This is a genomic window from Echinicola salinicaeni (genome assembly GCF_014280965.1).
Classification (GTDB): Bacteria; Bacteroidota; Bacteroidia; order Cytophagales; family Cyclobacteriaceae; genus Echinicola; species Echinicola salinicaeni.
Genome location: NZ_JACODZ010000006.1, coordinates 1 through 115,343, shown reverse-complemented (window position 1 = coordinate 115,343; position 115,343 = coordinate 1). Strand labels below are relative to the sequence as shown.

The window sequence follows — 115,343 nt, the reverse complement described above, 5'->3', positions numbered from 1 at the left end:
GAAAACAAGGTGGAAAATGCGGCTAATATTGTGGCTTTTGTTCCTGGACAGGAATCAGAAAAAATAATAGTTATTACTGCGCATTATGATCATTTGGGGGTAAAGGATGGAAAAATTTATAATGGTACTGATGATAATGCTTCCGGGACTGCGGCTTTATTGGCTTTTGCCGAATTTTTCTCTAAAAACCCGCCTAAGCATTCCATGCTTTTTGCAGCCTTGGATGCAGAAGAAAGGGGACTTCAGGGAGCCAAAGCATTGGTCAAGGATTTTCCCTTTTCCATGGATCAGGTGTTGCTCAATATTAATATGGATATGATCAGCAGGAATGACCAAAACGAAATTTATGCATCAGGAACCAAACATTACCCTTCATTAAAGTCCATTCTGGAAAGTGCATCCAGAGGAGAAAAGGTGAGTTTAAAGTTTGGGCATGATCTGCCCAACACCGGACATGATGACTGGACCAATGCCTCTGACCATGCTGCTTTTCATGCCAAGGGAATTCCTTTTGTTTATTTTGGAGTGGAGGACCATGCAGATTATCATAGGCATACTGATACTTTCGAAAAGGTCAATCAGGACTTTTACTTCAACACGGTTAAGCTGATCAAGCGTTGTGCGGTAGAGCTGGATGCCAATTTGCCTTTATAAGGTTTAGTTTATTTGGAAGATTATAAGAGCCGGGACAATTGATATGCATGTCATCCTGATGTTAGAGCTTGTCCCGATCCCTATCAGGAAAGGATCTCTTTGAGAAATGGGTTCAGATAGAGATTCTTTGCCTTTGGCAGACAGGTTCGCCTTGCTCAGCGTGACAATAAGTTTGTTGTTGAAATCGATATTTTATTAGTATTACAAAACGTTGTCATGCTGATCCACCTAGGCGGACAGGCGTAAGGAAATATCTCTTCAAGTAATCCGATGCTGCAAAGAGATTCTTCGCTAAGCTCAGAATGACAAAAAATATTATTGTTGAAATCCAATTTGTTTGAACTGTAAATTCTAGTCCTTGATAAAAATTGCAAAACACAGCTCCCTGTTTTCAGTGATTTTGCTCTCTTTTTTCGTCAATCCCATAAGAATTTTTTTGCGAAAATGAATTGGGACTGAAAATTCAATATCTTTCAAGCCAAATTTTAATCCTAGTTCAAGACAAGATATGGGGACCAATAGAGTATTAGCATTAGATGTGTTTAGGGGAATTACCATTTTTGCCATGATCCTGGTTAATAATCCGGGGTCTTGGTCGGCAGTTTATCCACCCTTATTGCATGCCAAATGGCATGGTTGTACCCCTACGGATCTGATATTTCCCTTCTTCCTTTTTATTGTAGGTGTGGCGATAGAATTGTCCCTTGGTGCTCAGCTGAAAAAGGGAATTGAGAAAAAAGCCATTATTAAAAAGGCCATTTTTCGGTCTTTGAAGTTAATAGGCCTGGGATTATTGCTAACGGCTATTCCTTATTTTAATTTGAGTACGCTTAGATTTCCTGGGGTATTACAACGAATCGGCTTGGTTTACTTCTTTGCCAGCTTGATGTACCTCTATCTATCCAGAAAGCAATTGCTCATCAGTGGTACAGCTATATTGGTGTTTTATTGGGTCTGCATGAGTTTTATTCCCGTACCTGGAATTGGTGCTGCCAACTTAGCGCCAGGAACGAACCTGGCTGCTTGGATTGATCAGCAAATCCTTACGGGACATATGTGGTCCCAAACGAAGACTTGGGACCCTGAAGGACTGTTTTCTACCTTGCCCGCTATAGTAACCTGTCTTTTGGGCATCATGGCAGGAAAAGCCCTGACCCGGTCTAGTGAACACCAGAATAGGATGAAAAACTGGCTGCTCTGGGGCTTGGCTTGTCTGGCAATAGGCTATTTATGGTCCTTTATCTTTCCCATTAACAAGTCCCTTTGGACCAGTACATTTGTGCTTTATACTGCTGGCTGGGCCTTTTTGGCATTGGCATTTTGTTATTGGCTATTGGATATAAAAGGCTGGCAAAGCTGGTCCAAACCATTTGTGATATATGGAATGAATGCCATCACGGTATTTTTTCTTTCAGGTATCATTGCCAAGTTTTTTGCTTATACCAAGGTTTCCTATCAAGGAGAAATTGTGAGCCTAAAATTCTTTTTACAGGAATTGCTCTTCAATGACTGGCTATCGCCTAAAATTGCTTCTTTGGGCGGAGCACTGCTGATGATGGTAATTTTGTTTATTCCGGCTTATTGGATGTGGAAAAAGCATATCATTATAAAAGTTTAGCTGGATAAGGCTTTTAGTTTAATGATAACTCCATTCAGTGAGTTGATTGTTAGATGTTTGCATGATATTTAGCTGGATGCCTTATATTTCCGACTTAAAACAGGAGATTTGAGAAAGGTATTTTTTCAAAAAAATGATTTTATTTCAAAAATTACCTACATTTGCTTTCTATGGAGAACAAAAGAAACCAAAGTACATTACTGCAAAAAAGGATGAGCGTCCTTTTGGTGGCACTGTGCTGCTTTGTGATTTCTAATTCCCATTTGTTTATTCCAGCGCAAGATCAACAGTCTTGTGATGTAAAAATCAAGCTTCAGTCTGATTCAGATCAGGATAATCAGGAAGAAAAGACTTTCTTAGAAGTAGCCTCTGATGCGGTGGTAGTTCCTTTTGCCTCAATGGTGGCACAAAGTACCATGCATTTGATTTATGAGATTGTAGGATTCGAAGAGCAAGAATTCGAACCTCAGGCTTATTCGGCCAGATATCCAAGTCATTTTTTAGAAGTTCTCCTAGAACGGATAATTTCTCCCAACGCACCTTAAGTCATTGCCATTTTTTCCTTCCTAGCAGCAGGTATTATACTTGCGCGCATCAATTAGAATTCAAAAAACAAATTATATTTATTTAAGTAAATCATGCAAAACAAAGGGATCATTGTGTTCTTGACAGTGATTGTTACAGCATTATGTTTGTACTATCTGTCATTTACCTACGTATCAAGTAACGTCCAAGAGGACGCCATTGCCTATGCCACAGATGCAGATGGCAATTTGGATTTCGCAAAGAAACAATCTTACCTAGACTCTGTTTGGAGAGAGCCAGTATATAGCTTCCTAGGTGCCAATTATACTTTTAAAGAAGTAAAGGAAACTGAGCTAGGCCTTGGTCTTGACCTTCAGGGTGGTATGCACGTTACACTTGCTGTATCTCCGGTAGAGATTGTAAAAGGATTAGCTGGAAACAGCAAAAATGAAGCATTTAATGCGGCTATTGATGAAGCCAATGAGGCTGCTAAAACCTCAGATGAGAAGTTTGTAGACCTATTCTACAGCGCTTGGCAGGAAAAGTCAGATGGCCAATCTTTGAACAGCATTTATGCTACTGCAGCCAATAGAGGAAGAATCTCTTTGGAAACTTCTGACAGTGAAATCTTGGAGATCATCGACGCGGAAATTGAAAATGCGATCGAACGTTCTTTTAATATATTGAGAACACGTATTGACCGTTTCGGTACTTCTCAGCCTAATATCCAGAGAATCCAAGGAACTGGCCGTATTCAGATTGAATTGCCAGGTGTGGATAACCAGGAAAGGGTAAGAAGCTTATTACAGGGTGTAGCCAAGCTGCAGTTCTGGAAAGTGGCCGAGATCAATGAATACGGTGATGTATTACAAAGAATCAACGGCGTATTGGTAGCAGAAGCTCAGGCAAACAAGAAGCCTGCAAGCACTGCCACTGAGGAAACTGTAGAAGGTGATTCTACCCTAACTGACCTAGAGCGTCAATTGGCTGAAGGTGGTGATGAGACAGATTCACTTTCTTCTGAGGTTTCTCCATTGTTCTCTTTATTGAAAGCCAATTATGGTTTGGTCTATGAGGTTAAAGATACCATGGCCATCAACAAGATTTTCAAGAGAGAAGATATCCAGTCTATCATTCCTAGAACATTGACCTTCATGTGGTCTGTGAAGCCTAGAGAAGCTGATGGCCTTGACTTATTGGAATTACATGCTATCGAAACGCCTAGAGGAACTGATCAGGCTCCTTTGGAAGGTGATGTGATCACTGATGCCAGCCAGACTTTGGATGAGTCTTCTAATCCTGCTGTCAGCATGAGTATGAACGCTGAAGGTGCTAGAAAATGGAGAAAAATGACTGCCGAAAATATCGGTAGAAGAATTGCCGTTGTTCTTGACAACTATGTATATACTGCGCCAAATATCATTGGTGAGATTCCTAATGGACAGTCTAGCATCACTGGTAACTTTACCATTGAAGAAGCCAAGGATTTGGCGAATATCTTGAAGTCAGGTACTTTGCCTGCACCTACCAAAATCGTAGAAGAGGCCATCATCGGTCCAACATTGGGTAAAGAAGCCCAAGCACAAGGTATCAATTCCATCATTGCCGGTTTGGCCATTGTGGTATTGTTCATGATTGCCTACTATGCCAAAGGCGGTTTCATCGCTACTGCAGCATTGGTATTCAACATCTTCTTTATCTTAGGTATCCTTGCTCAGCTTGGCGCGGCATTGACCCTTCCTGGTATCGCAGGTATCGTATTGACGATCGGTATGTCCATTGATGCCAACGTATTGATCTTTGAAAGGATCAAGGAAGAATTGGCTGCTGGATCTGGATTATTACAGGCGATCACCAGTGGTTATAATAAGGCCTTCAGTGCGATTCTCGATTCAAACGTAACTACTTTCTTGACGGGTGCTATCCTTTATGCATTGGGCCAAGGTCCTGTGAAAGGCTTTGCGATCGTATTGATGATCGGTATTGCTTCTTCATTCTTCTCTGCTGTATTTATCACCAGGGTGATTGTTTACTGGTTGAGCAAGAAAGGTGACCAAAGCAAGATTTCTTTTGCTACACCATTCTCTAAAAACTTGTTCAGCAAGCTTAGTATTGATTTCATGAGCAAGAGAAAGGTGGCTTACCTTATTTCCTCTGCGGTCATCGTGGTTGGTCTTGCCTTTGCAGCTGTCAATGGTCTTAAATTCGGTGTGGATTTCACCGGTGGACGTTCTTATATTGTTGAGTTCAATCAACCAATTGTTCCTTCTGAATTGAAGGTAGGTTTGGATAAGCAGTTTGATGGATCGGTAGAAGCTAAGACATACGGAGCGAATAATGTCATTAAAGTAACTACTTCTTACCTGATCAATGATGATTCTGATGAGGCTAACAGTGAAGTGGAAAATAAGGTGATCGATGGAATTTCCAGCATTACTGGTCTTCAATATATAGATGATGCTACTCAATTGGATGATAGTTCATTTGCCATAGCTGGTTCCTCTAAAGTAGGTGCTACGGTGGCCGATGATATCAAGAACTCTTCTATGGAAGCGATGTTCTTCGCCTTGGTGGCTATCTTCCTTTATATTTTATTGAGATTCCGTAAGTGGCAATATTCATTGGCTTCTATCATTGCCTTGGTACACGATACCTTGTTTGTGGTAGCCGCTTTTGCGATTGCCAGTGCCTTTGGAGCTTCATTTGAAATTGACCAGGTATTCATCGCAGCGGTATTGACCGTAATCGGTTATTCCATCAATGATACCGTGATTGTATTTGACCGTATCAGGGAGAATATTGCCAATAGAGGTACTTCCAAGTTGGTGAAAATGTTCAATGAGGCCATCAACCAAACCATGGCCAGAACCTTGATTACTTCTGCTACTACCTTGATCGTGGTGATCGTACTATTGATCTTTGGTGGTGAAGTATTGAGAGGATTCTCCTTTGCCTTGTTTATCGGGGTATTGATCGGTACTTATTCCTCTATTTATATCGCCTCTCCAATTGTGGTGGATTTGATGAAAAAGGAACTTGAGCAGGAAAAAGAAGAAGCTAAGAAATTGGCTTAATCTTTTTCTATAATCAATATTTGAAAGCGTTCTGTTTCGGCAGAACGCTTTTTTTTTTGAAACTATTTTTAAGAGACTTTGCAGCTTTGTTATCCCATCAGCTGTGTGGCGGGACTAAGTAAGGCAGCGCTTTCAGCTCTAATGATAAAAAAATGTGGCTGGCTCATTTGTTTTTTTTGTGTCATTCTTACGTTAGGAAGAATCTCAAGCGACTTATTTTCAGTAGTAAATAATTCTAGAGATTTCTCCTAAGGTTGAAATGACAAGATTTAAGACAGCCTCGCTTTAGCCGTGCCGAGGGCTCAGCCCTGGCACAACGGAAAGGTGTGTCCCTTAGCTCTTCTAGGACTTAAGGTATAGATTACCCTAGATCTCTGATAAGAGAAACACGGGTTAAACACGGGATAAGTAGGGGACAAGTAGGGGTTAAATACAGGTTACAAAAGGCCGTTAAAAATGTTACATTTTGATATGATTAAGTGTTTTCACATCAATGACCTTATTTCTTTATTGTCCCGTCGGCTGTGCAGCGGGACTAAGTAAGCCAGAGCTTTCAGCTCTACTTTAGTTGTGCCGAGGGCTGAGGCCTGGCACAATGGAGCCTTGCGAACCTGTCTGCCGAAGGTAGAGAATCTTTTTCCATCATCCGATTACTGAAGGAGATCCTTCCATTCGTCAGGATGACAGGGATTAGTAAATCGTATAAAATTCTATTTCGACAGCAAGCTCTTTCGTCACGATTATATGCATTTTTATAGATTGATAATTACCAATAAACCTTTATAAAAGCCTGTTTCTGGCTCATAATCAATTGACAGTCTGAAAAATACCGTGATCACGGTATTTTGCGATAAAGCGAAAGGGCCTAAATTGCCGCTATCGGAAAATTGCAATAATTATGAGTCAAATCGCTTATTTGGGGGTAATTCTAAGTAGTTTAATAGGTAGTCTTATATTCTATTTCTATCAAAAGCCTGCATACCGTACCACGCATAAAATTTTATTGTTTACGCTGGCCTTTGTTTTCTTTTTAGAAGCAGCGGGATATTTTACCAGCAGTAGGGGGATCAATAATGTATTGCTTTATAATGTATGTGGTACATATCTACAGTCCTTTTTATTAGTCTACTATCTGAAATTATTAGAAGTAAATAAAAAATTCAAACGTAAGACAAACTATGTTTTTGGCGGGCTTTATATATGGGGTATTATTAATTCACTTTTTATTCAGCCCATTGATCAAGTTTTTCAATATTACAGTTTGGCTCCACTTGGCTTATTTATTTTGTTTTTATCAGGCCGATTTTTGTACCAAATAATTAAATTGAGGGTATATTCTGATGCCAATATTATGGCAGTTCCCCACTTTTGGATAGTAACTGTTTTAATCTTCTTTTATATAGAAGTATTGATATTATTAGGTGTAAACCACTTTATTCCTGCGATCGACTTTGAGGTTTGGAAACCTTGGCTAGGATTGAATAGGGTTTTTGCCGGATTGATGTATTTAACTTTTAGCCTTTCTTTTTATACTCCATTGATGTTTGTTGACCGTAAATTCAACTAATTTTGTAATTTTAAAATAATACTTAACCACCACAGGACAATTAATAAAACTACACTTAAACAATTTTAAACCATGAATGGTAAAAAGAAAGAAAAGATCACTAAAAAGCAGTTTGACGACATCACCAAGAAGTACAAAAACGAAGTTAAAAAGGGGCTTACTGGCATAGGAAAAGACGGTAAAGAAATCAAAGATCAAACTGATTGGATTTGGTTCAGTAAAGAAGAGATTCAAAATGTTTTGGACGAAGGAAAAGCCGGCATCAGATTTTATTTTAGCCAATATGATGAATCATTCGGCGAAGAGTTGGGAGAGGAATATGTTGGTAGACTTACCTTGGCTATGCTCCCTGGAGATGAAAAAATAGTTGCTGAAGCTACTTCTGAGGAGGGAGAAAGTGCAGATGCCGAGAGAGATTATGCTTATAATTATGGGGGTATATGCCCTCCAGGTTGTTAATACCATTATTTTTGTGAGAAATCTTAAATGAAATGACTTTCGATCTATATTTCTACACAATAATATTGGGATTACTAGCTAGCCTGTCAGTCTTTTTTTTCAAGACTGACAGGCAATACCGTAAAGCACATGTCCTCATTTTTTCAATATTTGTAATTGTTGTACTTCAAGAATATGTTGCGATAACAATTAGAAACCTCAATGAAACGAATGATAACAATAATTCCATAGTATATAATATTGTTGGCATTTATCTATTAATTCCTCTCTACCTGTTGTTTTACAAAATGGTGTTTTTGTCTGAAAAGATGAAAAGAAGAATTAATATCTCCATTTTACTTTTATTTGTTTTAGGGATAGTAGACTCTTTATTTTTCCAGCCAGTCACCGAGGTTTTTCAGTATTATATGCTTTTATATGGTAGTTTGATAATCATATTATTTAGTATTTCATTTTATTATAAAGTCTTTACTAGGAATGACTATATAAATTCAAACCTTTTGTCCATACCTTATTTTTGGATTATTACCATGTTGTTTTTTTACTATTCTAGTACATTCTTGATTTGGGCTAGTTTCTCACATTTATTAAAAGCTGATTATCGAACTTTTGTTAATTCTTTATTTGACTTGAATAGGTTACTAGCAGGAGTTAGTTATTTGGTAATGGGCTTAGCATTTTATGCCCCAAAAGTGTTCCGGGGTAAGTATTTTATCACTTAATAAATTCCTTTATGGCAACTGATCCAGCGCAATTTATTTTCTTGATTACAGCCGGTGTATTGATCACTCTAGTGATGTGCAGTTTTATTGTAGTGTTGGTCCTATTTCATAGGCAGCAGCAGTTCCGCAATAAGCAAAAGATGGATCAGCTAAAGGCGGAATATGAGAAAACTATTTTGGGGGTGGAAAAGGAGATTCAGGAACAGACCCTTTCTTTTATTGGGCAGGAACTACATGATAACCTTGGGCAGTTGCTTTCCCTCACCAAGCTGACACTTAACCAGCCAGATCCCGAGAACTTCTCTGAAGGAAAGCGACTGATCAATCAGGCGATCAAAGAGGTGCGCACTCTATCCAAAAGGTTGAACCTTGACTGGGTGAAGGAAGTACAAATCCAGGATTTTATTGCCGGGGAGCTGGAGAAGATAGAAAAGTCAGGATTTTGTAAAACCCAATTGGTAAGTCAAGTCAATGGACTAAGCCTAGAACAGGATACCAAGCTGGTCCTGATCCGTGTGGTGCAGGAATGTTTGAATAATATTATCAAGCATGCAGAGCCCCAAACCATTTCCATCAACCTATTAAAGTTGGGCAATGACTTTTCCCTACAGATAGTGGATGATGGAAAGGGATTTAATACCGAGGATAAGTCCAAGGGCATGGGCATGCACAATCTGAAATCCAGGATAGCAACCATTGGCGGAGAACTGGATATCCATTCAGAGATAGGAGAAGGAACTGCAATAAAGTTAAGGGTTCCTGCATAATCACTCATGTAAATTATTTGGATTTGGTAAACTAATCCATTAAAACTGCTTATTTTAGCATTGCTGATAGGCTTTTTTACCAAAATCCATAAATAATGATCCGTCTAGTACTTGCCGATGACCATAAAATGTTTGCTAAGGGCATTGCCAATCTATTGGAAAAAGAAGAAGATATGGAAATCTTGTCCATTTTTTCCAATGGCAAAGAGCTAGTAGAATACGTTAAGAATAATGAGGTTGATGTGGTGTTGACGGATATGAATATGCCTGGCTTGGATGGATTGGGGGCGATAGAGCAGATCAATAAGCAAAAAATCAAGACTAAAATGATCGTACTTTCCATGTACGATGATGAGGACATTTTTAAGAAGTGCCAAAAGCAGGGAGTGGATGCCTATGTGCTGAAGGATGCCGATCCCGATGAGTTGATTTATACGATTAGAGAGGTTTTTGAAGGCCATCATGTGATGCATTTCGAGCGGGTGCTTAAGCAGGTGGATGAAGATCAATACTTTGATGCCTATAAGCAGAAGTTTAAATTGTCCCGTAGGGAATTACAGATCCTCAAGCTGATCAAGGATGGCCACAGCAACCAAAATATTGCTGAGGAATTGTTTTTAAGTGTATATACAGTGGAAACCCACAGGAAAAATATTCATAATAAATTGGGCGTAAACAATAGCGTAGAGCTGATGCGTAAGGCCATTGAAATGAATTTGTAAATGAGTAGAACCATTAAAACTGGACTGGTAGGTTTTGGGAAGGTAGCAGAAACCATGCATGCCCCATTGATCCAACAAGAACCTCTGCTGGACCTGATAGCAGTAGTAGAAAGACACCATGAAAAGTCCAAAGAAGATTATCCCCAAGTAACGGTTTATAAGAGTTTGGAAGCCATGCTTGAACAATCGGATGTAGAATTGGTGGTCATTTGTACGCCGAATGAATGGCATTTTCTACAGGCCAAGGCAGCCTTAGAAGCTGGCAAGCATGTGGTTGTGGACAAACCCATCACGGTGAATTCTTCAGAGGCTGAAGCACTGGTTAAACTGGCCAATGAAAAGGGACTCGTTCTTACTGCCTACCAGAACAGACGCTTGGATGGGGATTTTCAAACCATCCAAAAAATGCTGAGTGAGAAGGTCCTGGGAAATATTGTCCATTTCGAATCCCATTTTGATAGGTTTAGGCCTGAGCCAAATCATAATTGGAGAGAGAAAGAGGTGCCAGGAAGTGGTATATTATATGATTTGGGTGCTCACCTTATTGATCAGGCATTGATACTTTTCGGTCAACCTAAATGGGTCTATGCTGAGATTCTCAAACAGCGTGAGGGAGTGGATGCTGATGACTTTTTCGATATCACCATGATGTATGCGCATACCAAGGTCCGGTTGACTGCCAGTATCTTGATGAATGCCAAATTGCCCAAGTTCCTCGTGCTAGGAGATAAGGGGTCTTATAGTAAGTTTGGTTTGGATGTTCAGGAAGCGGCTTTGAAAGCTGGGATTGTGCCAGGCGGTGAAGGTTGGGGAGAAGAACCAGAATCAGGTTGGGGAGAGGTGTTTTTGGCTCATGAAACCTATCCCTATCCTACCTTGAAGGGAGATTATCCAGCTTACTATAAAAATATTGCCATGGTATTGAATGGCAAGGAGGCCTTATTGGTTCAGGCGGAAGAGGCCATCCAAACCTTGAAAATCATAGAAGCTGCTCAGCAAAGCCATGTGGAAGGCAGAAGGATTTATATGTAGTTTGTTTGACCCTATTTGTTCAATTTTAGTCTGCCCTGAATTTCTGGGGCAGCGTATATTGTTTTTAATGAGGAATTATTGATATACTTTTAATATGCATTAGGGAAGCGGTGTGATGATTTTAGAGCGTATCACATTACTGGAAGAGATGCTTCCTGTCGTCAGCATGACAATATTGATTGGATTCAATGGTAGACTTTTATACGCCATCATTCATAATGGACAGAAGCTTTGTCATCCTAAAGCTCTATAAGAAAAGGATCTCATCCAGGAACAAATAGCAAAAGAGATTCCTTGCAGAGAAATCGGTATGGAAATCTAGTTCGCAAATAGCTGGCTGGGGTCTTTAAAGGACTTGAATTCCAATGCATTTCCACTGGGGTCCAGAAAGAACATGGTCGCCTGTTCACCAACTTTTCCTTGAAAGCGGATGCCTGGTGCTATGATAAATTCAATGCCTTCTGTTTCTAGTTTTTCAGCCAGTTCATGCCATTGATCCCAGGGAAGAACAGCTCCAAAATGCCTGACAGGAACTTGTTTGCCATCTACTTCATTGGCTTGGGTATCTTTTATTTCCTCAGGTTTTACATGGGCGGATAGCTGGTGACCGAAGAAATTGAAATCAATCCATTTGTCCGTGCTTCTTCCTATCTCGCAGCCTAAGATATCCTGATAAAAGGCCCTGGTAGTCTCAATATCTTTTATGGGAAAAGCTAGGTGAAAAGGATGGTAATCTTGCATATTTTCTAACTTTGGGTGAGTATTTGTAAAGCTGTCATGAAAATAGCAGATTCTTTTAAAAATTACCATGCAAAATAAAACTGTTTCATTGGTGCTTTCCAGTGGAGGAGCACGAGGCCTGGCCCATATTGGTGTGATCGAGGCTTTGGAAGAACGAGGCTATACGATCAAGTCCATAGCAGGCTGTTCCATGGGGGCCTTGATAGGAGGAATATATGCCAAGGGGAAGTTGTCTGAATATAGAAATTGGATCTGTAATTTGGATCGGATTGACGTATTTTCCCTTATGGACTTTACGCTTTCTACTAGGGGATTTATTAAGGGTAATAAAGTATTTCAAGAAGTGGAGGCTTTGGTAGGGGATGATCTGATAGAAAATCTGCCCATACCTTTTTCTTGCAATGCGGTGGATATTCATAGTGGTGAAGAAAGAATTTTTAAGGAAGGTAAGCTTTTTCGGGCCATCAGGGCTTCAGCTGCTATACCGACAGTAATCAAGCCATTTCCAATTGGATCAAATGAGTATGTGGATGGAGCCGTCTTAAATCCCATACCTATGAACCTTGCCCTGAACCATGGAAATGATCTACTAATGGTTTCCAATGTAAATGCGCCTGTATCTCCTATTAATTGGGATGTTTATAAAAGTAAGGATAGTTCGTTGATAACAGTGCCCGCTTGGGTTAATGAATACAGGAATAAAATGACTAAATATTTCCCTCAAGAGAAAAAGGAAAAGCCAAAAAACACCAGCTTTTTAGACCTAATGAATTTATCTTTTGAGTTGATGCAAGATAAACTTTCCGATTATATTCTTCATACTTACCCTGCAGATGTGGTGGTGCAGATGTCTAGAAAGCAGTGCGGGACTTTTGAGTTTTACCGGGCCAAGGAATTGATAGCATCGGGTAAACAATTGGCCTTAAAATCCCTAGAACAATTAGAAGCATGAATATTTCCGAATTAAACCAGCTATTGGGTAATATTGATATTTACCTTTTGGATCAAATTCTGAAGGGCCGATTTAGACCTGAAATGAGGATGCTCGATGCAGGATGCGGTGAGGGCAGGAATTTGGTCTATTTGATTAAGTCCGGATTTCAGGTCTTTGGTGTAGATCAAAATCCTACGGCCGTACAAATGGCCAGAACCTATGCCAAGACATTGCAACCTAAGTATGATTTGTTAAGGTTCCAGGTGGCAGGTGCAGAGGATATGCCTTTTCATAAGGGAGCTTTTCAAGCAGTGATCAGTTCTGCTGTATTGCATTTTGCTCGAAGTACAGCCCATTTTCATCAACTTTTTAGCGAAATGGTCAGGGTTTTGGAAGTAGGAGGTGTTTTATTCTTAAGGATGACCACTGGATATGGGGGAATGCAGGAAGCATCCAAGGAAATCCATGAGGGTGTTTATCAGCTTCCTGATGGATCAAACCGATTTTTGCTGACAGAAAAACTTTTGGAAGAGCTTATGATGGAACATCATCTTGTCCATCTGGAGTCACCTAAGTCTGTTTTGGTGCATGGTCAGCGGGCCATGGGTGTTTTTGTAATGCAAAAATTAAAATAAATCTTGGATGATTCTTATTTGTTCAATGCAGAACACACAGGATATTTCTATCTTTAACCCGGAATATGCATTAGCTTATCTATTATGGGTTGAAAATGCTTTAAAATCAGACGCTATGCTGCTGTTTTCGACTCTACTTGGCAGTAGACAGGTTCATCATAGCGGTGCTATGCCTTAGTCTCCAAACTGCTAGATTTTCTTGCAATTTCAGGCCTCACTATGATCACTAATGAATAATCCGGGTTTAACAAAATTCTTTTTAACGCAATAGTGTATGAACCTTCAATATATCATGGAGTTGGTGGGAACCTACTTCTTTGCCATTTCAGGAGCCTTGGCCGTACAGGACAGTGAGCATGATGTTTTTGGTGCGGGTTTTATGGGTTTTATCACGGCCATAGGTGGAGGGAGCTTGAGGGATGTGCTATTAGGCGCTTATCCTTTGGGATGGATAGATGATATCAATTATCTCTATACTATTATTGTTGGGGTTTTGACGGCCATATTTTTCTTTAGGATCATGTCCAAGCTTCGCAAAACTTTGATGCTATTTGATGCTTTGGGAATAAGTTTGTTTACCGTATTGGGTACTGAAAAAGTCTTGAGTTTGGGGCATGGTTGGGAGATCGCTGCCATTTTGGGAATGGTATCTGCGATTATGGGCGGCGTGATCAGAGATACCTTGTGTAATCTGACTCCGGTACTGCTCAGGAAGGAGATTTATGCCACGGCCTGCCTATCAGGTTCTTTATTATATTTATTACTGAGGGAGTTTTCTGTGCCTAGGGACGTCAATTTGATTATTTGTATGTCATTGGTCATAATCATCCGAATAGTAGCTGTTCGGTATAAACTTAGCCTTCCTCAGTTGGGCTGGGTGAGATAAGTCCCGTGTGGTGTAATTGTTTATTTATCAGGAAATAAATCTGGTATTTTAAGGTGTCAAATTGTAAATTGAATGAACTGAATTTTCGATAATAAAACCCAAATCATCATGGCAACTTTAAACCCTTATCTGAATTTCCTTGGTAATTGTGAGGAAGCATTTAACTTTTATAAATCAGTATTTGGAGGAGATTTCACCTATCTAGGTAGATTTTCTGAAATGCCTCCCCAAGATGGCGTAACCTTGACTGAGGAGGAAAAGAATAAAATTATGCATGTTTCCTTACCCATTGGCCCCAATACGATATTGATGGGCAGTGATGTGGGAGGTGGTTGGGCACCAAAAACCATAATAGGCAATAATATTTCTGTTTCCATTACAGCAGACAGTAAAGAAGAAGCGGACAAACTGTTTGGAGGATTATCCAAAGGAGGACAGGTGACCATGCCTTTGGCAGACACTTTCTGGGGAGATTATTTTGGTATGTGTACAGATAAATTTGATATCAACTGGATGGTAAGTTTCAATAAAAATGCCCAATAAAATATTTAAATGGGCAGTTAGCAAGTCTGTCTCTAATTTTGATTATGATGCGAAAGTACAATATAGTAGTCCTATTTTTATTTTCCTTGGTATTATTTTCCTGTCAAGGAAATAATAAGAATGAGGATAAATCTGAAAATGACAGTATTCCTGTTGTAGCTGAAGAAGTAGTCTCACAATCCAAGATGGAAGGGGTCTATGTCGACAATGCTTATGCCAAGCGAGGAGAGGGTTATGACTGGGTCTCCGTGGAGGTAAAGCCATTGGATAAATTTCATATGAGGGTAAGTGTGCGTTCAAGAGCAGATAAGAAAAAGCCAACTTGTAGCTATGATGCCAATGCTTTGATTGTGGATGAAAATACCCTTAAAGCCAATGAAAATGGGAAAATAGTTCTTTTTGAACTTCAGGATAATTCTTTGGTGATCAGTACGGAAAATCAGGAGGATGATGGGATTTTGTACTTTTTCTGCTCAGGAGGGGCAAGCTTGGCAGGTACTTATTCCAAGTTAGATGCTGAATTAGATGAATCCCAGGTAGATTCCAGATCCTATGTAAAATCATTGAGCCTCTTTGATGATATATTTATTCTTCAGGTACAAGATGGGCAATTGAGTGTGGAGGTGCCCAGTTTGGAAATTGATCAGGGACCATATACTCAAAATCTAAAGGGAGAGGTCATAGATGCTGAAATAGGTGATTTAAATATGGACGGAGAACCAGATATTTTTATTTATTCCAAAGACGAGCAAGGGTTTGGACATCTTATTGCCTATTCTGTAAATAATGGTAAATCCATGAGCATGGTGGCCGTGCCTGAGCTAAAGGATAATGCTGGAGCTTATGCTGGATATAAGGGCAATGATGAATTTGCTGTGGTGGAAAATAGTTTGGTCAGAAGGTTCCCGATTGATGGAGAAAATAAGACCAAGCAGATACAGTACAAATTAAAGGATGGTGAGGCTTCCAGACAGTTGGTAGTGGATAAGGTGGTAGAATATTAAAATCAAATTACTAATCAGTATAATAGAAAAGGTATTCATGAATCTTTATAAGGAAGGATTAATTTTCACTTTTTTACTCTTTCAATCCCTATTTATCTATGCGCAAAGCCCCAATATCATCATGATCATGACTGATGATCAGGGTTATATGGATGTGGGGTTTAATGGCAATCAAAAGATAAAAACGCCCAATATGGACAAATTGGCAAGCATGGGCTTGGTTTTTGACCGTTTTTATAGTGCAGGGCCGGTATGTTCTCCCACCCGCGCCAGTTATATCACCGGAAGAAATCCCTTGCGAATGGGGATAGGAAATGCCAATGAGGGCCATATGAAAGTTGAAGAGATCACTCTGGCTGAATTGCTCAAGCAACAAGGTTATGCCACTGGACATTTTGGGAAATGGCATTTGGGAACTTTGACCAAGCAAACCAAGGATGGTAATAGGGGTGGAAGGCCAGGGCAGGAAGTGCATTATAGTTTGCCTAGCATGCATGGCTATGATACCTACTTCTGTTCTGAATCCAAAGTGGCCACTTATGACCCTCTTAAGGTCCCTGAGGAATTTGAGGCAGGTGAAAGTTTGCGCTATGGTTGGAAGGCAATTGAAGAAGGGAGGGCCTCTAAAGCTTATGGTACTTATTATTGGGTAGGAGAGGAAGAAATGGCCAAGGATAATTTGGAAGGAGATGATGCCAAGGTAATAATGGACAGGGTACTTCCTTTTATAGATCAATCCCTTGAAATGGACGCTCCATTCTTCGCCAGTATTTGGTTTCACACTCCCCATCTTCCAGTGGTTTCAGATCTTCCGCACAGAGAACGCTATGCGGATCTAAGTTTTGAGGAACAATTGTATTATGGTACTATTACTGCATTAGATGAGCAGATCGGTAGGCTTTGGGATTATTTGGAAAAAAAGGAATTGGCAGAGCATACCTTGATTTTATTTTGTAGTGATAATGGACCAGAGCTAAGAACACCCGGGAGTGCAGGACCGTTTAGGGGAAAAAAGAGAAGTTTGTACGAAGGGGGAGTAAGGGTGCCGGCATTTGCAGTTTGGAAAGGTAAAATTGAGGCAGGTCAGAGGACTGATTTTCCAGCCGTGACCAGTGATTATTTGCCTACCATTTTGGATGTCCTAAATATAAGTTATCCGGATAATCGGCCAATTGATGGCGAAAGTTTTTATCCCTTATTATCAGGAGAAAAGCAAAGCAGGCAAAATCCTATTGGTTTTATTTATAGGGACCAACATAGGGTTTCATGGGTAAGTGAACAATATAAATTGGTGAGAGATGCACCCGATAGTCCTTTTGAGCTTTATGATTTATTGAATGATCCCAGCGAAAAGGATAATATTATCCAGCAGCTTCCTTTTGTGGCTTCAAAGATGGAAAGTGAACTTCAAGAATGGTTAGGGTCAGTTGAAAACAGTAAAAAGGGTGCTGATTATTGAAAAATAATATGATTATCCGTTATCGCACCAGTAGTTTTATTACTCACGGATTTCACGGATTACCACTGATCTAACTGGCGGACAGACAGGTTTAATTAATTATTTCTGTGGAATATGTGTCATTTTTGAGTTAATGTTTTGAAGGGTAATAATTACTGGTGGAATAATGATATACATAAAAAATAATTTATCCTATCAATATAAAAGGAAAATGAACCTAAGGCTGAAAGAAAATATACATTAGTAAAAAATATACAAAATAAGTGAGGTTTTCGTTGTAATAACTAAACCTTACGTCATGTCTTTTGAAATTGATCAACAAACGGTACAAGATCTAGAACTTTTTGGAGACCGACCAAACTCAAAAAGTATCTTTTCCTTTTTCAATCGTACCAAAACTTTTGGAGGTAGACTTCAGCTAAAGGGGCTTATGGAAAGTCCACTGGATTCATCGAAAGAAATACTGGATCGAAGAGATTCCTTCAAATTCTTTATTAAGGCAGGATTACCCTTTACCATTTCTTCAAGTCAAATGGATTTCATCGATCACTATTTTAGATTGAACAAAACCACTCTAAAGTCCAATTTTTTTGATGCTTATTTCCAAAACCTGTTTGTCAGACAGCGTAATCGGAATGATGTCTATTTAATTAATACTGGCGTGGAAAAGCTTGTCTATCTTCTTTTGGAATTGAAAAGACAACTTCCCCGCATTACAAAAAATTATATTCCTGAGCAGCTTAAGGCCTATTTCTCCTTCATTAATGATTACTTACAAATAAGGGAAATCTCTGCCCTTCTCAAGGAAGTAAAGAACTCACCGCATTGTATTAGACCTCATCAATTTGACTGGTTATTCAGGGATAAATATAAAAAGGAAACACAAGACTTGGTCAATATTATTTATCTATTTGATGCCTATAATGCTGTAGCCCAAACAGCTCTTATGAAAAATCTTTGCTTGCCAGATTTTATAGATTCGGCCATTCCCCAGTTAGAACTTAAAGGCCTCTTCCATCCTTTTTTGGAATTTCCCATTCCCTGTGATCTGGAGATGAAAGATGGACAAAACCTTTGCTTCCTTACAGGACCAAATATGGCAGGCAAATCCACCTTTCTGAAATCTTTAGGGCTTTCAATATATCTATCCCATTTAGGATTTCCCATACCGGCAAAAAGAATGCAAACCACCTTTTATAATGGATTAATGACAACTATAAACCTTTCGGACAATATGGGACTTGGACATAGTCATTTTTATTCAGAAGTGAAACGGATAAAGGAAGTCGCCCACATAATCAGGGAGAAAGGCAGCGTATTTGTAATCTTTGATGAGCTGTTTAGAGGTACCAATGTAAAAGATGCTTATGAGGCATCCCTGTATATTATAAAGTCTTTTTCCCAAATTCAGCAAAGCACCTACTTTATTTCTACCCATATTACAGAAATTGCAAGCCAGATTACTGATTGGCCCAATGTAAAATTCCACTATTTCGAAGCCAAAATTGATGAAAATCAGCTAAATTATAGCTATAAAATTAAAGAAGGTGTATCCTATGAAAGACTGGGGATGCATATTCTTCGAAAGGAAAATATCATCGATATCCTTAATCCCAAAAAGACCTAATTGAAAACTATGAAGGAGGCAAATCAAATTAACCAACTTATAAAACAAGTGGAAAGCTATGTCCATAACTGTCCCGATGAAGTCATGGCCATTGAATTATATGAGGGTTCTTTTCAAAATATCTCTGGAATGGTAGAATATCCGAAAACTTTTTTTGAATGAAATCATAAGGTTAATTAGATAGCATATGGATCTTTTCAATATTAAATAAAGTATTTGGAATCCAGCAATTCACAAACTTTCACCTTCGATAAAACCAATAATTTGTTGATTTTAGCCATATAAAAGCTTAAATTACATTCTACGCAAAATAAAATGTAATGGCATACAACACCTTTTTAGCGGATCGTATAGGGCATGTTTTGCAGCATGCCGGCAAACCTTTTGAAGCAAAGAAGATGATGGGAGGCCTTTGCTTTATGGTCGATGGTAAAATGTGCATCGGTGTTCATGAGGACCGCATCATGGCCAGAGTAGGTCCAGATCAATATCAGGAGGCACTCAAACAGGCAGGATGTATGGAGATGAATTTCACTGGTAGAAGTATGAAGGGGTTTGTGTTTATAGATGGGAATGTGGTGGACACCGAGCCGCAATTGGAATATTGGGTGGAAAAATGCCTGGAATTTAATCCTAAGGCAAAGTCAAGTAAAAAGAAATAGTTTTGTTCGTCATTCACTTCATTCTAACAATCCTACACCTCTTTTTATGAAGCCTGCTAAAAGAATTCTTCCACTGATAGTATTCAGCCAGTTTTGCTGTACTTCCATTTGGTTTGCCAGCAATGCCGTGATGGGAAACCTTTTGGAAAGTTTTGACCTTAGCAGTACTGCCTTGGGCCATCTTACCTCAGCTGTTCAGTTGGGGTTTATTTTTGGTACTTTGGTATTTGCATTTTTGAGTGTTGCAGACCGCTTTTCACCCTCCAGGGTGTTTTTGTTTTGTGCTATATTGGGAGGACTTTTTAATTTGGGCCTGGTATGGCCCGAGAATACTTTAGCAAGCTTAGTGGTGATGCGTTTTTTGGCTGGTTTCTGTTTGGCTGGGATTTATCCAGTGGGAATGAAGATTGCTGCTGATTATTATGAACATGGTTTGGGTAAGTCTTTAGGCTTTTTGGTTGGTGCGTTGGTTTTGGGAACAGCTTTTCCCCATTTTCTTCAGGCATTTATAGGTGATCTTTCTTGGGTTTATGTGATTGTTTTTATTTCAGGTTTAGCCGTTTTAGGAGGTTTTTTGATTGGGCAGTTTGTGCCTGATGGACCATACAGGAAAGCAGCGGCTGGTCTTGATTTATCAGCTATTTTTAAAGTGTTTCGAATTAGGGAGTTCAGCACTGCAGCGATCGGATATTTTGGACATATGTGGGAGTTGTATGCTTTTTGGGCATTTGTTCCCTTTATATTGATCAGTTATGGCACCTTCCATCCTCATGTTCATTTGGATATTTCATTATGGTCTTTCCTAATAATCGGAATGGGCAGCGTGGGTTGTATTATAGCTGGCTATCTTTCTATCAACCAAGGAGCCAAAAAGATAGCTTCATTGGCCCTGACCATATCAGGCTTATGCTGTTTGGTATCGCCTCTGATTTTTCTTCAGCCTTCTCCCGTTCTACTCATTATATTCCTTTTGCTTTGGGGCTTAGCAGTGGTGGCAGATTCACCTTTGTTTTCTACCATGGTCGCGCAAAATGCTCCAGTGGATTTTAAAGGAACGGCATTGACCATTGTTAACAGTTTGGGGTTTGCGTTGACAATTTTCAGTATTCAGCTATTGAATTATTTTAGGACTTCTGTCGATGCCCATTATCTTTTTATCGTACTTGCTGTGGGACCTGCTATAGGTTTGTCTTTCTTGTGGAAAGGAAAAAGCTAATCCAATAAATTGTTGGTTTGTCGAGTCTGAGAGCGGAGAATGATTAGGACGATTGCTGTCACAGCTCCAACTTCGCGAAGCAATATTATTAAGCAGCAATAGCTTTTCACGGTATTAAAAATTAATTTGTGGCCGAGTTTGAATTGACCACCAAGAAAGCAGGAAATTGCCGGGATTCTTTGATACAAAAATTGAGTTTCTAAAGGGTGTAGGCCCACAAAAAGCAGCCTTAATTAATAAGGAGCTTGATATATTTACTTTTGGTGAGCTCCTTCAGCACTATCCTTTCCGCTATGAGGATCGCACTAAATTCTATAAGATCAATCAGATCAACGGAAATCTTGAGCACGTTCAAGTAATTGGTAAAATCCGAAGAGTTGAAACTGTAGGCATTGCCCGTAAAAAACGCTTGGTTGCTTATATAGAGGATGAAACAGGGGAGATGGAGCTGACTTGGTTTAAAGGTATCCAATGGGTGGCGAAAAAACTGATTCCTGGTGCTACTTTTATTTTCTTTGGTAAGCCCAACCAATATGGTAGGAAGTTCAGCATCGCCCATCCCGAGATGGAACCGCTTACAGCTGCTCAAGAAGAAAAGAGTTTTTTCCAACCTGTTTATCCAACTACAGAGAAACTTAGGGCCAGGTATTTGGACAGCAAGGGGATTTCCAGGATAATGGATGTATTGGTCCAGAATGCCTATCCTCAGATACAGGAAACCCTGCCTCAAGAGGTGATGCAGCGGTTTAATCTAATGCCCAAAAAAGATGCGATCAAACAGATTCACTTTCCTGATGAGCCTGAACGTCTTAAAAGGGCCAGGTACCGCCTTAAGTTTGAAGAGTTTTTCTTTGTGCAGCTGCGGCTGCTCAAGTTAAAATTGACCAGAACCGAAAAGTTCCAAGGACAGGTATTGGGGAAGACTGATTTGGTGGGACAGTTTTACACAGAGCATTTGCCATTTGAGTTGACCAATGCGCAAAAGCGTGTGATCAAAGAATCTTTTGCAGATATGCGTTCTGGGAAGCAAATGAATAGATTAATTCAAGGAGATGTGGGAAGTGGAAAGACCATGGTGGCCTTTATTTGTGCCTTGATAGCCATCAGTTCTGGAACACAAACCTGTTTGATGGCTCCGACGGAAATTTTGGCTACCCAACATTTTGAAGGATTGAGGGAATATGCCGAAATGATGGGTTTACGAATTGATCTGTTGACTGGCTCCACGAAGAAATCTGCAAGGAAACGAATTCATGCAGACCTTTTAAATGGGCAATTGCATATTCTTATTGGTACCCATGCTTTGCTGGAGGATGTGGTCCAGTTCCATAACTTGGGCCTGGCGATAGTGGATGAGCAGCATCGATTTGGTGTGGCCCAAAGGGCAAAACTTTGGGCCAAGAATAAGCATTTCTACCCTCATGTATTGGTGATGACAGCTACACCTATTCCACGGACCTTGGCGATGACCCTGTATGGAGATTTGGATATTTCAGTAATTGATGAGATGCCAGCAGGGAGAAAGCCTATACAGACCGTTCACCGCTTTGATAAAGATCGGTTGAAGGTTTTTGGTTTTATGAAAAAGGAGATAGAGCTGGGCAGGCAGATTTATGTGGTATATCCCCTGATTGATGAATCCGAAAAGTTGGATCTCAAAAGCTTGATGGACGGATACGAGAGTATTTGTCGTGCCTTTCCCCAATATCCAGTCAGCATAGTTCATGGGAATATGAAGGCGGCAGATAAAGAATTCGAGATGCAGCGTTTTGTGAAGGGGGAAACCAAGATCATGGTGGCCACAACCGTTATCGAAGTGGGGGTGAATGTTCCGAATGCCTCTGTGATGGTCATTGAGAATGCAGAAAGGTTTGGGCTTTCCCAGTTGCATCAGTTAAGGGGGCGAGTGGGTAGAGGGGCCGAGCAGTCCTATTGTGTTTTGATGAGCAAATACGAGCTTTCCAAAGATAGTCGAGTGAGGCTGGATACCATGGTGAGAACCAATAATGGATTTGAAATTGCTGATGTTGACCTCAAATTACGAGGCCCTGGTGATTTGATGGGGACCCAACAAAGTGGTGTGGCGGATTTGCTGATCGCAGATTTGAGCAAAGATGCTCCTATTTTGACTATGGCCCGAGATGCGGCGCAGCAATTGATTCAAGAGGATGCTGACTTAAGATTACCAAAGAATGCTATGGTGCTAAGGCAGGTCAAGAGCCAGAAAAAGCATGCAGTCAACTGGAGTAGGATAAGTTAGTTTTCCTTTTTCAAAAAGAAGGAGTTTTTATGATTCAAAACTTATTAGATGGACCAATGTGATCTAATACTTATGAGACGCATTTAATTAATGTGCCGTTTTGTTTTGTAATAGTTTAACTGTCAATTGTTTATGTTTGTTTAGTTTGCTGTGATAAACCTAATTTTTTGTAAATTTATATCAGCGTATTTAGGGCTATTAGGTACAATAGGCCAATCTAATTTCATCATTCACTTGAGTGAAGGCCTTTGTCTTTGGTAGGGAATAGGTCGTTCCTACCCAATATAGGATACAATTTTTAACCTTTAACTGATTGTTATGAAGGGTTTATCAAATATCTTATTAATTGTCATTTTGCTGTTCTTTTCTTGCGGTGCTCCTGAAGAGACCAAAGAAGAAATGAAAATGGAGGCTGAAAATTCCTTAAGGCAAGCTGATTTGGATTGGTCAGCATCTGTCAAGGATTTTGATGCGTTTATTGGTTTCTTTGAGAATGATGCGGTAATGTTAATGTCCAATGCACCTGCTTTTAATGGAGTGGATGAAATAAGGGCAAATATGGAAGGTCCGCTTAGTGAAGAGGGCTTTAGCATAGAATGGGTGCCAAGTCATGTGGAGGTCGCTAATTCTGGTGATTTGGGATATACCATTGGAACTTATAGTATGACTATGGAGGACTCTACAGGGATGTCAATGGTAGAGAATGGAAAGTATTTAACCGTGTGGAAAAAACAGGCGGATGGAACTTGGAAGGTTGCTGCTGATATGGGCAATTCCAATGAGCCCATGCCAGGGCATTAATGGTTTAAAAAAAATAGAAAAGAGGCTGTCTCAGATTTTGTCATATCGACTTTAGGAAAAATCCATGATTTGAGGCAGCCTCTTTATTTTATTTTCTATTCAGAAATGGTACCAATTTCCGCGAAGGAAGCATCCTTTCCATCTAGGGTTTTGGTAGCTTTTAATTTGATAAATTTAGCAGGCACCGTACCAAAGCTTATTTTTTGCTCAATTGGGCTATTGGCGATATTGCCAAATTCCCCAGAACTTACCGTCTTCCAGCTTTTTCCATCTGTACTTACCGCAAAATTATAATGCTGGATCACCCCTGACATATAGCGGTTTTGCATAGGCATATAGGTAAATCCTTTCAAATTCACCTCCGTTCCAAGATCGATTATAATTTCGTTGCTTTTGCTGACATAGTTGGAGTGAATGTTTTCGTCAATGGCTTGTTCAGCTTTTTCTCCTCCATTTACTACTTTCCAGTTGGTTTTGGCTAGGTCCAAATCTCTTCTGCTTACTTCACTTACCTTTCCTGTAGCTTTGTCCAATGCAATAGCCTGAATGATTTGTGGCGTTTTGACATCAAATTCACCTTCATATTTGGTTGAATTCTGATCGGGTTGACTTCCATCTGTGGTATAATAGATGTCCACACCTTCGTCAGGAACCTCTAAACTCACTTTTCCAGCGATGGTTCTTTTGATTTCAGGAGCTAAGACTACCTTCGGTGCATTATAGACGGCCACTTTTGAGATAGTCGGACTAGCCTTGGCATCTTTGATAGTAAATCTTACCGCATTGGCAGTCACATCAGGGAATCTCAATATCCTTTTATAGCCAATAGTGGTTTCCGAAGCGATTTCTTCCCATCCATTTTCAGTTTGGGCTTCAACCGTAAAAGCTTTCACTCTTTGTCCTAAGGTAATATATTCTTGTGCCAAGAAACGGTTAAAAGTAGTAGGTCCATCAAAATTGATGGTTAATGATGCTTCGATTACTCCATCATTAGTCGCCCAATAAGTTTCAGGGTTTTCATCTATTGCATTTTCCGCTTCATAACCATTTCCTCTGCTTTCGGAGGCCTCGATGCTGCCTGCATTAGCAGCTAGGTCTTTAGCAAAATCTTCTTTTATTTTATCGGCTAATTTCAATACCTGCTCGACGTCATTCTCATGAATCAGGCCTCTTTTATCCACAGGGAAATTCAATAAAAGTGAGCCATTACGGCCAATGCTTTCATAATATATATCCAAAAGTGTAGGAAGTGATTTTACCTTGTGGTCTTCATATTCATGGTAATACCAACCTGGTCGAATGGATACATCCACTTCTGCAGGCACCCAATGGGTACCATTTTCTTGTCCATCTGCATATTCGGTGTGATAATTGGGCATACCTCCATATATTTCGTCACGCAATAAGTTGGACCATGTCGTTTTATAGGCGTGACCGCTTTCATTGCCTACCCAGCGGACGTCAGGACCTGCATCACTGAAAATTACAGCATTTGGTTGAAGTTCGCGGATGATCTTATAGGTGTTTTCCCAGTCATAGTAAGTCTTTTTATCTACTTTTCTTTCTTCATTGGCGCCGCCATAGTATCCGGTGCCTCCATTGGCACCATCAAACCATACTTCGAAAACATCACCATAATTGGTCAATAATTCTTTTAGCTGAGCTCTGAAGATTTCTATATATTCTGGAGTACCATAATGCTCGTTATTCCTGTCCCAAGGGGAAAGATATACGCCAAATTTCAATCCATACTCTTTACAAGCCTCAGAAAGCTCTTTGAGGACATCCCCTTTTCCATCTTTCCAAGAGGAGCTTTTTACAGAATGGTCAGTAGTTTCTGTAGGCCAGAGGCAAAATCCATCATGGTGCTTCGCCGTAATGATGATACCTTTCATGCCTGCTTCTTTGGCTACTTTGGCCCATTGTCGGCAATCCAATTCAGTGGGATTAAATGTATCAGGGGATTCACCGCCCATTCCCCACTCTATATTGGTAAAGGTGTTCATATTAAAGTGAACAAAGGCGTAATATTCCATGTCCTGCCAAGCTAATTGTCGCTCAGAAGGTGTGGGTGCTACAGGTGCAGGTGGCGATACCGGTTCAGTTTGACAGGCCACCATAATAAGTAATAATAGAAATGCTAAATTTTTTATCATTGATAAGGAGGGTTATAACGAGGCCTTAATATAATTAATAGTGTCTTATTTTTATAAATTTTAACTTTATATACATAATCTCTCATAAAAAGTGTCAAAATTGTATTAGTATTGGCAAGGTATTTTTAAGTTTATGTAAATTGAATCGTTTTATTTTATTAGGTGAAAAGATTTATAAATTGTAAGATTAATTATATTTTTTCAATGCAGATCTTAAGTACCATAGATCATAAAGGTCTTTCAATTTTTCTTTCTCAAAGGATATTAATCCTTATTTTTGGCAAATGAATTTAAAGTTTACCATTCTATTGGCCATTTTTATTGGCCTTCTGCCCAATTTGATTTTGGGACAAACAGTTTTGACCATTTTGGATGCAGAGACCCAAGAGCCGATTCCAGCCGTTTTGGTTAAGATCAATTCTCAGAATAAAGAAATTTCCGATGAGCAAGGTCAAGTGATTTTGGGTATTCAAAAAGTTGAGGAGGTCTCATTTTCACATATTTCTTATAATGATTTATGGATGAAAATCGATCCCGATGAAAACAGAACCATTTTATTGGAACGGAAAACCAATAGTTTATCGGAGGTGTTAGTTGCTACTTTTGGTTCTTCAAGATCGCTTATGGAACAGTCTGCTGCGGTAAGCCATATAGATGAAGAGGAGTTTTATCGCTTCAATGAGACTTCTTTGGTATCAGCCTTTAATACCAAGTCGGGAATTCGATTGGAAGAGAGGGCGCAAGGAAGCTATAGGGTTTCCATTAGGGGCAGTTCATTAAGAGCTCCTTTTGGAGTAAGAAATGTAAAAGTGTATTGGAATGGTATTCCTTTTACTTCTCCTGATGGTACTACCGCCCTGAATTTATTGGATTTGAATAATGTAAAGAAGGCTGATATTATTAAAGGTCCAGCAGGAAGCATCTACGGAGCAGGCAACGGTGGGGTGATCAGTTTTACTTCCAAGCCAATAAATGAAAATCGTGTACAATTGGACCTAGGAATTGGTGATTACGGATTGGTAAAATATGGTTTGGCGATACAGCAAAAGATAGCGCAGGGTAGTGTGCATGCTAATTATGTTCAACAAAAATCAGATGGATACAGGGACCATAGTGCATTGGATAGAAAAGTCCTTCAGATGGGAGCTAATTTTTTTCCATCCGATAAGCAAACTGTTTCTACAGAGTTATTGTATTCAGATCTTAACTATCAAATTCCCGGTGGCTTAAATGCCGATCAACTGGCAGAAAACCCACAGCAGGCCAGGCCTGGTTCTGCTGCCCAGAATGCCTCAATTGCCCAAAAAACCTTGTACGGTACTTTTGTTCATGATTATGATTTCAATGATCAATGGAATAACCATACTTCCTTTTATGTTCAAACAACAGATTTTGAAAATCCTTTCAATCTGGATTATAAAAAGGAAACGCAGTATGGTTATGGAGGAAGGACCAAATTTAGCTTGGATGATCAGTGGGCTGGTTTTCCAGTGAAAGTTATTGTTGGTGGAGAGTATCAATTTTCCAATACCAGCGCACAAAACTTTGGGAATCGTGGAGGACAAGCAGATACTATTCGGTTTAGTGACGATTTGATCACGACGCAAGCGTTTTTATTTCAGCAGTTTGAAGTAAATTGGACAGAAGCTATCCGAATGACCCTGGGGTTAAGCGAAAATTTCTCCAAGTTTGATATCAATAGGACCATTGATGCATCTGCTGGAGCGCCCTATGCGGTGGAGAGGACATTTGATCCAGTATGGGTGCCAAGGTTAGCACTTTCAGGTAAATTAAATGATCATTCCTCTATCTTTGGAAGTATAAGTTCAGGCTTTTCACCACCAACGATTGATGAGGTGAGGACCAATGAAGGCACGATCAATCTAGATTTGGAGGCTGAGAGAGGAATGAACTATGAAATAGGCTATAGAGCTAATTATTGGGAGGATAGGTTCAATATTGATATAAGTACATTTTATTTCAAGTTAGACGAAACCATTACCACCTATACCAACGAACAAGGAGTGGTACTTTTTCAAAATGCAGGGGCAACGAACCAAAAGGGATTAGAGGCCCAATTGGACTATGATCTGTATAGAAATGGTTTGTCTTGGCTTCAGGAAATAGCTTTGGTACATGCTTACTCTTTTTATCACTTTAGGTTTAAAGATTATGTGGATGATGGTGAAGTCTATTCTGGAAATAAACTAACAGGAGTGGCCCCAAATAATTTGGCTAATCAAATTAACCTAAAAACTAGGGCTGGGCTATATCTTAATATTACCCATCAGTTTGTAGATGAAATTCCGCTGAATGATGCTAATACTGTTTTTCAGGACAGCTATAATTTATTGAGTGCCCGTATGGGATGGAGGAAAAGCTTGGGCAGTCTATATGATTTGGAGCTCTATTTTGGGGCCGAAAATATACTGGATGAGCAATATAGTTTGGGGAATGATCTTAATGCCTTTGGGGGGCGCTACTATCAGCCGGCCGCACCATTGAATTTATATGGTGGAATTAAGTTTAAAGTGAAGTATTAAAGTAAATTATGTGTGTCCGCAATGTTGTGGGTAACCGAACTTTGTGAGGAACTTGTTGTTTTCTGTTCTTTTATTCAGGGATAGTTTAGCTTTTAGTGGCCTTCATGAATGCTAAGCATTTCCATCGATGAAAAGAACCAAAAATCTAGGCCGAGGAACCCTCTTCAAATTGAGCTAATTTCGTTTCCGAATGTAATACGTTTGTCTCAATTTGATTTTGTGCCATTTTCCGTAGGCTAAAAATGAGCGGATCTCGCTCGTCCACTTCGCGAGCTAACTCATTTTTTTAACGCCCCCATCAACTGTCCCAAAAACGAATGCTCCCAAGGCCGAATGATTAATTTGCGTACAAATATTTCGTTTCTATTGGGTTACGGAAAAAATTTAGAATAGTCATAAAATAAGATACTTTAGATAAATAAAATAGGATAAGATCAAGCTCGTATGAATCTGATCTTTGGGTAATATTTTGTGTCCTTTTGGTCGTGAATTCTAAAGGTATTGATGATGATAAAAGTGGCATTGACAATGTACATCAAAACCCAAATAACTCTAACTCCATAGTAACCAATGTTGAAAGAGATTGCCTCTTTAAAAACGAATGAAACAAGAATACTGAGAAACATCCCTATTATTGGGATCAGAATAAATGGAATAAGGAATAGTAGTAGCACCCAGGTGATTTGAAAGTTGATCAAGTTTCTGGATACCTCGTTGATGTTTTTTACCTCGTCTTTCTTAAGTACCCAAAGAATAGCAGGGACTAGAATTCCCAGCAGGGGGAATAAAATAAAAGAAAGGGCAGAAAGGCTTAGCTTTTTAAGATAAGCGATGTCCTTTGAATGATCGGTGTCCAATAGTACTTGGGGATCTAATTTTAGCGCTTCGGCAAGTTTGGTACAGGTAGCCCCGCTGGGTTTGGAATCTCCATTTTCTATTCGTTGAATGGTTCTTAAACTCAGTCCTGCTTCATCTGCTAAAAATTCTTGAGATATTCCTTTGGAGGTTCTTAGCGCTCTTAGTTTTTGTGCTATTGTTTCTTTTGTCATGATTTTATGATTTGTATGTCTCAAAACTACTCATGCTAGGGCTGTAATGATAGTGTCGCAGTTGCGTCTAATCGGCGACATCTTTACGTCTTTATGGACATATGACAAGTTTTTGCTAAAAAATGAAGACTAATATTAATATGAATCTATTTTGTGGCCAATTTTTTGAACCTATTTAATGATTATTTAATTGATAAATATTAAATAATGATCAGTAGCAATATCAGCCCTTGTTACCTTTGCATAAAAAATTAGTTGTTCAAGAATTATTAAAATAGAAATATTACCTATGATGGAAAAACCAGTATTTAATATAGAGGAGGTAAATAAAATTATTAGAAACCGTCGCTCAATGTTTGTGGCACAATTTAAAGAAAATGATCCTGTAGAAGATAGTATCATTGAAGAAATGCTGGAAAATGCCAACTGGGCGCCTACGCATAAATTAACTGAGCCTTGGGAATTTACAGTTTTTACAGGTGAAGGGCTTAAAGAATTGGCTGATTTCCAATCTGAATGTTATAAGGAAAGAGCAGAAAGAAATGGGAATTTTAAAGAGGCAGTTTATCAAAAGCTTCAAAAAAACCCGCTGAAATGTTCTCATGTAATCTCAATAGCCATGAAGCGTGATTTGAAGGCTAATCTTCCAGAGATGGAGGAAGTAGCTTCAGTTTCTATGGCAGTGCAGAATATGTACTTGACAGCCAGTGCCCACGGATTGGCGGCCTATTGGGGAACAGGCGGGGTGACTTTTTATCCTGAAGCAAAGGAATATTTTGGATTAGGAGAGGAAGATAAGTTGATGGGATTTTTCTATGTGGCCAAGCCGAAGTTGGATGTTTGGCCAGCAGGCAGGAGAAATCCGATTGCTGAAAAAGTAAAATGGGTGAAATAAAAAAATCCCCGGTTGATATACCGGGGATTTTTTTATTTGTCTATGGAACCCATTACACGCTTCATAAAAGCATTCATGGCTTCTTTTTTATCCATGCCATCTTTGATCATGGTGTTTACTTCTAATGTACCATAAAGGTTGGAGAGTAATTCACCCATAACTTCCAATTCCTCATCCTTCAGTGAAGGGATTTCGGTCATTGATTCAAGTAGTTCTATGGATTCATTCACCCAATCCTCATCGTTTTCCTCGATAAAACCGAGTACATGCTTAATTATTGGCAATCTCATCTATCAAAGCTTTAAGGTTATCTTCTTTATTTGTTTGCGTTTGGTTAACCAATTTACCGTCTTTGAAAGTGGCAAAAGTTGGTAGGTTGGTTACCTCCGCCAATTTTCTTGATTCAGGAAGTTTTTCAGCATCTACATACAAAAAAGTGATTCCTTCATAGCTACCAGAAAGTCTTTTCATTTTTGGCTTCATGATACGGCAGTTACCACACCATGTTGCACCATACTGTACAATCACTTTTTCATTTTGTGAAACTACTTCCTGAAGGTTGTCTTGTTCTAATTCCTGTAACATATTCTTGTTCGTTTATGTGTTGCTTATTGATGAAACAAAAGTAGTATCAATTAAATTACTAAACCAATTGAAAAAATCTATAGGCCATAGAGTTTCTTAATACAGTTCCTCTTTTATAAATGGTATCAAAGCTAAAACGACTGCTTGGTAATAATATTCTTTTCTATTGATGGTTCCATTGGTTAAAATTCCAACAGCACCATTTCCTTGTTTGGAGTTTTCCCTTTGAAAGACCTGGTCATCAGCTTCTCCAAGCTCCATTCCATCATTTACCAGCTTACTGATCGCTTCAGGCAAGATGAAAGTTGCCGTTCTGGATTTTCCTTCTTTTCCATTTTTGTCTAAAATAACTATCCAGGCAAAGGCTTCCAGGTCGTTTTCCATCTTGGCTACTCCACCTTCAATGCCCACCCAATAATCTGCTTCAGGAAATGCACTTTTGGCATTTTTTGCCCTATTATGGGCTCCTTTATAGGTTTCTTCATCACCAATGGGTTGATCGCTGACTTCTGAATCAACATTGAGGCCTTGAACCACAAAATAGGATTGTTCAAAAGCATGGGCAAAACCACTTTCTGTACAATTGATCTTTACGGGATTATTGCTGCCCACAACGACCAATTGTTGGCGGTCTCGCCTTTGAATATTTTTTCTTTTAGGAAATGCCATTAAATAGCTTTGATTAAAAATAAAAAAGCCTTTGGCGTATAACCAAAGGCATTAGGGATTGTTTCATTAATTATGAAATATTATGATAGACATTGTTGACATCATCGTCCTCTTCCATTCTTTCTATCATCTTATTGACTTCTTCTTCCTGCTCTTCTGTTAGGTCAACCGTTGTGGTTGGGAAGCGCTGGAATTCTGCACTGGTAACTTCTATATTACGGTCTTCCAAAGCTTTTTGCATATTGCCAAATTCCTCAAAGGCAGTATAAATGAATATTTCGCCCTCATTTTCATCAATATCCTCCAAACCAAAATCTATCAAATCAAGCTCGAGCTCTTCAAGGTCATGTTCATCTTTAGGGAATCTAAATACAGCTTTATGGTCAAACATAAAACTAACCGAACCTGAAGTACCCAATGATCCGCCTCCTTTAGTGAAGTAATGCCTAACATTGGCTACAGTACGGTTGATATTATCGGTTGAAGTTTCTAATAAAATAGCCACGCCATGCGGTGCAAAGCCTTCATATACTACTTCTTCGTAATTGCTCTGGTCTTTATTGCTGGCCCTTTTAATGGCAGCTTCGATACGGTCTTTGGGCATGGCTGCGCCCTTGGCATTTTGCATGACCGTCCTTAGCTTAGGGTTATTGTCAGGGTCAGGCCCCCCAGCTTTTACGGCTATAACTATTTCTTTGCCCAAGCGGGTAAAAACCTTGGACATTTTACTCCAACGCTTGAACTTTCTTTCTTTTCTAAATTCGAATGCTCTTCCCATATCATTTTAATTTCAGGTTTGTAAAAATAATAAATCTTTTGAATTGGCTCATCATAACTGGCTAAACAAGTACTTTTCAAGTTTATGCTTTTTATATTTGTTATGGCAATATTAACGGACTTGCTTCAACAAATTATAGACTTAACCCTAGCAGCTATGCCAGAGACTATAAATTACCCCATTCCAAATCTCCCTGTATCCAACCGACCTAAATTGGTCATTTTAGGGGGAGGTTTTGCTGGACTCAAATTGGCCAGAAAGATGGTCAATTCTGAATATCAGGTGATCCTTCTGGACAAGAATAATTATCATCAGTTTCAGCCTTTATTTTACCAAGTTGCTACAGCAGCATTAGAGCCGAGTGCCATTTCCTTTCCTTTGCGTAAGATATTTCACCATACTCCCAATGTTACCTTCAGGATGGCAGAAGCCTTGGAGTTGGACCAAAATAGTAAAAGATTGTATACCAATGTAGGGTATATCGATTTTGATTATTTGGTTTTGGCCATGGGAGCAGATACGAATTATTTTGGAATGAAGAATATCATGGAGCACAGTACGCCCATGAAAACTGTTTCTGAAGCTCTTTACATTAGGAACCGTATCATCTCCAATTATGAAAAGGCCATCAATATTGCTGATGTGGAAAAGAGAAAATCCATGATGAATGTAGTCATTGTAGGTGGTGGACCAACAGGAGTAGAGCTGGCCGGAGCTATTGCAGAGCTGAGAAACAATGTTTTTCCCAAGGATTATCCTGAATTGAATTTTCAGAATATGAGAGTTGTGCTGGCCGAAGCAGGACCAAAACTGTTAGCGGGTATGTCGACCGAGGCCAGTGATAAGGCAGTGATATATCTGGACAAGTTGGGGGTGGAAATCATGGTCAATGCGGTTGTGGAGGATTATGATGGGCTCACCATTAAGATCAAAGATCATGAAAGCTTGGAGACCCGAACCTTGCTTTGGGCAGCAGGTGTCAAGCCTAACCATATTAAAGGGCTTAGAAAAGAGCAGATGATTCCCAATGGACGATTGAAAGTGGATGAATTCAATGCATTAGTCGATACGGAAGGAATTTATGTTGTTGGGGATTTGTGTATACAGACTGATGAAGATTATCCTCGAGGTCATCCTCAGGTTGCACAGGTAGCTATTCAGCAGGCGGATAATTTGGCTAATAATTTAAAAGCAATAGCTGATAACCGTAGCATAAAGAAATTTAAGTACAAAGATCTTGGATCTATGGCCACTGTAGGAAGGAGCTTGGCTGTAGTGGATCTACCATTTGTTAAGTTTCAAGGATTCATTGCTTGGATTACTTGGCTTTTTGTCCATCTCATGGCCATTGTTGGAGTAAAAAACAGAATATTTATTTTCTTAGACTGGGCTTGGAACTATCTCTCTTTTGATCCAGCTCTAAGACTTTTGATTAGGCCAAGATATGTGAAGCCCAAAGAGAAAGAGGAGTTGGTTGAAGACAAATAATAAGATAATTTGAGAGGAATTTATAATATCTCATTTATGTTTTTTAACATTTGATTTACTATTTAATACAGTTTATGTTCATTTCTGTTTAAAATGTAACTTATATAGGTGTTGGGTAGTTTTATGCTTTTTGCACCTTTTAGAATAGTTTCGAGGTATTCCTTTTCAGGAAAAATTCTGGATATATTTTGTGGGGAAATGAATGTGAAAGCATTTGCTTCCCCACTTTTTGTATGTACATCCAATGCTTTGAAATCATAGCGCTGCTCTGATTTTAGAAAATGCTCAATGTCCTCTTGGTGGAGTTGGTATAGGGCTCCATAAACAGTTTCATTTGGACTTTTGAGGATATTGGCTCTGGCAGTTCCATTTGGGTTTTTATGGTTGAACCGGAATCCATAACCCTTGAGAACACCTATTCCCATATATTTCGAAGGATGAATGAGGCGACTATCCAGTGTGGACTGGTCTAGGTTGCTAGCATACCCAAAATAAAGAAGTGTGGACATATTGAGCTTTGTTTTGATCCAATCTACTGAAAAATGCTTAAAATTAGAAAGGAAGGGAAGATCGAAAAAGTCACAGTTTAGCTATACCAAAGCCTTTATGTGGAAATCAAGAAAATAGATGAGCAAGAAACCCAGTATATAAAATATTAGATCTTTATAATTAAAAGTTCCAATTATTCCTGGAACCACCAGACAGAATAGTTCTTGAGATAAATATATGGTAAGAATGAGCAGGGCACTTTTCAAGGAAGAGGATTGACTTTTTGCAGGCTTGTTAAAAAATAGGTATACTATAAGTAATGAAACCAAACCAGGGCCGCTATCAGCTAATCCTAAGTCATTACACTAATTCTTTCTATGATAAGGCCGATAATGGCTCACAAGCAAATAGCCAAAGATGAAGGGGAAACAATTTTAGTGTAATGATTAGATCTTAGCATTTATGGCTTCGTCTACAAAAAAACAGGCTATAATATAATAGCTAGAAATGCAAGCGTATTCACTGAGGCATGTAATTTTATCGCGTTGAAAATACCGTACTTTATTCTGAATCTCCCAAAAAGATACCCTGAGAACATAAAGCCTAAAACAGAAATTACTTTGAAGGAAATGGTTTCACTAGTATAATAAATGCCGATGTGAAATAAACCGAATATAACGCTGCTTATTATTAAAAATGAATGTTGCTCGAGGAATCCCATTTTGGGAATGGGGATCGACTTAATAAATTGGTCTAATAATAAATATAGTATGACGACCAGAATGAGTTGTAGTGCATAATCAACGAAAATATTCATACTGGTAAAGTAATTGAGGATTTTGAAGAAGGCTACTGAAATGAAAAATGCTATTCCAATATTTAAATTTATTGGATTCTGCACAAGAAATAACCTAAACGCCAATTCTTCAAAAACTGGGGCCAAAATTATAAGAAGGAGGAAAAGGTTGAATACAAAACTAAGGGTGATTTCATCGTGCTGAAATGGATTTAAGCGCTCAAGGTAGCCCAATTCAAGTAGTTTCTTATTCAGCAAAAATGCTAAAATCTGAATTAAAAAGTTGATCAGGAGATACTGGAAAAGTTTTTTATACATTCTTGATTTTAATCAAATAATACAAAAGGTGTAAGACTAATTCTCACACCTTTACAATCCATTTTCATCTTACAAGTGATCTTGCTGTTCCTGCTGCCTCAGATATGTTTTCAGCGAGCCAATCAGCAAAATTACACACATTGGCAGTCATGGCTCCTAAAAAGTAACCTACTTTTTGCCCCGCTTGATAAGAGCTTTGGGATCCTCCATTTATTTTAATTAATTCAGTTTTTGACAAATTTTTTAACATAACATCATCCATTATAGTTGTTTCTAAATCCATTTCCAAATTGGTCTCCAATTCCTCTAAAGAAATCAATAGTATCTTCCATTCCTTGACAAAACACAGCAGCAAAATTTTTACTAAAGAAATCAGTATTTGGAATATAACCATTATTCCCTCCGTCAATATGAATTTTTTCTAAGTGGGTTAATTCTCTTACATTTTCCATAATTTATTCTATTGAAATTTTTCCAATCTTTTTTGGGCAGTGGAATTTCCCGATCGTGGCCATTAAGGATTTAGCTAGCATTGTCAATTTGACCAGTCATGAGGCCAAGATAAAATAGTTCCGTCTAATCTTTTGGACGCTGAAAAGTTTACTCGTCATAAATTGGGCTGTCAGATTCATTTTTTTAAAATGTTGAGTGTTGTTTTTTCCACTAGAATAATAGGGGTTTAGAATTTCAATAGAGGAATTATTAAAATTTTTGTTAAAAAGTTATAGCTCCTTTAAACCTCGGATAGGAATAATGGTCAAAGGGATATAAACAAAAAATATGATGATCATGAAAAGAATAATGTTTTTATTGGTGATTTTAACTGTCACAGTTTTACAATCAGAGGCGCAACAAAGAAGAGAGCGAGGTAATATGGATCCAGAGAAAATGGCTGAGAGGGTTACTGAGCATATGGACAAGGAACTAGCACTTAGTGATGATCAAAAGAAAGAGGTTTATGCGCTTTTTCTGGAGTCCTCAAAAAAACGAGAGGAAATGAGAAACCAAGAGAAAAAAGAACGCGAAGCTGCCCGTGAAAAGATGAAAGCCGATAGAGACGCCCATCAGACAAAATTAAAGGAGATTTTATCTGAAGAGCAATTTATCAAATGGGAAGAAATTCAAAAGAAAAATCGTGAAAGGATGCGTGAGCGAGGAGGGGATAGGTTAAGGAGAGGGAATGGTGTTCAGTAAATAAAAAAAAAATAATTTCTTGCGTGTATTGACAAATTTTGGTTCATTTATCTTAGAAGATCTTTATAGATCTTCTTTTTTATTTTTGGCAGATGATTTGATTATATAAAATAAAATAAATTATGTAGCACACCCAAGTATAACATGAAGACCATGAATGAACATGCAATAATTATTTTTCAGGAAAACCCTGTGCCCGGAAAGGTAAAGACCAGACTGGGTGAGGTCATAGGAAGTGAAAAAGCGGTGGAAGTGTATGAATATTTACTCCACCATACCCACGAACTGGTAAGGGATTATCCAGCAGATGTGTTTGTCTATTTCCTTGATAATGTAAATGAAGATTATCTCTTAAATGATCAATATCACCTTGGTTTGCAAGGAAAGGGGCTTTTGGGAGAGAGGATGCAACAGGCATTTGTTGATGTCCTAGGCAAGGGATATGAGAAAGCCCTGTTTATACGGGTGGCAGGCACTATGGAGCTTTCCAATGATATTTTGGATGAGGCTTTTGAGGCACTGAGTTATCAGGATTTGGTAGTAGGACCTGCCCATGACGGTACTATTTATCTATTGGGGATGACAAAAGTACATGATAAGGTGTTTGATCAGAATGATTGGAAATCAGATAGTCTTATTGTTGACCTGACTCAGGAAGCCAAAGATATGGGACTGGAAATGCACAAACTTCCTCAGCTCTATGAGGTAGAGCAATACGAAGACCTGAAAAGCTTGAAAGGGCTTTTGAATATTCATTAAGGATATAGCAAGGAAACAACAAAGGTGTGGTTTAACGATGTGCCCCCAAAAAGTTAGGCACTTATTGGGGCTGTTTTTATGCTAAAAAAACAGCTTTAGAAGCTTCATAGGGACCAAAGGATAAGAGTCGAGGGGAACGCAGCTGGTAGTCATGGAATGTATATTTTGAGGTTTAGGGAGTCTTTACCTCACTGTGGAGACACAATTTCCGTTAAAGCTGTATTCTATAGGATAGATCATTCAAAAAAAACTCCCTGCCGAGACAGGGAGTTTTCATCGAATTAACAAACTTGTTAAATAAAACTAAACTACTGTTATTCACAGAATTCAGCGTCTTCTACGTTCTCAAAGAAAGAACGATCTTTTCTTGGTAAGTTAGATTTACCCATTAGGAATTCATCCACCTTTACAGCTGACTCCCTTCCTTCAGAAATTGCCCATACTACTAGAGACTGTCCTCTTCGCATGTCACCTGCTAGGAAAACTTTCTGGTTAGTACTTTGATATTCTTTGGATTTAGGAAGTGAATTTTCCATTGCCTCTACACCGAATGCATCAAGCAGACCATTTTGCTTAGGACCAGTATATCCGATGGCCAATAATGCAAGGTCACAAGGAACGGTTCTCTCAGTACCTTCAATTTCGAAGAACTGCATTCTACCATTTTCCTCTTTCCATTCGATGTCCACCAAGGTAAGACCGGTAACTTGGCCTTGTTCATCTTTCGTGAACTCTTTGGTCAATACCGACCAAACCCTATCAGCCCCTTCTTCATGAGAGCTAGAAGTTTTAAGGGTCATTGGCCATTCTGGCCAAGGATTCAAGTGAGCACGTTGCTTTGGAGGTTTAGGCAATAATTCCAACTGAGTAACAGAAGCAGCACCGTGACGGTTTGAAGTACCGATACAGTCACTTCCTGTATCACCACCACCAATTACGATTACATGCTTACCTTTAGCGGAAATAGGGTTTGGAGTATCTCTTTCTCCACTAACCACTTTATTTTGTTCTCCAAGGAATTCCATGGCGAAGTGAACGCCATTGGCTTCTCTTCCTTTGATTTTAAGATCTCTTGGCTCTTGAGCACCAGTGGAAAGTACTACTGCATCAAAGTCTTTAAGGATACTTTCTGCTTTTGTAGTATCGATTTCAGTGCCAGTAGCGAAGATTACACCTTCATCTTCCATCAGCTTAACACGACGGTCGATCACCCATTTCTCCATTTTGAAATCAGGGATACCATATCTAAGTAGCCCACCTACTTTTTGGTCTTTCTCAAATAAGGTTACTTCATGACCAGCCTGGTTTAATTGGTCAGTAGCTGCAAGTCCTGCTGGACCTGCACCGATAACTGCCACTTTTTTGCCTGTTCTGGTTTCTGGGGATTTTGGAGTGGCTAGGCCCAATTCATAGGCTTTCTCTGCTATATTTTTCTCAATCAATTCAATGGCAACAGGATCCTTGTTGATACCTAGCACACAGCTGGCCTCACAAGGTGCAGGACAGATCCTTCCTGTGAATTCAGGGAAGTTATTGGTACCCCTTAGGATGTCAAAAGCTTCACCCCATTCTTTACGGTAAACTGCGTCATTGAATTCAGGGATTACATTTCCCAGTGGGCATCCCTGATGACAAAAAGGGATACCACAGTCCATGCATCTTGCAGCCTGATTATTTAGTTTTTCAGGGGCAATAGGATGATGGATATCATTATAATCACCAACCCTTTCTTTCGGGTCTCTATTGTCTTCTAACTCTCTTTTATATTTAAGGAATCCGTCTTTCGCTCCCATCTTACACTAAAGTTTTTGATTGTTCTTCTTGTTTTAACGCTCTTTGCTTAAGTACAGCTTTGTAATCTCTTGGCATTACCTTGATGAATTGCTCCTTCTCGGTATCCCAGTTTTCTAGGAATTTAGCCGCCAAGCTACTGTTGGTGTACTTAAGGTGAAGTTCGAGTTCTTTCTTGATGATATCGAAATCTTCTTTTTCCAATGGATCCAAATCGACCATTTCCTGGTTGATATGTTTCACATTGTCCTTGAGTAAGTAGGCGATACCACCGCTCATACCTGCTGCAAAGTTTCTTCCGATTTCACCAAGGTTGATCACCTGACCACCGGTCATGTATTCACAACCGTGATCTCCGATACCTTCTACTACTGTTTTCACGCCTGAGTTTCTTACGCAGAAACGTTCTCCACCCTTACCGTTTATGTAAGCGTGTCCAGAAGTGGCACCATAGAAGGCTACGTTACCGATGATGATGTTTTCCTCAGCTTTGAAGTTTGCGTTTCTGCTAGGATAGATCACCAACTGACCACCTGAAAGGCCTTTACCAAAATAGTCATTGGCTTCACCTTCTAACTCGAATGTTACTCCTTTGGTCAGGAATAAGCCGAAACTTTGTCCTGCCGAACCCATAAACTTATAGTGGATAGTGTCATCCGGTAAACCTGGGCTTCCATAAATCTTAGAGATTTCGTTGGAAAGCATGGCACCTACCGAACGGTCTATGTTTTTAATTTGGAAATTCTCCTTAACAGGATTGGCTTGCTCAAGTGCTGGAAGGGCAGCTTTGATCAGCTTTCTGTCCAATACTTTCTTCAATTTGAAATCCTGGTCGATTTGCTTGTAGATACCTACATGCTCTGGAACTTCGACCATATGGAAGATTGGGCTTAGGTCTAGTTTATCCCACTTCCAGTGATTCAAATGTCCTGTAGATTTCAATACGTTAGACTGACCAACCATTTCGTTGACCGTTCTGAAACCTAGGGAAGCCATGATCTCTCTCAAATCTTCAGCAAGGAACTTGAAGAAGTTTACGACGTGATCAGGATTACCTGTAAATAGTTTTCTTAATTCAGGGTTTTGGGTAGCAATACCTACTGGACAGGTGTTCAAGTGACATTTTCTCATCATGATACATCCTTCCACTACCAATGCTGCAGTAGAGATACCCCATTCTTCAGCACCTAAAAGGGCTGCAATGGCCAAATCCTTACCCGTTCTTACCTGACCGTCAGTTTGTAGGGTTACTCGACTTCTTAGGTTGTTTTTCACCAAGGTTTGGTGAGCTTCAGCCAAACCAAGTTCCCAAGGTAAACCTGCGTGTCTGATAGAACTCAATGGAGAAGCACCAGTACCACCGTCAGCACCTGAAATCAAGATAACATCAGATTGTGCTTTGGCTACCCCAGCAGCTACTGTACCTACACCAGCTTGAGAAACCAGTTTTACGTTTATACGGGCTTTTCTGTTGGCATTTTTCAAGTCATAGATCAACTGAGCCAAATCCTCAATAGAGTAAATATCGTGGTGAGGAGGAGGAGAGATAAGTCCTACACCAGGAGTAGAGTGTCTTACACGTCCGATCCAGTCATCCACTTTGTGACCTGGAAGCTGTCCACCTTCACCAGGTTTCGCTCCCTGAGCCATTTTAATTTGCAATTCTTCGGCATTGGTTAGGTAGTTACTGGTTACACCAAATCTACCGGAAGCCACCTGCTTGATAGCTGATCTTTCCCAATCACCATTTTCTTTTCTTTCGAAACGGATTTCATCTTCTCCACCCTCACCACTATTGGATTTTGCACCAATACGGTTCATGGCAATAGCCAAGGTAGAGTGTGCCTCGTGAGAAATAGAACCGAATGACATGGCACCCGTAGCGAAACGCTTCATGATTGCTTCAGCTGGCTCTACTTCCTCGATAGGAATAGAAATTCTTTTCTTGAACTCAAATAATCCCCTGATGGTAAGGGCATCTTTGGTTTGATTATTTACTTTCTCAGCAAACTTTTTGTACAATGTGTAGTCATTGTTTGCTGTGGATTTTTGTAACAAATGGATGGTTTCAGGATTGAAAAGGTGTTTTTCACCTCTTCTCTTCCACTGATAAACTCCACCGGTTTCTAATCTTGGACTTTCAGATCCATAAGCTGCGTTATGTCTGGTAAGTACCTCCTCTGCCAATTCGTCAAAGGAAACGCCACTGATTCTACTGATAGTCCCTTTGAAACATCTTTCGATTACTTCTGGGCCCAAACCAACTGCCTCGAAAATCTGGGCACTTTGGTAAGACTGAAGGGTACTGATCCCCATTTTAGAAAGGACTTTCAATAAGCCTTTTCCAATGGCATCCTGATAGTTTTCAAAAAGCTCTTTCTCTTCGAATTTCTTGGAAAGCTGTTCGGTTTCATTAAGGTGAACAAGTGTTTCAAGTGCCAAATAAGGATTGACTGCACTGGCACCATAACCAACAGCAGTGGCAAAGTGGTGCGTTTCTCTGATATCACCCGCTTCAGCAATAATACCTACTTTGGTTCTTAATTTCATATTCACCAGGTGATGATGAACACCACCAATGGCCAATAATGAAGGTATTGGCGCAACACCTTCATAGGTGTTTCTATCGGAAATGATCAGGACATTATAGCCTTCGTGGATAGCATCAACGGCTTCTTGACAAAGGGTGTCCAATGCTTCCAGCATTCTGCCGGGTTTATGGTCAGCTTTGAAATGAGCAAAAAGTGTTTTTGATTTATATCCTTTCTTCTCTAAATTTTTGATTTTTTCCAAATCCTCATTCAACAATACCGGCTGGGAAATATGAATCTGTCTGGTGTGTTGAGGGCTTTCTTCAAGGATATTATAACCTTCACCGATTCTGGTGAATAAAGACATCACCAATCTTTCCCTGATAGGATCAATAGGCGGGTTACTTACTTGGGCAAATAGCTGCTTGAAGTAATTGGAAATATGTTGGCTTTGCTTGGAAAGGACAGCTGGAGGCGTATCAGCCCCCATCGAACCAAGTGGTTCATATGCGGTGTCTCCCATTGGAGCCAAGATAGTGTTGACATCTTCAGTCGTATAACCAAAGACAGTTTGTCTTTCTTTGATGTTTTGGGTGTTGTAAGGTTGAGAAAGTACCTTAGGAGTAGGCATCAGTCTCAGTTTAAGCCTTTCTTTTCTTACCCAAGTGTCATAAGGTTTGTTTTCACAAACTTCTGCTTTAACTTCCTCATCGAACATCACTTTGCCTTTTTCAAGGTCAGCCATGATCATCCTTCCTGGGCTAATTCTACCTTTTTCAGTTACAGTGGCTTCCCTGATAGGTAAAGCACCTGCTTCAGAAGAAAGAATCAATCTATCATCAGAAGTAGTGAAATAACGAAGTGGTCTTAAACCATTTCTATCCAAAGTAGCACCTAATGACTTTCCATCTGTGAACAATAAGGCTGCAGGACCATCCCATGGCTCCATCAATGCGGCGTGGAACTTATAGAATGCCTTCTTGGCCTTGTCCATAGATTTATTGTCCTGCCAAGCTTCCGGTACCAACATCATCATTACATGTGGTAAGGATCTTCCGCTAAGGGTCAACAATTCCACCATTGCATCCAGGTTAGCTGAATCCGAATAAGTAGAATTGGTGATTGGCATTAATTTATCTAATTCTTCATCATTGAATAGTTCAGATTTCATCAAAGCTTCCTTGGAACGCATCTTGTTCAGGTTACCTCTGATGGTGTTGATTTCACCATTGTGGGATAGGTACCTGAATGGCTGTGCCAATCTCCAGTTAGGGAATGTATTGGTAGAGAACCTTGAGTGAACTAATGCAAGTGCAGAAGTGATTTTATTGTTTTGAAGATCTTTATAGAAGGCAAGTACTTGGTCTGTTCTCAACTGTCCTTTATAGATAAGGGTGTTGGAACTGAAACTTGCAAAATAGAATGATCTGTTAACTCCTGGGACGGTTGAGTTGATCACCTTTGTGGCATAGTTTCTTAGTACATAAAGCTTTCTTTCTAGTGCTTTGCCCACTAGACCTTCTTTATGTTTTACAAAAAGCTGCTCAATATTTGGCATTACTTCTAAAGCGCCTGAGCCTGGCACAGTTTCATCCACAGGGACTTCTCTGTATCCGATAAGCTCAAAATCCATTTCTTCCAGGATTTTATTGAGCAGTATTTTTGATTTTTTATGTAGTTGTTTGTTCTTAGGAAAAAATGTCATGCCCACTCCATAGCTACCCTCTTCAGGTAGTTCGAAGCCAGCACGGTGAGTCACCTCCTTCATAAAATCATGTGGTACCTGAATCAAAATACCCGCTCCATCACCTGTTTTAGGATCACTGCCTCTTCCTCCTCTATGCTCCATATTGCTCAGCATAAAGAGCGCATCACTTATCGTCTCGTGGCTTTTGTTGCCCTTCACATTGACCACAGCGCCTATCCCACAGGCGTCGTGCTCAAACTGTGAATGGTATAATCCTTCATTCATAGTTAGTGTTATTTAAATAGGTTTGTAAATTCGATTGAATAAATTACAAAGAATTTTTCTTTTTTTAAAATCTCGGCAACAAAAGAACGAAAAAAATACATTAATAACCAAATTTGCCTATGATTTTTACAATTATTAAAATAGAAATTTGGAGAGCGTTATCGCTTACTATTTGTAATTTTATGTAAGATTGTCTGAAATGAGTTAAAAATATTATCTGTTTTTTTGATAATTACGTAAAAATACTCAAAACAGGTTTGAAAAAATGAATTTCCAATTGTTTTCTTGCAAATGAAAAAATATTGGGCTAATCCATTAAGAATTCAAGTTTAATGGCAAATTTTTGAAAATATGTGAAAAATATGGTAATCCTTTAACTTGTGTACTTCTTTTAAATTGGTTTTTAATATTTGCTAGTTTTTATACGGGTATTAATCCTCATTATGGGATAAATCTCCTGTTTCTTGAGGGCTCATATAAACCTTTACTTTTTTGATTCTTTTTGCGTCTACAGCTAATATGGTGAAAGTGAATTTTTCAAATTGAATCTTAGACCCGTTGTTGGGGAGCTTCCGGTTGAGTTCCAATAATAATCCGCCAAGAGATTCGCTGTCTCCTTTTACTTCGTCAAAGGACTGTGGATCTAGTTCAAGTCTTTTGCAGAAATCGTTAAGAGAAACCTTTCCTTCAAAAACGTGGGTATTGTCATCGATTTGCTTGTACAACAAATTGTCAGCATCGTCAAATTCGTCATTGATCTCTCCAATGATTTCCTCGATTAGATCCTCCAAAGTGACAAGTCCAGAGGTTCCGCCGTATTCATCCACCACGATTGCCATGTGGACTCTTTTGTTTTGGAAGTCCTTTAGCAGGGCATCCACCTTTTTGTTTTCAGGTACAAATAATCCTTTTCTGGTAAGCGTTTGCCACTGGAAGTCTTCTTCCTTTTCTATATGTGCCAATAGATCTTTTATATAGAGTATGCCCTCTATATTGTCTATGGTCTCTTTATAAACGGGAATTCTTGAGTAACCACTTTTGTTGATTTTGTCCATGAGTTCATGGAAGTCCATTTCTACGTCTACAGCGGTGATGTCCATTCTTGAGCACATGACCTGTTTTACTGATAAGGTGCCAAAATTTACTATGCCTTTGAAAATATCTTTTTCGCCTTCTGTGGTGTGTTCTGAGGTGATTTCTAGTGCTTGGTGAAGTTCATTTACCGAAAGGGTATAGCCTTTCCTTTCAATCCTTCTCTCAATAATATTGCTGATGGTCATCAGAAATGAAGAAAGAGGAGCTAAAGCTATGGAGAAAAAGTTTAATGATTTGGCCATGAACTTTGAGAAACTCACGCGGGCATTGTTGGCATATACTTTTGGCACTATCTCACCAAAAAAGACAATAGCAAAGGTAACTCCTACTGTTTGTATCAGGATAATGATAATGCCTGTGGCATCAGTGCCAAAAAGGTTTAATGTGAAAAAGGTGGTTAAGGTGACAATACCAATATTGATAAGATTGTTCAGGATCAATATGGTGCTTAGGAGCTTTTGAGGAGCTTCTATAAGCTTAATGACTAATTCTGAGTTTTCTTCTGATTCATTGTTTAACTCTCCCAGGTCATCATGGGACAGAGAAAAATAAGCCACTTCGGAACCTGAAACCAGTGCCGAAGCCATTAACAGAATTAGAAAAATGAGGCTGTTTATTATGATATAGCTAGCTGAAATCTGATTAATTTCAGCTAGCATTGACAAACTCGGGTATGGATCGTCCATTAAATGATTCAAATATTGTTATGCAAAATTAATGATTTATCCATTAGGATTCTAATCTGATCTAAATTAGAAAGGAAGATCGTCGTCTCCTTCATCTATATTGGCGTTTGAAGAAGGCATTGATGCTGCTTGTGGACTGTTTGAACTAGTCTTACTCATGGTGTTTGGATTAGCGCTAGGTTGGCTGCCACCGCCGCCACCTTCAGTATTTCTGGATCCCAGCATGGTGAAGCTGAGTACCCTGATTTTAGTTCTTTTTCTATTGTTGCCCTGTTCGTCCTGCCAAGTGTCTGATTTGATTTTTCCTTCCACAAAGATCTGACTGCCTTTTCTTAAGTATTGCTCGGCGATTTTTGCCTGTCCGTCCCAAAGTTCAAGATCGTGCCATTCGGTATTTTCTACTCGATTGCCATTTCTATCCTTATAGGCTTCCGTTGTAGCTAGGGTCAGGTTGGCTACCACACTGCCACTTTCCAAGTGCCTTACTTCTGGATCTTTACCTAGGTTGCCTACTAATATTACTTTGTTTACACCTGCCATAGTTTAATTGATAATTAATTGTTGCTTAAATGCGTATAGTTAAAATTAAGGATTATTTTTTATCGTTCAAATATCGAACAATCAGTTTTGGCTTGCCCAAAGCTTCTAGTTCTTCTGGATCTCTGAGAAGGAAGCCTTTATGTTCGGCCCAGTCCTCCAAGGCTTTTTCATAATCGCTGGAGATTTTAAACGAAACAAAGTTTGAAAAAATTTTTTGATGAGTCAGTATATGTTTATAAGTCTTTTCGCTTTCAAAGTGGATTGTAGGCTTAAATGCTTGAAGTTCATGAAACAATTTTGATTCTTCAGGATCTATTTTTTCTGGTGATTGAAATTCCTCCAAAGGAAAATCTGTCAAGCCTTCCCAGATGTCTTTTGGGCCTCTCGTTTTTGTGATGGTTTTGCCTTTACATTCTATGTCATAGTATAAAAATGCCCTTGTGCTGATCTTTACCTTATTTTTCTTGACAGGAAGTTTTTCTACCGCATTATTATTATAGGCGTAGCATCCAGCTTGTAATGGGCAGTTATTACAATCGGCTTTTTTGGGCGTGCACTGGAGGGCACCGAATTCCATGATGGCTTGATTGTATTCATCGGGATGTTCTGATGAAATGGCTTTATTGGCCAAAGCTTGGAAGACTTTTTTGCCTTCATTGCTGCTGATATCTGTTTCTATTCCAAAGTATCTGCTGAGTACGCGAAAGACATTTCCATCCACTACTGCTACTTTTTCTTTGAAGGCAAAAGAAGCAATTGCTGCAGCGGTGTATTGACCTATTCCTTGTAGCTTAAGAAGGTTTTTATAGTCTCGGGGGAATTGTCCCGAGTGGTTTTCCACTACCTGTTTTGCACATTTATGGAGGTTTCTTGCCCGGCTGTAATAGCCTAAGCCTTGCCAAAGCCTTAAAATTTCTTCCTGGGGACTGGCGGCCAAATCCTCTACATTGGGATAATTTTCAATGAATTTTTGGAAATATGGCAAGCCTTGCGCTACCCTTGTTTGTTGAAGAATTATTTCTGAAAGCCAAATGATGTATGGGTTTTGGGTGTTTCTCCAAGGCAGATCTCTTTTATTTTCTGGATACCATTGGAGCAGTTTTTTGGAAAAATGGTTGAAATTCAAAGCTTTTGAAATTTTTTCTGGAATCTTTTCGTTGAACAAAAGACGCTAATTTTCTTCATTTTGTTTTTATATTGAAAAGCATCATTTAAATTTGCAGTCCCAAAATTAGTTGGTTAATAGATTGTTAAGCAATTTAATCAAATTAAAATTTAAATACAGTGACTAAAGCAGAGGTAATTACCAAGATTTCGGACAAGACAGGAATTCAGAAGGACGATGTGACTCAAACCATTGAAGCGTTTTTCAAGGTGGTGAAAGATTCCATGTCTGAGGGAGAGAATATTTATGTGAGAGGTTTCGGTAGCTTCATCAATAAGAAGCGTGCTAAGAAAATCGCCAGAAACATTTCAAAAAACACTGCTATCGTGATCGATGAGCACTATGTTCCGGCTTTCAAGCCATCAAAAGTCTTCATTGACAAAATCAAGAACAGCAAAAAAGTTAAAGAAGTAGCTTTCCAAGATTAATCCTTAGAAGTTTCTGATTTATGAAAAAGTCGCAAATCATTCTTGTCGTAGCTGTAGTTGTCGCTATTGGTGTCTTGTACTCCCTGCCAAGGGTAGTAGTGGATAACTCAGAAGAAGGTCAAAATATGGCGCAGCAAGGTGATGCGACTTCTGAACCGGTTACAGATGCCCACAATGCAAGTGTGTCCGATTCAGACAAATCAACAGTTAGTGGTCTGGCTGCCAAATTGAAAAAAGAAGAAAGTAAAGAAAAATTTGCTATCTTTGCAGATTCACTGGCCTCTATCTATTCAGATGCTGGGATGTATGATAGTGCCGCCTATTATCAAGGGTTAAGCGCTGACAGGTTTCCGGACAATGAATCTCTGGAGAAGGCTGGAAATGCCTATTATGAGGCGTTTGGTTTTGCAATGGACCAGGATAAGATGGTCTATCTAGCCGAACAGACCAGGTCTTATCTAAATCAGGTTTTGGAAGATAATCCTGAAAGACTTGATTTAAAAACAAAAGTGGCCATGACACACGTGTCATCCACAAACCCTATGCAGGGTATTATGATGCTTAGAGAGGTGCTTGAGCAGGACCCTCAAAATGAAGAAGCCCTATTTAATATGGGTGTTTTATCCATGCAGTCTGGTCAATATAAAAAGGCTGTGGAGCGTTTTGAAGATTTAATCGGTCACCATCCAGGAAATGTTCAAGGTCAGTTTTATCTGGGCGTGAGCTATTTCGAAGCTAAGCAGAAAAATAAAGCAAAAAAACAGTTTCAGCTGGTAAAGGACATGACAGAGGATCCTATGATCATCTCAAGTGTAGATAACTATCTGGGGCAATTATAAAAGTATTGTTAAACTTAAATCCATAAGATTATGCCTTGCGGTAAAAAAAGAAAAAGACATAAGATCGCTACGCACAAGCGTAAGAAAAGACTTAGAAAAAACAGACATAAGAAGAAGTAATACACTTCTTCTTTTATAGTTTTTACACAAGAACGTTCATTAACATAAAGGAGACACGATTTGAGTACGGAATTAGTAATTGATTCTGCTCAAAACAGTAGTCGAATAGCCCTTTTGAAAAACAAAGGACTGGTGGAGCTTCATTCTGATGAAGAGAATAACCAGTTCAAAGTGGGGGATATGTACCTGGGATCTGTCCGTAAAATCGTCAATGGGCTCAATGCAGCTTTTATTGATGTAGGATATGAGAAAGATGCATTTTTGCATTATCAGGACCTCGGACCAAAAGTGAAGAGTCTGATCAAATATACCAAACAGATCAGAAACAATCATTCCGAGCATCCCACACTTAAAGGGTTTGAGCTAGAACCTGAGATAGAAAAGCTGGGGAAAATTTCCCAAGTCCTTTCTAAAAATAATCAAATTTTAGTTCAGGTTGTAAAGGAGCCGATCTCTACGAAAGGCCCGCGACTATCCTGTGAGCTCTCCCTAGCCGGTCGTTATTTGGTACTGGTGCCCTTCTCTAATTCAGTCAACGTATCCAAAAAGATCCGTAAAGCAGAAGAAAGAAGAAGGCTTGCCAGGCTTATCACTTCCATCAAGCCTGCCAATTTTGGTGTCATCATTAGAACAGTTGCTGAGGGCCAGTCCGTTACTGAACTGGACAAGGACCTCAGAAATTTGGTGAACAGTTGGGAGGATGGGATGAAGAAGTTGATGAAAGCCAAAAGTAAAGACAAGGTTATCGGAGAAATGAGCATGGCCAGCTCTATTATAAGAGACCTGCTCAACGAATCATTCGATGCAATCACGGTAGAGGATGAATTAGTCTATGATCAGATTCGGTCTTATATCAGATCGATCGCCCCTGAAAAGGAAAAAATTGTTAAACTTTACAACGGTAAAGCCAAGCTATTTGAAAGTTTTGGAATTGAAAAGCAGATCAAGAGCCTGTTTGGACAATCGGTAAGTCTTCCGCATGGCGGATACCTAATTATAGAACATACCGAAGCGCTTCACGTTATCGACGTAAACAGCGGGAATAAGTCCAACCAAGAAAGCGACCAGGAAACAACGGCATTGAAAACCAACCTGGTGGCTGTCAAAGAAATTGCCAGACAGCTTCGCCTCCGAGATATGGGAGGGATTATAGTCATTGACTTCATAGATATGAAGAAGGCCGAAAACAAAAGGGCCGTATATGACGCAATGAAGGCTGAGATGAAGGATGATAGGTCCAAGAATACAGTATTGCCATTGACCAAGTTTGGGTTGATGCAGATCACTAGGCAAAGAGTAAGACCTGAAGTGAATATTGTGACCAAAGAAACCTGCCCTGCATGTAATGGGACAGGAAAAATCCAAGCCTCTATTTTGGTAGCTGATAAGCTGGAGAGAGATCTTGAGTATACTGCTGTACATCAAAACTTAGCCAATATTAAAATTGGATTGCACCCATACCTTCATGCTTATTTTACCCAAGGTATGATTTCCAGAAGGGTAAAGTGGTTTTTTAAATATTTCAAATGGGTAAAACTGATCAAAGATTCTTCATTACCAGTGACGGAGTATAAATTCCTGGATGAAACAGGAGAAGAAATAGAACTTACGATTAAAGAGGGGGCTGAATAGTCCCTTCTTTTTTTATGCGTGCTTATTTTTTTCAGCTATCAATTTTATTCCGTTTAAGGTGAGTTCTCTGTCCACACGATCAAATTCATTTTCCAAATTTTTGAGGATCTCGGAAAGACCTCCTGTTGCAATGATCTTGATGTCTTGGTCCATTTCTTTGCGGATAGCTTCAATCATTCCTTTTACTAGTCCCGTATAGCCGTATAATATGCCTGCCTGTATGGAATGAGTGGTGTTTTTTCCAATTGCTGATTTTGGCATCTCTAGTTTGACTTCAGGAAGTTTTGAGGTGTTTCTGAATAAAGATCCAATGGCGGTTTTCAAACCCGGAACAATATTTACCCCCATAATTTTTCCTTGGCTATCGATGATGGTAAATGTGAGGGCTGTACCGAAGTCGATGACCATACAGGCAGTTTCGAAATAGTCGTAAGCTGCTGCTGCATTGGCCATAAGGTCAGTACCCATTTCTGCTGGCCTTGAAGTTGATACAGCTATTTTAGCATAACTTCTTTCGTTGATTAAATGTGGGCTTTTGTCGAAGAAGGTTTTTGAAAACTGTACCAGTGTCTGGCTTATTTCAGGAACAACCGAGCTGATCCCAATAGCATTTATTTCATTGGCTTTTAGCCCGCTTTCTAGGAAATTGAATTGAATGTTTTTTACTAGGTAATTTAGAGATAGGTCTCTTTTGGTTTCTAAGCGAAATTCATGGGTCCACTTTTGTACATTTGAATCGTACAATCCAAAAACTATATTCGAATTTCCAGCATCTATAGATAAAAACATATTTCTTGTATGGGTCTGTTATGTCGGGGTAATATATCTTCAGAAATATAACTGAGCAATTTAAATCTAGTATGTCTATTTGCCAAAAGGAAGGAAGTCTTTAGTTCTTTTTGCTTTTTTTTCTAATTTCGAGACATGTATACGATCAGAGAAGGAAAAAAAGAAGACTTGCCAAGGATTTTTGAATTGATCGAAGAACTGGCATTGTATGAGAAAGCTCCCGAAGAAGTGACCAATACGGTTAAAATGATGGAGGAAGATGGTTTTGGAGCAAATCCTGTGTACGGTTTTTTTGTTTTGATAAAAAATAGTACTGAGGAAATTATCGGAACAGCTATATACTATTATAGGTATAGTACCTGGAAGGGAAAGAGGTTGTACTTGGAAGATTATATAGTAACCGAAAAGGAAAGAGGAAAGGGAGCAGGAAAATTACTTTTTGAAAGGGTGATGCAAAAGTCGCTGGAAGATAATTGTACCGGGATGATGTGGCAGGTCTTAGATTGGAATGATCCCGCAATAAACTTTTATAAAAAATATAATGCTGATATTGAAGGTGGTTGGTTCAATTGCCATTTACAATCTGGAGAGATTGAAGAAATGTTGGCATCTAAATAAAAGTAAAGCCCCGACTGGGGCTTTCTTATTTTATACTTCTTGAAGTAAGGAGCGGAATATTGCATATCTGTCCTTGAATGATTTTTGGAAATCTTCTTGATGGGCCTGTAAAAATTTGGTTTGGTATTCGTATACTTTTTCCATGCTGTCTGTGAAGTATTGAATTGAATAGTTTACTCCACCATCATGAGGTTCGTGCATTAACTTGAAAAATTTATTGTCATTGAAGATTCCTGTGGCCATAACAGAGGGGATATGCTCTTCCTTCATCCATTTTATCCATTGCTGCTCTACCTCCTGGTCAATATTTACAGTGATATTATATAAAATCATACTCATTTGTTTTGTTTAAATTTGGGTAATAAAGAGTAAACAAAAATATTTTTATTTACTTTGTTACAAAAATAGGAATAATCCCTAGAAAGCACTTTTAACTTGTTGACAAATAAGAAAAAGTGAACATATTAAGTCACTCGATAAACATTTTAAATTAAAACTGGTTATTCATTTAATGGTGATAAATGCAATTTTGTTTGTGGTAATAGGCTTCTTGTTGATGGAGTTTTGTGGTTGGTTTATTCATAAATACCTAATGCATGGTGTTTTGTGGAAAGTGCATAAAACACATCATGAGCCAAGCAAAGGGCCTTTTGAATTGAATGATATATTTTCATTGTTATTTGGCGGGGTTTCAATCCTTCTAATGTGGAAGGGATTTGGTGATTTGGATTATAGGTTTTGGATGGGAGTGGGAATCAGTTTGTATGGTCTAAGTTATTTTCTTTTGCACGATGTGTTGATTCATAGAAGGAGCAAGTGGTTAGCAAGGCCTAAGAAGGGGATTTTTATTGGGATTTTCAGGGCGCATCAGGCGCACCATGCCAATAACCAGAAAAAGGGAGCAGAAGCTTTCGGTTTGTTTGTAGTGCCATGGAAGTATTTTAAAGAAGGGAAGAAATGAGTAGTTATTCAATTAAGGATCTAGAACATCTCTCAGGGATAAAAGCGCATACCTTAAGGATATGGGAGCAGCGGTATGATTTGTTGCATCCTAAGCGTACCGAAACTAATATTCGTTATTATGATGATGATGATCTGAAGCTCATTCTAAATGTAGCCTTATTAAACAATAATGGTGTCAAGATCTCAAAGATAGCCAAAATGAGTTCCGATGAGGTTCGGTTGAAGGTGGTGGAGTTAACAGAGGGGGTGATGGCTCATGAAGATCAGATATATGCGCTTACGGTTGCGATGATAGAAATAGATGAGGAGCGATTTGATAAGGTCTTGTCCATGAATAGTAGAAGTATTGGTTTTGATGAGACCATGTTGAAGGTTATCTATCCTTTTTTGGCTAAAATTGGCATCTTATGGCAGGTTGGTTCGATTACGCCAGCACAGGAACATTTTATTAGCAATTTGATCAGGCAAAAACTAATTGTGGCCATTGACAAGTATGTTTATCAAGGTGGTGGAAAAAAATTCATGTTGTTTTTGCCAGAAGGAGAATTGCATGAGATTTCTTTGCTTTTTGCAAGTTACTTGATTAAAAGAGAGGGGCATAAGGTCATTTATTTGGGGCAAAGTACTCCACGAAATGATTTGGCGGAAGTTTATAGGTTTCATAATCCTGATTATTTGATCACTGTGATTACTACTTCTCCAGATGTACATAATTTACATGAATATTTATTGGCCCTGTCTAATCAGTTTTCCGATTGTAAAATTATCATTTCTGGTTATCAAGCATTAAGGATGAATTTCGAGCTTCCAGAGAACATATACTTGATGGAACGAATTGAAGATATAAAAGTGTTTATGGAAGAAATGAGTAATATTGCACAGGAAAAATAACGAGGCAAAATATTTTAGATTAAAAAAAGCAGGCAGAATGCCTGCTTTTTTTATATCCTTAAGGTTGTTTTGTTTAATTTAAAATAAAAAAAGATGAACAAATATTTGATTATTGTTTAATAAAAATTATATTTGATTAAACAAAATAATCAAAGGCATGACAACTTTAGAATTCAGTTACTCGCTTAACCAATATTCCAAGACACTAAAGCCTTTTGCTCTTAGGCTGACCAAGGACTTGGACGATGCTAATGATTTGCTTCAGGACACAGTCCTAAAAGCATTTACGAACAGAGATAAGTTTTCGGATGGTACGAATTTGAAGGCTTGGCTTTATACGATCATGAAAAACACCTTCATTACCAATTATCAGAAAATGGTAAGGAGGGCTACTTTTGTAGATACTACCGATAATTTACACTATATTAATTCTGGTGATGTTTGCATTGAGAACAGGGCGCAAGGTGGATTTGCTTTGGAAGATATAAATGCTTGTATTGAGAATCTGGATGATGTGTATAAAGTGCCCTTTATGATGTATTTCAACGGTTATAAATATCAGGAAATTGCTGAAAAGTTAGCACTTCCCATTGGTACAGTTAAAAACCGTATTCACATCGCAAGAAAAATTCTTAAAGAGGATTTAAAGATTTATAAAGTTGACTAAGATGACGAATGATCAGGTAGTGGTAATCGGTGCAGGATTTGCTGGAATAGCTGCTGCTACTAGGTTAGCCAATCAGGGGTATAGCGTTAAGCTCCTTGAGAAGAATGATGGTCCAGGAGGTAGAGCTAGAAAATTCAAGGCAGCAGGCTTTACATTTGATATGGGGCCTAGTTGGTACTGGATGCCTGATGTATTCGAAAGCTATTTTTCCCAATTTGGGAAGAAGGTATCCGATTATTATGACTTGGTGAGGCTCGATCCTTCGTACAAGGTGATTTTTTCTGAGAATGATGAAATGAACATTCCTGCCAATTTTGAAGAATTAAAGTTACTTTTTGAACAAATTGAAGAAGGTAGTGCCCAAAAATTGGAAGATTTTCTGTCCCAAGCTGAACAAAAATACAAAGTTGGTATTCAAGAGTGGGTATACAAGCCAGGCCAGTCGATTTGGGAATTTGCACAACCTGGAATAATTAACGACCTGATAAAACTGGATATATTTCACTCCATGAAAAAGCATGTAGCCAAATTTTTTAAAAATGATAAATTGGTGCGGCTGATGGAGTTTCCCATTTTGTTTTTAGGTCAAACAGCAGAAAAGATACCTGCATTGTACAGTTTGATGAATTATGCCGATTTGGTATTGGGAACTTGGTATCCAATGGGAGGGATGCACGAAATAGTGAAGGCCATGGTGGCACTTGCAGAAGAAAAAGGGGTTGAATTTGTGTATAATGCAGATGTCTCCCATCTTCAAATTAAAGATGGGGCCGTGTTATCAGTTTTTTTAAAGGATGGAAGCAAAGTGCCTGCGGATATAGTTATAGCAGGAGCAGATTACCATCATGTGGATTCAGCCCTTCTGCCTCCAGAATACAGTAATTATTCTGAAAAATATTGGGATAAGCGCGTCTTGGCACCATCGAGTTTGATTTTTTATTTGGGTGTGGATAAGAAATTGTCAGGCCTTCATCATCATAATTTATTTTTCGACGAGGTATTAGAGCCACATGCTAAGGCCATATATGAAAATCCTGATTGGCCGGAAAAGCCACTCTTTTACGTGTGTGCACCATCTGTAACTGATCCTTCAGTAGCTCCTGAGGGGAAAGAGAATTTGTTTGTGTTGATTCCGCTTGCTCCTGGCTTGGAGGATACAGAGGAACATAAGGAGAAATATTATCACCTAATTATGGATAGACTTGAAAAGCTTACTAATCAATCTATCCGCGAACATGTAATATTTAAAAGAGCTTATGCGCAGAGTAATTTTATTGAAGATTATAATGCTTTCAAGGGAAATGCGTATGGTTTAGCCAATACACTGGGGCAGACGGCTCTGCTTAAGCCAAAAATTAAAAACAAAAAACTGAAGAATCTCTATTATACAGGGCAGTTGACAGTGCCAGGCCCAGGGGTGCCTCCTTCACTGATTTCCGGGCAGGTTGTAGCTCATGAGATTATTAAAAATCATTTTTCAAAAGCTCATCAAAACTAGACATATGGACGCTTTAAACTTATATCATAATACGACATTGGAATGCAGTAAACTGGTAACCCGTCGCTATAGCACATCTTTTAGTTTGGGAATTAGGGTGATGGATGAGAAGTTTCATATGCCTATTTATGGGATATATGGTTTTGTAAGGTTTGCAGATGAGATTGTGGATACTTTTCATCACAAGGATAAAGGCTATCTTTTGGAAAAATTTAGAACAGACACCTATGAAGCCATTGATCAGCAGATCAGCTTAAACCCTATATTGCATGCTTTTCAAATGGTCGTTCATCAATATGGGATTGAAAAGGATCTGATAGATGCTTTCTTAAATAGTATGGCCATGGATTTGGATTTTAGTACTTATAGTGATGATAGGTATAAAGAGTATATCTATGGGTCTGCAGAGGTAGTGGGCTTGATGTGCTTGAAGGTGTTTTGTGAAGGTGATCAAGAAGCCTATGAAGAATTAAAATCTCCAGCTTGTAAGTTGGGCTCAGCTTTTCAAAAAGTCAATTTCCTGAGGGATATAAAAAGTGATTTTGAAGAAAGAGGAAGAGTGTATTTTCCAGGAGTCGACTATCAAACCTTCGACAGTACCATGAAAAAGGTGATTGAAGCAGATATAGAAAAGGATTTTGAGGATGCGTATGAAGGAATTATGCGATTGCCAGTAGGAGCTAAAATAGGGGTTAAAATTGCCTATTTGTATTACCTTAATCTTTTCAGGAAAATTAAAAAACTTGAACCAAAGACCATTACCCTTAGAAGGGTTAGGGTTCCTAATATCAAAAAACTATCACTTCTAATGAGCATTTATTTTGGTACAAAACTAGGTTTCGAATAAGTGATTTATGGAGAAATATCTCTATTTGGCTTTGAATTTGGCCACGCTGCTACTTCCCTTATTGTGGAGTTTTGAGTCCAAGGTGCATTATTATAAAAAGTGGTTTGCCCTTTTTCCTGCAATATTAACCACAGCTTTGCTCTTTATTGTATGGGACGAGTGGTTTACTACAATGGACGTTTGGGGATTTAACCCGAGATATTTAACAGGGATCTATTTGGGAAGTCTTCCTTTCGAAGAATGCCTTTTTTTCCTGATTGTACCATTTTCAACCCTATTTATTTATGAGGTGCTTCAATATTATTTGGAGAAGGATTATCTGGCCAAGATAGCGAGACCCTTTACATTAGTTTTGGTGATTGTGTTGGTATTGCTAGGTCTAATGAATTTAGAAAGATGGTATACAAGTGTTAATTTTTTGTTTGTGGCGGTGCTGATCCTGGTCCATTACTATTATTTTGGTCTAAGGATTTTGGGTAGATTTTACCTCTTTTATTTAGTTCATCTCATTCCCTTTTTGCTTTTCAATGGAGCATTGACGGGAGCTTTTACTCCTGAACCAGTGGTATCTTATGATAATGCAGAAAACTTAGGTTTAAGGATTATTACCATTCCGATTGAAGATTTTATTTATTCGTTGGGATTGATGTTGATGAATATCAGTATTTATGAAAAAATCAAAGAGGGCAAAACAATAGTCAAACCTAAGGGTTAATATGATATGTTGGATTTAAAAGTTCATATAGATTCAAATTCTGGTTTTTGCTTTGGCGTAGTATATGCCATTGAAATGGCCGAGGATATTCTCAATGAGGAAGGACATTTATATTGCCTAGGAGATATTGTGCATAATGATGAAGAGGTGAAAAGGTTGGTAGCTAAAGGTTTGAAGATTATCGATCATGAGAAGTTGAAAGATTTGACTGGTGAAAAGGTGTTGATTAGGGCGCATGGTGAGCCTCCTTCAACTTATGAGCTGGCCATAAAGAATGATTTGACCTTGGTAGATGCAAGCTGTCCTGTGGTTTTAAAATTGCAAAACCGAATAAAAAATTCCTATGATAGGAAGGACAAGATATATATTTATGGAAAGCACGGTCACGCCGAGGTAGAGGGCTTGCTTGGACAAACGGCTAATGAGGCCGTCGTTTTTCAAGACATTACGGAGTTGGATTTGGAGAATATGCCAGAACGTATCACACTATTTAGCCAAACTACTAAGAGTACCGATAAGTTTTATGAAATAAATCGTATTCTTAAGGAAAGGGGGATTGCAGTTCAAACTAATGATACCATTTGTAGGCAGGTTTCCAATAGAGATAAGGAATTGCGAAAATTTGCAGCATCTTATGACAAGATAGTTTTTGTAAGTGGAAGTAAGTCCAGTAATGGAAAAGCATTATATGAAGTTTGCAGGCAGAAAAATCCTGATACATTTTTTGTTTCCCATTCGGATCAGCTGGATAGCTCATGGTTTACCACTGGTGATTCCGTTGGAGTGTGTGGTGCGACTTCCACTCCAATGTGGCTGATGGAAGATGTTAAAAAGGCTTTGCTTCTTTATTAAGTTTCCTTTTTTGCTATGGGCAGATTACCTTAGTCATATGATGAAATCCAATTCAATAAATCGTCCAGTGGGCCCGTATGGTATAATGATCGCTTTGCTGATTATAGTCAGTTGGGCGGTTTCGATCTATTGGCTATTGACTTGGAAGCTTGATTACCAAAACCCATTTACTTATCTGGCTATTTTATTACAAATGCATTTGTATACGGGGCTGTTTATAACAGCTCATGATGCCATGCATGGTAGTGTGGCAGCTAATAAGAAGGTAAATGATGCACTTGGTTGGTTGGCAGCTATATTGTTTTCCTTCAATTTTTATTTTAGGTTGTTTCCAAAGCATCATGAGCATCACCGCTTTGTGGCTACAGGAGATGATCCTGATTATCATGAATCCCATCAATTTTGGAAGTGGTACTGGAGTTTTATCAAAACCTATATAACCTTTGGGCAATTGATACTGATGGGAATCGCTTTTCAAGGGTTGAAAATTTATTTTCCAGTGGAAAACCTGATTTTGTATTGGATGTTGCCTGCTATATTATCCACCTTTCAGTTATTTTATTTCGGGACCTACTTGCCTCACAGGGGAGAACATCATAATAAACATAAGTCTGGGACACTGCCAAAGAACCACCTTTGGGCATTTTTGTCCTGTTATTTTTTTGGATATCATTATGAGCATCATGATTCTCCAGGAACCCCATGGTGGAGACTGTGGAAAATGAAGTGATTAGAAAAATATTATTCAGTATTTCGAAATAATATTCCCCTTAATTTCAGCTATTTTTGAAGGATTTTAAGTTTAATAGTTTTTCTCCATATGTGCCAATTTATTTATAGGTCAATTAAATGTTTTCTAATTGTTCAGGCCTTCGTCGGGGTGATATTTGCTCAGGCACAAAATGATTCAAGCTCAGTAGACAATGAGCAGGTAGAAAGTAAATTTTTTAATACCGTAGACCATGTGCTCAATAAATTAAGTACAGCAACTTGGTCTTTCATCCCTGCAGTGACTTATGCTCCAGAAACCAGTTTGGGTATCGGTGCTGGTGCTATTAAGGTTTTCAAGTCCAAGAAAATGGAAGCACAGCAACTTAGGCCTTCTTCCATGCCTATTACCTTTATTTATACTTTAAAGAAGCAGGCCATTTTGGAGTTGGACCTGGATCTGTGGAAAAACTATAACAAAGATTATATCAATGCAAGATTAGAACTGACCGATTACCCCTTTAAGTTTTATGGCATAGGGAATAATACGCCTTATGATAAGCAGGAAGACTATGCAACCCGATATGCTTATTTTCACTTGAATTATATGCGCAGAATCATTCCAAATGTTTATTTCGGGCCCAGGTTGGAATTCAGAACCGATAATATTTATGAGACTCAGTTGCATGGAATGCTGGAAAGTGGGGAGGTGCCTGGTTCGGATGATCCTCGAGTCTCTGGTTTAGGACTTAAATTGAATTATGATTCAAGAGATGATATCTTTCAGCCCAGGGGAGGTTCCTTTCATCAATTCTCTTGGATGACATTCCAACCCTTTTTAGGGAGTAAATTTACCTATGATCGCTATGAGCTAGACCTGAGGAAATATATTCCAGTGGGGAAGAGGAAGATATTGGCCATGCAAGCTTGGTGGAGTTTTATAGATGGAGAGGCGCCATTTCAGCAGATGTCTTTAATCGGAGGAAGTAAGCGGATGAGGGGATATTTTGATGGTAGATATAGAGAAAAAATGGCCATGGTATATCAGGCTGAGATGAGGCTGCCTGTGTATGGAAATCTAGGAATGGTTCTTTTTGGTAATACAGGGCAAGTAGCCCATAAACTTTCCCAATATGCTTTTGATCGTTTTCATTATGGTGCTGGCTTTGGAATCCGTTATAGAATGAACGATGAAGGAATAAATATTAGGATTGATTTTGCTTTCGGTGACCAGACCGCTTTTTATTTCGGACTGAATGAAGTTATTTGATCGGTTTGTATTCCCATGAAAGCAAAAAAGATAGGCTGATTTGACCTATCTTTTTTGCTTAATTTTTACTTAGCAATTAGTCAAAAATATAACTTAAGCTAATGTGAGCGACAAAGTTTGTTTTGTCTAGCCCCGCGATAAAATATTGATTTGGGTCGTTCTCCAAATACCATTTATAATTAAGGGTATTTACATATTGGAATTTACTTGAGATAAAAAAATTATCAATTTTCCAGTCTGCTAATAGAGAGGGTACCAAGTCTATGTATTTCCTTCTATAGTCTTTTATGATCTCAAATGTGTTATAGTAGTAATCATTATTATAAACGATACGCTCCATTTGGAATCCAATTTTGTTATAATTTTTCACCCAGCTGGCTTCTAGGAAAATTACATTGCTTCCAGGTCCATTGCCAGCTCCCAGAACTTGTCCAAGATGAGTGTATCCATGACGGACGTGAGGATGGGTGTACCAGCTGTTTTCAGCAATAATGGCCTCTCTCACCGTCTGACCTGTTTGCGTCATTTCAGAGCTTATCTGTATATATGCATCATCTTTTTTCAGTGGTATCAGATTACTAAAACCAAAGGTAAAGGCCCGATTTAAATCTGGATTTACGAGGAAATTTCTTAACTGTCTGCTGTTTCCATTGGAGCCATATTCCCCATAAAATTCAAAAAGTCCACCATGACTCATCCATCTGAAGTAGCCTGAGCTTAATTGGTTTCTTTTGTCTCGATCTGTATTAACAATATTCGCGGGGCCTTTTTCTCCATTAAATATGGGCAAGTAATCAGCGAAACTGTCCATATCATTATAGTATATTTGAGAAACACTACTGTATCCTATAGAAAGCCCAGGAACCCATTTAGGCTGGTAGCTGATAGTGATGCCTGAGAGATACCTCCAGTCCTCATCCCTTTTTGGGATATAGGCTTCAGTTTGTTTATAAACAAATCCAGGGTTTGGAGGTAAATAACCTGAGTTTTTTAACTTTCCTGAGAAAATCTGCCCTTCAAAGTATCCAATTTGTGTTGCTATCGGTCTATTTGTGTGGATGGTGGCATGAAGGAATCCTGGTGCATTATTGCTCATCAATAATGAGTTCCTTTTACCTGGACCCCACCAAATATTCTCATTGGAGACCCCTATGGAAAAATCTTTATAGGTGTATTTTATATTTGATTGGCCTAAAAAGAATTTTGTATAAGACCCAGTCCCAAACCGTTCGGGGATATCGCTGGTGTTAAGCCATTCGAAATAGTCCAGCCAATGGTACCCGTCCATTTTAAGCTGAAACCCTTCGAAATCTAGGTTTTGTGCAGTTAAAAATTCTGGTTGAAACTGAATACTGATACCTTTATAAGAAGCATAAAGTCCACCACTTATGAGTGACTGGACCCCTTTATTCGGAATCATCGCGCCATCATTAGTACCAAATGAATAATTGGAATTATACTGGTTTTTAAAGAGTAGCGGCAAAATTTTGATTGTTCCTTCTCCATTTGCAAATAACTGGTGTTCTTTGACCCCATAAAGACTTTGATGAAAATCTGAGTATTCACTATCGGTTTGTATTAAATCATCAGTATTTGGTGATATAGGTCGGATATTAAATGAATAGTTCTTGTCAAAATTCCCTATAAGCTGCTGCCTTCTGAGATAGTCCTCTAGATAGGACATGTTTAAGTTGGCAGTTTGGGAATTAGCCGCAATAGGAAGAGTAAATAACAAGCAAATAATTATTGCTTTTATCTTTTCGGAGAGTTTAAGATTTGACAAAATCATCATCATTATTTAACGGTGAGCGTACTGACTTCGATTTTTGATACTGACCAACTTTCGTCGCATATCAGGGAAGGAGCATTGTCCTGTTTTAAAAGGTCCCCGCAAGTAAATTGAATCTTCGGACCTACATGACTGATTAGTTTGCTGACCCTGTATTTAGTAGTCCACTCAGGGGTGTCCTTATATTGGCAGAGACCAGGAAGCTCCTTTTCAATAGCTCCAGATTTAGGGTCATTATGTCTTCCATACGGATCGGGATAAGATTGATAAAGGCAATAGGAGGAAACACAAGGAGAATTTGAAAAGGTGGTTTTAAATATCTCCTTATAATCTACATTTAAATACCAATAGTCTGGACCACTTAAGCCTGTGGCATTACCATCCCAACTGTCATGCACTAAAAGTTCAATGACAATCCTTACTGTGTTATGTCCAGGTAGATTGTCGAGGTTTACCGTAAAAGATTCATTGCTAAAGTTTCCCAATAGGGTGTCATTTTGATAGATATGAAGTTTACCGTTTTCAATATTGGTAAGGCTGCCAGTCTTTGAAAAGTCATTGTCATAAACCAAAACATCGTCCAATAGCTGATCCTCCTGACAGGCACTTAAAAAGAATGATAGGATGAGTAGCCCAAAAAGCAAGTAGTTGGACTTGGAAATAGCTTTTTGCATGTGGTAGTTTAGATGGTTTTTTAAATAATATACTTATTAATTACCTGTTATGGATGTAATTGCATTCAGGTTTTTAACAACGGCACAAATATAAGATAAATTAAAGGAAATTAGGGTTTTGCTTAATTTAAGGCAAAGAGAGGATTGGCAAGATGGTGGTTTTTTAGTGAAGCCAAAGAATGTGTATATTCGCTTTCCAAATCAAGCTTTGCCTTGGGTGCAATCAAATTGGGAATAATATCATGCTAAATATAACCTTAGTGGCTGGGGCAAGGCCAAATTTTATGAAAGTTGCTCCTATCATTCATGCTATACAACAAAAAAAGGAAGCAGGTGATGCTATAGATTTTAGACTAGTTCACACTGGTCAACATTATGACCGAAAGATGTCAGGTGATTTTTTTGAGCAACTGGAAATACCGGATCCTGATGCAAATTTAGGTGCTGGGGGTGGTTCACAGGCTGAGCAGACTGCAGCCATCATGATTGGATTTGAAAAGGAATTAGAACATAATCGTCCGGATGTGGTTTTAGTGGTGGGGGATGTGACCTCAACCTTGGCTTGTTCTATAACTTCAAAAAAACTGCTTGTTCCCGTTGTTCATGTGGAAGGCGGGATTAGGTCAGGGGATATGAGCATGCCAGAGGAAATCAATAGAATCGTGACAGATAGTATTACAGATCATTTTTTTACCACTTCGGAATTGGCAAATCATAATCTTCAAAAATCAGGAGTAGGGGAAGATAGAATTCATTTTGTGGGCAATACGATGATCGATACTTTGCTACATAAGGCGAATCAACTAAAACAGCCATCTGAAGCATATTTAAGGGATTTAAAATCCAAGGCCTATTTTGTTTTAACCTTGCATAGACCAGCTAATGTGGATGAGGAGGACAAGCTAAAAGCGATTATGGATGCTATAATTTTGGGAACGGGAGAGTACCCAATAATTTTCCCTGTCCATCCTCGGACGGCCAAAGTGCTTCGAAGGTTGGGGATAAGTCATGATAGGCTTCATTATGCTGATCCACTCTCTTATTTGGAGTTTAATTACCTTGTAAAAAATGCAAAGGCTGTCATTACTGATTCTGGAGGGATAACGGAGGAGGCTTCAGTGATGAATGTGCCTTGTCTTACTCTCAGGGACAATACTGAAAGGCCTGAAACGATAGATTTGGGAACGAATGAATTGGTGGGGACAGATCCTTCCAAGCTCCGGCCTTATTTGGAGAAATTGATGACAGGAACTTGGAAGGAATACCAAGGCATTCCACTTTGGGACGGAAAGACTGCACTTCGAATTGTAGAAAAACTTCAGGAAATTTATAGTTAGGAAGTTAATCCAAGTAGTATATTCTTTTGACTCTATCACTTATGTTAGTAAGCAATTCATAAGGGATAGTTCCTATGGAGTTGGCCTGTTTCTTTAAGGACAGTCCATTTCCGTAGATAATGACTTCATCCCCCTCTTCCGCATCAATGTCAGTAATATCCACCATTGACATATCCATGCATATATTTCCTATTATGGGGGCAATTTGCCCATTGATCATGACCTTGCCTACACCATTGCTAAATCTACGGTCATAACCATCGGCGTAGCCAATGGCAATCGTGGCAATTTTACCATCTCTTTGCATCAGACCTTTTCTGCTATAGCCCACAGTTTGCCCTTTTTTGAGTTTTTTGATTTGGGAAATAGTTGTTTTTAGCATGCTGACAGGCTGTAAGGCCTTTTCATGGAGACCATTGACCTCTACCCCATAAAGTCCAATTCCCAGTCTGACCATGTCCAGCTGATGTTCTGGGTACCTAAGGATTCCGGCTGAATTAAGGGCATGCATAATCGGTTTGTAATCCAGCTCTTTTTTTAATTCTTCTCCCATGGATATGAAACGGCTAATTTGTTCCAAGGAAAAATCTTCATGGATGCTTTCATCGGCTCCCACGAGGTGTGTATAAAAGCTTGCCATCTTTAATTCCGGATATAAGCGTATCAGTTTCTTTAATTCTTCAAGGTCTTCTTGGTCAAAGCCCAAACGGTGCATTCCTGTATCCAAATCCAAATGGATGTTTAAAATAGCAGATTGACTTTTGCAGTATTTTCCAAGCTGTTCAAAGAAAGATAGGCTATATACTACTGGTTCTAGATTATGCTTGATCAGGTTTCCAAATGATTCTGGTGCAGGGTTGAGCACCATTATTGGCAATTTGATTTTGTCTTCTCTCAGGGAAACGCCCTCGTCAGTATAGGCAACTGCTAAATAATCTGCCTTGAGTTGCTCCAGGTGGTGGGCGATTTCGGTGGCTCCCCCTCCATAGGCAAAGGCCTTGACCATAACCATTATCTTAGTAGATGGTTTAATCTGCTCCTTATAAAAGATGAAGTTTCTTCGCAGGGCGTTCAGGTTGATCTCCAGCACAGTACCGTGCAGCTTCGCCTGCAAGGCATTAACGAGATGCTCAAAGGCAAATGCTCTCGCACCTTTTATAAGGATGAGGTCATTCTGAAAAGCAATATTTGGTAAGGAAGAAAGTAAAACTTCAGTATTCCTGAAAAACAGGCTTTCGCAGGGAAGCTGGTTTTCTAATTTTTTTATTTCCTCCCCAACCCCAATAAATAAGTCCAATTGATTGTGTTGAATTAATTCCCTTACTTTTTGGTAGACCACTTCGGATTCTCCTGCTTGAAGGAGGTCAGATAGAATTAAGATCTTTCTGTTCTTTGGCCTTTGGTTTTGCAAGAACTCCAATGCAATATCCAATCCGGCAAGGTCATTATTATAGGTGTCGTCTATCAATAAGCATTGATTGATCCCGGATTTTAGGGTAAGCCTCATTTCCACCGTGTTTAATTGCGGTAGACAAGCTTGGATTTCTTGCTCTGACATTCCCAAAACAAGGCTTGCAACTATGGCGTGGCGGAGATTCTCCAATGAGGCTTCATCGGTAAAGCTGGTCTCAAAAGTGAATACACCCATATCAGGCTTTATCAAGGTGATCTTACTACTGGAATTAGTCCTTTTTGTAGAAAGGGTGTAATCTGCCCCTGGTAATTCAGACCATGAGATTAGTTTGTCAAGGCTAAAATGCTCAAGCATAGCTTTGTGAACTGTATTCTGGTCTTTTCTATAGATGATATATTGTGCATCCTTAAAGAGAAATAACTTCTCTTTGAGCTTCTCTTTTTGGCAGGTGAAGCCTTCAGCATGGGCTGTGCCAATATTAGTGAAAATACCAATATTGGGTTTTACCATTTTTTCCAGTTTTGTCATTTCACCTGGCTTGGAAATGCCTGCTTCCAGAATTGCAGCTTGATGTTGTTTGTCGATTCCGAAAATGGATAATGGTACCCCAACTTGACTATTATAACTCTTGGGGCTTTTGGCTATATGGTATTTTTGGGATAATAATTGACCCAACCATTCTTTTACAATGGTTTTTCCATTACTACCTGTAATGCTTATTACTGGCTTCGTAAATTGGGACCGATTATAGCTAGCTAAAGCCTGCAAGGCATCAGTAGTATTGGATGCTAAAATAATATTGGCCTGTTCTAGTTTTTCAAAATTAGGGTTTTCTTGTACGATGAAATTTCTGACTCCCAAGTGATAAGCTTCATCAAGATAGTCTTGTCCATTTACTTTGAACCCTTTCAGGGCCACAAAGACAGTTTCTTTTCCGTTAATGATTTTTCTAGAATCTGTCAATACTTCCTTTATGGTCAGTTCATTTTTTTCTTGGAGAAACTGACCATTAATAATTGAGGGAAGCTTTTTAGCCGCTACAGGTTTGATCATTTTTTGATTGTTGGGATGCTGATATTTAGATGTATCTACCTTGGGATTAATAGAGTTTAGCTCCATTAGGAGCATTTAGATCAGAGGTGGCCAATGTTATATTTCCATTTTCATCATGAAACCCTGTTACAAGTACTTCAGACATTATATTGGCAATTTGTTTTGGAGGAAAATTACAAATACATATGACCTGCTTTCCAATTAAGGTTTCAGGATTATAATTCTCTGTAATCTGCGCTGATGATTTTTTTATTCCAAGTTCGCCAAGGTCTACTAGAAGTTTATAGGCAGGTTTTTTGGCTTCTTTGAAAATTTCAGCGTTTATAATTGTACCGATTCTGATATCAACCTTTTGGAAATCAGAAAACTGAATCGTTTGCATCTTTTTGAATAATTTGTATATTTGGAATTCCTAAACCAATTATGGGCAAGATAAAGATTATTGAAATAAAATTTTATAATGTTTAATATAAGCCAAATTCTACCGCAATCATATAAGTCTGTAATAGCAGGTCTTGCTATTGTTGCATTGTATAATGTGGAGGTTGGTGCTCAAGAGGTTAGGGATTGTGATCGAAGACCTGGTAGGTCTGGTGATGAATTCTTAAATTCTGTAGAAAGTGTTGAGGATTTTACATCTGAGGAATATAAGCCAGAGAGAGTTTCTATTGCAAAAAAAGCTAAGTCTTCAGTAAAGGAAGTTAAAGAAAATCCCATATATAAGTCCTCAAGCGAAAAAGAGGTAGATGAGGAAGAAATGTCCACATTATCTTTTAATTTATTCATATACATCATGGATAGATTTAAAGAGGATTAAAATTTGAACCCAATTAGTTTTACAATTAACAATAACCCAAGATAAGGAGGCAGTATATGTCTCCTTATTCTTTTTATGCCTGTTGTAAAATTAATTGCCTAAACGGTTATTACAAATTCCTTGAGGTCCTCCAAGTTGATTTTTCCTTCATAAAAAGCTGAGCCGATTAATGCACCTCGTAAGCCCATGTCTCTTAATCTTCTTAGGTCATCAATATTTCTGACCCCTCCACTGGCTACTACGTGAAGGTCAGTGAATCTGCTGACCATTTTTTCATAAAGGCTAAAGTTAGGGCCTTCCAAAACCCCGTCACGGGTGGTATCTGAGCATTTTAGGTATTTGAGTCCCCTGTCATAGAAGTATTGCACCTGGTCAAAAAGATCAATATCTGTGTTTTTTTGCCAGCCTGCGATTTTGATTTTATAATCTTTTGGGTCGGTATCTGCTGCCATATTGATTTTTTCCCTTCCATATGACATTAACCACTGAGAAAATTTTTCCGGACTCTTTGCTGCAGCAGTAGAAGCAGTTATGGTTTTTGCTCCATTTTCAAAAACTTTGATGACATCTCCATCCGTGTAAAGGCCTCCGGTATAATCAATTTTTAGGCTGGTATATCCGGCCATGATATTAAGAATATGGTAATTTTTTGGTTCTCCTCTTCTGGCACCATCCAAGTCAACTAAGTGCAATCTTTCCAGCCCACTGTTTTCAAATTTCTGTGCAATTTCAAGTGGGTTATTAGAAATAACTTTTTCGGTGGTGAAGTCTCCTCTTTTCAGACGGACACATTTACCATTTATAATATAGATGGATGGAATAATCTCGAACATTTTGGGCTATTTAGGTCTTTTCGTTTGCTATAGGCTCCTAAAGGATTAGGATACTGTTTCTTGCCATAAGCTACCTAATATAATAAAAAGGTACATTAATTAATAGTAATTATACCTGTTTTAATGTTTGAGAATGGTGAAATCTCTTAATATTTGATTTTTCCTATCATTCCATCTGCTCCAGATACCCATAAAGTGCCTTCATTTTTCGAAAGTTTAATAGCATGAGGGCCTTGGTCAGAAAACTTGGTCCAGTTGTTTCCTCCGTCCGTTGAATAATCACTTCCGTTGGTGCCAACAGCGATTAACCAGCCTTCTTTTGGGAAGTAGGCAACTCCAGAACGATAACCAGATGGTCCTTTGCCCTTAGGTAATTTCCAGGTGTTGCCGTGGTCTATGGATAATGCGATGTTTTTGTTATTAGAATCCGGGTTTTTATAATCACCTCCAACTGCCACAATGCTTCCTTCTTTTACAAATGTCATTGAAAATATTCCTTGGGAGGCTTCTCCCTGGAGAATAGGGACTGAAAAACTTTTCCAGTCTACTCCAGCATTTTCAGAATAATAGACTTGACTTTGTGTGCCTCCAGATGCAATCCATATATTATTGTTTTTGGTTAAAATACCAGAGCCACTTGCAGCAAATCCTGCTTCTCCTTTTGCTAATTCCGGTGTAGTGCTGAGTGCTATCCAAGATTTTCCGCCGTTTAAAGTTTGCAGGACCATTAACTTACCATCGACAGGGTCACCATATGCAAAGCCTTTCTTTTTGTCCTCAAAGGACAAGCCATCTAGAAAGGCTTCATTCGGGCCTTCATAGGTTTTTTTCCAGGTTTTACCTCCGTTGTTAGTTCTATAAATGACTGCTGGTTGTCCTGCTGAAACAGCTACGGCTGTTTTGGCATTAAAAGCTTCAATATCCCTGAAATCCACAGTGTCCAGCCTATCTATAACACCATGTTCCCATGTTTTTCCTCCATCTACAGTCAACATCCATAGACCATTGGAACCTGTAGCCCAAGCAATATCTTCAGTTAGTGGAGACAGGCCTCTGATGGAACTCTTGGTAGGAGTATCTAGTATTTCCCAACCCAAAGGGGCTTTAATTTCATGAGCTTTTGGGGCTTGGCATGAGCTTAATAGGAAACTGGATATAATGTTTAAAAAAAGGAGATAGAAAATATTTCTCATTTTTGATATCGAAGAATGCGGTTTTAGAATATACTTTATAGGTTTTAAAACTTAAATGCCCAAAGAAAAGTTTCTATGGGCATTGTTTTTTGAGGGGGTGATTGAATTAATCCATATAGGATTCTCTGAGGTATTTTGCTGTATAGTTATCTTTTGCTGCTTTAAGCTTCTCGGGAGTCCCTTCAAAAGTAATATATCCGCCTTTTTCTCCACCTTCCGGTCCTAGGTCGATTACCCAGTCGGCTGATTTTATCACTTCCGTATTATGCTCAATAATGATAACCGAGTGTCCTTCTTCAATCAGTGCATTGATAGAGTGAAGGAGTTTTTTGATATCATGGAAATGTAGGCCAGTAGTTGGTTCATCAAAAATGAAAAGAATATGGTCTTTACTTTTTCCATGGCTTTTGCCCAAGAAAGATGCCAGCTTCACCCTTTGGGCCTCGCCACCACTAAGGGTGTTGGAAGACTGTCCTAGACCAATATAGCCTAAGCCCACTTCCTGTAAAGGCTGAAGTCTGTTAATGATGGCAGTTTTTCCTTCAAAGAAGATCATGGCTTCATCAATTGTCATGTCGAGGACATCGGCAATATTTTTATCTTTATAGGTGACATCTAGGATTTCATTTTTGAAGCGCTTGCCCTTACATGATTCACATGTGAGGAAAATGTCAGCCATAAACTGCATTTCTATTTTTTGGGTTCCTTCGCCTTGGCAGGCTTCACATCTACCCCCGTCCACATTAAAGCTGAAAAATGCAGGTTTGTAGCCACGTTGTTTGGAAAGTCCTATTTCTGCAAATAGTGATCTAATAGCATCATAGGCCTTTACATAAGTGACAGGGTTGGAACGGGAAGATTTTCCAATTGGGTTTTGGTCCACAAATTCAACTTGTCCAATAGATTTATAATCGCCACTTAATTTATCAAATTTACCAGTTTCATCAATGACAGTTCCTAAGGTCTTTCCTAAAGCAGGATAAAGCACCTTTTTTATCAGAGTGGATTTTCCAGAGCCACTGACCCCTGTAATGCAGGTTAGGGTATTCAGAGGGATTTGAACATTGATGTTTTTGAGGTTATTTTCCCTGGCTCCATTGATAATGATTTTATCCTTCCATTTTCTGTTGCCAGTTTTGATATTGATTTTTTCTTCTCCCTTGAGGTATTTGGCCGTGTATGTCTCACCATGATCGAGTAGCGCCTCTAATTCTCCTTGGAAAACCAATTCCCCTCCATTTGCACCAGCATCAGGGCCTATATCGATGATCTCATCTGCGGCTTTCATGATTTTTTCTTCATGTTCCACTACGATTACCGTATTGCCCAGATCTCTGAGCGACTTTAATACGGAGATTAGCCGATCAGTATCCCTTGGGTGCAGGCCTATACTCGGTTCATCCAATATATACATGGAACCTACCAGTGCACTACCCAGTGAAGTGGCCAATTTGATTCTTTGGTATTCCCCTCCGGAAAGGGTAGAGGTGAGCCGATTCAGGGTTAAATATCCCAAGCCAACCTTGTCAATATATTCCAAGCGATTCAAGATTTCTTTTAGGAGCCTATTGGCAGTTTGAGCATCCGAATCACTAAGTTGAAGGCTTTGGAAGAAATCCAGTGCCCTCTCGATTGGCATCAGTACAATGTCTGTAATAGAATGCTCATTGATTTTTACATAGGCAGCATCTTTTCTAAGTCTGGTGCCTTTACAGTCGGGACAGGTGGTTCTTCCTCTGAACCTGGATAGCATGACCCTGTATTGGATTTTGTGGGTTTTGCTCTGAAGGTGTTCAAAAAAGGCATCTAAGCCTTTGAAGTAGCTATTTCCTTTCCAAAGAAGCGCTTTATGTTCTTCATCCAATTCCTCGTAGGGTCTGTGGATGGGAAAGTCGAATTGTATTCCGTTTTTGATAAGAGGAGCTGCCCATTTTTTAGTGGTTTCCCCTCTCCATGGGGCAATGGCGCCTTCGTAGATGGAAAGTGATTTGTCAGGAATGACCAAATCTGGATCTATACCAAGTACCGATCCGAAGCCTTCACATTTTTTACAAGCCCCATAAGGGTTGTTAAAGCTGAAGAAATTGACGGTGGGTAACTCGAAGGACATGCCATCCATTTCAAATCTATCACTGAATTGTTTTTTGGCCTTTTGAGGAACCACTACTATGCATTCTCCATGGCCTTCAAAAAAAGCAGTTTGTACACTATCAGCTATTCTGAACTGGTTGTCCTCATCTTTTTTTTGTATAACAGCTCGGTCAATGAGGATTTCTATCTTTCCATCAGGTATTTTGCTTTCTTCCAAAAGGTCTTCGACAAAGTGTGCATCTCCATCGATTAAGATTCTGGTAAACCCCTTTTGTAATAATATTTCGAGCTCCTTTTTTATGCTTCGACCTTCACTGATTTGTAGCGGACAGCTTATCATTACCTTATCTCCCTCATCAAAGCTGTGAATATAGTCCACTACATCAGTGACAGTATTGTGTTTCACTTCTTCCCCACTTATTGGAGAATAGGTTCTGCCTATTCGGCTAAATAATAATTTGAGGTAATCATAAATTTCTGTCGTTGTGCCTACTGTGGAACGTGGATTTTTCGTTGTGACCTTTTGTTGTATGGCTATTGCAGGGGAGACACCTTTGATGTATTCCACATCGGGTTTTTCCATTCTGCCCAAAAATTGCCTAGCATAGGAGCTTAAGCTTTCCACATACATCCTTTGGCCTTCGGCAAATAAAGTGTCAAAAGCCAAGGAGGATTTTCCTGAACCGGAAAGACCAGTCACTACCACCAATTTATTTCTTGGGATAGCTACACTGAGGCTTTTGAGGTTGTTTACCTTAGCATTCTTAATAATTATATATTCTTTGGGGTTAAGATCTTCAATAGAAGTCTCATTCAAAGCAGTAGTCTCATTCATAGCTTACAAAGATACCAAGTGAACAGGTGAAATGGTAATTTGTTTAAAGCTGAATTAATGTGAAAAGTTCCTAATTGTATTTACAGTCGTATTTTTATTCTAATTGGGCCTTTACTTTTACTTTTTTGATTAGGCTGTTATTATAAATGATGCCATCAATGGGTAATTGTTGGTAGTCATCAATTTCTTCAATGGATAATATTTTATAGTTTTTTCCCAATGAGTTGGCGTACTTATCGATTCTTGACTTTGCATTTTCTATAGCGCTGTTGAATCCTTGGCTGTTTTTGGAATTAATTTCAGCTTTTTCAATAAAATGTCCGCCACTGTTTAAGTTTGCTGTAATACCATTTTCCTTGAGTATTTCACTTATTATATCCCTATCAGCTTCTTGATTAAGTATCAGTCGATAGTTGACCCCATATTCAAAATGTTCATTTTTTAGATTATTTGGTTTGTAGTAGTTCTCATTCATTTTTTCTACTTGAAAGGCCTTCATTTCCTCTGTAGACATCAGTTTTTCCAAGTTTTCTTTTCCTTCTTTTGGGCCATTAAAATTAATGTTCAAACAAGGTTTGAGGGATTCGAAATTGATTTCAGCAGCGCCAATTATCTCAATGGTTTGAAGGTCTTCCTTAGGCTGGTGGTTGCAGGAAAAGATAGAAGTACAAATGATGATGTAAAGAAGGGTATTTGTGAGGATGATTCTCATAGTTATAAAGGGCTTAGATGAAAAATTTTATACTTACTAATTCTACTGATCAATAAATGAGCCAGTTAGCTTAATATGTGGAAAAATAATTGCTGAATAGGCAAATAATAAATACTTATGGTGGAGACTAGGGTAAATCAGGTGGTTTAAAAGAAATTTTCCATGAAAAATCACCAAATTTTAGAATTTTAATTCAATTGAAAGTTTTGTTTTTGTGAGACAATTCAGATGAATATTTTGAAAGTTGTTGTTAGGAGAGTTTTGACGGCATAAAAAAATCATTTATTTCATTGCTTTGTGTTTTTGTATTCGATACATTTGAGAATAATAATTTAAGTTTCCCACCTAAAATCCGCAATATGAAATAAACCTCTACGTTATTTAAACGTCAGAATTTATGAGTAAAAGGTTAGGACCTAAAGACAGTGAGCTGATAGCTCAGTATAGAAATGGAAGCGAAGCAGCTTTCGAAGTGTTGGTTGATAAATATAAATCGCGTGTTTTTACCACGATTTATATGATTGTAAAAGATCAAGGATTAGCGGAGGATTTATTGCAAGATGTTTTTGTAAAAGTAATCCAGACCCTCAATTCAGACAAGTATAACGAAGAAGGTAAATTTCAACCATGGCTTATGCGTATTGCGCATAATTTGGCCATAGATTATTTCAGAAAAATGAAGCGGTACCCCTCTATTGTCATGGAGGATGGTTCGAGTTTATTCAATACGTTAAAATTTGCCGAGGATAATGTCGAAGACCAAAAGGTCAAGGATGAGACACATGAATTGGTAAGGGATTTAATCAATGAGTTGCCTGAATCTCAGAAACAAGTCTTGATCATGAGGCATTATATGGATTTGAGTTTTCAGGAAATAGCTGATCAAACAGGAGTTAGTATTAATACGGCTCTTGGAAGGATGAGATATGCATTGATCAATATTAGGAAAAAACTAAAACAAATAAATGTTGCCTATGACAATATATTTTACCCCAAATGATCACCTGATAAGGTATGTCTATCAGGAAATGAGTGAAGAAGAAAGTATTGAATTTGAGGAAATGTTACGCAAAGACGATGATCTAATGCAGGATTATTTAGGTTTTTTGAGTACCATTGATCAAATCAACGGTTTGATATTGGAACCATCTGATAAGGTGGTCGCTTCAATAAAAGAGAAAGCCAAAACTTCTGGACTCCAAAAGGTCTGACATCACGAAATATCGGTGAAGGCCCTCTGAATATGCTTATTCAGAGGGTTTTTTTATGGCCAAGGACTTAAATAATGGTATAGATTTCTATTATATTTGAAAGGATAAAGCAAATAGAATATGTTGAAAAAGGAGCGATACAAGGCGTTTACAGATTATTTTTCTACACACATGCCTGTGGCGGAAACGGAATTAGAGTATGAAAATCCCTTTCAGCTTTTGATAGCTGTGGTACTCAGTGCGCAGTGTACTGATAAGCGGATCAATATGGTAACGCCAGCGCTTTTTAGAGATTTCCCTACTCCTGAACACTTAGCTTCTTCCAATTTTGATGAGTTATTTCCATATATCAAATCGGTATCCTATCCCAATAATAAAACCAAGCATTTGCTAGGTTTGGGAAAGATGTTGGTAGAAGACTTCAATAGCGAAATTCCTTCAACCGTAAAAGAGCTGGTGAAACTTCCAGGTGTAGGAAGGAAGACAGCCAATGTGATTACTTCAGTGGTTTGGAACCAACCAAATATGGCTGTGGATACGCATGTATTTAGGGTATCTAAAAGGTTAGGATTGGTTCCTCAGAATGCCAAAACCCCTTTGGAAGTCGAAAAGCAATTGATCAAGCATATTCCTGAAGAACATATTCATATCGCCCATCATTGGTTGATTCTGCATGGTAGGTACGTTTGCTTGGCAAGAAAGCCAAAGTGTGAGGAGTGTGATATTACCCATTTTTGCAGGTATTATGAGAAGAATAGGGAGAAGATGGAGATAGAAAAAGAACTATTGTCCGGCTCCAAAAAATAATTTATGTGCGGGATTAATTTGGTATTGAACTTTGCTGGTGAAGGAGAGAAGGCCATTCAGCTTATGATGGAGTCAACTAGGCACCGCGGTCCAGACCAGTCATCTTGGAAGTCAATTAATCCAGATTTGTTTATTGCCGGAAATAGGTTAAAAACCGTTGACCTTGGTGATTGGGCAAATCAACCGGTGAGTATTGCTAATCAATATTTTTTGGCTTGGAATGGAGCACTTTATAATTCTGAAGAGCTTAGAAACCAACTTCTCCAACAGGGGACTTCTTTTGAAAGTAGGTCCGACAGTGAGGTGCTATTGCGCTGGTTGATCCTTATGGGAGAGACTGGAATAGAAGGTCTAGAAGGAATGTTTGCCTTTGCTTTTGTGGACAAGCATAAAGGACAAATAATTATTGCGCGCGATGAATATGGAAAAAAGCCACTTTATTATTCTCATCAAGGAGATCAATGGATGTTTTCTTCAGAAGCAAGGGCATTAGTTTCCTCAGGCTTGATAGAAACTGTTGTGGATGTTAAGCAATATTTGCCCTATTATTATAGTAGGCATAGTTTTCCAGATAAAAGTTTCTTTAAATCTGTAAACCAGTTAGCGCCCGGAGAGGTCATAAAATTAAATTTCAGGGGAGAAATTTTGGACTCCTTTAAACTAGTTACAAAGTCTGGTAAAAATGAATTTACTGGTAAGAAAGCATTCAAGGAACTATTGACTGAGGCTGTGCTGAGGCATTTTCAAGCTGATGTTCCTGTAGGTGTAATGTTGAGCGGGGGTGCTGACAGTAGTTTATTGTTTCATACTTGGGTGGAGGAGACAGGGATTCCTCTCCATACATTTACTCTTACTTTCGAGGATAAATATTTAAAAGCTTACCCAGACTCAAAATATGCCAAAAATATAGCAAAGAAATATAATTCAGCTCATCACGAAATACTGATTACTCCAGAATTGGTGTTAGAGAACTGGGAAGATTATTTGGCTTCACTTGATCAGCCAATTGGTGATAGTGCAGGCTTCATCAGTTGGATGATAGCGAAGGAAGCTAAAAAGCATGTTAAGATCTTGGTGAGTGGTGCAGGGGCTGATGAACTTTTCAGTGGGTACAGTAGACATGCCGCTTTTAGGTACTATCTAAAAAATAAGGGAGCATTACTGAAAATGTCAAAGATAGGAAAGGTATTGCCCTTTCTGAGTCGAAAGGTCAGTAAAATGGCCTATGCGATAGATGAGAATGAACAAGTTACTTTTTTAAATTTCAGTTCCTTACAAAGGATACCCAAAAAAGATATTGATGTATTTCTGAAATATTTTTCAAAAGAATTAAGTCCTTATAAAGCTGCGTTAGAATGGGACAGGCAATATTATTTGGTAAATGATATATTGAAGATTCATGATAATGCATTGATGAGCCACGGGATTGAAGGGAGGGCGCCTTATTTGGATAAGGGATTGGTGGAGTTGAGCTTGTCACTTGAGGAGGAAGCGCATTTAGGATTAGGTAATAAAAAATGGATCAAGGAACTTCTTGAGGATGCGGGGCTTAAACAATTGGCTAAAAGAAAAAAAATAGGTTTTGGATTGCCTATTAAAGAATGGTTGAAATCACATCCAGATTTTAGGAATAAAGTTTTTAAAGAAATCAAGGATTTTGCAATTAAGGAGGGACGGCACTTTCCTTTAGAAATGCTTAACTTAGCTAGGAAGCCGAGTTTATATATTAATGACAGTTTCCTTCAAATCTGGAACCTTTTTGTGCTTGCAGGTTGGTATAGGAACATCCAAAAATGAGAATCGTTTATATCCATCAGTATTTTGTGACGCCCCAAGAAGGAGGGGCGGTGAGGTCATACCATCTTGCCAAGGGACTAGTGGATGCGGGCGTGGAAGTAGAGATGATCACTGCCCATTCAGCCAAGGAATATGATTTTAAGCTGGTCGATGGCGTTAGGGTACATTATCTTCCCGTATCTTATGATAATTCTTTTGGTTTTGCCAAGCGGTCAGTGGCGTTTTTCAGATTTGTAAGACAGGCAAAATATTTATTGAAAAAGCTCAACCGGCCTGATTTACTTTATATAACTTCAACTCCTTTGACCACAGGTCTTATTGGCTTATGGGCAAAGAGAAAATTAGCGATACCTTATATTTTTGAGGTTAGGGATCTTTGGCCTGAGGCACCTGTTCAGGTAGGAGCAGTGAAAAACCCCATATTGAAAAAGGCTCTTTATAATTTAGAAAAGAGGATTTATCAACATGCTTTGAAAATTGTAGCCCTGTCACCTGGAATAAGAAAATATATTGAAGATTTGGTTCCCGATGCTGATGTTAGCTTGATTCCTAATTTTTCAGATGTTGATTTTTTTAAGCCTAGCTACCACAAAGATGAGACTTATCTTCAAAAACTAGGTTGGAATAAAGAGACTTTGAGCATCGCCTATACTGGGGCAATAGGAGATGTCAATGCAGTAGGTGAATTGTTGGATTTAGCAGAAGAGTCGCAGAGAAGAAATAAAAATTGGCAGTTTGCCATTATGGGTAAAGGAAAGAAGTTGCCTGAGCTAAAAGCATCTGCTAAGCAGAAGGGGCTTAAAAACCTACGATTTCTTCCTTTTGGAGATAAATCAGCTGTAAGGAGCTTATTGTCCATCACAGATATTGCCTTTATTTCTTTTGATCATCTTCCTGTACTTAAAACGAACAGTCCCAATAAATTTTTTGATGCTTTGGCCATGGGAAATGCTATTATGGTCAACCATCATGGGTGGGTTCACAATTTGGTCAAGCATAATAAACTTGGTATTTTATATGATGCCAATAAAATGGAACAGGGTATTAAGCAAATGGATGTCCTGGATGCTGATAGAAGGAAACTTAAAGAAATGAAGCAAAGAGCAAATAATTTGGCTGTGTTGCATTTTTCAAAAGAGAAGGCTCTCAGCAGGCTTTTGTTTACGCTTGACCCTCAGAAATATCCCATGCCTGCTATTGACGAGGTTTATATGCTGATTGCATAAAGACTTTCTTGGCATCTTTTTCGGCCATTAGCTCCACCAGTCCAATATTATTCTTTTCCCTATAAGCATCGACAATATTCCAGCCTACCCAACGGCCCACCCGTCCAGGTGCGTCAGGACTGATTATATCTGTGGAGGGAGCTTCTCCGGTGTATTTTCTAATATTGAATGGATTGGTTTCATAAATGGCCTCCTCCTCAATCAAATGCGTCCAGATAAAATCCTCGTTCGAATAGCATGCGGCTAGTTCTTCTGGTGTATATCCTATGATCAATTTTTCAGGTGTGCAAGGAAGCATTGATTTGGTGAAATGGTAAGCCTTTCCATAATAGATCATTTCCGCAAGAAGGGTGTTGTCTTTTAAATCAGTTTCATTAAACACAGAAGAAATGGCCGTTATGATCATGGGGACAAGATGTTCCTTATCATATCTTCTGGCTATATATTCTGGCATCTCTGGTGGTTGAAAGCGATGCTCATTGGGTAGGAAATAGTCTAAGCCGATGACCAACATTTCTTCATCCAGGTATATATCAGAAGTAAAGCCGCTGACAAAGGTATAAACCTTGGGAACTTGGAAGTTGGGGTAGAAATATTTGATGTGCTTGAAAGCAATTTCCAAGTCTTTTTCTATCTCGGCAAAATTGGAAAATTCCTTCTTTACTTCCTGATAAAGTTCTATCATAAGCGTATCTTTAGGAATCTCAGCGAGCGTGGATATTAAGGCTTCCTTGCTTGGGTAAAGGTCCTGTTGGAGGTATTTGGTAGAGAAATCTGGATGTGATTCAAGAAAATAATCTATGTCCTCCTGCCCTTTGGCCTCAAAAAGAAGGTCCTCTAAATTTTCTATTTTGAGATTTACCTTAATGGCTTGTACCTCCTCAGAAATTTCGCAGTCTTGGTTTTCCTTTTGACAGGAAAATAAAAAAAATAGTATAGCTATAAGAATCAGTGGATTCGTTTTCATTGGAGCGTTTATTTTCTGGTAATTAGATAAAAGGTCAGGATTTTTTTTAATAGCGCTATATTTGTAAAGGTAAACTTAAGCATGGCATTTGTAGTTTCACAAAAATTCTGCTTAATAAATCGTTAATCTATGTATGCAGGCAAAGCCAAATTTATAAGTACATTAAATGGCCTATTTTTATTTATAGTAGCTTTAGGCTTTTTGCTAGGATGCCAAGAAGAAAGTAGCCCTCCTGACTTTAAACAATTTACCATTACCGAATTTATAAACCAAGACCCCAACTTTCGAATATTGTCCGAAGTATTGGACTTAACTGATTTGGGAGAGCAATTGGATGGTAACGAGGAGTTTACCTTTTTGGCCCCTACAAACAAAGCTTTTGAAGCCATTGGCATTGAATCTGTAGATGACAGGTCATTAAAAGAATGGAAAAGGATAATAAGCTACCATTTGACTGAAGGGACAATAAGTAGTGAGTCATTATTGGAAAGCGTACAAGAAACCTTACTTCCAGATTTTTTTTGGTTTGTGTCTGAAGAAGACGGTCAGTTGTTGGTTAATTCAGAGGTCAAGATATTGGTTAAGGATATTATAACTTCCAATGGGGCGGTCCATGGGCTCGAACAAGTTTTGGAACCGGTGAATTTAAATATATTGGAGGTTTCAGAAAGTTTAGGATTTACCACTTTTGTAGAGGGGTTGAGGAAAACAGGTTTTGATGGATTACTTTCTGGTGAGGGATTATACACCGTCTTTATTCCAAGCAATGATGCATTTAATGCCTATTTTGATGAACAAGGTATAACAAAAGAGGACTGGTTATCCTCTACCAATTTGAGGGCTTTTATGTCCCAATATATTATGCAAGGGATGGAAAATTCAGCCAATTTAGTCCCAGGTGCTTTAGAAACAATAGAAGGAGATATGATCTATTTTAGTAGGGATATATCGGAGGGATTATGGATAAATGGACAGTCGACTATTGTTAATAGGGATATACATGCTGGAAATGGTCTTATCAACAGTTTAGATAGGGTATATAACAAGACGAATAAATCCCTTGTGGTCCTACTTTCAGAGAGCAGCACTTCAGCGGATTATTCGGAATTTGAGGCGGCAATGATATATTCAGGCCTTATTAATGACCTGGAAGGTGAAGGTGTTGGTCCATTCACCATATTTGCACCAAACAATGCCGCTTTCAATTCATGGTATGAAGACTTGGGTGTATCGGGTTATTATCAAATAGAGGAGGATTTATTAAGGACTACCTTACAATACCATGTGTCAATGGGTAGGGTTTTTACGCAAGATTTTAGAGAAGGTGATAAATTAAATACCTGGCTCGAGGGAAGTGAATTGACGCTTGGTGTGGATGGGCCTAAGGTGAATCAAACTGCTTTGGTCAATGATTTTATGAATAAGCATGCTATCAATGGAGTCCTTCATGGAGTAACTAATGTTTTGGACCCAAAGGAAAATTGACGAAATTAACTCTTGTTTTAATTTTTGGCTTATTGTGATTATCCTTGGTGGATAATGGTTAATGGAGAAACTGAATGAATTGGAAAAGTAAATGGAAATTGGGTAAAGCTTATTTGAGCTATCTAACATGGACAAAGCTGACCAATATTTGTTTACTGTACATGTCATTTTATTGGTCGAGGTTCACCAAAAAGCCCAAGATCAAGGGCTTGCCTACTGCCATGTCTATTGAGCCAACTACAGGGTGTAATCTGCGCTGCCCCGAATGTCCTTCAGGTTTGAGGAGTTTTACTAGGCCAAGGGGAATGTTGGAAAAATCAAGCTACCAAAAGATCATACAGGAATCAGCGCATCACTTGAGCTATTTGCATCTATATTTTCAGGGTGAGCCTTTTCTCCATCCTGATTTTTTGGATTTGGTCAGTTATGCTGATAAGAGAAAGATTTTCACTGCTACTTCCACGAATGCTCACTATTTAAATGAAAAAACCGTTTCCAAGGTGGTCAGTTCTGGGTTAAAGCAATTGATTGTCTCTGTAGATGGTGCTACACAAACTGTGTATGAGCGTTACAGGATTGGAGGAAATCTTTCTCGGGTCAAGTCGGGTATTCAATCATTAATTGAAGAAAGGAAGGCCCAAAATTCCGGTTATCCACAAGTGATTTTTCAGTTTTTGGTAACGGGAGAAAATGAACATGAGATTCCAAAAATCAAGGAATTGGCAAGGGAGCTCGAAGTGGATGAGCTTCAGTTAAAAACCGCACAAATTTACGATTATGAAAATGGTTCTGATTTGATTCCTTCAGACCTAAGATTTTCAAGGTACCTCCCGCTCAAAAACGGTAAATGGAAGCTTAAGAAGGAGATAAAAGACAAATGTTGGAGAATGTGGCAGGGTGCAGTGGTGACCTGGGATGGAGATATGGTTCCTTGTTGTTTCGATAAGGATGCCAGCCATGTTATGGGCAATTTGATTAAGCAGAACCTTGACCAAGTATGGAAAAATCGACTTTATAATCAATTTAGGCAGCAGTTGCTCAGTGACAGAAGTCAAATTGAAATTTGTAAGAACTGTTCGGAATAGTTAGATTTTTGATTTTACAGAGAGCATTTTTTTATGCGGACTTCAGTAATCAGCATAATAGTTGATAAGGAAACCCATTTTACCTTATTCCAAGATGATTTTCTAAGTTTTAGGAGCTGATATTTATACTATCGACATCGTCATTTATTGGCTTGGATAGTAAAGTTCTAATTACTCCTTAAGAATAGGGCGCAATCATTCGGAATAATTATCTTTACGGTGGTTTTCAATGCGCGGTATATTCGTAAGGGAAAACTATGGAGAGCTGCCAAATGGGAGCGAGGTGGCGAAGCTGTGTTTTGTTCACAGTGAACTTAATGTAAAAAACGAGAAGAAATACGATGATAAAACTTTTAAAGTCAATGCCTCTGGGCTTGATGATGGCTTTGGCCCTACTTTTTGCTAACGAGCCAATGTTATATGCCCAGTCTGTTTTAGATATTGCTAGTATTAAGGTGGATGAACTTTCTGATGCACAAATTAGGGAGTTGGTTGAAAAGGCCGCTGATGCGGGTATCAATCAAGCGGAGTTTTTGGAAATGGCCAAAGCAAGAGGAATGTCCACCATAGAATTGGAAAAGCTAGGTAAGAGGGTGGAAGGCCTAGATGATCAGCTTACCACAATGAAATCCAGTTCGACCTCTGCCAGTAGAGAGCCCAGGAGGCAAATGGACTTAAATGAAATCGTAAAAGGGGTTTTAAGCAATCAAGAGGAAATAGAAGAGCTAGAAGAAATTCAGTCCTATTTTGGACTGGATTTATTTTATCGAAAAGAAAGGAAATTGACTTTTGAGCCCAGTCTGAATCAGGCGACACCAAAAAGTTATGTTTTAGGCCCTGGAGATTTACTCTATGTAGATGTATATGGCGCTTCTGAACAATATTATGAAGCCACCATCACTCCAGAAGGTAGTTTGATATTGGATAATATTGGGCCAATAGGTGTGGCAGGCTTGTCTGTGGATGCAGCCAGCAAGGTGATAAAAAATAGGTTGTCCCAATATTACTCAGAAATTCAAGGTAAAAACCCCAGTACTTTTGTTCAAGTATCATTGGGGAATATTAGGAGCATTAAAGTGCACTTGGTAGGGGAGTTAAGGCTTCCTGGGACTTTTAATTTGAGTGCTTTTAGTACAGTTTTTAATGCCCTTTACGCTGCTGGAGGTCCCAATATTAATGGTACCATGAGAAATATCAAGGTGATCAGAAATAATAAGCAAGTGGCGGTGGTTGATGCCTATGATTTTTTGGTCGATGGAAAGGCTAATATGGGCTTTCAATTACAGGACCAGGATGTGATTTTGGTAGGGCCTTATGAATCCAGGGTACAACTAGAGGGAGCTGTAAAGCGCCCCTTAATTTTTGAGGCCAAGGAAGGGGAAACCTTTGGGGATATTTTGAGGTATGCAGGAGGTTTTACCGATAATGCCTATACAGAAAGAGTAAGTGTGACGCGCTACACAGATAAAGAAAAAGCTGTTTCCGATGTGTTTGCTGGCCAATATGATATTTTTACCGTAAAAGGAGGAGATCATTATAAAGCAGGCAATGTTCTTGACAGATTTAATAACCGGGTTCAAATTAAGGGAGCTGTATTTAGGCCAGGAAACTATGCATTGACTGATGGCTTGACATTATCAAAATTGATTGATAAAGCAGAAGGGCTTAAAGGTGAGGCTTACCTAAAAAGAGCGAGCATCATCAGGACAGCAGAAGACCTGAGTACTTCAGTGATTCAGGTAGACTTGAACCAGGTGATTAGTGGAGCTGAAGATTACAGTTTGGAGGCTGATGATATTGTTAAAGTAGCCTCTATCTACGATTTGAAAGATGAGTATTATTTGAAAGTTTCTGGTGAGGTGAGAAATCCCGGTATTTATCCTTTTTCTGAAGGAATGACCGTGGAGGATTTGATCATCAGCGCTGGGGGCTTTAATGAGGCCGCTTCAATAGATGATCTTGAAATTTCCAGAAGGTTGAAAGGGGAGAATGAGGGTGAGATTGCAGAATTGATCCCTGCCAGTGTGAATCAAGACCTAAGTATCAATGCCAATTCAACTGTGTTGAAGCCTTTTGACAATGTGATTATAAGAAGGAAACCCAATTTTGCCTTAGAAAAAGTGGTCATGGTGGATGGTCAGGTGAATGCGCCAGGTGAATTTGCACTTCGGGGAGCAGAGGAAAGAATTTCTGATGTTATAGAACGAGCTGGAGGTTTGACCCGCTTTGCTTATCCGAAGGGAGCCACATTAATCCGAAGAACTGAATTCTATAATACGGAGTCAGAAAGACTTAGGAAAGAAAAAAATATGAAAAGGCTACTAGAAAGGTTGGATGCCGAAGCTACAGACCCTTCAGAAGCCCAATCGAATCAAAAGCTGAGACTTGAGCAGGAAACTAGTAAAGGTCAGCAAAGGAGCTCCAAACATGATTTAATTACCAAGACAAAGGAAGAGACTTTAAGGGATATCAGTCAGGTTGAAGGACCTCAGACTGCCATTAAGATAAAGGAAACAGAAGCGATTGCTATAGATTTGGTGGCGATAATGGAAAGCCCTGGCTCTAAGTATGACCTTATTTTAGAAGAAGGAGATATTATAAGTGTTCCTAAACAACTTCAGACAGTGAGAATGAGAGGGGACGTGATTTATCCAACTACGGTAAGATATGAAAATAACCGTAGCATGAAATACTATATCGACCGAGCTGGTGGTTTTGAAACCAGGGCAAAAAAGAAGAGAACTTATGTAGTGTATGCCAATGGAGAAGTGGCTAGAACCAAAAGCTTTTTGTTTTTCAAATCTTTTCCAAGGGTAGAGCCGGGATCTGAGGTGATCGTTCCTTCTAAAGGGCCACGTTCACCCATTAGACTGGGAGAAATTATTGGCTTGACATCCGGTTTGGCCACTTTGGTATTGGTGATTACTCAAATAAATCAATAATAAGTAGACTCATGGCAAACCAGCAACATATTATTGACGACAAAATTACTTTTGGAGAACTTGTCCAGAGAGGCAGGGATTGGCTGAAATTCTTTAAAAGTAAAGGAAGGTTTTTACTTATTGCCTTGGCAATTGGGGCAGGACTTGGCCTTTTGGCTTCATGGCTTAAAAAACCAAAATATACTGCTGAAACCACCTTCGTTTTGGAAGAGTCTGATAGTGGAGGAATGGGTGGTTTATCCGGTTTGGCCAGTTTGGCAGGGATTAACTTAGGTTCTTTGGGTTCAAGTAGTGGATTGTTCCAAGGGGATAATATCATGGAGCTTTATCGATCTGATCATATGCTTATCAAGACCTTGCTCACCCCCGCTGAGGACATCGATGGGCAGCCGTTGGTAGAGCGGTACATTAGGTTTCACGAGTTGGATCATAAATGGGCGGATAAGGTGGATTTTGAGCAACTGGATTTTACGCTCGATAGGGAGCATTTTTCTGTTCAGCAGGATAGTGTGATGAAGGCCATTGCCAAAATCATTAGGGAAAAGGAACTGGATGTATCCAAGCCTGATAGAAAACTTAGCATTATCAAGGTAAGCCAGACTTCAAAAGACGAGCTTTTTGCCAAAGCTTATAATGAAGAACTGGTGAAGAATGTCAATGAATTTTATTTTGAGACCAAAACCAAAAAAACGGCTGAAAATGTTGCTATTCTCCAACATCAGGCGGATAGCTTAAGAGGTGTATTGGATGAGAACTTATTGACTTTAGCCGGACTGCAAGATGACCGGCCTAATCCCAATCCGCTTATGCAGCGAGCTACTGTGGAAGAAAAAAGCAAGCAGGTGGATATACAAGTGGCCAGCAGTGCTTATTCTGAAATAGTAAAAAACCTCGAGGTCGCAAAAATTAACCATAGAAATAGTTCTCCCTTAATTCAGATTATAGATAAACCGAGGTTTCCACTCTTAGAAACAAAGCTTAAATGGTATATGGGATTATTCCTCGGAGGGGCAATTGTTTTTTTTCTAGCTGTTGTTTATATATATGCTAGCAGGTTATATCAGACTAATATTAAAAACACTGAAGTCTAAGCTTTTAATTTTATGTTTGAAAAGCTTAGCTCTATTTCTCTTTTACAACTGATAAGACATAAGTCTATTCAGAACTTTATTTTTTTACTTTTTATACAATCCTCAAATATCCTAATTTCTTTAATGGCAATGCCTCTGTTGATTCAGTCCATTGGGGTGGATCAATTTGGATTGGTAAGTTTGGCCTTGTCCGTTATCCTTATTGCAAATATGTTTGTAGGATATGGCTATAATCTCAGTGCACCCAGGGAAGTAGCCTTGAACCAAAATGATAATGAGGCCCTTTCTGAGATTGTTTCCCGTACCATTCTCAGCAAAATGTTATTGGCGTGCGTTGCATCTTTAGCTTTGCTAATAGCGGTTTATGGCCTTGATTTATTCTCGGAATACCAGGTGATTTTGGTTTATTCCTTGTTGATGCTTTTTTCGGAGGCAACGCTACCTGTATGGTTTTTCCAAGGGATTGAAAGGATGCGGTTGGTATCGGTGGCCAATGTATTCAGTAAACTGTTGTACCTAATGGGTATAGTACTTTTTATTGTTGGTCCAGAGCAAGCCAAACTGGTGAATTTCTTTTTTGGAGGAGCTGCATTAGCTACTAATCTGGTCATATTAATCTATGTCCATTTTGTAATGGATATACAATTTTTCATTCCAAAGTTGAGGAAGATTGTTCAATCCTGGAAGGCCAATGTATATCTATTTTTATCTACCTTAGCAAGTCATATTTCTGTAAGTGGAGGCATTGTAATCCTAAGTTTTTTTGCTAGTGCCAAAATTCTGGGAATGTACAGTTTGGCTGAGAGGGTCAGTTCTGTATTGCGGATTATCCCTGCTTTAATTGCTCAAGCAGTTTACCCTCATGCTACAAAGCTTTATAAAAATGATCAGAAAAAATTTTTCGCCTATGTGAAGAAGGTTTATCTGTTTTCAATCCTATCATGCTTTGTCATATCTCTATTAACCTATTTTTTGGCTGATTTTATTATTGAAATATTATCCAAGGAATCACTAGAAACAAGTGTTTCTTTTCTAAGGGTGCTATGTTTTATTCCCTTTCTGGCAAGTATGAACATTGGGAACTCATTATTAATGCTAGTTTCTGACTATAAAAGTTTATTGTTTAATTCATCTTGGGTGATGTGTTTATCCATGTTAACTTTTTCCTTAATAGGAATTGAATTATTTGGAGGGATTGGTCTTTGTTATGGTATAATAATATCTGAAGCCCTTGTATTTATTTATTCGAGCGTTCTCATTATGCGTAAAGCTCCTAATCTATTTTATGGATTGGTGAGATCTAATTGAATTAAGGTAATCGACTGATTTCCCTAATTTGGAAAATGTTATTTGAAAAAAATGGAAAATGTTTTACAAGAATTAAATAATCAAGTGGATTATTTAGGTTTAGAAAGGGATAAGGAATACTATAATTTCCACAAAAATAGGTTTAAAAGGGTTCATGAGTTTTTAAAAAATCAAAAGGGCAATAAACCACAAAGAGTCTTAGATATTGGAAGTCATTATTTGCATACTTCTATCCTTGCCAAGCAAATAGGTTACGAAGTAGATAGTATGGATGTATCTGATTTTTGGGATCTAGATTTTGTAAAAAATAGGGCAGCAAATTATGGACTAAATACGGTTGTTGAAAATGATCTGGGGACAATATCTTCTTTAGATGACAAGGAGGATTATTATGATATCATATTATTTACCGAAATATTAGAACATATCACCTTTAACCCTATTTATTTTTGGAAACAGGTCTATAAGTCCCTGAAAAGTGGTGGTATTATTTATATTTCTACTCCTAATAGCCTGAGTTTACCGGGAATTGCCATTAGTATGAAGAATTTGTTTACGCTAAGGGGAATAGGAATTAGTGTGCCTCGAATTTTTGATTGCGTAACATATGGTCATCACTGGAAGGAATATTCTGGAAGCGAGATTAAGCGGTATTTTAAGCTTTTGACTGATGACTTCGATATAAAAGTTGAAAAGTACCATTACAAAAATAATAGACTTAAAGGACCCGGGTTAATTTATAAGCTATTGGCAAGGATAGGGAATAGCACAGGTTTTTTTGCGGAGGACTTAGAAGCAATTGTTAGCGTAAATAAAGTTAATGGATGGAAGAAAGAACTTCCCAAGTATTAAGTAATTCAATCGCAATAATCCTACTTAACTGGAATGGATATGCCTACACTCGGCAATGTTTATATTCATTGCAAAGGGTTAAAAATCAAGATTTTCAAGTGATTCTGGTGGATAATGCCTCAACCGATGGATCAGTTGATAAACTTAAGGAAGAATTTGATTTTCCTAAATTCATTTGCAATTCGGAAAACTTGGGTTTTACGGGAGGTAATAATGTAGGAATTAACTATGCTTTGGAAGGGGGATATGCTTATATAATGTTACTTAATAATGATACAGAAGTAGATCCTGATTTTTTAGACCCCTTGCTAAACATTATGGAGGCCAACGTAACCATTGGAGCGGTTCAGCCCTTGATGTATTATCTTCATGACCAATCACATATTTGGAATGCTGGTGCTGTTTGGAATCCATGGACAGGAAGTTCCATTACTAACACTTCAAAGCCTAAGGGGGAAGAATCATATAAAACAGACTGGATTACAGGTTGCTGCATGCTTATTAGGTCCAATGTGATTAGAGAGGTTGGAAAGCTAAATGAGCATTATTTTGCTTATTATGAGGATGTAGACTGGTCCCTACGAATGGAAAAAGCGGGTTATGAAATGTGGGTGGTTCCAAAATCTGTCATTTACCACGAGGCAGGAGCTTCTTCTAAATCTAAATCAAAGGGTAAAGAAGGTAGGCTAAATCCCAAAGTTCATTATTTAAATGCGAGAAATCAACTATTTCAGCTTAGGAACCATTTGGGTTTTCCATACTTGCTTACAGCTTGGCCATTCCAATTTGGCAAAATGGGAATTTATGGACTTTACTTTCTTCTTCGGGGAAGAAAGCAGAAATTTTTAGCCATGTTGATGGGAATCAAGGATGGAATCATTCAGGATTGTAAATGATCAATTAGGGGGGTAGTGTTATTTGTTTTTGTAGTTATAGCGGTAGGATTATTACTTTCCATTACGGTTAATAAAATTGTGTTTGAGACCAAATGGGAGTGGGTGATAATATTTATGTGCCTTTACCTGCCATTTTATATCTCGATTTTAAGCATTGTATATCAGGCTACCGCTTCTCCGTTCTTGGTAAGTATTTTTCAATATTTAAAAGAATTTGTATTACTCATCTCCCTACTATCATTTGTTTTTTATCAGCGGAACCTATTTTATTATCCATTTAGGCTACAAATAACGGATAAACTATTTTTAGCCTTTTATGGTTTAGGTTTGGTATTTTTGTTTTTGCCCATCGGACCTGCAGATATGCTTACAAAAGCCCTGTACTTTAAGAACGTGTTGATGATGGGCTTGCTTTATTTTTTAGGGAGGAATACGAACTTTAGTGATCTGGATTATCGATTTTTATTTAAATCCATCATGTTGATTTTTGTTGCGGCACTAGGATTGAACCTTTTTGAAAAGCTGACTGGCCTACATTTTCAAAATATTACGGGTTATGCATTGTTTAATCAAGCCATTAATAATGTTGAGCCATCTGGAAATTATGGTTTAACTTGGACTTTCGAAACCCAGACCGGGGGAATGAGATTGGCATCGTTTTTCTCAGATCCCTTAGAATTGGCCAGTTCCTGCTTATTGGGTTTTTCTGTAGGATTAATTGGCTTCCTCAGTTCCAAAAGACACCAATCCTGGATATTCATCATTGTTATTTTGGCTTCAATAGGAAGTTTGTTTTTTGCAGCTTCAAGGGCCTCATTCGCTTCATTTTTTATTATGCTGATCTTTATAGCAGTGATCTTTAGGTTATATGGCTTAATTAAATTGGGTGTAGCTTTATTTGCTTCATTTGTGATTTTTGTATTGTTTTTTGCCAATGATGAGTTTTATTATTTTGTGGTGGATACGCTTACTTTTGAGAATGCTTCAAGTGTAGGGCATGTGATTGCTTGGTTAGAGGCATTAAATCAAATGCTGGTTGCTCCTTTAGGTTCTGGTTTGGCTACAAGCGGCAATGTTGGAAGCGTTTCAGATGAGTTAAGAATTGGAGGTGAAAATCAGTTTTTGGTTTTTGGGGTGCAGTTGGGATTTTTGGGTATGTTCCTTTACATATTGATATTAGGTATGGGTGTTTGGACGGGGATTAAGGTGTTTAGGAATTCGCAAAATACGCATATAGCCAGGGTAGCTTTTATAGCGGCGACCGTTAAGGTGGGGTTATTATTACCCCTATTCACTGCCAATGCTGAATTATATGCTTTTGTTTCTTGGCTGACCTGGTGGATGGTGGGGATAAGCGTAAAAGAATATAATGCATTAAAGTATCAAAAAGGGCCTTCCTTGGCTTTAGGTTAAGGTAGGGTAAGATTAATGAGGAGGAAAATAGTATTAGTTGATATCTATTATTTGTATGTGGCCCAAACAGGCATCCGCACTTATACCGAGTCTCTGGTGGAAAGCATTCAGGCTAAAGATTCAAATGATTTTGAATATATCATTTCACCCAGTTATACAAAAGTAAAGTCCAGCCAGTTTTATAGAGGAAAAACCCCAAAATGGAAAAATCTGCTTTTTCAAGGATTGTATTTCTTGCGCAAGTCAATAGTTTTACCACTGCTCACTTATTGGTATAAAAGTGACATAGTGTTTTCCCCGGATATTGTTTCCCCACTTTGGTCAAAGGGTAGGAAACTGTCCGTTATTCATGATGCTTTTTTCTGGGAAAACCCAGAACACTATAATTCCCGTTGGTTGAAGTATTATCTGTGGCTATTGAAGGCTTCACTCAGGAATAATGCCCAAGTAGTCACCATTACTGAATATTCCAAAAAGCAGATTCAAAAGTACCTCCAATTACCTGATCTACCGATTCATGTTGTTTACCCTGCTTCTAACATCATATCAAAAGGTCAATTTACAGATGAATCAATAGTTACAGCTCCTTATTTTTTGCATGTGGGTGTAATGGAGAAACGGAAAAACTTGGTGACTTTAATAAAGGCTTTTAGCAAGTTTCTTTCTGATGAAGTCAATAAGAAATATCAATTGGTATTGGTGGGACAAAGGGGGCCAAGAAACGAATTGGACGATTATGATAATATCGTCAGGGAGATCGAAAGGCTGGGCTTGGAAGAAAAGGTTATTTTGCCTGGTTTTGTCAGTAAAAGTGAACTTAATGACTATTATCGCAATGCTTTTGCCTATGTGTTTCCCTCTTTGAGCGAAGGTTTTGGTATGCCTATTTTGGAAGCTTTTTCCTATAAGATTCCAGTGATTATCTCCAATCAGGGTGCATTAAGGGAAGTAGGGGGAGAAGCGGTACTTTATCCAGAGGATAATTCAGCCAAAGCTTTTGCCAAGGAAATGGAAAAGTTAGTGAAAGAAAGAGAATTGCGAAGTTCCTTAGTGAAAAGAGGCGAGAAGAGGCTTAAGAATTTTTCGGGCTCCCGCTTCCTTGATAAGCTAGAAGAAGTTTTTTCTGCTTAGACATGGGTAGATTAAAATAATTAGGAAATAATATTTTTAGTTATGTAGCATAAGTCAGCTTTTAATCGTATTGGTATAGAAATGTTTAATCTTTTAATTATGAATATTATAAAAAGAGCAACGTATTTTCTTTTTGCTTGTTTTTTGGTCTTGTCCGTGTCCTGTAAAGATGATGAGCATCCTAGTGCAAGCTGTGGCGTCGAAAACCCTGCTGAAGATTTGGCTTGGATGAAGCCAGTAATTGAAGAGCTGGAATCAACGGAAATAGGTAGGGATTATGGTTATATCAGAAGCGGGGATTATGAAGGAAACAATTATTATTATGTGGGATCTTGTTGTCCTCACTGTAATTGGGCTCCTGTTTTCTATAATTGTGAAGGTGAAGTTCAGGAAGATTTAGAAATTAGTGATTTGACTGAAATCAAATTAGTCTGGAAGTCAGAATCAAATATGTGCAATTTCTAATAAGAGTGATTTCTAGGTAGAATATTTTTGCACTGTAATGATAAATAGAACGGTGGAAGTTAATGATGAAAGCTTCCACCTTTTTTGTGGACTTAGGCTCAAACCCGTTAGATAATTATTCTTAATACCGTGGAGCTAAACCTTCTATTTCCATAGTTTCAATATCGACATAAACTATAATGGGGCCGAGTGTAACGTGAGTGGTGCTGAAAATCACTTTATAGTTATCATCTTCGACTTCTATATTGGCTTTTCTCCAGTTTATAGTGACTGACTCCTTGCCAAATTCACCATCATCTATGCCATTCCAAGCAATTTCTCTAACTTTCATTAAGTTTGGGTTTTCATCCTGACCGTTGCAACTTATAAGAATAAAGAGAGGTATGGATAAAAATAGATACAATAACTTTTTCATAACCTTTAGTAATTTTAAAAATAGAATTAAGATTATTTAAGTTAAAAAAAAATCATTGATCTTGTATAAATAATTTAAATTTGATCGCCTACAAAGACAAAATTGTATAATAACTGATGCCTAACCTGATCAAGCAAACCATAAATAAAATCACTGGTTTGGACTTAAATGACCGATTCAATGAAGATTGGGACAGCAAGTCCACTTTTGGAGTGATCCTCAGAATGTCAGTTTGGTTTCTTAGAGGGTTATGGAAAAGACTTTGGTTTAAGGCCTCTTCGGGCATGCTTTTGATCGGGAAAGGGGTTACTATCAGGCAATCAAATTACCTAAGTGTTGGCAGGAATTTTATAGCGCAGGATAACTGTGAAATTAATTGCTTGTCTCAAAAGGGCATCGTTTTTGGTGATAAGGTGACGGTAGGTAGCTATGCTATTATTAGACCAACTAATCTGTATGGTGGTGAAGCTGGTATAGGCTTAAAAGTAGGTAATAACTCCAGTATTGGGCCTTACGCCTATATAGGCTGTTCAGGCTATATTGAAATTGGCAATAATGTGATGATGTCTCCGAGGGTGAGTATATATTCCGAAAACCACAATTTTGGAGATACTGGCCAACCAATGATTGAGCAAGGTGTAACCCGATCATATGCTATCATAGAAGATGATTGTTGGATAGCTTCCAATTCGATTATTCTTGCAGGGGTTACCGTTGGAAAAGGATCAATAGTAGCTGCTGGTAGTGTTGTGACCAAGGACGTGCCTCCTTATAGTGTTGTTGGTGGAAATCCTGCAAAGGTGATTAAAAGCCGTAAAAAGGCTTTGTATAAAAAAGAAGATTAATTTAATGTCCAATAATACCGTTTTAATTTTACACAGCTCTTCCGACCTTTATGGAGCCAGTAGGTGCGTTATCAGATCTGCAGTGGCCATTAAAAGTGCAGGATTTAATCCAGTTATCGTATTGTCTGATGATGGCCCTTTGGTAGATGAATTGAGAAAAGAGGGGTTTTATGTGCATATCATTCGATTGGGCATAATGCGTAGAAAATATATGAATCCTTCAGGGCTCTTAAATAGACTGAAATATTTAAGAGAAGCTTCAAAAGCTCTATCTAAGTTAATTGATCACTACGGCGTGGAAATTATATACTCAAATACTGCAGGTGTTTGGATAGGTGCTTGGGTAGCTAAAAGGATGCAGATTAAACACGTATGGCATATCCATGAGATTATTTTAAACCCAAAATGGTTTAAGAACTTTGTTGAATGGTATGTTAAAAAGACAGGTGACAAAATCATATGTGTATCTAATGCGGTAATTGACAACTTAAAGCAAAATATTCCCGAAGAAAAATTGCAACTGCTCCATAATGGCATAGATTATAAACCATTTAAGGAGGCAGATTATGATCTAAAGTCTGAATTAGGGATTGATCAAAGCACTGTACTTATTGGCATGATTGCCAGGGTACATTTTTGGAAAGGGCAAACCTACTTTTTAGATGTAGCAAAGGAATTAGCCCGTAAATATGAAAATATTCATTTTGTGATGGTTGGGGATGCCTTTGCGGGATATGAATACCTCTATGATGAAATAAAATCTAAAATCAAGGAAAATGGGCTTGAAGGAAAGGTGACGGATTTGGGCTATCGTACTGATATTCCTCAAATTATGAGTGGCCTGGATATCTTTATGCTTCCTTCCATACTTCCGGATCCATTACCTACTACCGTTTTGGAGGCGATGGCAGCCGGAAAGCCAGTTGTTGCCACTAATCATGGTGGGGCAAAGGAAATGGTATTGGAGAGGGAAACAGGTTATTTGGTGCCTTGGGACAATGCTTCTAAAGCAGCATCAGCCTTTGAGCAATTAATCGAAGATGAAAACTTAAGAATCACATTTGGAAATGCTGGGCAGCAAAGAGTGATCAAAAATTTTTCTATTGAAGCTTATATAAAAAATATGGGTGAGATATTTCAGGGGATATCTCCAATAACTAAAGTAAATGCATAAGGAGAGTAAGAATAAACCATTAAGGGTGGCTATTTTTGGCGCAAAGGGCTATCCCTATGTTTATGGTGGATATGATACCATGGTCAAGGAATTGGGTGAGCGTTTGGTGCAAAAGGGCGTAAAAGTAACTGTTTACTGTCACCGAGCGTTATTCAAAGATCGTCCCAAACAAGTCAATGGAATCGATTTGGTATATATGCCAGCTATTGAGTCAAAGTCTTTTACCCAATTGACTCATTCCTTTTTTTCAATGATCCACGCCTGCTTTTCCAGTGCAGATGTCATTTTTGTGGTCAATAGTGGAAACGGGCCATTTGGCTTGATCTCAAAACTATTCAGAAAACCTACCGCTATCAATGTAGATGGTCTTGAGTGGCTTCGTCCCAAATGGAAGGGTTTAGGAGCCAAGTATTTTTACTGGGCTTCAAAAATGGCTACCAAATTCTATGATCAGATCATCAATGATTCTGATGAAATGCAAAAGGTCTATGAGGAGCTTTTTCAGACTTCCTCTAAGGTAATCGCCTATGGTTCCAATCCAGGCTTAAAAGCAGATCCAAAATTAATCAACAAGTGGAATTTGGAGAAAGAGGATTACTATCTTATTGTAGGTAGATTAGTGCCTGATAATAATGCAGATTTGATTATTGAAGGGTTTATCCGATCTAACACTAAAAGGAGATTAGTTGTTGTGGGAGATGTTCCTTATCAGGATACCTACGCGGAAAGGCTAAAAGATATTCCGGATGAACGATTGCTTTTTACAGGTTATGTGAAAGATCCACATGAGTTGGCAGCCCTATACCAAAACTGTTATGCTTATTTTCACGGGCATGAGTACGGAGGTACCAATCCTGCCATGTTAAAGGCACTTGGTTATGGTTGTGCTATTTTGGCATTGAACACAAGGTTTAATCAAGAAATGCTCCAAAATGGAAAGTTTGGCTGGTATTTCGAGAAGGATAAAAGCGATGTAGGAAAGATTGTGGAAAGCGCAGAGGCTAATCCTGAAATGATGAAAAAATTAAGGGAGAATTCCCAACAAGGATTGACCAAGAAGTACAATTGGGACCATGTTACGGATCAATATATTGAAGTATTTCAGGACTTGGCCAAGAAGTCCTGAAATACTATGAATATTAATTTTTTGAAGATTTTACAGCATCACATTTCCCACAGCCACAGTCCAAGGCATTAGATTTTTTTGGTTTGGCATATTGGTAAATTTTCCAGCCAATGATGCCAACAAATAATGCAAATACGATAATTTCTTGCCACATAATCTTCTTGTTTTTTTAAGACAATATTTGGTAAACTACCCATGCTGATACATAGGCCAAAGCAGTCATATATACTGTCTGAATAATTGGCCATTTCCAGCCTTTAGTTTCCCTATAAACCACAGCCAAGGTACTCATGCATTGCATGGCAAAGGCGTAGAATACAATGAGGGAAAAGGCAGTGGCCAAGTTAAATACTTTTTCTCCAGTTTCAGGCTTAATCTCAGACTCCAGTTTCTGCTGTATGGTCAATTCATCTTCAACATCAGTTCCAACGCTATATAGAGTTGCAATAGTAGAGACAAACACTTCCCTTGCTGCAAATGAAGTAATAAGGGCTATTCCAATTTTCCAATCATAACCCAGTGGTTTGATGGCAGGTTCTATGAACTTGCCCATTATTCCTATATACGAGGATTCCAATTCTGCTGATGCCAATTGGCTTTGGTAATCATCTTGAACTTCTTGAGGAGCATCGTTTGAAGGCACTTCAATATTGGCGATAGCTTCTTCCCGTGCACTAGAGGGGCCATAGGAAGCAAGTACCCAAAGTATGACTGATATGGTCAAAATAACCTTTCCTGCAGCAAAGACAAAGGTTTTGGATTTGGAATACATAGTAATCAAAACGTCTTTCCATCTTGGTAATCTGTATAATGGCATCTCTACCATCAAATAGCTTTTTTCCTTAAAATTCAGAATCAGTTTTAGGATCCATGAGGTAAAAAGTACCGCAACGATTCCCAATAGATACATACCAAGCAACGCAATGGCTTGTAGATTAAATGGGCCTATATAGGATTCAGGTACAGCTATTCCGATTAGAATAACGTAAACAGGTAGCCTTGCAGAACAACTCATTAAAGGGGTTACCATGATGGTGATGAGCCGGTCTTTCCAGTTACCAATATTTCTTGTGGCCATAATTCCAGGGATTGCACAGGCAATACCTGATATAAGAGGAACAACACTTTTTCCGTTCAGACCAAAAGGGCGCATGATCCTGTCCATCAGAAAAACTACCCTGGACATATATCCGGTGTCTTCTAAAATGCCCAAGAAGGCAAATAGCAATGCGATTTGCGGTATAAATATGACCACTCCACCAATGCCTGGAATGATCCCTTCAGTAATGAGATTGGTGAGTACTCCTGCTGGCAATAGTTTGGCTATGGATGAACTTAGAGAAGCAAAAAAACCATCTATCAAATCCATAGGGACTGCTGACCAGGCAAATACCGATTGGAAAATAACTAGTAGAATTCCTAAGAAAATGGCATATCCACCAATTTTATGGAGGAATATACTGTCAAGTTTGTCAGTTAATCTTTTTCTTCCCAGATCAGTTTTCTCCACCGCTTTGTCCAAAACAGTCTGAATCCCTTCATACCTGTGCTGGGTTTCATCTAATTGGATTTGTTTGATATTAAAACCTGATGAATCCATCTGATTTTCTAACCATTCCCTTTGGCCCTCATCCAAAAGTGGTTCATTTTCATGGAACCGGATAAGTTGGTAAGCTTGGTAAGTATTCTTCAAGTGGAATTTTTCCTGAATGGCAATCGATAGCGATTCAGGTAATAATTCTTGGATGTTTAAAAAAGGTTGAGGTTTTTCAAACATCTTTTTTTCTATCAGTTCAGAAATGCCATTGATGCCTTTATTGCTTCTGGCGTTTGATTGAATGATAGGAACTCCTAGAGATTTATACAGGGCATGGGTTTTTACTTTGATACCTTGTTCCTCTGCAGAATCTTCCATATTTAGCACAATTGCCATTGGAAGACCAAGGTCCATTATTTGAGTTACCAAAAACAGGCCTCTTTCCATGCTTGACATGTCCACTACTGCCAAGACAAAGTCAGGTTTATTTTCCTTGTCTAGACCGTTCAATACACGGTGAACAATGACTTCATCTTCTGAATTGGGGTAAATACTATAGGTTCCAGGTAGATCTAAGATAGTAGCCTCTTGTTTTCCTAATTTGATATTGGCAAACCGTTTGTCCACCGTTACGCCAGGGTAATTGCCCACTTTTTGACGCAAACCGGTAAGACTGTTGAAAATAGTCGTTTTACCCACATTAGGGTTTCCTATTAAGGCAACAGTAAAAGTAGATTGCTGGGTAGGAGTCTCAGGAGTAAGTACTTCAGGCATAAAAGATTAATTTTCTAATTTCACATTGATAAGGTTAGCCTCGGATTTTCTTAGGGCAATGACCGTGTTTTCCAGTTTAAATGCTAAAGGATCCTTTAGAGGGGCCCTCTGCAAAAGAGAAATACGTTTTCCAGGTAAGAAGCCCATTTCCATCAAGTGTAAGGATAGTTCACTTGGTGTGATACTTTCAATCACTGCCATTTTTCCTTGTTCAATTTTATCCGCTGTACTCATGCTTGTGAAATTAGATTAAATCTAAATTGTTGCAAAATTAACGGAAAAAGATCAGATTTCGTTCTTATTTTACTGAAAACTTAAGCCTTTTTTGTTGAGCGGTTAGTTAAAAAGAATTCAGATTAATAGGACTTTAGCTGATGAGGGAATTATAAATTATGGGCGTAAAAGGATTTATTTAGTCCAATGAACTTTTCGTGATGAATAGTACTTGTAGGGAACAATTGTCTCATCTCATTTTCAGAAATTAGTCTGATTTCATCCATATATTGCTGTGCTTGTTTGGGGTCCCACTTTTGAAAGCGGCTTAATTTGGTTTTGGTGAGAATGGTATAGCCCAAGGATTTTGGGTAGAATTGAAAATAAGGAAGGGCATAATGTGGTTCCAAAAAGAAATACTTATTGGGTGTTTGCACAAAATGTTTCTTTCCAACGCGTCTTATTTCTTTTGCCATTAAAACTTGGTTATCCCAAGTATAAAGATGTTCTATTACGGAGTTAGAAAAGACCAAATCGATTGAATTATCTTCAAATTCAGACAAATTGGTAGCATCACCCGCCATACTGGAAATATGGGGAGTTGAAACGGGTTCCTTGGACAAATTGAGGATAATTACATCAACATTTCCCGATTGGAGGATTTTTTGGTCTTTCCAAAAGCTTTCTGTACCGCCCACATCCAATATTTTTATTTTCTCGTAATTCTTAAAAGTATCCCAAAAAAGTTGGTTAAATAATTCAAACCTTGCTTTACGAAATTTCATTCCTAACGATTCAGGGTGATTTGAGGATGAAAGTAAGGATTTTATTTTAGTAATCATGTTTGTGGGATGTTAAGCGGGCAATGTAAAATTATTTTAACAGATATTTAATGCTGAATAGAGAATATTTTTTTATAATTTTACAAGACTTTAATGAAAAATAAGACTATTTAATCAATATAGAGCACAGGCAATTTTTTACAACGAGAAGAAATGGTATTTAAATTGCTTAAGCCTTGCGGAATTCATAAGTAGGAAAAATTTTTATGGCAAGAAGGTTTTACAAATATTTCCCTTGGTTATTTGTTTTGGGCGATGGATTAGTGATCGTATTATCATTGATTCTAACGCATTTGATTGTATCAAATTATGTTTCCGTAGATAATATGAATCCTGTGCTTTATGGCGTCTATATCTTGATCTGGCTATTGCTGATCATATATAGAAAGGACTATAAAGTAGGACGGACTACAGATTATATTTTTACGCTCCAGAAATTATTCGGGTCTATATTATGGTTCTTTTCAGTAATTTCTGTCTTATGGATAGCCTTTCAGGCTTATCACTTAAGTAGGCTGTTTTTGTTAGTAAATGCGGGAGCTATGTTGGCACTTTTGAGTGTTTACAGGGTTTCTGTTCATATAGTCCTCAAACAATATCGTTCTAGAGGGGGGAATTACAGGAATGCGGTTATAATAGGAAAGGGAGGAACAAGTTATAAATTGGCCAAGGTGTTTCAGCGTAGAAAGGATTTTGGCATCAATTTTATGGGCTATTATGATGATGCAAGTTCATGTGTTGAGACTAGGGGTAATCTGGCTGACTTTTTCAAGGAAGTCAAGGAGATGGATTTGGACCTGATTTATATTAATGAAAGGCTTGACTTGTCCACCATGAAAAAGATCATCAACTACGCTGATGAACATTATATAAAAGTCAAGGTGATACCGGGAGGTAATCTCCAATTGGAGAAAAAGCTTTCTTTTTCCAAGTATGGTGATTTTTTTGTTATCAATGTCAATGCCATTCCCTTGGACAATGTCTTGAATAGAATAAGTAAAAGGGCTTTTGATATCCTATTTTCCTTATTCGTAACATTGTTTATACTGAGTTGGATGATTCCTTTGGTAGGTTTGCTTATCAAGTTGGAGTCAAGAGGACCTATCTTTTTTATACAAAAACGAAATGGAGAGAATAATAGGGTTTTTAAATGCCTGAAGTTCCGTTCGATGACTCCCAATGATTATGCGGATACCCATCAGGCGGTCAAAAATGATCCTAGAATAACACGTATAGGGACTTTTTTAAGGAGTTCATCACTGGATGAAATGCCGCAGTTTTTAAATGTACTTATAGGAGATATGTCTATTGTAGGGCCAAGACCTCATACGGTTCCTATGAATGAAACATTCCGTACTCAGATCGAAAAATATAATGCCCGCCATAAGATAAAACCAGGAATTACCGGACTTGCTCAGGTAAAAGGGTACAGGGGTGAGATTATACGTCCATATCAAATCAGGTCAAGGGTTAGGTTGGATTATTTCTATATCCAGAATTGGACGCTTTGGATGGATTTGGAAATTGTTTTTAAAACCGTTAGAGAGCTTGGATTAAATAGGGATAACGTTTACTAGTATGGCTGATCCAATTAAAAAAATGTCCCCCCAGTTAAATCAAGAGGGACAAGGAGATCAGGCTTGTTTTTATTTTGTTAAGGCTTAAATATTTAGTAGGGCCTCTATAAAGCTCATGTTTTCACCTTTTTTCTTGATAACCAGCATCGGGATTTTGTAGTTGATATGAACGAGCTTTTCGGTTACGCTACCCAATAATATGGCCGCAGAATCACTTCTTCCTCTACTACCGATGACAACCATGTCTGCATCATGTCTTTCAGCTGCTTCCAGAATATGATTTGCACTAGATTGGTTTCCCTTCAAAATAAAATCGCAAGGATGTTTTTCTATTTTATGTTTGTCGACCATTGCATTGAATTCCTTCTGGGCATTTTTTAGCATTATCTCAGCAAATTCCTCATAGGATTTTCCTGTCTTATGGTAGCCAATTGGTACTTCGTAAACGTGCAGGTACTGAATTGCTGCATTGTTATTTGATTTAATAAAGTTCTCCACTTTTTCAAGGACTACTTCAGTATGCTTAGAAAAATCGATGGGTACAATGAATTTTTTGAATTCAATATCTTTCATGTCTTCTGTAAGGAACAGAACAGAATTGGGGGCTTTTTGAGCAATTCTTTTTGGTAAGGCCCCACTTCCCTTGAGTTCCTTTTTTCGTCCCATGATGATATAATCAATATTTTTGATTTTGGACCATCTCAGCAGCTTTTCCATCGCATGGCCTTCCTCTACTGTCACTTCTATTTCCACATCTTCAGGAAGGTTTAAGGAGGTGACCTTATTGAGGATTTCTTTTTCTATACTTTCATCAATTGGGGCCAATAGATTGGGGTAAGTGCTCGCGATATCTTCGGGAAGGACCAAGTCTTCCGCAATATGCATAAAATAGATTTTTTCCAGATTTAAAAGTTGAATGACTTTGTAGGTGTTTTCCAGAATAACTTGGTCCATCTGGCTCAGATCCAAGCCTATTAAAGCGGTATTTCGTTTTTCCATGAGTAAAGATTAATGGATTTGTAACAATTTAATAGATAGAGCTCAGCTAAGAAAGTAATTATGGATAATTGTATGGATTTAAGTTATGAGCGTATTAAATGTTAAATTTGAAGCATGATTTTAATCATGAATTACCGTAGAAATCCGGATTTGATTATGAATAAACCTCTTTTGTAATGGCTAAATCAATGCAAAAATATTTCCTTGCCATAGTTCCAGATGCTGGTATTCAGGAAGACGCCATACTCATCAAAGAAAAGGTCAAGGAAATGTACAATGCGAAGCATGCGTTAAAATCCCCGCCGCATGTAACGTTGAAGATGCCTTTTGTTTGGAACGAGCGGAAGGAAGAAAAATTAGACACTCTTCTATCAAGCTTTTTTGAGCGTTATGAGCCCTTTCTTATTACTTTTAAGGGAATAGGTCGTTTTGGTAGACGAATCATGTATGCCCGCGTAAGTCATGGCCCGGAGCTGCCTGTTTTCCAAGAAGAATTGAAGTTGTTTTGTAAGCGGGAATTGAAGTTGAATGAGGAGTTAAGTGACCGGGCTTTTACGCCACATATGACTTTGGTGTATAGTGATCTGAAGAATAGGTTTTTTGATGAGTGTTGGGGATGGATAAAAGAGAAGGGCTTTTATGGAGAAATGGAAGTCGTAAAAGTGGCTTTGTTGAAAAAGAAGGATTATCGTTGGACAGTATTAAAAGAGTTTGAATTAGGCTGTAAGGTTGAAGGCAAATAGTGTTTATTAATAACAAAAAAGGAATCCTATAGGATTCCTTTTTTGTATGCATCATGTGAGGAATTACTTCTTCACGTGGATTTTTTCTTTTACTCTCGCAGCCTTTCCTTGACGACCTCTTAGGTAGTAAAGTCTAGCTCTTCTTACTTTACCAGATCTCAATAGTTCGATTTTTTCGATGCTTGGACCTAGGATAGGGAAGATTCTTTCAACACCGATACCGCTAGAGATTTTTCTTACAGTGAAAGTTTCACCGTTGGAGTTTACATTCTTTCTCTGAATTACGGTACCTTGGAACTGCTGGATACGCTCTTTGTTACCCTCTTTAATTCTAACGTGAACGTTGATCGTATCTCCTGCCTTGAAAGAAGGGAACTTAGCTCTTACGTCTTTGTATTCCTCTTCTACAATTTTAAGTAGTTCGCTCATATCTTTATATTTATGTGCTTATCGCAAATTCGAATTGCAAAGGTATGCAATTATCTATTTTATTCAATTAATTATCAATTATTTACGTTTATCGCCTTATTCAAAATCTGTCCCTTCCAATAGGTCGGGCCTTCTTTCTTTAGTACGGCGAACCGATTCTTCAAACCTCCAGTTAGCGATCTTTTCATTATGTCCAGAGAGTAAGATTTCAGGCACTTTCATACCCTCATATTCTGCTGGTCTGGTATAGATAGGTGGAGCAAGCAATCCGTCCTGAAATGAATCCGAAAGGGCAGAAGTCTCATCGTTGAGCACTCCAGGAATCAATCGGATAACTGCATCTGCTACAATAGCAGCCGCTAGCTCTCCTCCAGATAGGACAAAATCTCCAATACTAATTTCTTTAGTAATGTATTTTTGTCTGATCCTTTCATCCACTCCTTTATAATGACCGCAAAGGATCATTAGATTTCCTTTCAAGGACAGGGAGTTGGCCATTTGCTGATCAAGGGTTTCACCGTCAGGGGTCATATAGATGATTTCATCGTAGTCTCTTTGGCTTTTAAGTGCTTCTATGCACCTAGCCACAGGTTCTACCATCATCACCATACCAGCACCACCACCAAAAGCATAATCATCAACTTGCTTATGTTTTCCAATGGCATAATCCCTTAAGTTGTGGACATTGACTTTTGCCAGACCTTTTTCTTCTGCTCTTTTTAAGATAGAATGGGAAAAAGGACCTTCTAAGAGTCCAGGAACCACTGTGATAATATCGATCTGCATGGACTAATCCTCCAAATAAATTTCAAGTAAGCCTTCCGGCAAACGGCAGAAAACTTTTTTTGCTGCCTTGTCTACCTTGAGAATGACATCATCCTGGATGGGAATCAATATTTCTTTCCCTTGGTAGTCTAACCCGATCAAATACTGGGTTTGAAGGTCATATATAACTTGCACACTTCCGATTACTCCTCGGGTCTCATCCTCTACTTCAAAGTCTACCAGTTCGTGATAATAATATTGATCATCATCAAGTTTGGGCAGGTCTTTAAGCGGGAGATAGAGTACAGATCCCACAAGGGTTTCTGCAGCATTTTTGTCGTCGTAGCCTTCAAATTTAGCTAAGACTCTGCCGTTTGGCTGAGAGACAAAATGCTCTAAGAAGTAAGGTGCCAATCTGTTGTTTTTATCCAAAAAGACATGTTCGATGTCTTCGTAATCTTGAGGATAATCTACATCTAGGACAGCAGTTACTTCTCCTTGGAGCCCATGAACTTTAGCAATGTAACCTATTTGGAAACAGTTTTCTTTGTTCATGGAGAAATGCCTAATTAACCTTGAGTTTCTTCTTCGCTAGATTCAGAAGCATCTCCTTCAGCAGGAGCCTCTTCAGAAGCTTCAGCTTCTTCCGCTGCAGCAGCTGCTTTAGCTTCTTCTTCTCTTTTCTTGATCGCCTCTAGACGAGCTGTGTTTTTAGCTGTTTCAGCATCAAGGGCTTTTTGACGAGCATCAGCTTTTGCTTTAGCCAATTGGTCCATTTTGCCAGTGATAGCTGATTCTTTTTGCTCTTTCCACGCGTCAAATTTCTTATCAGCTTCTTCTTGGGAAATAGCACCTTTCAAAACACCGATTTGAAGGTGTTTTTTCAATAATACACCTCTGTAAGAAAGCATAGCTTTTACAGTGTCTGTAGGTTGTGCACCATTCAACAACCATTGTAGAGCACGCTCATTGTTGATGTTGATAGAAGCAGGGTCAGTGTTCGGGTTATAAGATCCGATTTTCTCGATAAAGCGTCCATCACGTGGAGCTCTTGCATCAGCTACAACTACATCGTAGATGGCCATTCTTTTTCTACCTCTACGTGCTAATCTGATTTTTACTGCCATAGTATATTGATATTTAGTTAATTGATGGATCCCGTCCATCGTAAATTTGGAATGCAAAGATAGCGGATTTATCTTGAAAAGAACAAGTTAGGCTAGGAATATTTGTGGAATAGAAAAAATATGTTTTAAATTGCGGCTCGAATTGCTAGGGTGATTTTCCAAATCAATAGGTGATGGGCAGAATTTCGATTCAAATAACCTAATGATATTTATATGGCCTCGTAGTTCAATGGATAGAATACCTGCCTGCCGGCAGGCAGGGAAGTTTCTTAACATTGTGTTAACATGTATACAGTTTATGCAATTAAAAGTTTGGATGACGGAAGGATTTATGTTGGCTTGACAAGCGATCTTATAAGAAGATTGAAGGAGCATAATGGAGGTAAAACGAAATCAACAAAAGGCTATATGCCCTGGAAATTAATTTATAAAGAAGAAGTAGAAACCAGACTGATTGCAAGAGAAAGAGAGAAATACTGGAAGTCTGGAATTGGTAAAGAAAAATTAAAAACCTTATAAAATATATGGCCTCGTAGTTCAATGGATAGAATAGAAGTTTCCTAAACTTTAGATCTAGGTTCGATTCCTAGCGAGGCTACTAAAGCTTTCTACTTAAAATAAGGAGAAAGCTTTTTTTGTTTTTCTACTAAATGTACAATCATAAGATAATGATTGTACATTTAGTTATTTTATTGATTTAACTTTCTATCACCGACAAAATATTCCCAGCAGGATCTTTGAACCAGGCGATGGACGGGCCGTTTTTACTTCTTGAAATGCCCTTTTCGTCTGTATGGATATTGCCTGAGTATTGTTCAAATTTAATTCCTTTGACCATCAATGCTTCTACGGCCGCTTCTATATCAGGCACAGGGAAATTCAAAACCGTGAAGTTTGCTGCTTTGAAATCATCCTTTGGATAGATGATAATGGGATTGTTGCCCTTGGTGTGAATTTCCAAAATTCCCATAGGGTGGTCAGTTACTTTCAATCCCAATATTTCTCCATAAAACCATCGGGCCTTTTCCAAATCGTCTACTGCGAAACTGCTAAATGCTTGGCTGGATATCATCATGGCTGAAAGCGCTTTTTGTCAATTTACCAAATTATAATCGCAAAAGCAGGTCATTATAATTCGTATTAGGGTTGATAATGTTTTTTTTGGACCATAAATGAAAAAGGGATGGCTTGTTCTTGCCATCCCTTTTCTAAAATAAATGAGTGATATTCCTTGAGACTATTTCTTTTTCTTGGCTTCCTTCATTGGATTGCTGCCAGATGCTGCTCCTCTTGGTGCGCTTTCTCTTTTGTACAACTCAAACCGAGAAGGTATATTCCGTTTAGGGAAGTAATTATTTGACTCATCAATATCAGCTGTTTCCCTGTAGGGGTCCAATACAATGGTTTCCACTTCTTTATCTTTAGGGAATACTTTCTTTACTTCTGATTCATTATGTCTCCAGATATTTGCAGGAATCCGTTCAATTTCCGAACTGCCATCTGCATAGTTAAACTGAACGATTAAAGGCATTACCAATCCACCTACATTTTTGAAGGTGATTTCATAATAATTAAGTCCACTGTTGTACAGCTTCCTTTCCTTTTCATTAAGGCTTTCTACAAATTTCTTGTGTGCTTTTTCATCACTAGGAGTTACCGTAAATCTATCATAGGTAGTATAAAAGTCCCTTGTTTTAGGGTCCCTTTCCAATACAGTCTCTTGAATATCCTTTTCATTGGCCGTTCTTGAAATATAGGATTCATATTTTTCATGGTCTGCGGCTGCTGCTTTTTTCTTCTCAGCAGGAGTTCTATTGTCGAGCTGGTACCATTGAACATTTTCAATGGCGATGTCTACTGGCTCAGTGCCAAAGAACCAACCTCTCCAGAACCAGTCTAGATCCACGGCTGAGGCGTCTTCCATGGTCCTGAAGAAATCATCAGGGGTGGGGTGCTTGAATTTCCATCTTTGTGCATATTCTTTGAAAGCAAAGTCAAATAGTTCCCTGCCCATGACAGTTTCCCTAAGGATGTTCAAGGCAGTAGCCGGCTTAGCGTAGGCATTGGCTCCAAACTGGATAATGTTTTCAGAATTGGTCATGATTGGCTCCAAATATTGTTTTTCGCCTTTCATATAGTCCACAATCTTGTGAGCAGGACCTCTTCTGGATGGGTAGTTTCTGTCCCATTCTTGTTCTGCCATAAACTGCATAAAGGTGTTCAAGCCTTCGTCCATCCAAGTCCATTGACGTTCGTCGGAATTGACAATCATCGGAAAGAAATTGTGCCCCACTTCGTGGATGATCACGGAGATCATACCGTTTTTAATGGCTTCAGAATAGGTTCCGTCTTTATCCGGTCTACCATAGTTAAAGCAGATCATGGGATATTCCATTCCATTGGAAGCTTCTACAGAAATGGCAGTTGGGTAGGGATAATCAAAGGTTTTTGCTGAATAGGATTTTAAGGTATGGGCGACTACTCTGGTCGAATATTGCTCCCAAAGTGGGTTGGCTTCCTTGGCATAGTAAGACATGGCCATAACATCTTTATTGCCCACGTTTACGGCCATGGCATCCCAAATGAACTTTCTGGAAGAGGTCCAGGCAAAATCTCTTACGTTTTCTGCTTCGAAGACCCAGGTTTTAGTATCAGAGGCCTTTGCTTTTTCAAGTTTTTCAGCTTCTTTTTGGGTACGGATGATTACAGGGTTGTCATAGGTTGCTTTGGCCTTGTTCCATCTGTCCATTTCAGTTTCACTCAAGACCTCTTCGGGGTTTTGTAGCACTCCAGTGGCACCGACCATATGGTCTGCAGGAACGGTGATACTTACCTTATAATCACCAAAGGTCAAAGCAAATTCTCCACGACCGTAGAACTGTTTGTTTTGCCAGCCTTCAAAATCTGAATAAACTGCCATTCTAGGGAACCATTCGGCCATGGTATAAAGGTAGTTACCATCTTCTTCAAAGTATTCATAGCCAGGTCTTCCTCCAATAAAACTGGTTCTGTCATGGATATTGAAACTCCAGTCTACTGTAAACTCCACCTGATCACCAGCCTTAAGTGGCTCTGGTAGATCTACTCTCATCATGGTTTCATTGATCGCAACTGGGATGTCATTTCCTTGAGCGTCTTTTACGCTGTGGATTTTGTAGCCAAGATCAAGGTCATGCCACAGGATGGATTCCAGCTGGCGCAAGGACATCCTTTCATGAATACTGCTCGTCTTTGCCTTTTGGCTTTCAGCATCCTTTGCTCTTTGGTTTTGGTCCAGCTGTATCCAGAGATAACTCAACTGGTCAGGTGAATTATTAATATAAGTTACCGTTTCAGTCCCTTTAATGCTTTGGTTTTCATCATCAAGGACTACCTTAATATCATAATTGGCCTGCTGCTGCCAGTACATATGCCCAGGAGCACCAGAGGCAGTACGGTAAACGTTTGGAGAGCGAAGCATTGGGCCCAATTGCTCAAAACGCTCCGCATGGTTTTGCTCGCTGTGCTGGGCATTTGCAGTGCCTATGCATAGTAAGCTAAATGCGATGGAATAAATTAAATTTTTCATATCTCTCTATTGAGTTTTTATGAATAAGTAACATGACTATTCTTACTGATTAAATCAGTGAACTCTTATAATAGGTTGTATTTGGGTTGTGTTAATTACCAATATATTGCGTCCAATATCATCATTATGGCCATTCCGAATACCACAGAAGAAATGACCAAGGCCCATTCTTTTCTGTTGGCACTTAATATGCCAATGGCGATAGATGATATTAAAATGAAGATGCCTACTATGATCAGCTGTCCGACTTCCAGGCCCAAGTTGAAGGCCAGCAGGGGTTCCCAAATGGAGCTTTCCCTTCCTAATAATGATTTTAGGTAGTTGGAGAATCCAAGGCCGTGTATCAGACCGAAAAATAGGGCAAAGAAGTAGTTTGCCTGAATCCCGGAGCCACTTGAAGGTCTTGGCCTGAGTATATTGAAAAAGGCAGTGACCGCTATGGTTACAGGGATAAGGAATTCGATTAGGCTTCCTTTGACCGTAAAGATCTTTAAAGTAGCTAGCGCAAGGGTAATAGAATGACCTATGGTAAATGCGGTTACCAAGATCAAAATTTTCTTCCAATCTCTCAGCAGGTAAATGGCGCAAAGAGCAACAATAAACAAGATGTGGTCAAAACCTTTTAGGTCAAGGATATGATCCATGCCTAACTTAAAATAAGCTTGAAACTGATTCATTTAATTTTTCGTTTTTCCATCTGATTGAAAAGATTCGGATAGAAGCTTGTATTTTTGTAAAACACAAGCTGATCAAACTTCTCAATGAGGACTTGGCTTAGTTTTATTTGGGTAAGAAAAACAGCGGTGTAATATTAATGTTTAATTTGGACAAAAAGTAAAAATCAATAACTAAATGTTATATAATTATATAGTCATATGGATGCTTGGATGGATGGTGAATCTTCATCCTTTCTATATTAGTGTGACGGATGTTAACTATAATACTGAGGCCCAAAGTTTGGAAATTGCCCAAAAAATTTTCTGGGATGATTTGGAGCAGGCGCTTAGTAAAAAGTATGATGAAGATCTTGATTTTTTACATCCCCAGGATCCCGAAAGACTGAATGGTTTTGTCAAAGCGTATTTGATGGATAATAATATCTATGAAATCAATGGTAACTTGGTCAAGCTTGAGTACCTCGGATTTGAAATAGAAGAAGATGCTGCTTGGTTTTATTTGGAGGCCAAAAATGTGCCCGTACCACAGAAAGTTAAAATAACCAATAAGGTGCTCATCAGTGATTTTCAGGATCAGCAAAATATGATCAATTTTTACTTCAATGATGAGCCGAAGACCTTGATTTTATATAAAGGGAAGGAAGAGGATACCTTGTCTTTTGAATAGTTTGCAATTTAGTTTTTAGCTAGGATATTAAGGAATGCAGCAATGATTTTATTGGTTTTGAGATCGTAGGGCGGATAAAACATATTCAGGGGAGTTTTTCCTTTGCGCTGTTTCAAAACGGCTTTTTCATTGCTAAATGTCAAAAAACCAGCGTATCCATGTGCTTTGCCCATTCCGCTTTCCTTTGTTCCTCCAAAAGGCAAGGAGTTTTGTAAATATTGAATGCCACAAACATTGATCGCCATGGTTCCTGCACTGATCGATTTCTGCATCATTTCAATGGTACTTTTGTCTTCTGAAAATAAATAAAAGGCCAGTGGTTTTGCTTTGTGGGACATATAATTAAGTATGTCTTCTGTTTTACTATAGGTTATAATTGGTAAAATAGGACCAAAAATTTCTTCCTTCATTAATAACATTTCTTCTGTCATGCCAGTGACAATGGTAGGCTCCATAAAATTTTCCTCTGCTTTTATTTCACCACCATGGCGGATTGTTGCTCCTTTTGTTTGTGCATCAGTGAGCAGGTGCTGCAATCTGTTCAGGTGTTTCCTGCTAATGATTCTTCCATAATCTTTATTGGATGATTTATCCGCCTTTTTTGTAGGGTACATTTTTTGAATTTGATGACTCAGGTCATCTAATAGGCGTTCCTTCTGGGATTCATGCACAAAGAGGAAATCAGGTGCAATACAGGTTTGACCGCAATTGATCCATTTCCCTGTGGCAATTTTTGGTACGGCATCGTTTAAGTCATAGTTCTTGTCAATTACTACAGGAGATTTGCCTCCTAATTCTAATGTTACACTTGATAGGTGTTGGGCAGCGGCATTCATCACCATTTTTCCAATTCCCGGACTGCCTGTAAAAAATATATGATCAAAGGGGAGGGCTAATAATTGTTTAGCCATCTCAGCATCTCCTTCAAATATGGCTACTTCGTCCTTTTCAAAATTTTCCATACACAACCTTCTTACCAATGCGGAAGTGTGCGGCGTAAGCTCTGATGGTTTAAGGCAAACAGTACATCCGGCAGCAAGGGCAGAAACGAGCGGACCAATGCTTAAGTTAAATGGGAAATTCCAAGGGGCTATAATTAAAGCCTGTCCCTTTGGCTCAATGATCGTGTAGGATTTACTTCCCAGAAAGTATAAAGGGGTAGTCACTTTTTTGGGCTTCATCCAGCTTGCTAGATTTTTGATGGCATGGTTAATTTCCATCAATACATAGGCTGTTTCTGTAATGGCCACTTCTGTAGCAGGCTTTTTGAAATCCGCATAGATAGCTTTGGAAATTTCTTGTTGATTTTTCTTTATCCATTCCCTTAGTTTTTTGAGCGTTGCAATCCTCTCCTCAGCTGTGCTATACCTTTTGTTGTAAGCTTTTATTTTTTGAATGGAGAAGGTATTTGATAATTCTTGAAGGGTAATTGGAGCCGTCATTTCTATCAATTTTCTGGTTTACTACAAGATAGGAAAAATATCCTGTGTGCTTAATGGGACTCATCTTCAAGCGGTTATATAAGGCTTGTTCTAGTAAAATTAGCCACGTTTCATACACATAAAAACGCAATTTAGTTTATAAAAAATGACTTTTATTTTAAAAATAAAATACATTTTACTTTGTAGAAAAAGACAATTGATGTACTTTTATAGCAAAATAGTGTATTTGAACGGCGTAAAATAGTCTATAAGTGTTGATAAAGATTGTTTTAGCTGCATTTAGTACGAATAAACAGTAGGCTTATGAACAAAAACTTTTACATGGAAATTACGCGCAAGAAGTTTTTTGAGTTAGTAAAAACAAGAAGAGAAAAATTCATCCTGCTTATCCGTCTAGCGATAGATAGTTTTTCTAAAGGCAGGAATTTAGGTACTGGTAATCAGGGAGCTAAGGCTTTCCTGCGCTTCCCGGTTTATATCCAGAACACTGGTTTAAATTTTCAATATATCAATTTAACAAGGGGAGCTTTTGCTTCGCTTTAATAGAGAGACAGTCATGAAATCATTCACTAAGTATTTCTTATTTAGCTTTTTCTGTCTAATTGGTTTACTCAGCATTACCAACGTACAAGCCCAAAATGCAGATCTTAGGGATTGCAACTATGGATGTACGTCAAACAATTACACCATTGCGGGTGTATTTTTAAGTGATGCCAACGGTGTTCCAATTACTGACGCTAACAAAACGTGTACAGCAGGGCAGCCCATAAACGATGTATATGTTTCCATTGGTATTCTATCCAACCAAAATACCAGTAACTATTTTGGTAGGTTGTATGCGGATTTGAATATAGGTGGCTCTTCCATTTACTTGGACGTTCCCCTTGGGACTATGCCCTCTAGTAAAAACACAGTGACCAATAAAGTAATTTATGGTCCTATTAGTTGGGAATGCGGGGAAGAGTTGACTTTGGAGTTGCCATTAATTGTTTGGAAGACTAATAATAACGCTCCAGATGAACCAATTGATTGTGGTGATTATTCACAATCCCAATGTGAGCAGCCTGCTAGTATTGTAGTCGCGGCACCTTTGGCCGTTCAGTTTGATTCGCAGAGTTGTTTGCCAGCCGAAAGTGATTTTTCAGTACAATTCACCTCCACAGCAAATGGAGGAATTTCGCCGTATACGATTAGCTGGGATTTTGGCGATGGAACAAATTCTTCCGCATTAAATCCTTTGCATACTTTTCCAGGTGCAGGGAGCTACAATGTGGCATTAATGGTTACTGATAATGACGGGACCCAAAGTACCTATACTGAAACTATTACTGTATATGATCCAATTACGGCTGATATTACTGTAGATGATATTAGTTGTTCTGGTGCTAGTGATGGGGTTATTACCATTTCGAACCAGGCTGGGGGAGATGGTAACTATTCGTATGCTATATCTCCTAGTACTGGAACACTTAATGGATCTACTTACTCTGGTCTAGCTGCAGGAAGTTATACTGTTACAATCACCGATTCTAGAGGATGTTCAGTTGATCTTAATGCAACGGTAAATGTTGGAGACGATACTGCTCCGGTAATGACTGCTCCTGCTGGGTTGGATCTAGAAGCTTGTGGGGTGAATGATTTAGTAGGAAGCGGTGAAACTGCTTTGGCTTATAGCGATACAGAGGTGCTTATTTCTCTTCAGGACTTTATTGATGAGGGAGGAAGCATTATAGAAGAAAATATTGCAAGTATTACCTATCAGGACAGTTTCTCAGGAACTTGCCCGATTGTTGTTACTAGGACTTTTACGGTTACCGATAATTGTGGTCTTTCTGACACAGAAATTCAACTTATCAATATCAATGATACTACTGATCCAATCTTTAGTTCTGGGCCAAATGATCCGGAAGTAAGAACTATAGCCGCTGGTGGAACTGAATATGTCGCAGCGGCTGGAGAATTTGATGCTGTTGCTTCAGATAATTGTAGTACAGTAGAGCTGAGTTATACCATTAATGGTGGTACCCCAGTAGTAGCGAATTCTTTAGATGGTGTTGCTTTTGGATTGGGAGATACCAATGTTTCATGGATTGCAACGGATGAGTGCGGAAATACTGCCAATTATGATTTTGTGGTAACGGTTTATGCACCAGCGATTAATATTGAAAAAGTTGTTGATCTATCAAGTATTTCTTCACCTGGTACTTTGACTTATACCATTACAGTAACCAACACTGGTAACCAAAGCTTAACTGGAGTGAGTGTAGCGGATGCCTTTGCAGGCGGTGCAAGCTTTGTAGGAGGGGATACTGATAATGACAACCAGTTGGATCTTTCTGAATCATGGGAATACAGTGCCACTTATGAGGTTACTCAAGATGATATTGATGCAGGTAATGATTTGGTGAATATAGCAGTGGTAAGCAGTAATGAAACTGCAGATGCTCAGGACGATGCGACCACTACTATTGATCAAAATCCAAGTATTGCCATTGAGAAAGTGGTGGATGTAGCTGAAATCAATACACCAACTACCCTTAATTATACTATTACTGTTACCAATACCGGTAATGTAAGCCTTACCAATATTAGCGTAGCAGATGCTTTCGCTGGAGGGGCGACTTATGTAAGCGGTGATACTGACACAGATAATGAATTGGATATTGATGAGGAATGGATTTACAGTGCAGATTATTCAGCTACCCAGGCGGACATTGATGCTGGTGATGATTTGGTAAATACAGCTATTGTTAGTAGTGCTGAAGCAGCAGATGTTCAAGATGATGCAACTACGACAATTGATCAAAACCCAAGTATTGCAATCTCTAAGGTAGTGGACGAAACAAGCATTAGCGAACCTACTACTTTGAACTACACCATTACTGTAACCAACACTGGTAATGTAAGCTTGACGGGTGTTAGTGTAGCTGATGCTTTTGCAAGTGGTGCAACTTATGTAAGCGGAGATGCAGACGATGATGGTCAGTTGGATTTGACAGAAACTTGGGTTTACAGCGCAAGTTATGCAGCTACTCAGGAAGATATCGATGCAGGTTTAGACTTAGTTAATACTGCAATAGTAAGTAGTAATGAGACAGCAGATGCTCAGGATGATGCGGTAACAACGATTACGCAGACACCAGGCATTGCGATAGAAAAAACAGTAGATGCAACCGACATCAGTGCACCGACGACCTTGAACTATACGATCACCGTAACGAATACCGGTAATGTTAGCTTGACGGGAGTTAGTGTAGCCGATGCCTTTGCTGGTGGAGCTACCTTAGTGAGCGGAGATGCAGACGATGATGGTCAGTTGGACTTGACAGAAACTTGGGTTTACAGCGCAAGTTATGCAGCTACTCAGGAAGATATCGATTTAGGATCTGACTTGGTGAATGTAGCGGTTGTAAGCAGCAACGAGACAGCAGATGCACAGGATGATGCGGTAACAACGATTACTCAGACGCCAGGCATTGCGATAGAAAAAACAGTAGATGCAACTGACATCAGTGCACCGACGACCTTGAACTATACGATCACCGTAACGAATACCGGTAATGTTAGCTTGACCGGAGTTAGTGTAGCCGATGCCTTTGCCGGCGGAGCAACACTTGAAAGTGGTGATATAGATACAGACGGAGAGTTAGATTTGACAGAAACTTGGGTTTACAGCGCAAGTTATGCAGCTACTCAGGAAGATATCGATTTAGGATCTGACTTGGTGAATGTAGCGGTTGTAAGCAGCAACGAGACAGCAGATGCACAGGATGATGCGGTAACAACGATTACGCAGACACCAGGCATTGCGATAGAAAAAACAGTAGATGCAACTGACATCAGTGCACCGACGACCTTGAACTATACGATCACTGTAACGAATACCGGTAATGTAAGCTTGACCGGAGTTAGTGTAGCCGATGCCTTTGCCGGCGGAGCAACACTTGAAAGTGGTGATATAGATACAGACGGAGAGTTGGATTTGACAGAAACTTGGGTATACAGCGCAAGTTATGCAGCTACTCAGGAAGATATCGATGCAGGTTTAGACTTAGTTAATACTGCAATAGTAAGTAGTAATGAGACAGCAGATGCTCAGGATGATGCGGTAACAACGATTACTCAGACACCAGGCATTGCGATAGAAAAAACAGTAGATGCAACTGACATCAGTGCACCGACGACCTTGAACTATACGATCACTGTAACGAATACCGGTAATGTGAGCTTGACCGGAGTTAGTGTGGCCGATGCCTTTGCCGGCGGAGCAACACTTGAAAGTGGTGATATAGATACAGACGGAGAGTTGGACTTGACAGAAACTTGGGTTTACAGCGCAAGTTATGCAGCAACTCAGGAAGATATCGATGCAGGTTTAGACTTAGTTAATACTGCAATAGTAAGTAGTAATGAGACAGCAGATGCTCAGGATGATGCGGTAACAACGATTACTCAGACACCTAGTATAGCGATAGAAAAAACAGTAGATGTATCTGACATCAGTGCACCGACGACCTTGAACTATACGATCACTGTAACGAATACCGGTAATGTGAGCTTGACCGGAGTTAGTGTGGCCGATGCCTTTGCCGGCGGAGCAACACTTGAAAGTGGTGATATAGATACAGACGGAGAGTTGGACTTGACAGAAACTTGGGTTTACAGCGCAAGTTATGCAGCAACTCAGGAAGATATCGATGCAGGTTTAGACTTAGTTAATACTGCAATAGTAAGTAGTAATGAGACAGCAGATGC

105 protein-coding genes and 1 tRNA gene (1 of these 106 running past the window's edge) are annotated in these 115,343 nt (G+C 38.7%); 66 read left to right on the top strand and 40 right to left on the bottom strand.

Annotated features, from left to right (window positions below; genetic code table 11):
• The 9 genes from H7U17_RS12625 to H7U17_RS12585 all read left to right on the top strand — a co-directional run.
• Positions 1-654, top strand: partial view of a M28 family peptidase gene (locus H7U17_RS12625; protein WP_186757098.1) — the 3' portion only. It extends 240 nt beyond the left edge of the window; only the last 654 of its 894 coding nucleotides appear in the window; its start codon lies off the left edge, out of view; the stop codon is at positions 652-654.
• A 508-nt stretch (positions 655-1,162) separates the two neighbouring features.
• Positions 1,163-2,272, top strand: coding sequence for an acyltransferase family protein (locus H7U17_RS12620; protein ID WP_186757097.1), 1,110 nt, complete (start codon positions 1,163-1,165; stop codon positions 2,270-2,272).
• Positions 2,273-2,442: 170 nt separating this feature from the next.
• Entirely contained in the window at positions 2,443-2,817 is a 375-nt protein-coding gene (locus H7U17_RS12615; protein ID WP_230981402.1) for a hypothetical protein, read from the top strand.
• A 93-nt stretch (positions 2,818-2,910) separates the two neighbouring features.
• Positions 2,911-5,871 (top strand): protein translocase subunit SecDF, encoded by a 2,961-nt coding sequence (secDF, locus tag H7U17_RS12610; protein WP_186757095.1) that lies wholly within the window; start codon positions 2,911-2,913, stop codon positions 5,869-5,871.
• Positions 5,872-6,769: 898 nt separating this feature from the next.
• Positions 6,770-7,438, top strand: coding sequence for a hypothetical protein (locus H7U17_RS12605; protein WP_186757094.1), 669 nt, complete (start codon positions 6,770-6,772; stop codon positions 7,436-7,438).
• A 72-nt stretch (positions 7,439-7,510) separates the two neighbouring features.
• Positions 7,511-7,897 carry a hypothetical protein gene (locus H7U17_RS12600; protein WP_186757093.1) on the top strand — a complete coding sequence of 129 codons (387 nt, stop codon included), beginning with the start codon at positions 7,511-7,513 and terminating at the stop codon, positions 7,895-7,897.
• 733 nt (positions 7,898-8,630) lie between these two features.
• Positions 8,631-9,386, top strand: a complete 756-nt coding sequence (locus H7U17_RS12595) for a sensor histidine kinase (protein ID WP_186757092.1) — start codon at positions 8,631-8,633, stop codon at positions 9,384-9,386.
• Between the two features lie 95 nt (positions 9,387-9,481).
• Complete coding sequence (locus tag H7U17_RS12590; protein ID WP_186757091.1) at positions 9,482-10,108, top strand: response regulator transcription factor; 627 nt, start codon at positions 9,482-9,484, stop codon at positions 10,106-10,108.
• Positions 10,109-11,140 (top strand): oxidoreductase, encoded by a 1,032-nt coding sequence (locus H7U17_RS12585; protein ID WP_186757090.1) that lies wholly within the window; start codon positions 10,109-10,111, stop codon positions 11,138-11,140.
• 318 nt (positions 11,141-11,458) lie between these two features.
• On the opposite strand, the gene H7U17_RS12580 is transcribed toward H7U17_RS12585, so the two are convergent.
• Positions 11,459-11,881, bottom strand: coding sequence for a VOC family protein (locus tag H7U17_RS12580; RefSeq protein ID WP_186757089.1), 423 nt, complete (start codon positions 11,879-11,881; stop codon positions 11,459-11,461).
• Positions 11,882-11,948: 67 nt separating this feature from the next.
• Between H7U17_RS12580 and H7U17_RS12575 the strand changes: the two genes are divergently transcribed.
• The 12 genes from H7U17_RS12575 (at position 11,949) to H7U17_RS12520 (ending at position 23,908) form a co-directional block, all read left to right on the top strand.
• Positions 11,949-12,833, top strand: coding sequence for a patatin-like phospholipase family protein (locus H7U17_RS12575; protein WP_186757088.1), 885 nt, complete (start codon positions 11,949-11,951; stop codon positions 12,831-12,833).
• The gene (locus tag H7U17_RS12570; protein WP_186757087.1) at positions 12,830-13,450 is read left to right on the top strand and encodes a class I SAM-dependent methyltransferase; all 621 of its coding nucleotides are present in this window, start codon (positions 12,830-12,832) and stop codon (positions 13,448-13,450) included. Before H7U17_RS12575 ends, H7U17_RS12570 begins: the two co-directional genes overlap by 4 nt.
• 274 nt (positions 13,451-13,724) lie before the next feature.
• A complete protein-coding gene (locus H7U17_RS12565; RefSeq protein ID WP_186757086.1) occupies positions 13,725-14,336 on the top strand; it encodes a trimeric intracellular cation channel family protein in 612 nt (203 codons plus the stop codon).
• A gap of 108 nt (positions 14,337-14,444) precedes the next feature.
• Positions 14,445-14,879 (top strand): VOC family protein, encoded by a 435-nt coding sequence (locus H7U17_RS12560; RefSeq protein WP_186757085.1) that lies wholly within the window; start codon positions 14,445-14,447, stop codon positions 14,877-14,879.
• 44 nt (positions 14,880-14,923) lie between these two features.
• The gene (locus H7U17_RS12555) at positions 14,924-15,883 is read left to right on the top strand and encodes a hypothetical protein (RefSeq protein ID WP_186757084.1); all 960 of its coding nucleotides are present in this window, start codon (positions 14,924-14,926) and stop codon (positions 15,881-15,883) included.
• Positions 15,884-15,920: 37 nt separating this feature from the next.
• A complete protein-coding gene (locus H7U17_RS12550; RefSeq protein WP_186757083.1) occupies positions 15,921-17,342 on the top strand; it encodes a sulfatase family protein in 1,422 nt (473 codons plus the stop codon).
• Positions 17,343-17,640: 298 nt separating this feature from the next.
• The gene (locus H7U17_RS12545; RefSeq protein WP_186757082.1) at positions 17,641-18,969 is read left to right on the top strand and encodes a MutS-related protein; all 1,329 of its coding nucleotides are present in this window, start codon (positions 17,641-17,643) and stop codon (positions 18,967-18,969) included.
• Positions 18,970-18,978: 9 nt separating this feature from the next.
• A complete protein-coding gene (locus tag H7U17_RS12540) occupies positions 18,979-19,131 on the top strand; it encodes a hypothetical protein (RefSeq protein WP_186757081.1) in 153 nt (50 codons plus the stop codon).
• Positions 19,132-19,289: 158 nt separating this feature from the next.
• On the top strand, positions 19,290-19,631 hold the full coding sequence (locus H7U17_RS12535; protein WP_186757080.1) for a TfoX/Sxy family protein: 342 nt from the start codon (positions 19,290-19,292) through the stop codon (positions 19,629-19,631).
• A gap of 46 nt (positions 19,632-19,677) precedes the next feature.
• Positions 19,678-20,847, top strand: a complete 1,170-nt coding sequence (locus H7U17_RS12530) for an MFS transporter (protein ID WP_186757079.1) — start codon at positions 19,678-19,680, stop codon at positions 20,845-20,847.
• A gap of 166 nt (positions 20,848-21,013) precedes the next feature.
• Entirely contained in the window at positions 21,014-23,107 is a 2,094-nt protein-coding gene (gene recG / locus H7U17_RS12525; RefSeq protein WP_186757078.1) for an ATP-dependent DNA helicase RecG, read from the top strand.
• Positions 23,108-23,425: 318 nt separating this feature from the next.
• Positions 23,426-23,908, top strand: a complete 483-nt coding sequence (locus tag H7U17_RS12520) for a YybH family protein (RefSeq protein ID WP_186757077.1) — start codon at positions 23,426-23,428, stop codon at positions 23,906-23,908.
• A 95-nt stretch (positions 23,909-24,003) separates the two neighbouring features.
• Here H7U17_RS12520 and H7U17_RS12515 read toward each other — a convergent pair whose 3' ends face one another.
• Positions 24,004-26,064 carry an alpha-L-fucosidase gene (locus H7U17_RS12515; RefSeq protein ID WP_186757076.1) on the bottom strand — a complete coding sequence of 687 codons (2,061 nt, stop codon included), beginning with the start codon at positions 26,062-26,064 and terminating at the stop codon, positions 24,004-24,006.
• A 284-nt stretch (positions 26,065-26,348) separates the two neighbouring features.
• Between H7U17_RS12515 and H7U17_RS12510 the strand changes: the two genes are divergently transcribed.
• The gene (locus H7U17_RS12510; RefSeq protein WP_186757075.1) at positions 26,349-28,607 is read left to right on the top strand and encodes a TonB-dependent receptor family protein; all 2,259 of its coding nucleotides are present in this window, start codon (positions 26,349-26,351) and stop codon (positions 28,605-28,607) included.
• 434 nt (positions 28,608-29,041) lie between these two features.
• Here the strand turns inward: H7U17_RS12510 and H7U17_RS12505 are convergent, their stop codons facing one another.
• Positions 29,042-29,656, bottom strand: coding sequence for a helix-turn-helix domain-containing protein (locus H7U17_RS12505; RefSeq protein WP_186757074.1), 615 nt, complete (start codon positions 29,654-29,656; stop codon positions 29,042-29,044).
• 292 nt (positions 29,657-29,948) lie between these two features.
• Between H7U17_RS12505 and H7U17_RS12500 the strand changes: the two genes are divergently transcribed.
• The gene (locus tag H7U17_RS12500) at positions 29,949-30,551 is read left to right on the top strand and encodes a nitroreductase family protein (protein WP_186757413.1); all 603 of its coding nucleotides are present in this window, start codon (positions 29,949-29,951) and stop codon (positions 30,549-30,551) included.
• 32 nt (positions 30,552-30,583) lie between these two features.
• Here H7U17_RS12500 and H7U17_RS12495 read toward each other — a convergent pair whose 3' ends face one another.
• From H7U17_RS12495 to H7U17_RS12480, 4 genes are all read right to left on the bottom strand, one after another.
• Complete coding sequence (locus H7U17_RS12495) at positions 30,584-30,841, bottom strand: DUF6952 family protein (RefSeq protein WP_186757073.1); 258 nt, start codon at positions 30,839-30,841, stop codon at positions 30,584-30,586.
• A complete protein-coding gene (locus tag H7U17_RS12490) occupies positions 30,822-31,136 on the bottom strand; it encodes a thioredoxin family protein (protein ID WP_186757072.1) in 315 nt (104 codons plus the stop codon). The genes H7U17_RS12495 and H7U17_RS12490 overlap by 20 nt, the downstream gene beginning before the upstream one ends.
• 96 nt (positions 31,137-31,232) lie before the next feature.
• A complete protein-coding gene (gene yjjX, locus H7U17_RS12485; protein WP_186757071.1) occupies positions 31,233-31,805 on the bottom strand; it encodes an inosine/xanthosine triphosphatase in 573 nt (190 codons plus the stop codon).
• Positions 31,806-31,875: 70 nt separating this feature from the next.
• Positions 31,876-32,583: a YebC/PmpR family DNA-binding transcriptional regulator gene (locus tag H7U17_RS12480; RefSeq protein ID WP_186757070.1), complete on the bottom strand. Its 708-nt coding sequence runs from the start codon at positions 32,581-32,583 to the stop codon at positions 31,876-31,878.
• Positions 32,584-32,739: 156 nt separating this feature from the next.
• On the opposite strand from H7U17_RS12480, the gene H7U17_RS12475 reads away from it, so the two are divergent.
• Positions 32,740-34,071: an NAD(P)/FAD-dependent oxidoreductase gene (locus H7U17_RS12475; protein WP_186757069.1), complete on the top strand. Its 1,332-nt coding sequence runs from the start codon at positions 32,740-32,742 to the stop codon at positions 34,069-34,071.
• Between the two features lie 62 nt (positions 34,072-34,133).
• Here H7U17_RS12475 and H7U17_RS12470 read toward each other — a convergent pair whose 3' ends face one another.
• The 3 genes from H7U17_RS12470 to H7U17_RS12455 all read right to left on the bottom strand — a co-directional run bounded on the left by H7U17_RS12470 (position 34,134) and on the right by H7U17_RS12455 (position 36,126).
• Positions 34,134-34,580, bottom strand: coding sequence for a gamma-glutamylcyclotransferase family protein (locus H7U17_RS12470; RefSeq protein ID WP_186757068.1), 447 nt, complete (start codon positions 34,578-34,580; stop codon positions 34,134-34,136).
• A gap of 1,158 nt (positions 34,581-35,738) precedes the next feature.
• On the bottom strand, positions 35,739-35,957 hold the full coding sequence (locus H7U17_RS12460) for a hypothetical protein (protein ID WP_186757066.1): 219 nt from the start codon (positions 35,955-35,957) through the stop codon (positions 35,739-35,741).
• Entirely contained in the window at positions 35,929-36,126 is a 198-nt protein-coding gene (locus H7U17_RS12455) for a hypothetical protein (RefSeq protein WP_186757065.1), read from the bottom strand. The genes H7U17_RS12460 and H7U17_RS12455 overlap by 29 nt, the downstream gene beginning before the upstream one ends.
• Before the next feature lie 337 nt (positions 36,127-36,463).
• On the opposite strand from H7U17_RS12455, the gene H7U17_RS12450 reads away from it, so the two are divergent.
• Positions 36,464-36,868 (top strand): DUF4890 domain-containing protein, encoded by a 405-nt coding sequence (locus H7U17_RS12450; protein WP_186757064.1) that lies wholly within the window; start codon positions 36,464-36,466, stop codon positions 36,866-36,868.
• A gap of 144 nt (positions 36,869-37,012) precedes the next feature.
• Complete coding sequence (locus H7U17_RS12445; RefSeq protein ID WP_230981401.1) at positions 37,013-37,627, top strand: TIGR04282 family arsenosugar biosynthesis glycosyltransferase; 615 nt, start codon at positions 37,013-37,015, stop codon at positions 37,625-37,627.
• 314 nt (positions 37,628-37,941) lie between these two features.
• Here the strand turns inward: H7U17_RS12445 and H7U17_RS12440 are convergent, their stop codons facing one another.
• The 5 genes from H7U17_RS12440 to mutY all read right to left on the bottom strand — a co-directional run bounded on the left by H7U17_RS12440 (position 37,942) and on the right by mutY (position 47,407).
• On the bottom strand, positions 37,942-39,420 hold the full coding sequence (locus H7U17_RS12440; RefSeq protein WP_186757063.1) for a glutamate synthase subunit beta: 1,479 nt from the start codon (positions 39,418-39,420) through the stop codon (positions 37,942-37,944).
• Position 39,421: 1 nt separating this feature from the next.
• The gene (gene gltB / locus H7U17_RS12435) at positions 39,422-43,921 is read right to left on the bottom strand and encodes a glutamate synthase large subunit (protein ID WP_186757062.1); all 4,500 of its coding nucleotides are present in this window, start codon (positions 43,919-43,921) and stop codon (positions 39,422-39,424) included.
• A gap of 431 nt (positions 43,922-44,352) precedes the next feature.
• Positions 44,353-45,702: a gliding motility-associated protein GldE gene (gene gldE / locus H7U17_RS12430; protein ID WP_186757061.1), complete on the bottom strand. Its 1,350-nt coding sequence runs from the start codon at positions 45,700-45,702 to the stop codon at positions 44,353-44,355.
• A 66-nt stretch (positions 45,703-45,768) separates the two neighbouring features.
• Positions 45,769-46,242 carry a single-stranded DNA-binding protein gene (locus H7U17_RS12425; protein ID WP_186757060.1) on the bottom strand — a complete coding sequence of 158 codons (474 nt, stop codon included), beginning with the start codon at positions 46,240-46,242 and terminating at the stop codon, positions 45,769-45,771.
• A gap of 52 nt (positions 46,243-46,294) precedes the next feature.
• A complete protein-coding gene (gene mutY / locus H7U17_RS12420; protein ID WP_230981400.1) occupies positions 46,295-47,407 on the bottom strand; it encodes an A/G-specific adenine glycosylase in 1,113 nt (370 codons plus the stop codon).
• A 119-nt stretch (positions 47,408-47,526) separates the two neighbouring features.
• On the opposite strand from mutY, the gene H7U17_RS12415 reads away from it, so the two are divergent.
• From H7U17_RS12415 to H7U17_RS12405, 3 genes are all read left to right on the top strand, one after another.
• Positions 47,527-47,835, top strand: coding sequence for an HU family DNA-binding protein (locus H7U17_RS12415; RefSeq protein WP_112784269.1), 309 nt, complete (start codon positions 47,527-47,529; stop codon positions 47,833-47,835).
• 20 nt (positions 47,836-47,855) lie between these two features.
• Positions 47,856-48,674, top strand: a complete 819-nt coding sequence (locus H7U17_RS12410) for a tetratricopeptide repeat protein (protein ID WP_186757059.1) — start codon at positions 47,856-47,858, stop codon at positions 48,672-48,674.
• 180 nt (positions 48,675-48,854) lie between these two features.
• Positions 48,855-50,426, top strand: a complete 1,572-nt coding sequence (locus H7U17_RS12405; protein ID WP_186757058.1) for an Rne/Rng family ribonuclease — start codon at positions 48,855-48,857, stop codon at positions 50,424-50,426.
• A 12-nt stretch (positions 50,427-50,438) separates the two neighbouring features.
• On the opposite strand, the gene H7U17_RS12400 is transcribed toward H7U17_RS12405, so the two are convergent.
• Positions 50,439-51,215: a type III pantothenate kinase gene (locus H7U17_RS12400; RefSeq protein ID WP_186757057.1), complete on the bottom strand. Its 777-nt coding sequence runs from the start codon at positions 51,213-51,215 to the stop codon at positions 50,439-50,441.
• 135 nt (positions 51,216-51,350) lie between these two features.
• On the opposite strand from H7U17_RS12400, the gene H7U17_RS12395 reads away from it, so the two are divergent.
• Positions 51,351-51,833, top strand: coding sequence for a GNAT family N-acetyltransferase (locus tag H7U17_RS12395; RefSeq protein WP_186757056.1), 483 nt, complete (start codon positions 51,351-51,353; stop codon positions 51,831-51,833).
• 30 nt (positions 51,834-51,863) lie between these two features.
• On the opposite strand, the gene H7U17_RS12390 is transcribed toward H7U17_RS12395, so the two are convergent.
• Positions 51,864-52,172 (bottom strand): DUF4286 family protein, encoded by a 309-nt coding sequence (locus H7U17_RS12390; protein WP_230981399.1) that lies wholly within the window; start codon positions 52,170-52,172, stop codon positions 51,864-51,866.
• Positions 52,173-52,347: 175 nt separating this feature from the next.
• Here H7U17_RS12390 and H7U17_RS12385 point away from each other — a divergent pair, with 175 nt between their 5' ends.
• From H7U17_RS12385 to H7U17_RS12345, 9 genes are all read left to right on the top strand, one after another.
• Positions 52,348-52,794, top strand: coding sequence for a sterol desaturase family protein (locus H7U17_RS12385; RefSeq protein ID WP_186757409.1), 447 nt, complete (start codon positions 52,348-52,350; stop codon positions 52,792-52,794).
• On the top strand, positions 52,791-53,687 hold the full coding sequence (locus tag H7U17_RS12380) for a MerR family transcriptional regulator (protein ID WP_186757055.1): 897 nt from the start codon (positions 52,791-52,793) through the stop codon (positions 53,685-53,687). Before H7U17_RS12385 ends, H7U17_RS12380 begins: the two co-directional genes overlap by 4 nt.
• 157 nt (positions 53,688-53,844) lie before the next feature.
• Entirely contained in the window at positions 53,845-54,354 is a 510-nt protein-coding gene (locus tag H7U17_RS12375) for an RNA polymerase sigma factor (protein WP_186757054.1), read from the top strand.
• 1 nt (position 54,355) lies between these two features.
• On the top strand, positions 54,356-55,852 hold the full coding sequence (locus H7U17_RS12370) for a phytoene desaturase family protein (RefSeq protein WP_186757053.1): 1,497 nt from the start codon (positions 54,356-54,358) through the stop codon (positions 55,850-55,852).
• A 4-nt stretch (positions 55,853-55,856) separates the two neighbouring features.
• Entirely contained in the window at positions 55,857-56,699 is an 843-nt protein-coding gene (locus H7U17_RS12365) for a phytoene/squalene synthase family protein (RefSeq protein ID WP_186757052.1), read from the top strand.
• 7 nt (positions 56,700-56,706) lie between these two features.
• The gene (locus H7U17_RS12360) at positions 56,707-57,414 is read left to right on the top strand and encodes a lycopene cyclase domain-containing protein (protein WP_186757051.1); all 708 of its coding nucleotides are present in this window, start codon (positions 56,707-56,709) and stop codon (positions 57,412-57,414) included.
• 6 nt (positions 57,415-57,420) lie between these two features.
• The gene (locus tag H7U17_RS12355) at positions 57,421-58,266 is read left to right on the top strand and encodes a 4-hydroxy-3-methylbut-2-enyl diphosphate reductase (RefSeq protein WP_186757050.1); all 846 of its coding nucleotides are present in this window, start codon (positions 57,421-57,423) and stop codon (positions 58,264-58,266) included.
• Between the two features lie 37 nt (positions 58,267-58,303).
• Complete coding sequence (locus tag H7U17_RS12350; protein ID WP_186757049.1) at positions 58,304-58,996, top strand: fatty acid desaturase; 693 nt, start codon at positions 58,304-58,306, stop codon at positions 58,994-58,996.
• A 90-nt stretch (positions 58,997-59,086) separates the two neighbouring features.
• Positions 59,087-60,244, top strand: a complete 1,158-nt coding sequence (locus H7U17_RS12345) for a BamA/TamA family outer membrane protein (RefSeq protein ID WP_186757048.1) — start codon at positions 59,087-59,089, stop codon at positions 60,242-60,244.
• A gap of 76 nt (positions 60,245-60,320) precedes the next feature.
• Here the strand turns inward: H7U17_RS12345 and H7U17_RS12340 are convergent, their stop codons facing one another.
• Complete coding sequence (locus H7U17_RS12340; RefSeq protein ID WP_230981398.1) at positions 60,321-61,928, bottom strand: capsule assembly Wzi family protein; 1,608 nt, start codon at positions 61,926-61,928, stop codon at positions 60,321-60,323.
• A gap of 110 nt (positions 61,929-62,038) precedes the next feature.
• The gene (locus H7U17_RS12335) at positions 62,039-62,707 is read right to left on the bottom strand and encodes a hypothetical protein (protein WP_186757047.1); all 669 of its coding nucleotides are present in this window, start codon (positions 62,705-62,707) and stop codon (positions 62,039-62,041) included.
• 242 nt (positions 62,708-62,949) lie between these two features.
• On the opposite strand from H7U17_RS12335, the gene wecB reads away from it, so the two are divergent.
• On the top strand, positions 62,950-64,044 hold the full coding sequence (wecB, locus tag H7U17_RS12330; protein WP_186757046.1) for a non-hydrolyzing UDP-N-acetylglucosamine 2-epimerase: 1,095 nt from the start codon (positions 62,950-62,952) through the stop codon (positions 64,042-64,044).
• A gap of 4 nt (positions 64,045-64,048) precedes the next feature.
• On the opposite strand, the gene H7U17_RS12325 is transcribed toward wecB, so the two are convergent.
• Positions 64,049-66,511, bottom strand: coding sequence for a bifunctional UDP-N-acetylmuramoyl-tripeptide:D-alanyl-D-alanine ligase/alanine racemase (locus H7U17_RS12325; protein ID WP_186757045.1), 2,463 nt, complete (start codon positions 66,509-66,511; stop codon positions 64,049-64,051).
• A gap of 46 nt (positions 66,512-66,557) precedes the next feature.
• Positions 66,558-66,893 carry a tRNA-binding protein gene (locus tag H7U17_RS12320; RefSeq protein ID WP_186757044.1) on the bottom strand — a complete coding sequence of 112 codons (336 nt, stop codon included), beginning with the start codon at positions 66,891-66,893 and terminating at the stop codon, positions 66,558-66,560.
• A gap of 78 nt (positions 66,894-66,971) precedes the next feature.
• On the opposite strand from H7U17_RS12320, the gene H7U17_RS12315 reads away from it, so the two are divergent.
• Positions 66,972-67,328: a hypothetical protein gene (locus H7U17_RS12315; protein WP_186757043.1), complete on the top strand. Its 357-nt coding sequence runs from the start codon at positions 66,972-66,974 to the stop codon at positions 67,326-67,328.
• 98 nt (positions 67,329-67,426) lie between these two features.
• Here H7U17_RS12315 and H7U17_RS12310 read toward each other — a convergent pair whose 3' ends face one another.
• The 4 genes from H7U17_RS12310 to H7U17_RS12295 form a co-directional block, all read right to left on the bottom strand.
• Complete coding sequence (locus H7U17_RS12310; RefSeq protein ID WP_186757042.1) at positions 67,427-68,161, bottom strand: 1-(5-phosphoribosyl)-5-[(5-phosphoribosylamino)methylideneamino]imidazole-4-carboxamide isomerase; 735 nt, start codon at positions 68,159-68,161, stop codon at positions 67,427-67,429.
• Between the two features lie 146 nt (positions 68,162-68,307).
• Positions 68,308-69,258 carry a WD40/YVTN/BNR-like repeat-containing protein gene (locus tag H7U17_RS12305; protein WP_230981396.1) on the bottom strand — a complete coding sequence of 317 codons (951 nt, stop codon included), beginning with the start codon at positions 69,256-69,258 and terminating at the stop codon, positions 68,308-68,310.
• 202 nt (positions 69,259-69,460) lie between these two features.
• Positions 69,461-72,280, bottom strand: a complete 2,820-nt coding sequence (uvrA, locus tag H7U17_RS12300) for an excinuclease ABC subunit UvrA (RefSeq protein ID WP_186757040.1) — start codon at positions 72,278-72,280, stop codon at positions 69,461-69,463.
• A gap of 94 nt (positions 72,281-72,374) precedes the next feature.
• Positions 72,375-72,992, bottom strand: coding sequence for a hypothetical protein (locus H7U17_RS12295; RefSeq protein WP_186757039.1), 618 nt, complete (start codon positions 72,990-72,992; stop codon positions 72,375-72,377).
• A 397-nt stretch (positions 72,993-73,389) separates the two neighbouring features.
• Between H7U17_RS12295 and H7U17_RS12290 the strand changes: the two genes are divergently transcribed.
• The 5 genes from H7U17_RS12290 (at position 73,390) to H7U17_RS12270 (ending at position 78,033) form a co-directional block, all read left to right on the top strand.
• Positions 73,390-73,992, top strand: coding sequence for an RNA polymerase sigma factor (locus tag H7U17_RS12290; RefSeq protein ID WP_186757038.1), 603 nt, complete (start codon positions 73,390-73,392; stop codon positions 73,990-73,992).
• Positions 73,967-74,203 (top strand): hypothetical protein, encoded by a 237-nt coding sequence (locus tag H7U17_RS12285; RefSeq protein ID WP_186757037.1) that lies wholly within the window; start codon positions 73,967-73,969, stop codon positions 74,201-74,203. Before H7U17_RS12290 ends, H7U17_RS12285 begins: the two co-directional genes overlap by 26 nt.
• A gap of 120 nt (positions 74,204-74,323) precedes the next feature.
• A complete protein-coding gene (gene nth, locus H7U17_RS12280; RefSeq protein WP_186757036.1) occupies positions 74,324-75,010 on the top strand; it encodes an endonuclease III in 687 nt (228 codons plus the stop codon).
• A 3-nt stretch (positions 75,011-75,013) separates the two neighbouring features.
• Complete coding sequence (gene asnB / locus H7U17_RS12275; protein WP_186757035.1) at positions 75,014-76,807, top strand: asparagine synthase (glutamine-hydrolyzing); 1,794 nt, start codon at positions 75,014-75,016, stop codon at positions 76,805-76,807.
• Positions 76,804-78,033, top strand: coding sequence for a glycosyltransferase family 4 protein (locus H7U17_RS12270; protein WP_186757034.1), 1,230 nt, complete (start codon positions 76,804-76,806; stop codon positions 78,031-78,033). The genes asnB and H7U17_RS12270 overlap by 4 nt, the downstream gene beginning before the upstream one ends.
• Here the strand turns inward: H7U17_RS12270 and gldB are convergent.
• Positions 78,002-79,000 (bottom strand): gliding motility lipoprotein GldB, encoded by a 999-nt coding sequence (gene gldB, locus H7U17_RS12265; protein ID WP_186757033.1) that lies wholly within the window; start codon positions 78,998-79,000, stop codon positions 78,002-78,004. The genes H7U17_RS12270 and gldB overlap by 32 nt on opposite strands.
• Positions 79,001-79,129: 129 nt before the next feature.
• Here gldB and H7U17_RS12260 point away from each other — a divergent pair, with 129 nt between their 5' ends.
• From H7U17_RS12260 to H7U17_RS12215, 10 genes are all read left to right on the top strand, one after another.
• On the top strand, positions 79,130-80,485 hold the full coding sequence (locus H7U17_RS12260; RefSeq protein ID WP_186757032.1) for a fasciclin domain-containing protein: 1,356 nt from the start codon (positions 79,130-79,132) through the stop codon (positions 80,483-80,485).
• A gap of 74 nt (positions 80,486-80,559) precedes the next feature.
• Positions 80,560-81,570, top strand: a complete 1,011-nt coding sequence (locus H7U17_RS12255) for a radical SAM/SPASM domain-containing protein (protein ID WP_186757031.1) — start codon at positions 80,560-80,562, stop codon at positions 81,568-81,570.
• Between the two features lie 341 nt (positions 81,571-81,911).
• The gene (locus H7U17_RS12250; protein WP_186757030.1) at positions 81,912-84,512 is read left to right on the top strand and encodes an SLBB domain-containing protein; all 2,601 of its coding nucleotides are present in this window, start codon (positions 81,912-81,914) and stop codon (positions 84,510-84,512) included.
• Between the two features lie 11 nt (positions 84,513-84,523).
• Positions 84,524-85,603, top strand: coding sequence for a GumC domain-containing protein (locus H7U17_RS12245; protein WP_186757029.1), 1,080 nt, complete (start codon positions 84,524-84,526; stop codon positions 85,601-85,603).
• 12 nt (positions 85,604-85,615) lie between these two features.
• Complete coding sequence (locus H7U17_RS12240; protein WP_186757028.1) at positions 85,616-86,911, top strand: oligosaccharide flippase family protein; 1,296 nt, start codon at positions 85,616-85,618, stop codon at positions 86,909-86,911.
• A gap of 51 nt (positions 86,912-86,962) precedes the next feature.
• A complete protein-coding gene (locus H7U17_RS12235) occupies positions 86,963-87,763 on the top strand; it encodes a class I SAM-dependent methyltransferase (protein WP_186757027.1) in 801 nt (266 codons plus the stop codon).
• A complete protein-coding gene (locus H7U17_RS12230) occupies positions 87,736-88,659 on the top strand; it encodes a glycosyltransferase family 2 protein (protein WP_186757026.1) in 924 nt (307 codons plus the stop codon). The genes H7U17_RS12235 and H7U17_RS12230 overlap by 28 nt, the downstream gene beginning before the upstream one ends.
• Before the next feature lie 15 nt (positions 88,660-88,674).
• Entirely contained in the window at positions 88,675-90,072 is a 1,398-nt protein-coding gene (locus H7U17_RS12225; protein WP_317172741.1) for an O-antigen ligase family protein, read from the top strand.
• A gap of 15 nt (positions 90,073-90,087) precedes the next feature.
• A complete protein-coding gene (locus H7U17_RS12220) occupies positions 90,088-91,203 on the top strand; it encodes a glycosyltransferase family 4 protein (protein ID WP_186757025.1) in 1,116 nt (371 codons plus the stop codon).
• A gap of 99 nt (positions 91,204-91,302) precedes the next feature.
• Positions 91,303-91,668: a hypothetical protein gene (locus H7U17_RS12215; protein ID WP_186757024.1), complete on the top strand. Its 366-nt coding sequence runs from the start codon at positions 91,303-91,305 to the stop codon at positions 91,666-91,668.
• A 121-nt stretch (positions 91,669-91,789) separates the two neighbouring features.
• Here H7U17_RS12215 and H7U17_RS12210 read toward each other — a convergent pair whose 3' ends face one another.
• Entirely contained in the window at positions 91,790-91,999 is a 210-nt protein-coding gene (locus H7U17_RS12210; protein ID WP_186757023.1) for a hypothetical protein, read from the bottom strand.
• 200 nt (positions 92,000-92,199) lie between these two features.
• Here H7U17_RS12210 and H7U17_RS12205 point away from each other — a divergent pair, with 200 nt between their 5' ends.
• The 3 genes from H7U17_RS12205 to H7U17_RS12195 are packed head-to-tail and all read left to right on the top strand — an operon-like array spanning position 92,200 to position 95,228.
• Positions 92,200-92,928, top strand: coding sequence for an acyltransferase (locus H7U17_RS12205; protein ID WP_186757022.1), 729 nt, complete (start codon positions 92,200-92,202; stop codon positions 92,926-92,928).
• Positions 92,929-92,932: 4 nt separating this feature from the next.
• Positions 92,933-94,102: a glycosyltransferase family 4 protein gene (locus tag H7U17_RS12200; protein ID WP_186757021.1), complete on the top strand. Its 1,170-nt coding sequence runs from the start codon at positions 92,933-92,935 to the stop codon at positions 94,100-94,102.
• The gene (locus tag H7U17_RS12195; protein ID WP_186757020.1) at positions 94,095-95,228 is read left to right on the top strand and encodes a glycosyltransferase; all 1,134 of its coding nucleotides are present in this window, start codon (positions 94,095-94,097) and stop codon (positions 95,226-95,228) included. Before H7U17_RS12200 ends, H7U17_RS12195 begins: the two co-directional genes overlap by 8 nt.
• A 13-nt stretch (positions 95,229-95,241) precedes the next feature.
• Here H7U17_RS12195 and H7U17_RS12190 read toward each other — a convergent pair whose 3' ends face one another.
• The 4 genes from H7U17_RS12190 to H7U17_RS12175 form a co-directional block, all read right to left on the bottom strand.
• Positions 95,242-95,382 carry a FeoB-associated Cys-rich membrane protein gene (locus H7U17_RS12190; RefSeq protein ID WP_186757019.1) on the bottom strand — a complete coding sequence of 47 codons (141 nt, stop codon included), beginning with the start codon at positions 95,380-95,382 and terminating at the stop codon, positions 95,242-95,244.
• 15 nt (positions 95,383-95,397) lie between these two features.
• Positions 95,398-97,539, bottom strand: coding sequence for a ferrous iron transport protein B (gene feoB, locus H7U17_RS12185; RefSeq protein WP_186757018.1), 2,142 nt, complete (start codon positions 97,537-97,539; stop codon positions 95,398-95,400).
• Positions 97,540-97,545: 6 nt separating this feature from the next.
• Positions 97,546-97,773, bottom strand: coding sequence for a FeoA family protein (locus H7U17_RS12180; protein WP_186757017.1), 228 nt, complete (start codon positions 97,771-97,773; stop codon positions 97,546-97,548).
• Between the two features lie 149 nt (positions 97,774-97,922).
• Entirely contained in the window at positions 97,923-98,537 is a 615-nt protein-coding gene (locus H7U17_RS12175) for a methyltransferase domain-containing protein (protein WP_230981393.1), read from the bottom strand.
• Positions 98,538-98,800: 263 nt separating this feature from the next.
• On the opposite strand from H7U17_RS12175, the gene H7U17_RS12170 reads away from it, so the two are divergent.
• Positions 98,801-100,171 carry an exopolysaccharide biosynthesis polyprenyl glycosylphosphotransferase gene (locus H7U17_RS12170; protein WP_186757016.1) on the top strand — a complete coding sequence of 457 codons (1,371 nt, stop codon included), beginning with the start codon at positions 98,801-98,803 and terminating at the stop codon, positions 100,169-100,171.
• An 84-nt stretch (positions 100,172-100,255) separates the two neighbouring features.
• Here H7U17_RS12170 and H7U17_RS12165 read toward each other — a convergent pair whose 3' ends face one another.
• Positions 100,256-101,170 (bottom strand): universal stress protein, encoded by a 915-nt coding sequence (locus H7U17_RS12165; RefSeq protein WP_186757015.1) that lies wholly within the window; start codon positions 101,168-101,170, stop codon positions 100,256-100,258.
• 176 nt (positions 101,171-101,346) lie between these two features.
• Here H7U17_RS12165 and H7U17_RS12160 point away from each other — a divergent pair, with 176 nt between their 5' ends.
• Entirely contained in the window at positions 101,347-101,913 is a 567-nt protein-coding gene (locus H7U17_RS12160; RefSeq protein WP_186757014.1) for a 2'-5' RNA ligase family protein, read from the top strand.
• A 63-nt stretch (positions 101,914-101,976) separates the two neighbouring features.
• Here the strand turns inward: H7U17_RS12160 and rplS are convergent, their stop codons facing one another.
• The 4 genes from rplS to H7U17_RS12140 all read right to left on the bottom strand — a co-directional run bounded on the left by rplS (position 101,977) and on the right by H7U17_RS12140 (position 104,234).
• Positions 101,977-102,342, bottom strand: a complete 366-nt coding sequence (rplS, locus tag H7U17_RS12155) for a 50S ribosomal protein L19 (protein WP_186757013.1) — start codon at positions 102,340-102,342, stop codon at positions 101,977-101,979.
• 96 nt (positions 102,343-102,438) lie between these two features.
• Positions 102,439-103,128 (bottom strand): tRNA (guanosine(37)-N1)-methyltransferase TrmD, encoded by a 690-nt coding sequence (gene trmD / locus H7U17_RS12150; protein WP_186757012.1) that lies wholly within the window; start codon positions 103,126-103,128, stop codon positions 102,439-102,441.
• 3 nt (positions 103,129-103,131) lie between these two features.
• Entirely contained in the window at positions 103,132-103,662 is a 531-nt protein-coding gene (gene rimM, locus H7U17_RS12145; RefSeq protein WP_186757011.1) for a ribosome maturation factor RimM, read from the bottom strand.
• 14 nt (positions 103,663-103,676) lie between these two features.
• On the bottom strand, positions 103,677-104,234 hold the full coding sequence (locus H7U17_RS12140) for a 30S ribosomal protein S16 (RefSeq protein ID WP_186757010.1): 558 nt from the start codon (positions 104,232-104,234) through the stop codon (positions 103,677-103,679).
• Between the two features lie 285 nt (positions 104,235-104,519).
• On the opposite strand from H7U17_RS12140, the gene H7U17_RS12135 reads away from it, so the two are divergent.
• Complete coding sequence (locus H7U17_RS12135; protein ID WP_186757009.1) at positions 104,520-104,753, top strand: GIY-YIG nuclease family protein; 234 nt, start codon at positions 104,520-104,522, stop codon at positions 104,751-104,753.
• 7 nt (positions 104,754-104,760) lie between these two features.
• A tRNA-Arg gene (locus H7U17_RS12130) sits at positions 104,761-104,832 on the top strand.
• 99 nt (positions 104,833-104,931) lie between these two features.
• On the opposite strand, the gene H7U17_RS12125 is transcribed toward H7U17_RS12130, so the two are convergent.
• From H7U17_RS12125 to H7U17_RS12115, 3 genes are all read right to left on the bottom strand, one after another.
• Positions 104,932-105,309: a VOC family protein gene (locus H7U17_RS12125; RefSeq protein ID WP_186757008.1), complete on the bottom strand. Its 378-nt coding sequence runs from the start codon at positions 105,307-105,309 to the stop codon at positions 104,932-104,934.
• 162 nt (positions 105,310-105,471) lie between these two features.
• On the bottom strand, positions 105,472-107,802 hold the full coding sequence (locus H7U17_RS12120) for a M1 family metallopeptidase (protein WP_186757007.1): 2,331 nt from the start codon (positions 107,800-107,802) through the stop codon (positions 105,472-105,474).
• 95 nt (positions 107,803-107,897) lie between these two features.
• Positions 107,898-108,479, bottom strand: a complete 582-nt coding sequence (locus H7U17_RS12115) for a HupE/UreJ family protein (RefSeq protein WP_186757006.1) — start codon at positions 108,477-108,479, stop codon at positions 107,898-107,900.
• Between the two features lie 175 nt (positions 108,480-108,654).
• Here H7U17_RS12115 and H7U17_RS12110 point away from each other — a divergent pair, with 175 nt between their 5' ends.
• Positions 108,655-109,146, top strand: coding sequence for a DUF6702 family protein (locus H7U17_RS12110; protein ID WP_186757005.1), 492 nt, complete (start codon positions 108,655-108,657; stop codon positions 109,144-109,146).
• A gap of 8 nt (positions 109,147-109,154) precedes the next feature.
• On the opposite strand, the gene H7U17_RS12105 is transcribed toward H7U17_RS12110, so the two are convergent.
• A complete protein-coding gene (locus H7U17_RS12105; RefSeq protein ID WP_186757004.1) occupies positions 109,155-110,588 on the bottom strand; it encodes an aldehyde dehydrogenase family protein in 1,434 nt (477 codons plus the stop codon).
• A 303-nt stretch (positions 110,589-110,891) separates the two neighbouring features.
• Here H7U17_RS12105 and H7U17_RS12100 point away from each other — a divergent pair, with 303 nt between their 5' ends.
• The gene (locus H7U17_RS12100; protein WP_186757003.1) at positions 110,892-111,131 is read left to right on the top strand and encodes a hypothetical protein; all 240 of its coding nucleotides are present in this window, start codon (positions 110,892-110,894) and stop codon (positions 111,129-111,131) included.
• 13 nt (positions 111,132-111,144) lie between these two features.
• Positions 111,145-115,343: beta strand repeat-containing protein (locus tag H7U17_RS12095; RefSeq protein WP_186757002.1), on the top strand; the 4,199-nt coding region annotated here is incomplete at its 3' end.

Excerpts from the sequence above, each read along its gene's own strand:
- H7U17_RS12480 (WP_186757070.1), bottom strand. The coding sequence starts at position 32,583 with ATGGGAAGAGCATTCGAATTTAGAAAAGAAAGAAAGTTCAAGCGTTGG.
- H7U17_RS12410 (WP_186757059.1), top strand. The coding sequence starts at position 47,856 with ATGAAAAAGTCGCAAATCATTCTTGTCGTAGCTGTAGTTGTCGCTATT.
- feoB (WP_186757018.1), bottom strand. The coding sequence starts at position 97,539 with ATGCCTGAAGTACTTACTCCTGAGACTCCTACCCAGCAATCTACTTTT.
- H7U17_RS12545 (WP_186757082.1), top strand. The coding sequence starts at position 17,641 with ATGTCTTTTGAAATTGATCAACAAACGGTACAAGATCTAGAACTTTTT.
- H7U17_RS12245 (WP_186757029.1), top strand. The coding sequence starts at position 84,524 with ATGGCAAACCAGCAACATATTATTGACGACAAAATTACTTTTGGAGAA.
- H7U17_RS12460 (WP_186757066.1), bottom strand. The coding sequence starts at position 35,957 with ATGGATTTAGAAACAACTATAATGGATGATGTTATGTTAAAAAATTTG.
- H7U17_RS12160 (WP_186757014.1), top strand. The coding sequence starts at position 101,347 with ATGGCTAAATCAATGCAAAAATATTTCCTTGCCATAGTTCCAGATGCT.
- H7U17_RS12425 (WP_186757060.1), bottom strand. The coding sequence starts at position 46,242 with ATGGCAGGTGTAAACAAAGTAATATTAGTAGGCAACCTAGGTAAAGAT.
- H7U17_RS12550 (WP_186757083.1), top strand. The coding sequence starts at position 15,921 with ATGAATCTTTATAAGGAAGGATTAATTTTCACTTTTTTACTCTTTCAA.
- secDF (WP_186757095.1), top strand. The coding sequence starts at position 2,911 with ATGCAAAACAAAGGGATCATTGTGTTCTTGACAGTGATTGTTACAGCA.
- H7U17_RS12135 (WP_186757009.1), top strand. The coding sequence starts at position 104,520 with ATGTATACAGTTTATGCAATTAAAAGTTTGGATGACGGAAGGATTTAT.
- gldB (WP_186757033.1), bottom strand. The coding sequence starts at position 79,000 with ATGAAAACGAATCCACTGATTCTTATAGCTATACTATTTTTTTTATTT.
- asnB (WP_186757035.1), top strand. The coding sequence starts at position 75,014 with ATGTGCGGGATTAATTTGGTATTGAACTTTGCTGGTGAAGGAGAGAAG.
- H7U17_RS12170 (WP_186757016.1), top strand. The coding sequence starts at position 98,801 with ATGGCAAGAAGGTTTTACAAATATTTCCCTTGGTTATTTGTTTTGGGC.
- rimM (WP_186757011.1), bottom strand. The coding sequence starts at position 103,662 with ATGAACAAAGAAAACTGTTTCCAAATAGGTTACATTGCTAAAGTTCAT.
- H7U17_RS12475 (WP_186757069.1), top strand. The coding sequence starts at position 32,740 with ATGCCAGAGACTATAAATTACCCCATTCCAAATCTCCCTGTATCCAAC.
- H7U17_RS12105 (WP_186757004.1), bottom strand. The coding sequence starts at position 110,588 with ATGACGGCTCCAATTACCCTTCAAGAATTATCAAATACCTTCTCCATT.
- H7U17_RS12360 (WP_186757051.1), top strand. The coding sequence starts at position 56,707 with ATGGAGAAATATCTCTATTTGGCTTTGAATTTGGCCACGCTGCTACTT.
- H7U17_RS12270 (WP_186757034.1), top strand. The coding sequence starts at position 76,804 with ATGAGAATCGTTTATATCCATCAGTATTTTGTGACGCCCCAAGAAGGA.
- uvrA (WP_186757040.1), bottom strand. The coding sequence starts at position 72,280 with ATGAATGAGACTACTGCTTTGAATGAGACTTCTATTGAAGATCTTAAC.
- H7U17_RS12445 (WP_230981401.1), top strand. The coding sequence starts at position 37,013 with ATGAAGACCATGAATGAACATGCAATAATTATTTTTCAGGAAAACCCT.
- H7U17_RS12115 (WP_186757006.1), bottom strand. The coding sequence starts at position 108,479 with ATGAATCAGTTTCAAGCTTATTTTAAGTTAGGCATGGATCATATCCTT.
- H7U17_RS12260 (WP_186757032.1), top strand. The coding sequence starts at position 79,130 with ATGTATGCAGGCAAAGCCAAATTTATAAGTACATTAAATGGCCTATTT.
- H7U17_RS12290 (WP_186757038.1), top strand. The coding sequence starts at position 73,390 with ATGAGTAAAAGGTTAGGACCTAAAGACAGTGAGCTGATAGCTCAGTAT.
- H7U17_RS12540 (WP_186757081.1), top strand. The coding sequence starts at position 18,979 with ATGAAGGAGGCAAATCAAATTAACCAACTTATAAAACAAGTGGAAAGC.
- H7U17_RS12595 (WP_186757092.1), top strand. The coding sequence starts at position 8,631 with ATGGCAACTGATCCAGCGCAATTTATTTTCTTGATTACAGCCGGTGTA.
- H7U17_RS12325 (WP_186757045.1), bottom strand. The coding sequence starts at position 66,511 with ATGATCAAACCTGTAGCGGCTAAAAAGCTTCCCTCAATTATTAATGGT.
- H7U17_RS12585 (WP_186757090.1), top strand. The coding sequence starts at position 10,109 with ATGAGTAGAACCATTAAAACTGGACTGGTAGGTTTTGGGAAGGTAGCA.
- H7U17_RS12295 (WP_186757039.1), bottom strand. The coding sequence starts at position 72,992 with ATGAGAATCATCCTCACAAATACCCTTCTTTACATCATCATTTGTACT.
- H7U17_RS12110 (WP_186757005.1), top strand. The coding sequence starts at position 108,655 with ATGTTATATAATTATATAGTCATATGGATGCTTGGATGGATGGTGAAT.
- H7U17_RS12530 (WP_186757079.1), top strand. The coding sequence starts at position 19,678 with ATGAAGCCTGCTAAAAGAATTCTTCCACTGATAGTATTCAGCCAGTTT.
- H7U17_RS12510 (WP_186757075.1), top strand. The coding sequence starts at position 26,349 with ATGAATTTAAAGTTTACCATTCTATTGGCCATTTTTATTGGCCTTCTG.
- trmD (WP_186757012.1), bottom strand. The coding sequence starts at position 103,128 with ATGCAGATCGATATTATCACAGTGGTTCCTGGACTCTTAGAAGGTCCT.
- H7U17_RS12210 (WP_186757023.1), bottom strand. The coding sequence starts at position 91,999 with ATGAAAGTTAGAGAAATTGCTTGGAATGGCATAGATGATGGTGAATTT.
- H7U17_RS12375 (WP_186757054.1), top strand. The coding sequence starts at position 53,845 with ATGACAACTTTAGAATTCAGTTACTCGCTTAACCAATATTCCAAGACA.
- H7U17_RS12340 (WP_230981398.1), bottom strand. The coding sequence starts at position 61,928 with ATGTCCTATCTAGAGGACTATCTCAGAAGGCAGCAGCTTATAGGGAAT.
- H7U17_RS12345 (WP_186757048.1), top strand. The coding sequence starts at position 59,087 with ATGTGCCAATTTATTTATAGGTCAATTAAATGTTTTCTAATTGTTCAG.
- H7U17_RS12440 (WP_186757063.1), bottom strand. The coding sequence starts at position 39,420 with ATGGGAGCGAAAGACGGATTCCTTAAATATAAAAGAGAGTTAGAAGAC.
- H7U17_RS12250 (WP_186757030.1), top strand. The coding sequence starts at position 81,912 with ATGATAAAACTTTTAAAGTCAATGCCTCTGGGCTTGATGATGGCTTTG.
- H7U17_RS12255 (WP_186757031.1), top strand. The coding sequence starts at position 80,560 with ATGAATTGGAAAAGTAAATGGAAATTGGGTAAAGCTTATTTGAGCTAT.
- H7U17_RS12120 (WP_186757007.1), bottom strand. The coding sequence starts at position 107,802 with ATGAAAAATTTAATTTATTCCATCGCATTTAGCTTACTATGCATAGGC.
- H7U17_RS12235 (WP_186757027.1), top strand. The coding sequence starts at position 86,963 with ATGGAAAATGTTTTACAAGAATTAAATAATCAAGTGGATTATTTAGGT.
- H7U17_RS12310 (WP_186757042.1), bottom strand. The coding sequence starts at position 68,161 with ATGTTCGAGATTATTCCATCCATCTATATTATAAATGGTAAATGTGTC.
- H7U17_RS12240 (WP_186757028.1), top strand. The coding sequence starts at position 85,616 with ATGTTTGAAAAGCTTAGCTCTATTTCTCTTTTACAACTGATAAGACAT.
- H7U17_RS12605 (WP_186757094.1), top strand. The coding sequence starts at position 6,770 with ATGAGTCAAATCGCTTATTTGGGGGTAATTCTAAGTAGTTTAATAGGT.
- H7U17_RS12470 (WP_186757068.1), bottom strand. The coding sequence starts at position 34,580 with ATGTCCACACTTCTTTATTTTGGGTATGCTAGCAACCTAGACCAGTCC.
- H7U17_RS12200 (WP_186757021.1), top strand. The coding sequence starts at position 92,933 with ATGTCCAATAATACCGTTTTAATTTTACACAGCTCTTCCGACCTTTAT.
- H7U17_RS12215 (WP_186757024.1), top strand. The coding sequence starts at position 91,303 with ATGAATATTATAAAAAGAGCAACGTATTTTCTTTTTGCTTGTTTTTTG.
- H7U17_RS12580 (WP_186757089.1), bottom strand. The coding sequence starts at position 11,881 with ATGCAAGATTACCATCCTTTTCACCTAGCTTTTCCCATAAAAGATATT.
- rplS (WP_186757013.1), bottom strand. The coding sequence starts at position 102,342 with ATGAGCGAACTACTTAAAATTGTAGAAGAGGAATACAAAGACGTAAGA.
- H7U17_RS12195 (WP_186757020.1), top strand. The coding sequence starts at position 94,095 with ATGCATAAGGAGAGTAAGAATAAACCATTAAGGGTGGCTATTTTTGGC.
- H7U17_RS12205 (WP_186757022.1), top strand. The coding sequence starts at position 92,200 with ATGCCTAACCTGATCAAGCAAACCATAAATAAAATCACTGGTTTGGAC.
- H7U17_RS12285 (WP_186757037.1), top strand. The coding sequence starts at position 73,967 with ATGACAATATATTTTACCCCAAATGATCACCTGATAAGGTATGTCTAT.
- gldE (WP_186757061.1), bottom strand. The coding sequence starts at position 45,702 with ATGGACGATCCATACCCGAGTTTGTCAATGCTAGCTGAAATTAATCAG.
- H7U17_RS12370 (WP_186757053.1), top strand. The coding sequence starts at position 54,356 with ATGACGAATGATCAGGTAGTGGTAATCGGTGCAGGATTTGCTGGAATA.
- H7U17_RS12400 (WP_186757057.1), bottom strand. The coding sequence starts at position 51,215 with ATGTTTTTATCTATAGATGCTGGAAATTCGAATATAGTTTTTGGATTG.
- H7U17_RS12355 (WP_186757050.1), top strand. The coding sequence starts at position 57,421 with ATGTTGGATTTAAAAGTTCATATAGATTCAAATTCTGGTTTTTGCTTT.
- H7U17_RS12450 (WP_186757064.1), top strand. The coding sequence starts at position 36,464 with ATGAAAAGAATAATGTTTTTATTGGTGATTTTAACTGTCACAGTTTTA.
- H7U17_RS12600 (WP_186757093.1), top strand. The coding sequence starts at position 7,511 with ATGAATGGTAAAAAGAAAGAAAAGATCACTAAAAAGCAGTTTGACGAC.
- H7U17_RS12180 (WP_186757017.1), bottom strand. The coding sequence starts at position 97,773 with ATGAGTACAGCGGATAAAATTGAACAAGGAAAAATGGCAGTGATTGAA.
- H7U17_RS12535 (WP_186757080.1), top strand. The coding sequence starts at position 19,290 with ATGGCATACAACACCTTTTTAGCGGATCGTATAGGGCATGTTTTGCAG.
- wecB (WP_186757046.1), top strand. The coding sequence starts at position 62,950 with ATGCTAAATATAACCTTAGTGGCTGGGGCAAGGCCAAATTTTATGAAA.
- nth (WP_186757036.1), top strand. The coding sequence starts at position 74,324 with ATGTTGAAAAAGGAGCGATACAAGGCGTTTACAGATTATTTTTCTACA.
- H7U17_RS12315 (WP_186757043.1), top strand. The coding sequence starts at position 66,972 with ATGTTTAATATAAGCCAAATTCTACCGCAATCATATAAGTCTGTAATA.
- H7U17_RS12620 (WP_186757097.1), top strand. The coding sequence starts at position 1,163 with ATGGGGACCAATAGAGTATTAGCATTAGATGTGTTTAGGGGAATTACC.
- H7U17_RS12490 (WP_186757072.1), bottom strand. The coding sequence starts at position 31,136 with ATGTTACAGGAATTAGAACAAGACAACCTTCAGGAAGTAGTTTCACAA.
- H7U17_RS12380 (WP_186757055.1), top strand. The coding sequence starts at position 52,791 with ATGAGTAGTTATTCAATTAAGGATCTAGAACATCTCTCAGGGATAAAA.
- H7U17_RS12320 (WP_186757044.1), bottom strand. The coding sequence starts at position 66,893 with ATGCAAACGATTCAGTTTTCTGATTTCCAAAAGGTTGATATCAGAATC.
- H7U17_RS12390 (WP_230981399.1), bottom strand. The coding sequence starts at position 52,172 with ATGAGTATGATTTTATATAATATCACTGTAAATATTGACCAGGAGGTA.
- H7U17_RS12125 (WP_186757008.1), bottom strand. The coding sequence starts at position 105,309 with ATGATGATATCCAGCCAAGCATTTAGCAGTTTCGCAGTAGACGATTTG.
- yjjX (WP_186757071.1), bottom strand. The coding sequence starts at position 31,805 with ATGGCATTTCCTAAAAGAAAAAATATTCAAAGGCGAGACCGCCAACAA.
- H7U17_RS12560 (WP_186757085.1), top strand. The coding sequence starts at position 14,445 with ATGGCAACTTTAAACCCTTATCTGAATTTCCTTGGTAATTGTGAGGAA.
- H7U17_RS12230 (WP_186757026.1), top strand. The coding sequence starts at position 87,736 with ATGGAAGAAAGAACTTCCCAAGTATTAAGTAATTCAATCGCAATAATC.
- H7U17_RS12555 (WP_186757084.1), top strand. The coding sequence starts at position 14,924 with ATGATGCGAAAGTACAATATAGTAGTCCTATTTTTATTTTCCTTGGTA.
- H7U17_RS12350 (WP_186757049.1), top strand. The coding sequence starts at position 58,304 with ATGATGAAATCCAATTCAATAAATCGTCCAGTGGGCCCGTATGGTATA.
- H7U17_RS12570 (WP_186757087.1), top strand. The coding sequence starts at position 12,830 with ATGAATATTTCCGAATTAAACCAGCTATTGGGTAATATTGATATTTAC.
- H7U17_RS12520 (WP_186757077.1), top strand. The coding sequence starts at position 23,426 with ATGAAGGGTTTATCAAATATCTTATTAATTGTCATTTTGCTGTTCTTT.
- H7U17_RS12220 (WP_186757025.1), top strand. The coding sequence starts at position 90,088 with ATGAGGAGGAAAATAGTATTAGTTGATATCTATTATTTGTATGTGGCC.
- H7U17_RS12590 (WP_186757091.1), top strand. The coding sequence starts at position 9,482 with ATGATCCGTCTAGTACTTGCCGATGACCATAAAATGTTTGCTAAGGGC.
- H7U17_RS12565 (WP_186757086.1), top strand. The coding sequence starts at position 13,725 with ATGAACCTTCAATATATCATGGAGTTGGTGGGAACCTACTTCTTTGCC.
- H7U17_RS12100 (WP_186757003.1), top strand. The coding sequence starts at position 110,892 with ATGAACAAAAACTTTTACATGGAAATTACGCGCAAGAAGTTTTTTGAG.
- H7U17_RS12335 (WP_186757047.1), bottom strand. The coding sequence starts at position 62,707 with ATGCAAAAAGCTATTTCCAAGTCCAACTACTTGCTTTTTGGGCTACTC.
- gltB (WP_186757062.1), bottom strand. The coding sequence starts at position 43,921 with ATGAATGAAGGATTATACCATTCACAGTTTGAGCACGACGCCTGTGGG.
- H7U17_RS12365 (WP_186757052.1), top strand. The coding sequence starts at position 55,857 with ATGGACGCTTTAAACTTATATCATAATACGACATTGGAATGCAGTAAA.
- H7U17_RS12140 (WP_186757010.1), bottom strand. The coding sequence starts at position 104,234 with ATGGCAGTAAAAATCAGATTAGCACGTAGAGGTAGAAAAAGAATGGCC.
- H7U17_RS12175 (WP_230981393.1), bottom strand. The coding sequence starts at position 98,537 with ATGAAATTTCGTAAAGCAAGGTTTGAATTATTTAACCAACTTTTTTGG.
- H7U17_RS12495 (WP_186757073.1), bottom strand. The coding sequence starts at position 30,841 with ATGAGATTGCCAATAATTAAGCATGTACTCGGTTTTATCGAGGAAAAC.
- H7U17_RS12505 (WP_186757074.1), bottom strand. The coding sequence starts at position 29,656 with ATGACAAAAGAAACAATAGCACAAAAACTAAGAGCGCTAAGAACCTCC.
- H7U17_RS12615 (WP_230981402.1), top strand. The coding sequence starts at position 2,443 with ATGGAGAACAAAAGAAACCAAAGTACATTACTGCAAAAAAGGATGAGC.
- H7U17_RS12165 (WP_186757015.1), bottom strand. The coding sequence starts at position 101,170 with ATGGAAAAACGAAATACCGCTTTAATAGGCTTGGATCTGAGCCAGATG.
- H7U17_RS12395 (WP_186757056.1), top strand. The coding sequence starts at position 51,351 with ATGTATACGATCAGAGAAGGAAAAAAAGAAGACTTGCCAAGGATTTTT.
- H7U17_RS12455 (WP_186757065.1), bottom strand. The coding sequence starts at position 36,126 with ATGGAAAATGTAAGAGAATTAACCCACTTAGAAAAAATTCATATTGAC.
- H7U17_RS12575 (WP_186757088.1), top strand. The coding sequence starts at position 11,949 with ATGCAAAATAAAACTGTTTCATTGGTGCTTTCCAGTGGAGGAGCACGA.
- H7U17_RS12515 (WP_186757076.1), bottom strand. The coding sequence starts at position 26,064 with ATGATAAAAAATTTAGCATTTCTATTATTACTTATTATGGTGGCCTGT.
- H7U17_RS12190 (WP_186757019.1), bottom strand. The coding sequence starts at position 95,382 with ATGTGGCAAGAAATTATCGTATTTGCATTATTTGTTGGCATCATTGGC.
- H7U17_RS12500 (WP_186757413.1), top strand. The coding sequence starts at position 29,949 with ATGGAAAAACCAGTATTTAATATAGAGGAGGTAAATAAAATTATTAGA.